Raw genomic sequence first — 115,343 nt, forward strand, 5'->3', positions numbered from 1 at the left:
TGGAACTGTTTTTCCATTTACAATTTCAACCAACTGTGTCTTTTGACTTCCCAATGGATGTATCGTTGCAAAAACACGACCTTCAGCAGATACAGCTACATCGCCTGGGCGTATATCCATCGCAGCTACAACTTCAAGATTATTGCTCGCTTTGTTATTGTTTCCAAAATAACTAGCTGTTCCTTTATCCATCTTAAATAATGCCAACATTCCCTGTTCACCATATACATATTTGCGCTGAAGTTTATCACCCAACTGCTCCCAGCCCAAATCATCAAATTTAATATGTTGTATCTCCTTTGTGTTTTGGGAATTTATTGAATTTGTAAACAAACTCATTACTATCACTACCAGTATTGTCAATTTTAATCGTATCATTTTTTATTTATTTAATTATTCAAATAGTTATCAGTAGGAACTTTTACTTTTATTTTGCTGTGGCCATGCTTTATCAAAATTTTTATTTAGCTGTGGTAAAATAACCTCGTAACCCGGTTTTTCATCAATGCTTACTTTTATTTTAGCAGAAGATAAATCCCCAGAGACCAGATGTCCGCCAAATGTTTTGTCATCAGATATAAAATGAAAGTGAAAAGGCGATAAATCTATAGCCGCAAAAGAGGAAGGATTATAAAAACCAACTAAAGCACTTGCTGTAGCTACAAAAGAAACTAGTGTTGTTAATTTTTTTCTCATTATGTATTTTTCTGATTTATAGAAACAAAGATATTTTTTAACAAATGAGATCTATTGTAGATTTTCATTGTATTTTTGTACAAATTAATTGTCGTTATATGAAACGTTTTACTAGCTATCATTCTTTAAATGTATTTCGCCTGCAGCTTGATAAATGGGAATTTCCAATACATAAGCATAATTTTTATGAATTCATTTTTATAGAAAAAGGAAGTGGTAATCATATTCTAAACGATACTATGTTTAACTATAAAGAGGGAGATGCCTTTTTACTAAGACCTGAAGATTCACATTCATTTGAAATAGAAGAAAACACCAATTTCATTTTTATAAAGTTTACTGAACAGCTTTTTATTGAAAAACTTGAAGGTGGTAAAACAGCAAAATGGATGGAAGTAATCAAAGTGCTTTTGCAAAATCCATCTGCAATAGATGGGTCTTTATTAACAGACAAAGAAGATAAAAAACACATTTCTAGCTTATTACAAATACTATTAATAGAATTTACTAAAACATGTGCTTATAGTCGAGAAGTTGTATTAGAGCTTTTTGGAGCAGTAATGATGATGGTTGCAAGAAGTCATTCAACTTCTAAGCACGGAGAGCAATGCCCAAGCAATACTGAACTTGACAAACTAAATCAAATTCTGGGATATACCCGTTTGCATGCGCTTGATTCAGAAAAAATGCGCATTGAAAACATTGCGGAACTATTTGCTATGTCTCCTAATTACATTAGTATATATGTAAAAAAACATAGTGGCGTTTCTATTCAGCAACATATTATTCAAACAAAGCTTAAAGCTGCCGATCAATTACTTAAAAACGGTCGCCATAACATAAATGAAATTGCTGCCAAGCTAGGCTTCACAGATGCAAGTCATTTTAATAAAATATATAAAAAATACAAGAAAGTAAGTCCAACTGGATTTATGAAGCCATAATATCTTTGAAATAAAACTATTCTCCTCTTATTTAGTAAACAAGAGTATAATTTCTGTTTTATTATTTACATCTACCTTAAGTTAAAGAAATTCAATGCTTTGAGTTTCTAGTCTTTTTATATTCGCTACTTTTTAAAATAGGAATCTAAATTTAAAGTCGAGCACATTTCTTAAACAAATTGACCCCCAATCTATCGTTTTATAACAAAACTCGAGCATTTTAAGGAGTTTCTGAATTATTCTTTATTCATTAATACATAAAAAATAATAGATAAAACTTACATAATTAAGATAATAAAAACACTTAATGTAATTTTAGAGTTAATTTATTGGATTATTTGATATCAAAACAGAATAAAATAGTACAATCATTTTTTCAGCTATACGAATAACTTTGGTCGCATTATTAACAAACCCCAAAAAACTATGAAACCAAAATTATTATTATTTATGGCGTTCATTTTCATTCTTAAAGTAAGTGCGCAAGGGCTCCCTTGTAAAGCAAAAGAAGAAAATGACAAAATCTACAAACAGAATCCTAATGCATTGAAGGAAAAACAAAATTTTGATGCATTTAGTAAAAAATTCAGTGCAGAAAGGAAGTCTAAAACTTCCAAATTATTACAAACATCTTATGTGATTCCAGTAGTATTCCACATTTATGGAGATATTCAAAGCGGAAAAACAGTTACTTATGAGAAAATAGTAAATCATCTAGCTCAACTTAATGATGATTTTAATGGACGTAATGCTGATTATGCAACTGTAGATCCATTTTTTCAAGCCCGAAGAGGCACACTAAACATCGAATTTAAGCTTGCAAAAATAGATCCAAGCGGAGGTTGTACTTCTGGAGTTGTTTTTCATGCTGCCAAAAACGGTTATGGTAATGGTGGCGGATACGATGACCAAATTGCTGCCGACGCTTGGGACAACACAAAATATATGAACGTGTATATCCAAAATGATTTATATCAAGATGGAGCACTTAACAACTCTGGAGTAGCTTGGTATCCAGACTCTGGAATGACAGCTAACAATACGGCAAGAGTTGTTTTTAATGGAGCCTACCTATATGACAACTCATACAGCAAAGAGTTTTCGGCTACATTAACACATGAGTTTGGGCATTTCTTGAATCTAATACACACCTTTGAAGGTGGTTGTACAGGTACAGATGAAGTAGCCGATACTCCTCTTGAAGATGGTCTGCACACTTTAGCCTGCACTCAAGGGACAAATTGTAATGGCGATAGAGTAAACAATGAAAATTATATGGGCTACAATGGAGCGCAAGGATGCTACAAAATGTACACTCAAGGACAAATTGATCGGATGCTCGCAGCATTAGAACATCCCGCAAGAAAAACACTATGGCAAGAAAGCAACCTAGTAGCAACAGGAGTAAATAACAGTGGTAGCTTATTGACAGTAAATGCGAGTTCATTTAAAGAAGCTGTTCCAAATGATGGTTCTTTTGATACCTCTTCAGTAATTACGCTATCAGGAACAAAAACACTGGCTCTCAGTTCAGGAACAATGATTGCAGGAACACATTTTACTCATACTTTTCCAGCAGGAATTACACCAATACTTACTGTAAATTCAAACTCTCAAATAACTGTTACACTAACGGGAAAAGCTACAAATCATTTAGTTGCCAATAATACTAAAGGAGCAATTAATTTTTTACCAGCAGCATTTACAGGCGGCACAACAGGTTTATCATGTACAAGCTTATATTTCGATCTTAAATTTGTAAATCCTTATGGGATTTTCTTTGTTGATATGCCAGACGTAACTGTGTCATCAGCATTAATTTGGAAGTATTTTGAAATAGAAAAAGGGGACGATCCTGCTTTTGGAGGTTGGAGATTTGCAGCAAACGCATTGAAAATCGAAACTTATGCAAAAAAATTAGTTTGCGAAACGGGAACAAAAAACATCTCATTACTTGGATCAAATACACAAGTTGGCGCTACAAGTAACTTTACTGCTCCGGGAGCATACCCAAATCAGTTAGATTTACGCACAGCTAGTTATACCAATTGGGACGGAAAAACTGGCTATGTTGGTTTTACCTACCTTATTGATGGTTTAACTTGTTATGGATGGTTCAAAGTAACTGTTGCTGCTAATGGTGATGGATATACTATTTCTGAATATGCTTATAATACACAACCTGGAGGTTCGATTTATACAGGAATGACAGCAAAAACAGCAGTGGTATTATCAGCAAACACATTATACGAAGCGGATGCTAACGATGGCGGAATTACAACTGGTACAGAAATATCTCTATCAACTAATAATGGAACATTCACAAAAAGTACAGGAACATTTACTGCTGGTACAGATTATACAATCTCTGGAGTTCCAGCAGGTTTAACAGCAGTTTTGACATTAAAAAGCAACTCAAAAGTAGCTCTTACTTTTACAGGAAAAGCCAACGCCCATTTGCCAGCCAATGATGCTGCTATTGTAGTTACATTCAAAGATGCTGCAATAACTGGAGGAATAATAACCTTAGATAATGCTGCAAAAACCATAAACATAAAATTTGATGCTCCATACGGAATCGTTTATGTAGACAACCCTGATTTTGTAGTTTCTTCTACTTCTACTTGGGATTATATCAATTTAGGAATTGGTGATAACACAGAATATGGTGCATGGAGATATGCAGCCAATGCGCTAAAAATTGAAACTTATGGAAAAAGATTAGTTGGACAAACAGGCACACGAAATATTACAAAAATAGCTGCAGGAACTTCTATTGGTGCCTCAAGTGTATTTGTAACACCCGGAGCCTACCCTGACCAACTAGATTTACGCACTGCAGCATACACAACTTGGGATAATCAAACAGGATATGTAGGTTTTGAATATACTAGTAGAGGAAGAACTTGTTACGGTTGGTTCAAAGTAAAAGTAGCAGCCAACGGAGACGGTTATTCTATTACTGATTATGCCTACAACAGCAAACCTTTTGAAGCTATTATTGCAGGAGCAACAAACGGAACAACGGTTGCAGCACCTACTAATTTGGTAGCTACTGCCAATTCAACAACACTTCAAGCTGTTTTAACATGGACAGATAATGCAACAAACGAAACTGGATATAGCGTAGAAAGAGCTTCTACTGATGGAGTTTATAGTGTAATTGCAACACTTGGTGCAAATATAGCTACCTACACCAACACTGGATTAACTGCTGGAAGCACCTATACATACCAAGTAAGAGCAAATGCAAACACTACGTATTCAGATTATTCAAATGTTGCTACCGCTGTTATTGCGGGAACTGGTGCCTATTGTGCTGCCAATGGAGCAAATCAATACGAATACATTAAAGATATAGTAATTGGAAGTTTTACAAATACATCTGGTGCCGATACTTCAGGATACGGAAATTATGTTTCAAAAAACATTACATTAACTCCAAACACAAGCACATCAGTTAGTCTTACTCCTGGTTTTGCAAGTTCAAATTACACAGAATCTTGGGGTGTTTGGATCGATTATAACAAAAACAATACATTCGAAGCATCAGAGAAAGTTATCAATGGACTTTCGTCAAACGGAACTGTTACAGGGAATTTTACAGTACAAAATAATGCAACAGGATCAACTAGAATGCGTATTGTAATGAAATACAACTCAAACCCTACAGCTGTATGCGGAAGTATAGGTGATGGTGAAGTGGAAGATTACACAGTAACTTTTGGCCCTTCAAATCCTAATCCGGTAACTCTTGCAACTCCAACAAACATTGGTAACTCAGGAATTTACGCTGCAGGATTTTATGCTTCATGGACACAAGTAACAAATGCTACAAGCTATGAGGTACAATTATACAAAGCGGCAACAGGATGGGCAAATGTAGGTACATCAACAACTTACTATTTATGGATTCCAAAACAAGGAACAGAAACTGCTTATAGATTTAGAGTTAGAGCAGTTAATGCTGCTGGAACAAGTGACTGGAGTAGTTATCTTGACATAACACTTCCACTTGCAGGAGCTGATGCCAATGAGGCTTTAAATGAAAATAAATCATTTACTATGTTTCCAAACCCAGCTACCAACGTAGTAAACTTTACTTTTGAAAACATTAATAGTGCAAATGCTGTAATTACTATTTACAACAATAACGGAAATGTAATCGATACTGTTCGAAATACATCAAGTTATACTGTCAAAAATTTGCCAACAGGAATTTATCATGTTATCCTAACTGACGGCGCTTTTAAACAAAGCAAAAAATTATTGATAAATTAAATTTGCCAACATAACATAAATAGGTTTAAAATTGAAACCGTTGAGAGAAATTCTCTCAACGGTTTTTATATATAGAGTAATATAATTTTTAACCTTAATAGATTTAAAAATTAATTACTTAAATTATTTTATATAAATAAACACTTTAAATATAAAATGCCGAAAAACTCAGTTAATCCATACACGATTAGCTGAGTTTTATTATATAATAAATCAACAGATTAGCTTTAATCTAGATCAAAAATTTTACCTAAATGCTCTTCCATTACAAAATATGGATCGTCTGTATGGGTCACTGATCGCATGTGTATCAAACTCGTTTTACTCATCATTCTCAACATTTGACGACGTTCACATTTTACAATTTTACCATTCTCATTTCGCTGTCCAGCTACAAAAGCGCTTCTTCCATGAGCACATAAATGGTTGTTAACAAAAATTACATCACCCGAATTCGGAACGTATTCACTGTTAATAAGCGTTTTTGCTTCATTCCAAAAGTCAGTTAAATAGCTAAGAGCCTCAGGAGTCTGCCCTGCATTTTCATTAAATATTTGTTCCGCTGCATCAAAACGAATAAAAGGGAGCTGTCTATTACCGTATAATACAGAGCTTGTTGGACCAGCCGTCAAGTCTTCATCACTGTGATTGGCATCCTTTGGACATTGGTAAATAGGTTCAAATAATTTTTCCATTGCAGAGTTTACTTCACCATGAGAACGAATCGAATATAAAGTTGAAGGAACTCTTTCTTCATTTCTTAAATAAAGAAAACTTAAAAAATCGGCTTGATTAAGCAAAAAGGCATCTTCGGTATGTACATACAAATCCGTTTTTGATCCTGATCCGGTTTGAGTAGTAGACATTTTTTCATCTGGAATCACTGCATGCAATAATCCTCCACCCTTTCTTTGAGCATAATATTGCACTGGTTTAGATGGTACAGCTCCGTGAAGAAGCGAACATATAAATCCATATTTATTTAATTTGCTATGATCTGCTCCTTGCCAGTTTGGAGGTGTTGGACCTAGGTCGTCCTGATCGACTTCTAATAAGCCTTGAAATACAATTGCGCCATATTGATTGGCTGAAAAATCAGATCCAAACTGGCTTAAAATTCTTGTAATTCGTTCGGGTAATAATTGAAAAGCATGAAGGTGGAGAGCGCCAATATATTCGGGATTTTCGTAATGATCGAATGCTTTTACTAAAAGATTTCCAACATTAGATAAAATATTCCTCTCTTGTGGGGTAACCTCAATGATTAAAGGTCTTGTAGGAATTTCAAAGGGTAAATTTTTTACAGTTGGTTCCTCAACTGAGATGACTGATTGTGATTTCATTTGTTTTTAAACGTTTATGGGAGTTAATAGATAAATGTGTATTAAAATGCAATGCATTAATAACAAGTATCATACAGTAGTAGATTTGGGGCTTTATAATCTGTCTGTACAGGCATTCGTATAAAATTTTTCATTTTTTTTTAATTTTTATTAGTATTAATTTATACATTTGTTTTTACTTAGTCTAAATAAAAAGTACTTACAAATATATTTTTATTTAATCTAAATAACAATAGTTTTTTTGAAAAAAATTGAAAAAAAAATGAATTTTAAAAAGAACACCAATAAAATAGCGACGTCAGAATCTTCTGAAGACTCAAGTAAAATATCTGAAAACATTCGCAACAGAAGAAGCGTTTTTGCCGATCAATATATTAAGAAAGATATCGCCGAAGAATTGCTCAATGAGATACTAATAAATGCAACATGGGCACCCAATCATAAAATGACCGAACCATGGCGATTTATTGTTTTGAAAGGTAAATACCTCAAAGACTATGGAGAATATATGGCAAATTATTACAGGGATTTTTATGCAAAACAGCTTTCTCCACAAGAACTAGAGGAAAAACTAAACTACCTAAGAGAATATCCGTTAAACACAGCGTGTTTAATTGGGGTAATCCTAGTTCATAACCGTAAAATCAATCTGCCAGAGTGGGAAGAAGTTGCTGCAATAGCTTCGGCAGTACAAAATATGGCATTAACCTGTACGGCCAATAATATCGGAAATTATTGGAGTACAAAAAATGTAGCAATCGATTATATAGCACAATTTGGCTTGGCCGAAAACGAAAAATCACTAGGCATACTTTATCTCGGATACTATCCCGAAAATTTAGAACTATCAAACAAAAAAAGAACTCCCATATCTAAAAAAGTAATGCACTTAGAATAAATATTAATAACCCCAAATAATTATCTATTATGAACAGCACATTGACTACCAATGAGGCGTCTAACAAGACGGTGCTTATCCCCCAACAAGATTTCTATAAGGATATCTTTCACCAGCATACAAACGATGAGTATGCTCAAGCCATACAATTGGCACAGGAAAGAGTAACAAATTTCCTGAAAAACAACACCAAACCTTTTAGCGGAATCAGACCAGAAGATATCCGAAAAAAAGTAGAAAATGTCGATTTGGGAACTCCCCTATCCGATTACAAAAGTTTACTTGATGAAGTAGACGAACTTTATGTAGAACATGCTACAGCTTTTCATTTGCCAGAGTACATAGCGCATTTAAATTGTCCAGTAGTAATTCCAGCCTTAGCCGCAGAGGTTCTAATAAGTGCTATTAATTCCTCGCAAGACACTTATGATCAAAGTGCTGGAGGTACATTTATGGAACGAAAATTAATCGACTGGACTAGTGAACAAATTGGTTATTCATCAAATGCCGATGGTATTTTTACTGCAGGAGGTTCACAAAGTAATCTAATGGGCTTGCTTTTAGCAAGAGATTATTTCTCATTAGAATATAAAAAGTGGAACATCAAACATGATGGTTTGCCACCAGACGCAAGTAAGTTTCGTGTTTTTGTATCAGACAAAGCCCATTTCAGTAATCACAAAAACGCTTGGATTCTAGGTCTTGGAGAACAAGCTATTGTACATGTTGGTGTAGATAGCCGTTATAGAATGGATCCTACACAACTAGAAAAAGCAATAGCAAAAGAAATAGAAAACGGAAATATTCCTATCGCTATCACTGCTACAGCAGGAACAACCGATTTTGGTAATGTAGATCCATTAGATGCCATATCACAAATTGCTGGCCGTCATAATTTATGGCTTCACGTAGATGCTGCCTATGGTTGTGGGCTGTTGCTATCAGAAAAACACAGACACCTCCTATCAGGAATTGAACACGCGGATTCAGTTACAATTGATTACCACAAATCATTCTTTCAACCTATTAGCAGCAGTGCTTTTATTGTAAAAAACAAACTGCATCTAAACATTATCAAGCACCATGCTGATTATCTAAATCCGAAAGAGCAAAATTATGATGCGCTTCCGGCTCAAATCAATAAATCAATTATTCAAAGTACCCGTCGTTTTGACGCTCTTAAGCTTTGGTGTACGCTAAGATACATGGGCAAAGAAAAGCTAGGTCAATACACTGATGCTATTATTGAAACAACAAAAGAAACTGCAGGTCTTATAGAAACCGATTCTGATTTTGAACTTTTATGCCATTCTGATCTTGGAGTATTGGTTTTTAGATACATCAACGGTCCTACAGAAGCGCTTCCTTGCAACGTAAACCAGTACATCAAAGAAAAACTCTTTTTTAGTGGAGAAGTTTTATTGGCTAGTACCAAAGTAAATGGAGAATTCTACCTCAAATTCACCATTTTGAACCCCCTCACTACCCTAAATGATATTAAACATATTCTTAACCTAATTAAACAAACCGGAAATGGCTACCAAAGAGTTAACTAAATTTAAACAAACAGCAGAGCAAGTCAATTTTAAATCCCTATTAAATTGTTATTGCAGAGAATTCAGCAACTGGAGTCGTTACAAAGGAGTTCCAAAATATGATCCTGCACTGGCAGATTATATGCAAAAAATCAATCATGATTCATTTCTTAGATTTGATTTTACTGCCATAGGTGTTGAAGTTTTTGCTCCATTAGAATACTTTTCAGAAAGTGGAGTACACTCTTATTACTTCCCAGTTATAGTGCGTAATTGCAAAACAGATGAAATACAACAAATAGATCCGATACATTTCATCGAGCTTGCTACCGCATTCGCTAAAACAGATTATCCAGATGTTGACTCCGAAGCAACTAAAAAACGTTTGGAAAATAGTATCGCTAATCTAGCGCAATATCTGTCACATTTTGAAGCCAATAATCGTACAGCCAATAGTCCAGAGCAAACTTTTATCGAATCAGAACAATCCCTGATTTTAGGGCATACAGTGCATCCTTTACCAAAAAGTAGAGAAGGTTTTACAAGTGATGAACTTGAAAAATATTCTCCAGAAACAGCTGGACAATTCAGATTACATTTTTTCTTGATTCATCCAGACAATGTCTTAGAAAAAAGTTCTGAAGAGTATTTGATGACAGATTATCTAAGAAAAGAAATTTTAGTTTCAGCAAGTACTAATGCCAAAGATTTACTAAGTCTTTACCCAGATTGGAAAGTTGTGCCAACTCATCCCTGGGAGGCAGATTACTTGCTAAAACAACCCGAAGTAAAAGAAATGCTATCTAAGGGAATCTTGTTTAGTTTAGGGCAGTTTGGATCTCCTTACACTGCTACATCATCTGTTCGTACAGTGTATAATGCTGATAGCGAATGGATGTACAAATTCTCATTACATGTAAAAATCACCAATTCTTACCGTGTAAATTACCTTCATGAGTTAAATCGTGGTTATGACGCCAGCGAACTTATGAAAACTGATTGGGGAAAAGGTATTAAAAAAGACTATCCAGAAATAGAACTTATCAGCGATCCTGCCTACATAGCCGTTACTTATCAAGATAAGGTTATTGATGGTTTTAGCACCAGTATACGTCAAAATCCATTTCATGGAGCTGCTGCAAACAAAAACATTAGCATGATTGCTTCCTTAACTCAAGATAGTGTTTTAGGACAATCACCAAGAATGCTCAACTTAATTACAGAAGCAGCAAAACGCCAAAATAAAGAAGTAGCAGATGTTGCGCTGTTGTGGTTCAAACAATATTTAAATATTACCATCCGTCCATTAGTAGGAATCTTTAATAAATACGGATTTGGTTCAGAATACCATCAGCAAAATATGTTGGTAGAATTTGATGCCAATCTTTTTCCATCAAAACTTTATTTTAGAGACAATCAAGGCTGTTTCTTTCGTCAAGGAAAAGTAGAAGAACTTCAACAAATCATTCCAGATTTTGGTAAAGATAGCCGCTCTTTTATAGCCGAATCAAGAATTATAGATTTCTGGGGGTATTATCTTTTGGTAAACCATTTGCTTGGAATCGTAAATGCATTGGGCAAAAATAAATTGGCAGACGAGCAAGTATTGATTAGTATGATATACGAATCTCTAAAAGCCGAAGAAGAATCGGATACTACAGGCTTGATTGCACATTTCATCAACAGTGTAAAACTAGTTGTGAAATGCAACTTGCTTACTAGTCTTAATAATATGGATGAAGCAAGTGCACCAAGGACAAATCCTGCAATTTATAAAAGCTTTCCAAATCCATTAAACAAGTACTTCTATTCACAAGAACTAATTAATCCGCAAGGAACAGGAACAGTTTTTAGTCGTTATTTCGAAAAAGAAAACGTTACAATAACGCTACGAACTGTAGATGTCGATAAAGATTTAGAAATGTTACACGAATGGTTTCATCGTGAGCATGCACTAACTATTTGGAAAATGAATTGGCCAATTAGACAATTGGAAACCTATTACCGCACATTACTACCAACAGACGTAGTACATAGTTATATAGGTGAAGCCAATGGTATAGCTACTTTTAACATTGAGGTATATTGGGCAAATCGTGATATCGTTGGAAATTATTATGATGTTTTACCATCAGATTATGGAACCCATCAATTTATTGCTCCAACCGACCCAAAATTGAAATTCGGTTCCCCTGCCACCCAATCAATGATGGATTTTGTTCTTGGCGAAGCCAAAGTAGGCAAAATGGTTGGTGAAGGTTCTGTAGATTCATTAGCATCTATGATGAACAAGGCTCATGTTGGATTCAAAATTCAAAAAGTAATCGAAATGCCAGATAAAAAGGCAAATCTTAATTTTTGTTATAGAGAATGGTATTGGGCTAAATTCCCCGCTGCCAAAGATTTCCAGAATATTCTAGTTACAGCACCCCAAATCTAATCATAAAAACAACTACAATGAGTACAGAAAAAATATACTCGGTTATAGGTATTGGTATCGGTCCTTTTAACCTTGGCCTTGCAGCTCTTATGGAGCCTGTGGAAGAATTATCATCACTATTTTTTGATCAGTCAGAAAGTTTCGACTGGCACCCTGGTTTAATGTTAAGCAACGCTACACTTCAAGTTCCATTTTTAGGAGATTTGGTAACCATGGCTGATCCTACAAGCAAATACAGCTTCCTTAATTTTATCAAAGAAAGCGGACGATTGTATAAGTTTTATATTCGAGAAAGTTTCTTCATCTTCCGAAAAGAGTACAATGAGTATTGCAAATGGGTCGTTGCTAAACTACACAATTGTAAGTTCTCACATAAGGTCGTAGCTCTTGATTATGTCGATGGTCTTTATGAAGTTACAGTTACAAATACTAAAACTTCTATCACAACGACTTACTATGCAAAGAAACTGGTTCTTGGAACAGGTACATCACCACATGTTCCAGATTTTATAGATAAAGATGCATTGCCAAATGTGGTACACGCTTCAAAATATTTAGACTATAAATCAAAGATTAATAAAAGTACTTCAGTGAGCATTATTGGTTCAGGTCAAAGTGCAGCAGAAGTATTTCGTGACCTTTTGCCAGAAACAGAAAACGGATTACAACTAAAATGGTTTACCCGTTCTTCTCACTTCTTCCCTTTGGATAATAAATCAAAGCTAACACTCGAATTGACTTCACCAGAATATGTGGATCATTTTCATAGTTTATCAGATGTTAAGCGCAAACAATTATTAGCAAGACAACATGGACTTTATAAAGGTATTGATCAAGAACTTATCAACGAAATTTTTGATCGTTTGTATGAAATGAGTTTAGAGAATACACCATTGAATGTTGAATTGCGTTCGAATCTACGCCTTACTGATATTGCTGGTGCAGACAATGGTTCTTATGACATGAATTTCATGCATACAGAGCTAGAAAAACCCTATCAAGATCAAAGTGATTTTGTTATCCTTGCCACAGGTTATACTTATAAAGAACCTGCAATACTTGAAGGAATCCAAAACAGAATTGATCGCCTAGAAAACGGTTTGTTTAATGTACATCGCAATTATACTATCGATAAAAACGGGAAAGATATTTTTGTTCAAAATGCTGAATTACATACTCATGGACTTTCAACTCCCGATTTAGGAATGGGTGCTTATCGTAATTCTTGGATTATTAACCAATTAGCTAATCGTGAAGTGTACAAAGTTGAAAAACGTATTGCATTCCAGGAATTTGGTGTAGAAAAATCTGCTGAAAAATACCTGCAAGAAGTTGCCTTAAATACTGTGGACGAACGATTAGACAACGAAGTATTAATACAAACAAACTAAGATATAATGATAACCCCCAAAGACATATTCAAAGATACCCAGCATCTCGATGCGGGTATCTGGAATAAAGTAAATCGCAACCTACTTGCCAAAAGTATCGCAGAATTAATGCGTGAAGATGTGATAAAACCTGTAATTGTGAGTCAACAAAAAAAGGGTCACACCCTTTTTAGATTAGAGACTGATAATGAAAATATTTATTATACTTTCTCTGCTTATCTAAGGTTCTTGAATTACTGGCATATTGACAAAGAAAGTATTCACAAAAATGAAGATGGAAATGAATTAAGCACACTTGATGTTCCTAATTTCTTTATTGAACTTCAAAATACTATTGGCATAAATTCTTTTACATTAGCCCATTACGTAGAAGAGTTGTTGCATACATTATATGCAGATGCTTTTATCCAAAATAACAATCGTTTATCTGCTGCTGAACTTGCAGATTCAGATTTTCAAACTATCGAACATAGTTTGGACGGACATCCTTGGGTAATTGTAAACAAAGGTCGTATTGGTTTTGATACTGAGGATTATGTAAACTTCACACCTGAATCGGGTCATAATACGCATCTTTTATGGGTAGCAGCACATAAAGATCGTGCTACACTCCATTTAGGAGCCGACAAAAATCAGGATGCATTTTATGAAAGCGAATTAGGCAAAGAGAAAATAGCTTCTTTTAGAAAATTATTGACTCACGCAGAAGTTAATCCTGAGGATTATATCTTCATTCCAGTTCATTTGTGGCAATGGCAACAAAAATTAGTAATGCAATTTGCGCATGATATTACTGCAAAGTATATTATTCCGCTAGGGTTGTCTGATGATTTGTATAGCCCACAGCAAAGCATCCGCACATTTTTTAATTTGAGTCAGCCAAACAGACATTATGTAAAAACATCTATGTCAATCTTAAACACTAGCCACATTAGAGGATTGTGTCCAAAACAACTTTCTGTTGCTCCTCGCCTAACCGATTGGATTAAAAATGCAGTCAAAAGCGATCCTTATCTCCAAGAAATGGAAGTGGTGCTTTTAGGTGAAGTGGTTTCAGTAAGTTATGCACATTCTAGCTATAGCAAAATTAAAGATGCTCCCTATCAGTATAATGAATTCCTAGGGGCAATGTGGCGCGAAAACCCAGTCAATTCTTTAAAAGAAGGTGAAAACCTAATGACTATGGCTGCCTTATTACATGTTGATAATCAAGGTAAAAGTCTGGTTCAGGAGCTTATAGAAAAATCTGGACTTTCTACAGAAGAATGGTTGAAGACTTATTTTAGAGCTTATTTAAAGCCAGTGATGCAACTGTATTATCAGCATTCATTATGCATCGATCCACACGGACAAAATGTAATTCTTATTTTAAAGGACTACGTTCCAACCCGAATAGCCTTGCAGGACTTTGTGGGAGATATTCTAATTAATGAAGAAGCAAAGAAAAAACTACCACAAGAGTTTATTGATAAGCTTTTTAATGCATCGCCAAATCCCGAAAATGCACCTTTAGTTATTCTTATAGCCGTTTTTGATGCCTTTTTTAGATACTTAAGCGATGTAATGACAACTGCAGCCAACTATCCTGAGGTTTCTTTTTGGAATTGTGTGCATGATATCATTATAGAGTATCAAGAAGAGCATCCAGAGCTAAAAGAAATGCTTGATAAGTATGATTTATTCATTCCAGAATTTAAACGACTCATCTTTAATAGCCGTCGTTTATTTAATGGTTACGAAGAAACATCTGGATTTCCGCATATGAAAAAAAGCGGTTTTATACCTAACCCTTTGCATCAATTAGTAACAGAAGATTTGGCAACAATAAAAGAAAATTAATGAAAACCACTTTATATAAAACGCGTTCATTTTTTAGCCTTTTAAAACGTTCATTGTCTGGAAGTGAAAGCAATTTTACAAGCGGAAGCATCAACAAAACAATCATTTTGTTGTCTGTGCCAATGGTTGCCGAATTGCTAATGGAGTCTTTATTTGTGTGCTCAAACCTATTCTTTGTAAGTAGATTGGGTACCAGTGCAATTTCTATTGCTGGAGCGACAACTACTTTTATAACCTTTTGTTATTCAGTTTCGATAGGTTTAGGTATAGCAGCTTCGGCTTTGATTTCTAGAAGAATTGGTGAGAAGAAATTTAAAGCAGCAGGGCTTACGGCAATGCAGGTTATTTATATTACAACACCAATTGCCACATTAATAAGCGTAGTGTGTACAATATGGAGTGATGAAATCATGAGTGCTATGGGGCTTTCTCCTGCCATGGTTAAGGAAGGAGCTGCCTACGGAATAGTTATGTTTGCCTCTAGCGGATTTTTAATTCAGCGTATTGTCATTAACGGAATATTTCGTGGAGCCGGTGATGCCTCAACAGCAATGAGAATCCTTTGGTTGTCTAATGCATTGAACATCATATTGTGTCCAATATTCATTTATGGCTGGGGGCCTATTCCCGCTTACGGCTTGGTTGGTGTGGGAATAGCTACATTAATTGCCAGGGTTATTGGTGTTGCTTACCAAGCATGGTATTTAATAAAAGGCAAAACAGTACTCCGAATTGGAAAAGCACAATTGGTTCTTCAATTTGACATTTTAAAAAGAATCGTTAAACTCGCATTTAGCGGTACAGTTCAATTTATCATTCCAGCTTCTAGTTGGGTGTTTATGATAAAAATTATGTCACATTTTGGAGAAAATGCCTTGGCTGGTTACATATTAGCACAAAGAGTTACCTCTATAGCCACTATGCCAGCTTGGGGACTTGGTAATGCCGCAGGAATATTAACTGGGCAGAACCTTGGAGCCAAACAACCCGATCGTGCCGAAAAATCAGTTTGGAGAGCAGGAACTCTTAATATGGGATTCTTAGTTATCATTGGTATTTGCTGGATATTTCTTGCTGATCCAGTTGTGAAAATCTTCACAGATATTCCTGAAGTGGTTTCTCATAGTACGATGTATATCCATTTTATTTCGATGGCATATATACTGTTAGGTTATACAATGGTAATTTCCAGAGCACTAAACGCTGCTGGTGATGTAAAAGTTGTTACTTGGCTTTATATCCTTATGTTTTACGTGGTGCAAATTCCGCTAGCCTATGCTTTGGGAGTTGCTTTTGATTTAGGTACAAATGGTGTTTTTACAGCCATCCTTGTTTCGGAAATCGTACTGGCAGTAGCCTGTATCGTTATCTTCCGTAAGGGAAAATGGAAAACAACAAAAGTTTAATAAAAATTTAATTAATATAAAAAAATAGAAAATATGAACACAATAGAACAATTAAACGGTGTATTTGCAAGAGCTTTTGAAATTCCAGTTGATGCAGTAAAAGATGATTTAGAATATCAAGGAATTGCAGAATGGGATTCTATGAGTCATCTTGTTTTGGTTCAAGAACTTGAAAGCACTTATAATATTTCTATCGAAATGGAAGATATCCTAGAAATGGGTAGCGTAGAAAAAATTAAAGATATACTTAAAAAATACGGGTTCGATATTAATTAGAAGATAGTAAGAACTATGGAACTATATAATTTAATTAGAAAAAACGAAAAGTTAACCTTTACAGATTCGAGTACTGGAATTTCCAAATCTATTTCGGAAATGCACCAATCACTTGAAATTGACAACCTAAGATCAGTAGTCTTTATTTACAGCGATAATCAATTACCAGCGATAGAAACATTGCTGAATTTTTATCAAAGTAAGTTTGCGATAGCTTTATTAGGATTGAGCTTAAACGAGAATTTTAAGGAGAATTTAGAAGAAAAGTACACGCCGTACTATATTTATGATCCATCGCGTACAACTATAGATGGATATAGTCTGGTGAATGCTTCAGATACTATAATGTTATTTAAGCGTCAGGAAAATTCTATTTATCCTATAAATCCTAAGATAAAGCTTTTGTTGAGCACTTCAGGAACAACAGGTTCTCCTAAATTTGTTAGGCTTTCGGATGAGAATTTGGTACAGAACGCCAAGTCTATCATGGAGTACATGCCTATCAAAGGAGAGGATGTAGTACCATTAAATGTGCCAATCAATTTTGTGTACGGATTATCGATTTTCACAACAAATTGTATCAAGGCAAATCATATTATTTGTACTGATAAAGATGCTTTTCAAAAAGAGTTTTGGTCAGATTTTAAAAAATACGGGTACTCCACTTTAGGAGGAGTACCGTATTTTTATGAAATGCTTTTCAGCATTGGATTCTTTAAAAAAGACCATCCATCACTGCGATACCTTACTCATACAGGAGGAATGCTAAACCATAAACTGATTGAAGCAATTTCTGAATACAGTGAGAAATTCGGAAAGCAGTTTTTTGCTCAATACGGTCAAACAGAAGCCTGTGGAAGAATGGCTTATTTACCACCAGATGATTTATTAAGAAAAGGAACTTCTATTGGTCGCCCTATTCAAAATGGACATTTTGAAATAGATAGCGAAACTTCAGAATTAATCTATCATGGGCCAAATGTATTTGGTGGTTACGCCAACAGAAGAGCTGATTTGCAATTCTATGAAGAACAAGAAAAGCTCCATACAGGAGATAAAGCAAGAATGGATAATGAAGGCTATTATTATATTATAGGACGTATAAAACGAATTGTAAAATTATTTGGTGTACGACTTAATCTTGATGAAGCTGAACTCCTTTTAAAAGATGCTTTAGGTGGGCAGACCTTTATTTGCCTAGGTATAAATGATAAGCATCTAGCCGTTTTATATACAGATGAAGCTCTAAATAAAGAATTGATTCTAAAAGTATTAAAAGCAAAACTAGGGATTCATGCTAGTTCATTAAAGGTTATCTATCTAGAAGATGGTGTTCCGCTAACCGCTAATGGAAAAGTAAATTACCCACTTATTAAAGAGCGACTCGAAACAGAGGTACTTGTTTAATAAAAATTAAAAAAAAGGCTATCAAATTTATTTTTGATAGCCTTTTAAATTTAATAGTAATTCAAACTATTAGATTTATTCTCCTTTTTTGATTTGTGACTATTCACTTAAAAGTAAATCATCTTTAATCATACTCATCATTTTATTAAATACTCGAGGTCTTTAAAAAGAAAAAGGTTTCTGATATACTATCAGAAACCTTTTTTCTATTACTTATGTGGTTCTCTTAGAAGCTATAACCAACAGCTAAATTAAATCTTGAACCATTTCCTCTTGTATAATTGGCATTAGTACCATAAAATTGAGAAGTTGTAGTATAATATGATGTATTAAGAAGATTTTCAATACCAAGTTTCACTCTAATCTGACTTGTTACTTTATATGCTGTAGCCAAGTTCCATAGGTTAAATGATTTAATTGGTCCTTCGCCAATAGCATAAGCTCCTTTGGCATTAGGTTTAAAGTAATCTCGATCACCTACATACATCCAATACACTTCAACATTTAATCTTTCGTTTCCAAATTTTGCATAACCAGTCATTTTAACTGGAGGAATTCTATTCGATTTTAGATAAATATCATTGTCACCATAAAAATGACCGTCTCCATCTTTATCTCCTCTACCCTGTACATAAGCATAATTTCCTCCTATGGTAAGTTCTTTAATTAATTGGTAATCCAATTGAACTTCATAGCCCCATACACGTTCTGGTAAACGTTCAGCAAGTAATAAACCATCTACTTGAATTAAGTTAGTACCTAATTTTGAAGTACTATAGTAATAAGCAGCGCTAAGATTTAATTTTCCTAATTGACTACTAAATCCACCTTCGTAGTTATTAACGATAATCGGTTCTGTTTCTAGTTTTGATATTGCATCTTGTTTTGCACCAGTAAGCACTCTGCCTAAATCGAATATTGAAAATGCTTGAGAGAAACTGATAAAAGGGTTAAAGAATTTATATTTAGAATATCTTAAACCAGCATTAACAACAAATGCTTCATAATTAAGTTCACCACCTTTTACAGCAACACTTCCAGCTCCGTTTGCACCAGTAGCAAGCGTATTGTAATCATCGATGTTTATTTTGATGTTTTCTGCACGTAAGCCTGCTTTTATAGTCCAATCATCAAATAGTTGAGTTGATAATTGTGCATAAGGCGCAAGGTTAACCATATCAATATTTGGAACCCAAACTCTACCATCAACTAGTTTTTGATTTGTTTTGTCGTTAAGCAAATCAAAACCATAAGTAACATCACCAGAAACATTTGAAGAAATTACAAATGGTGTGTTTAAGTAAACTCTTAATCCTTTTTTGGTAGATGCTGTTTGAGACTGTCCTGAACCATAGAAAAAGGCAGAATTAGAAAAAATCGTCAAGAAATCTTGAAAATACAAGTTAGCTGTTAAATTAGTTCTTCCAAAAATTTGTTTGTTTATGTATTGTAAGTTGATATTGTGATTATAACGAGTTCCTTCATCAGCACCAAGTCTATTTCCTAGTACACCAATTGCAGGGCTTACACCATAAACTCCATTTTTAAGTACAAAGTCTGAATCTTGATTAGAACTAAAATAATTATACATCAAATCAATTCTTTGTTTGTCTGTAAAGTCATAGCCCAATTTAGTGAAAACATTATACGTTTTAGTTTCACCTAAACCATATTCAGGAGAGATAACTTCACCATCAGCATCACGGAAAACACCTGTCTTTTCATAAACTCCACCAACGAAATAATTAAACTTCTTGATTTTTCCATAAAACTGTTGCAAAAGTCTGTACCCAATAACGCTATCTCCTTTGATATTACCATTAGTACCAGCTTCACTATATCCAGCAAATTTTTTATCTGTTTTTCCTGATTTAGTAATGTAATTTATTAAACCACCATCAGCACCATTACCATAAATAGCAGTAGCTCCTTTGATAACTTCAATACGTTCAATAACCGAAGGATCAATAGAACGTAGTTCTCTACCAGCAGATTTTAAAGGAGTAGATTGTGGAATTCCATCAATAAGAACCAAAGGATTTCTTCCTCTAAGAGTTTGACCATAATTTCCAGTGTTGTTAGTTGCAGATCCTAATCCTGGAACTGCATACGCCACAACATTAGCAATATTTGGACTTACTATTGATAAATTATCTATATCCTTGGCATTAATAACTGTTACTGACGAAGGTGTTTTTGATAAGGTTTCAACCTTTCTGCTAGCTGAAACAATTATTTCATCAAGCTGAGATCTGTTCTGTGCTTGATTCTTGCCAGAAGCTTTTAACAATAAACTAAGAGTAGTTGTTCCATTATTTGATACACTTACCTCCTGTTCTATTGTTTGGTATCCTTTTAAAGATGCTTGTATCGTGTAAATATTGCTATTAACTTTATCAAATTTAAAACTTCCATCAGCACTAGTAGTAGTGCTAAATTTTGAAACTTTAAGAATAATATTCACTCCTGCAACGGGCTTCCCGTTAGAAGTTGTTATTTGTCCTCTGATTTTTCCTTGGTTTTGTTGAGCAAAAGAAATAAGGAATGAAAATAGGAAACCAATTATTAATACGAACTGTGTCGTTTTGAGATTGTGATATTTCATTAATTTTTATATTTGGTTAGTTATCTGATTTTATTTGTTCTAAATAAAAATCAGTGCAAATGTAAATATTAATAATCCCTTAACAAAAATTATTTAGAACTATTCTACATAATTTTAAACACAATTTAAAATCGTCTTAATCAGTTAAATCTCTCCCCTTTTGCCACGGGAATTTACCCTCAATTTCTACTTCTAATGACAAACTCAAAAATGTCCTAATTAACACAATTACGGCTAACGAAAGAACACGGTCCATTGTAGGTTCAGTAACAACAGTACCAATAATGTCACCGGCTACTAAAATTTCTAAACCTAATAGAATGCCTTTACCAAGTTCTTGCCTGAGTATTTTGTAGGAACGAGGAACCACACCCTGCATTGTAAAAATAAATTTCCCCATTGCTAATACAGTTCCAACAATGATTGTGAGAATACCTGCTATTTCAATTCCCTTTGCTACATATTCAATGTAAACTTTAATATCCTCCATTTTAGTCTAATTTTCAATATATTAACAAGACTAATATAAGTAAATTAATCCATATCAATTTATATCATCATTACTCGTAAAGATTTGTTTAATTATAGTAATTTACAAATGCCTCCGAGACCAAAATGGCAACTCTTTCCATCGCAATTCTTTAGCATAAAATTGATTTTTAAGTTCAAGATATTGATCAAAAATATGTTGCAGGTCATTCCAATAGAGCATTGGTGCTGTTTTAGTTCCATTATCAGTATCAAGTAATGCTTTTGCACCGCTACAACCGGAAGTCAGTGCAAAACCAATTCCCATTGATGATATCGGATCAAACGCTACAGCCGCATCGCCAATCGCAAAAAAATTAGGGTGTTGATGGTTTTCGATAAGTTGTGAAAAAGCATTTCTGGTCCATAAATTTTCACTCGAAACTGCATTTTTTATAATCTGCTTGATATGTTTAGTTTCAGAAAGCAACCGATTCCAGTTTTCTTTTTTTTGTAATTTCAACTCTTTTGCAATGTCTGCATCAGTAAAAAATGTGATGTTCATCAATGAATTCGGCAAAGCAGAACAATACCACCAACCTTCTTTGACGGTTTCCATATAAATTTCCTGCATCATTCGAACTTCAGATTCAAAAGTAACAAACGTTCCTATTCCAACGAGCTGGTCATGTTTTACCGTCTTTATATCCAATTGCCTGCAAATACTAGACTGTCGCCCAGTCGCATCAATAAGATACCGCGATTCTATAAGCAGTTCTCCTTTGGTCTCGTGCTTCACTTTTATTTCCCAATGACCTTCAGCATTTTGGTTGAACTCATGACAACGGCTTCGTGGTATAACCTGTATCCCTGCATCCGCTGCCATTTTAACCAATTGTAAATCGAATTTTTCCCTATCTAGCTGAAAATTTTCGCCATTTGATAAAAACATCGAATGCCTTGACACAATATTCTCACTTCCCCATGCAGCCAAAGAACCATAACCATTAATAAAACAATCTTTATCGAAGTCTTGTTTAGTTACTCCGATGTAAGATAAAATATCGAAAATACTGCTACTAACCTGTTCCCCTACCTTCAGATTATCAAATGATGAACTTTCAACAATCACAACCTTTAATGCTGAATAACGTAAAATGCTCATTGCAGCCGCAATTCCAGCTGGCCCTGCACCAACAATGAGCACATCTGTTTGGATGTTTTTTACCATTATCTCCTATTTCTTGATCCCGCTCTAGGCTTAAGTATACCAACTGTATCTATAGGTTTAAATGCTTTTTCTTCAAGATAATTTACAAAAAGTGCTCCTTTTAAGCTTCTTTTCTTAACCTTATCTTTATTAGGCTCTATAAAAAATACAGGAATTGTCGTTTCATTATCAGCCATATTGTTGCTAATATTCCCAACATGCCAGTCTTTATAAGTAAATAGCTCATTGTTTCGCTCAGTTTCCACCAAGTACGGATAGCTTTTACTATTTGAATTGACGTCCCTGATAAAACCAAGCGAATACCAAAATTCAACCATTTGAGTAAAACTGTTGATGCCTCTGGCGTAATTCATTTGCTGTCCTGCAGGAACATTGTTTTTTGCTTGTCCTTCAGCAGTAAATTCACCAACCAGCACATCCCAAGGACTTTGTGGTGGCCACCAATAGCTATAATATGCTGGAGGCAACGGAACGGAATTACCATCATCATCAGTAGTTTTATTTTTCGATGGATCAGAAAAGTTGATGTATTGTATCGTACATTGAAAGAAATCTGCTTGCCACGGACATGCCATTCTTTTCGTCAAATCACCTGGTTCACAACCTCCGCCTTCACATTCGTCACGTGTTGGTGTTAATCCGTGTATAAAATAATATTTCTCATCTTTAAATCTTTTAATAACAAATGGAGCTTCATAAAGCACTGGGTTTTGCAAACTCCACGTCACTTCAATTCCAGGACACATAGGAAGTCCAACGCAATTTCCTATACTCGCCGTATCTCTATGGTTCACCGGATAAGGATCAAAATTTTTGCTATTTGTAAAATGTCCATTTGCCCATTGCTCCAATAAAAACAATTGGGTGTCGCTAAGCGCCATAAACTTCATGATATTTTCATTACTAACAGAATTACTTCCCGAATTAATTGGCATCATCGGAAACCTGTTATCTCCATCCATTTTAAAAAGTTCTTCCTGCGGTAGATAATTTGGCTGTGGTGGCTGGGCATCTGCTTGTCTGAAATAAGAGTAATAAACCTGACGGTTGTCTCGATTTTCATCCGATGGATCTGAATAATCAAAAGCATTACTCGCAAAAGCCATCATAGGCTGAACATTGGCAACCCATTGATATCTACTGATTCTATTAATAATTGGCAAAATATCTCGTTGAAAATTCGCATCGTATTTTTTATTCCAAACACCATTATTGCACATTTCTGGTACAAGATTAAAATTTTGTACAGCAACATCAAACATGGTATCACTCAAATTGGAAATATTTACAATTTCTGGAGCAAAATCGGGTGAACCCACAACTACCCACGCATTCAACTCAACCGAAGAACCATCAGTAAACGTAACAGTACAATATACTGGACCATCTGAAATATCATCATGCCAAGTGTTTGAACCTCCATAACTAGTAAGTGGTTCCTTCCCGCCAGCGTTTCCATAACCTCCTAATACAACAAGTCTTCCAGATTTATCAGTCAATAAATCACCAAGTGTTTTAATTGCTACGCCATAAGTAACTCCCGATTCATTTGGATACTGGATTGGATAGCCCACAGGCGCATTTTCTTTATTAAAACCTATAGATTGAAGCTTTCCTGAAACACTACGAGGTCCTGGATCAATAAATAAGGTTTTCCTATTTTCACCTGTAATATCAGGGTTACGCAAAGGAATACCCTGATTTTCATAACTATTTTCTCCTCCATACAAAAGATTCCCTTGAAGTTCAGAATACTGATACCATTCTGCTTTTTTGCTCGCAAGGTGTACTGTCCAATGAATCGAAGCAACATTTGGAGAATCTAAAGTTAGTTCTTCTCCTTTTTCATTGCAAATTGTAAACGGTTGCCCTTGTCTTTTTACGCGACCTACCGAATCTTTAAACTGCGAGATCGGACCAATCACATTGCCTTCGTTATCTGCATCATAAGGCAAACCTCCTATCTCTGTTGGAGATAAACAAATTTCTGTGGTGCTGTTACCTAGTCTGGCTATCCCCACTGATGGATGTAAAGTTAAGTTCATTTTTAGAAATACCCTACTCATTAGGCTTTTCGGTTTCGCCTTAATCATTTCTGATTAAATTAAGTGTTATAGTATATTTGGGTTTATACAACAAGAGGAATAACTTACTGTACCTAAGTAAACTTATAGAATAAATTCCGTCTGCGTGTAGGTAAAAACACCTGATTTTAAGGAAGTATTGATTTCTAAAAATTTAACCACATAGTAATATAAAACCGAATTACACCCATCTGGCTCATTTTATATTTTTAATAAATTATGATAAGACATTGAAATTCAAATAACACATAAAAAAAATGGAATCTAGGTTGTTACCTAAATTCCATTTGCTTTTTTTGGACAGTACTATTTTTAAATAGCAATCAAATTGATAGCTAAATTATTGAAGTAAACTTATTCTTTATCTTTAGTAAAAAAGATAACTTTTCCATCTTTTTTAAGTTGAGTCTCTCCGTGCCAATTTGTATACTCGTATTTATCGTTATGAGCCTTAACCCCAGAAGCCGTAGTATCTTGAACCATTTCAATTTTTTCACCACTTAGATCAATAGTCAGCGTACCTTTTTCATTATCAAAGTTTGTAATCAATTGAATTCCTTCACTGTTAGTAACAGTATCAGTAATAATTTCTGCTGAAGTAATCGCTTCAGTACTCTCTATACTTGTTGAATCTTTATCAAGTTTTGTTTCTTTAGAATCATTTTTACAAGAACTAATGGCTAAGGCTGCAATCATAATTGCGCCAGCTAATTTTACTTTTCTCATTTATATAATATTTTATTAATTATAACTAGTAGTTTGTAAGGAACTATCCTTGCTAACTCAAAAAACAAATATTATGCCATAGTAGAAACAATACAGCATATTCTAATTTTGTTTATCTGTTGAAATTCAAAGCAAATTTTATAGATAAGTATAATTAATACTGGCTAATACTTAAAAAGCGTTGCCATAATAACTAGGCAAATTTTAGTATCTTTACTACTATGATGGAAATAGGAATAGATAGTTTTGCCTCGGCAATGTACGGGGATAACAATACGCTAAGTAGCGTAGATGCAATGGAGCAATTACTACAAAGAATTGAACTAGCAGATCAAGTTGGTCTCGACGTATTTGGTATAGGTGAGCATCATAAAAAGGAATTTTTAGACTCAGCTACAACAGTTATACTTGCCGCAGCAGCTGCAAAGACAAATACAATTCGGTTAACCAGCGCTGTAAGTGTTTTAAGTGCTGCTGATCCGGTACGACTATATCAAAGTTTTGCTACGCTAGATTTAATCTCTAAGGGAAGAGCTGAGATTGTTGTAGGACGTGGGTCATCTGTAGAGGCCTATCCCCTCTTTGGGTTTAATCTCAATGATTATGATCAATTGTTCAAAGAAAAACTAGAGCTATTGCTACAAATTCGAGATAATGAGTTTGTAACTTGGTCGGGGAAATTCCGTCCAGCATTAAATAATCTCCCTATTTATCCACGAGCATTACAAGAAAAATTACCAATATGGTTGGGTGTTGGCGGAACTCCAGAATCATTTGTTAGAGCAGGAACACTCGGACTACCTCTTATGGTAGCTGTTATTGGAGGACAAACACATCGCTTCCGCCCACTGATCGATTTGTACCGCGAGGCAGGTCAAGCTGCTGGATATGCCCCAAAAGAACTTAAAGTAGGATTACATTCACCAGGTTATGTAGGTAGTACAACTGATAAAACAATTGCTGACTATTATCCTGGATATGCCGAGCTCTGGACCAAATTAGGAAAAGAACGTGGTTGGCCACCAGTAACAAAAGCACAGTTTGATGGCCTTATTGATACAAAAGGTGTTTTAGTAGTGGGTAATCCTGAACAAGTAGCAGAAAAAATAGTAAGACATAGTGAAGCACTTGGTGGGATTTCGAGGTTTACTTTTCAAATGGATAATGCTGGACTTACACATTCACAATTAATGAATGCAATAGAATTGATTGGAACAAAGGTTATCCCATTAATCAGAAAGGCTGAATGATACTATAAACAATTTTGACCTGCTTATTTGCGTGCTTTTTCAGCTACGATTTAAGTCAGAATAGTACATTGAAAAAAAAATGATGATTTTAACAGCAAATTATTTAATTGTTACACACAAAATTTTACTTTTGCGCTCTTAATTAAATAAAGCATTATTATGAACGACTTATTCGCCAAAATCGCAACAGAATTCGAAACATTTAAAACTGAATATGAATCACTAGTTGAGAAAGGTGTGAAAGCAGCTGGTCCTAGAGCTCGTAAATCAACTCTTGAATTAGAGAAACTATTAAAAGAATTCAGAAAAGTTTCTGTAGAAGAATCAAAAAAATAATTTTATTCTCAATTAAAAGCCCCCTAGGATTTCCTAGGGGGCTTTAATCTTCATGTTTAGGTAAGTATATCTAACCAATTAAATATTAACAAACTAAAGAAGATGTTTTTATAAGTTTTTCAGATGACTTAGTTTGATCTTCAATCGGGGCATCAGGAGCTTTTTCTCTTAAGAATTCCATCCCTTTATCACGTGAAATTCTGTCCTCATACATCTTACTCATTCCAATAATTTTCCCGTTAAAAGCCTTCAAATTGAAATAAACCTTATCATCTGAAATTGTTTTTTTGAAGAATTTGTTGCTATCCTGCGAATTCGTTTTTACAGATTCAACCCCTTTTTCGCACATAAATTTTCTTGTGTATCCGCTACTTCTTAAGATTATATCTTCATTTTTATCAATAAAATAAAATTGAAACTCATCATTTGCATTTTTTGTAATTACAAATTTTTCCATTCTTTAAAATTAATTATGTATTATATTTTTAATCGTTATTCTGCCATTTTTAATCATTGAATGTCACTGTAAACGTACTTCCCACCCCAACTGCACTTTCAACGCTTACAGCTCCATTCATTGATTCTATCTGGTTTTTTGTAATATATAAACCAATACCATGTGCATCTTCATGTTTATGAAATGTCTTGTACATTCCAAATAACAAATGCCCGTGTTTTTTTAAATCTATACCTAACCCATTGTCAGTTATAGTAAATACTTTTTTCCCTTTCTCGATAAAGAAATTAAACTCAATTATTAAATCTCTATCTGGATGTGCATATTTAATCGCATTAGTACAAAAATTCAATAAGACACTTTCTAGATAAGCAGGATTAAAATTTATCGTTGCATCCTTTGGAATATTATTTATAATTGTACCTAAATCTCTATAATTATATGCACTAACAACATCCAGTACTTTCTTCAAATAATTATTTAAGTTTAAAGGCTTAACAACTATATTCACATTATTCTGAATGTTTACTATTTGAGATAAATCTGTAATTGTTTTGTTTAAATCATTAGATACTGTTCTCAAATAACCAAAAGCCTCACTATCCTCCATGCTTTTATTTTCAGAATCAATCATATCTAAAAGCAATTTTAAATTCCCAACATGCGAATTTAAATTGTGAGCTACTATATGCGAAAAATTCAACAATTGGCTATTCTTTTCGCTGTAGAGCTTCATGGTTTTAACCAATTCTAATTCTTTTTCCTTTTGAGCTGTAATGTCCGTATGTGTTCCTATAACACGTAATGGTTTGCCATTACTATCACGCTCTATTACTTCACCTCTATCTAAAATCCATTTGTATCTTCCGCTAGAAGTTAATACTCTATGGAAATTTTCATAAAAAGGTGTTTCCTTTTCAAAATGCTCATTAATAGCAGCATAATATTCTTCTAAATCATCTGGATGCACTATTTCATCCCAGCGTTCTGGATTATCAAAAATATCTGCTGAATTTATTTCCAGTATTTTAAAAGATTGTGATGAATAAAAAACTGTATTTGTTTTAATATTCCAATCCCATACTCCAGTATTTGAAGCTTCAAGAGCAAACTGAAAGCGTTCTTCCAAAACTTTTAGCTTTAGTTCTTGAGCCTGTAATTCTGATACATTAAAAAATTTTCCAGAAAAGGCAGGTACTCTGTCTTCACGAGATTTTGGGCGAAAATTATTTATAGCATTAGAACTATCCCTTTTATAAAAATCAAATCCCATATCATATATTTCTAAACTAATTAACACTAAATTTAAAATGACTGCAGGTCAAAATAAATTTTCACAAAATCAACATTTGATGTTTCTAGAATCAAAAAACATAGAAATAAATATCAATATATAATTACCTCTTTATGTTCATTACAAATATACTACCAATGAAATCAATACTTTATAGTACAAAAAACAACTTACTATAGAACTAGTACTACAGGATATAATCTAGTAATGTGCTTTGTTACAGGCGAAAAAAAAAGTGAGGGAATTATAGCCCTCACTTTTTAAAACATTTATGTCGATAAAATATAGTAATGAATATGAAACCTATAAAGTTTCATCATGATATAATTGAAATATCTTTATGAGTTCGGCCAAGTTGTCGACTTCTAATTTTTCAAAAATTCTGTTTTTATAGGTGCTAACAGTAGTTTTCTTAATCTTTAATAATTCTAATATCTCTAGATTACCATATCCTTTAACAAACAAACGAGCTACTTCCATCTCCCGATTCGATAATGCTTCTAATGGATTGCTGGGTTTTTTAGAAATATAAGAATCCAGTATTTTATCTTTTATATTTTGAGTCATGTATTTTCCAGATGAGATCATTGAGTTTATTGCTAACTTCATTTCATCTTCTGAACTTTCTTTGGTTAAATACCCCGATGCTCCAGCATTCAAATATCTCATGGCGTAGATGCTTTCTTCTAAGGCAGAAAATATCAATATTTTTACATCAGGCTGGATTGCCTTGATTTCTGCCAAAATATTTATGCTATTGCCATCTGGAAAGTTTACATCCAAAATCAATAAATCTATTTTAACTTCTTTTAAAATTTTAAAAGTATCATTAAAAGTTGCTGCCTTGTAAACCGTTGCACCTAAGAACAGCTCTTTAAGAACTAGATTAACTCCCTGACGCACTACAACATGGTCGTCGGCAATTAAAAAACTATAGCTATTTGATGCATTCATTGTTTATAAATTAAATTATTACAAACCTGCTTATTACTTCTTCAATAAAAAACAATGTTCATTACTGTTGGATTTTAAGCTGGGCTTAATATCAGATTGAATACAACTTTTGTGCCTTTTCCTTCTTCACTTTCAATATTTATTTCTCCATCAAATAATTCAACTATTTCTTTACATAGGTTTAGTCCTAAACCAACTCCTAAGTCATTCATTTTATTAGAAACGGCTCCTTGATAATACAACTCAAATATATTCTTCAAATCCTTCTCGGGGATACCAGCTCCACTATCCTGAATTTCTATTTTTAAATTATACTCATAATCCGAATTTTTCTCGAGATCAATATTAATTGATATGAGTCCGTTTTCTGTAAATTTATTTGCGTTCCCAACTATATTATAAAAAAGTTGATGAATTTTTGTCGCATCAGAATAAACTTCGCAATCGGAATTTAGATTGGACTTCACTTTTATTTTGTTTCCTTTAGTTTCTACCAATGATGATAACGAACTAATGATTTGGTTTATTTCAGTTTTTAAATGAAAATTTTTATTCTTAAGCGTAAGCTCATAATTTTCTACTTTAGAATATTCTAAAATTTGATTTGATAAGAGTAGTAACGAATTAGTCGTAAATTGAATAGACTTGAAAGTATCTTTAATTTCAACATCTTGAACAGAAGAACTTATCTTCTTACTATACATAGAAATTATACTTAAAGGAGACCTAATTTCATGACTAATCATCCCCATAATTCTGTTCTTAAAACTTAAACTCTGACGGATCTGATTCTGAGCTGTAGTTAATCTTTTCTCATACTCAAATGCCATTCTAGTAAAACTAAAAAGGATTATAGATACAATGAACATCAATAATATTAATCCTAATAAGGTATAATTTCGAACTGTTACATTAGACTTGTATTGATTCTCTAATTTCTTTTGAGAATCAGCTTGAAGCGCATTAATTGGTTTGGTATAATTAGGCAATACGGTAGCGCTAAGATTTAATAGCTTATTATTAAGTTCTGTTAGCTTTAAATCTTGATCTCTTAATTTTGAAAATGTCTTTTTTAAATTATTAAATTGTTTTTCATAATATTTATTGGTGGTCATAAAGACATTTGCAATTTGGTCTTCAATACTTCCAGAGACAAGTTTATCATTATACTTCATAGTTACAATGATTTTCAACTGTTCTTTTTGTATTTCTGTTTTTCCTGCAAGTGCATCACCCAGCCTAGAAAAAAGACCTTTTCGAGATACGCTATCCACTTTTATATAAGAATCCGTTTTTATACTGTCAAGAATTTTCTTGTATTCAAACTTTTTAAAATCTAATAAATTTGAAATCTCCTTATTATTAGGTTCAGTCTGTAAATTAATAATAGAGTCAATAGTCGATTTTAGAGCTAAAATTCCTAACTCTGACTTACTCTTCTCTAATAGAACATTTTTAAACTCTATATTCTTTTCAGTAGCATTATTTAACTTATCAACCAATTCACCAGTCTCGATTAATGAAGCAGAATACTTATTCAACGAAGCTTCATCCTTATTACTTATATAATGATTGTAATGTTTTTGAGAATTAATAAATGAATCATTAATCTCATTAGTGAGTTGCTTTAGGTTCCCTAAATTAGTTATTGATTCAAAGAATTTCGACATTTTTGTCTCATTCGTAGTTTCATTATGCCAAATTATGACTGCCATGATTTGTAAAAGAATAACAAATGCCAGCAAAGTATAATGAATTACTTTTCTATGTTCAAATTTTAGTTTTGTAAAACTAAATCTATTGCTTATCAAATTCTTTTCAATCAAAATATATATTTATTAAGATAAAACATGAGTCAAAAAAATAATAACTCATAATAACTGTTTTTAATATAGGTTTTTGATGTAGTATCATGTACTACAATTTAAAATAGATAATGCTTTTTTTAAAATATTAAATTATGACTTACAATTAAAAAAAATTAAGCTTAATTGATAGCCCCCTTTTTTACACAAAAATTAATACCAAACTAAAACAAGAACAACTATTTAAAAGAGATTTGGGGAAGGTCTTTTAATTAAACGATAAAATAAAAATGCTCATACAATTTACGTATTTTAATTATTTATTTTAGAAATAAACCGCTAAAACTTATCATTATGTAGAACATTAGATAATCATACTCTAGAACTTATTCTACAAGTTACCATTTTTTATCCTATAAAAATAAGAATAGGATTGCAATTTAAAATAAAAAAAACTATCCCTACAAATTTTGCAAAAATTTTTATTTAAAAAGTCTCTATTTTCTTAAATACTTCATTTAATTCCGACATTTTTAAGAGAATAATACAAGTAAGTAAAAAATGAAAATTAGCAATTCCTGCCTGACGATTTTATTTCAAAATTGCAGATGAAATTAATTTCCTCCGAAAAACCCAAATAAAACTTAATATAGCTGCCTGATTTTGGTATATCTACTAGTTTAAGGTATTTTTGCCGAAACGATAAAAAATTGGTGATGATAATTAGAAAAGCAACTATAAAGGATTCAAACGATATTGCAACGTATTTACTGTTGGCAATGGAAGATATAGTGTATAACTTCATAGGTGAAGAAGACAATAATAAAGCCAAAGAGTTTTTAATACACTTTATAGAAAAAGAAAACAACCAATATTCTTATCAAAATTGCTTTGTTGTAGAAGAAGATAATGAAATTATTGCAGCTGTAAATATATATGATGGGGCCAAATTACACCTCTTGAGAGAGCCTATAGCGCAATATGTTAGAACACATTATAATAAAGACTTTAATCCTGAGGATGAAACACAAAAAGGAGAATTCTATATCGATACATTAGGGGTAAGTCCTAAATGTCAAGGAAAAGGGATAGGCTCTAAACTATTACAATTTTTGATAGACGAATACGTAACCAAAAATAAACAAACTTTAGGTTTGCTTGTAGATGAAGGCAATTCAAATGCTAAAAAATTATATTTAAAATTAGGTTTTAAACCAGTAGGAAGCAAAACTTTTGTTGGAAATACCTTGGAACACCTTCAAATAAAAGGGTAAAAAAATATATAGATTTAACTGATACATTGATAGATACGTTTTATAAAGTCTAAAAAAGGAAGTAAATAAAAAAACTATCTTTGCGCAAAAATTAATAATACCACATTATAATAAGGACTTCATGTTCCTTATTTTTAAGAAATACCATTGAAATTTAATTTTAAAAATAGCCTTTCGGGACGTAACTTTTTTATTCTAGGAATTGTATTCATCATCCTTACTTTGTTTTCTATTTACATATTAAGCAATTTAATTACAGATATAACCGAAAAAACCAATTCTAGTACAGCACAACGCAACTTCCTTCAAAAGCAAGATGTTGTTGCTAAGGAGTTTACGCGCTTTCTTGATATTCAGAAAGAAATAGCTCAAGTTATCGAAATTAGTACCCCAAAAAATTTATCGAATAATCTAAAAGTTTTAAGTGCAGTACATATTAATAATAGTATTGTAAAAAACAATTGGTTTCAGATAAATGAAGGTAAAATTGAATTCACAGATTCTAAAATCAATACCAATTTAACAACTAGCATCAAAGATTTTATAGCCAAAAATGGAGAAAAAAACGAGCTTAATACTATCATTAAAGACTCTCAAAACTTTTTTTGGCGTATTTATTTTAAGCACCCTACCTTAGATGGAGCCATAGTTCGGTACGGTTATGATATTGATTTAAAGGCCTTACAATCCTATTTCTTAACTATTGATCAAACAGCTGCAAACTATTCTTTTGTTTTTGATCATACAGGAACTATTCTTTATCATCCTGAAGTAAATTTTTTAAAGGGGAATACTTTTAAAATTGAAAATTCAGCTCTATCAGATACTATTTTTAATACTCCTGAGAAATTTACGAAGAGAACAGTGCTTTCTGGGTATATAGGAATCGACTTTTTTAGATACACTAAAAAGTTGAACGTAAAAGATACTAACTGGTACATATCTGTTAATTTTCCTGAAAAAATTTCAAGGGAAGATGTGAATGACATAAAAAAATATGCAACCTTAATTTACTTGATTACAACTATAATCCTGATTTTATTCTTTTACTTATTCACCACTGTTAAACGTAAAAGCTTTCAGGAAAAAGAAGCCTTATCGAAAGAGAAAAACAAATTACTCTTAGAGAATGAAAAAATAAAGAAAGAAAAAGCATTGATTCAATTGAACCAATTAAAAGAACAAATAAATCCACATTTTTTATTTAATTCTTTAAATTCTCTTTATATGCTCATTGATAGCAATACTAAAGTAGCACGTAAATTTACTTTGAATCTATCTAAAATCTATCGCTATTTAATTAATCCGCCTGAAGAGAATATTGTAACTCTACAAGAAGAACTCCTTTTTATAGAAAAATACATTTTTTTACAACAAACGCGATACAAAGATGAATTTGATTTTGCAATCACGATTGAAGATAATAGTGTTTTATCTAAGAAAGTTCCTTATTTATCCTTCCAAATTGCCATAGAAAATGCTATTAAACACAATATTGCTTCTGATGAAAATCCGTTAAAAATAACAATCATAATTCAAAAAAACAAGGTAGTTATTACCAATAATCTAAACGAAAAGCAAAACTTCGAGAAAGAGTCTAAATTCGGTCATAAGTATTTAAAGAGCATTTATAGTTATTATTCAAAAAACGATTTTGAGGTATTTAAAACGGATGAATTTTTTGTCTGTATTTTACCCTTAATTGAATAAAAAAAGCATTCACTCCCAAAAAAAAGCCACTCACTCCTTTTTTGTTTTTTTTAACGTAACGGATAGAATATTTTAGGCGAAAAATTAACCTAAACTTAACTTCAAATGAGGGAAAAGGCATTATTGAAAAATTTACAAAACACATTTTTACTACTATTATTAATAGGTAGTAGTACAATTATTGCGCAGAAAAAAGACAGAAAAAGTAAAAAAGAAAAAACAGAACAAGTTAAAGATTCTACTAGCAACAAAAAAGGGAAAAAATATAATGACCTAATAAAAGATGCTACTGTTAAAAAAGGATTATTTAACATCATACAAGTTAAAACTGATCTTTATCTTGAAATAAATGATTCTCTTTTTCAAAGAGAGTTTCTTGTGGTAAATAAAATTTCGAATGTCCCAATGCAAGTTAATGAGGCTGGACTAAACAAAGGAATGAATTATGAGAATAAGATAATCACTTTCCATAAAGACCTTGTAGCTAAAAAAGTATGGGTAAAATCATCTGTTCCTAGCGTTTCTTCTCCTAAAGATGATGCAATAACAGCTTCTGTTAATAATAATTTTTCAGAATCTATTATAGAGGTTTTTGATATTGAAACAAAAAACAATGATTCAACTGCGGTTGTAATAAAAGCAAATAAAGTTTTTGACGGAAAACAAAAAAGCTTCAATGATATTTTAAGTAGCATTGGATTTGGTGGTTCTGTTAAATCGGAACTGTCTTATATAGAGTTTGCAAAATCTTTTCCTAAAAATATAGTTGTTAAATCACAGCTTACGACCTCAGTAAGTGAAGGTGGTGGTCCTGCCCTATCGGTTACACTTGGAGTAACTAGCAATATTATTTTATTAGACAAGGTACCTATGCAACCTCGTTTTTCAGATAAACGTATTGGATATTTCACTGAAAAACACTGGTATTTTAGTGACGCTCAACACGCAATGCGTGAAAAGGAATTAATTACTCGTTGGAGATTAGAGCCTAAAAAAGAAGACATTGAAAAATACCGTAGAGGAGAATTGGTTGAACCAAAAAAACCTATCGTTTATTATATTGATCCATCTACACCAAAACAATGGCGTTCTTATATTATAGAGGGTGTTCGTGACTGGCAAGTAGCTTTTGAAAAAGCTGGATTTAAAAATGCAGTTATTGCAAAAGAACCTACTGAAGAAGATACAGATTTTGATATCGATGATGTACGTTACTCAGTAATTACTTATGTAGCTTCTCCAAAATCGAATGCTATGGGACCTGCAGTTGTTGATCCTAGAAGCGGTGAAATAATTGAATCAGACATTATCTGGTGGCATAACGTAATGACTTCATTACACAGCTGGATGCGTATTCAAACTGGTGTAATTGACCCTAAAGCTAGAGGGAATAAATTTAGCGACGAACATATGGGTGAGGCTATCCGATTTGTTTCTTCTCATGAAGTTGGACATACTTTTGGTTTAAAACACAATATGGGATCTTCATTTGCTTATGATGTTGAATCTCTTCGTTCTAAAGATTTTACAGCAAAAATGGGTGGAACAGCTCCATCAATCATGGATTATGCTCGTTACAATTATATCGCACAACCAGAAGATCATGTAGAAGCTATTACACCAAAAATTGGTGAATATGATAAATATGCTATCGAATGGGGATACAGATGGTATCCAGAAGAAAAAGAAGAGCATACCGCTTTAAATAGCTTAATTACAAAACACCAAGATGATCCAATTTATTTTTATGGAGAACAACAAGATGGTGATAGTACAATAGATCCACGTTCACAATCGGAAGATTTAGGAAACGATGCAATGAAAGCAAGTGAATACGGGCTTAAAAACTTAAAACGTGTTGTAAATAATATTTTAGACTGGACGTATGATAAAGACGAATCTTACTACGAAACAGGTAAACTTTATATTGGTACAATAGGACAATGGCAACTTTATAACAGACACGTATTAAATAATCTTGGAGGTATCTACCTAAACACAACTGTTCACGGTGATAACAAAGCAAGTTATATACCAGTTCCAGCTTCAATTCAAAAAAGAGCTGTAGCCTATTTATTAAAAAATAGTATCACTATTCCAGAATGGTTGTTTTTTAATCCAATATTAGATAAAACAAATCCTTTAAAAGATTCTCCTCTTGGACCATACGAATATACTCCTTATACCCTAGCAAGAGAATTACAATACGGTATTTTATACAGTATGCTTAGTGATGATCGTTTATTGCGAATTACTGAAAATGAATTATTTCAACGTAATGGAGCTAAAGAAAATGTGTTTACAGTAACACAATTATTTAAAACACTACGTCAGAATATTTTTGCTCCTACAATTCAAAATAAATCGTTAACGATTATGGAGCGTATGACACAAAAGAATTATATCGATGTGCTTATTGTTTCTACAAACAAACTTTTTGAGAAAACAGATGGCAAGAAAATTATTGAAATACAACAGAATTTAAACATTCCTCATTTATGTAATCATTTAGATGAATCAAGAATGGCACGCAATATCAATCAATCCTCTCTTAAAAGAGTTTCAGAAGTTACATCTGATAAAAAAGGAGAATTAAGACAAATATTACAATTATTAAGAACTAAGAAAAATATTGGAAATCAAGAAACACAAAACCATTATTTTGATTTAATTCAACGAATAGAGAAAGCTTTAAATACCACACTATAAACCTTTATCCTAATTAAACCAGAAATGAAAAAATTAATTTACATCTTGAGCTTATTCCTGACCGTTGTCGGGTATGCACAAGAAACTCGTACAATTACTGGAAAAGTAATTGATTATCAAGACAAATTACCTATACCAGGTGCAACAGTTTATGTTGAAAACAGTTCGGTCTCAAACAGTACAAACCAAAAAGGTGTTATCGAAAGCGCTAGTATTGGAACTGTTACCGATTTTGATGGTAATTTTGAATTGAAAATAGACAAGAACACGACTAGCGTACGTGTAACCTTCATGGGGTACCAATCGTACACCATTAACATCACATCTCAAAAAAGTTATAGCATTTCTTTAAAAGCTGACTTAAGCGAACTTAAAGAAGTTGTTGTAACTGGTTACCAAAAAATTGAAAAAAGAAAATTAACTTCGGCTGTAGCCAAAGTTAATATGGCCGACATACAACAAGCGGGTGTTGCCAGTTTGGATCAATTGTTAGTAGGTCAAGTTGCTGGTGTTGCTGTAACTCAAGCTACAGGAGCTCCAGGTGCCATTGCAAAAATTAGAGTACGTGGTACAGCGTCGATTTCTGGCTCACAAGATCCGTTATGGGTGTTAGATGGTTTGCCATTAGAAAGCAATGATGTTCCTAAGAACTTTGATAAAGACAATATAGATGAATTAAATAACTTCTCTATTGCGGGTTTAAATCCTGATGATATTAAAGATATTACAATCTTAAAAGATGCTGCTGCTACTGCCATTTATGGTGCTAGAGCTGCAAATGGAGTCATTGTTGTTACTACAAAAAAAGGTAAAAAGGGAAGCATGAAAGTAAACTTTACTGCTAATACTTTTGTTACTCAAAAACCAGATTTTTCAAAATTAAATCTTTTAAACTCATCTCAAAAAGTAGATCTAGAATTAGGATTAGCTGGTCGATCTGACTTAACATATAGAGACAGTGGCGGAGAAGTTACTCGTATCTTAAATCAAGCTAATGAATTAGGAGCTTATAGAACTGGAGGCTTTTCTGCATTGTCATCTGACACTCAGAATTCTATTAATAACTTAAGAAATAACAATACGAATTGGGGTAATCTATTATACCAAACCGCTATAAACACGCAATATGGTGTAAGTTTTTCTGGTGGTGGTGAAAAATCTGATTATTACTTCTCTTTAGGAGCTTATAATGAAGAAGGTGCTACAATTGGTACTGGATACGACAGATACAATATTACTTTAAAAAATAATTTTGAAGTTACCGATAAATTAAATATTGGTATTGGATTATTTGGATCTGAAAGTAAAACAAAATCATACATAACAGACACAGACGGATTTACAAATCCAGCAAATTACTCAAGATCAGTAAATCCATATTTAACACCATATAATGCTGATGGAAGTTATAACTACGATAAAGATATTAGTGGTTATTCTGAAACTTATTTACCTTTTAACTTTATTGAAGAGAGAGAAAATTCATCTTACGAATTAAAAAACAGAGCCATTAAAGCTATACTTGATATAGATTACAGAATTACAAAAGGGCTAAAAGCAAGTACCCAATTTGGTTTACAATTTGACAACACATCTAGTGAAAAATTTGCAGATAAAGACACTTATTACACTAGAAAAGAAAGAGAAAAATCACTTAGATTTAGCAATGGTACCCAAAGTTACTTTCTACCGTTAGGAGGAATTATCCAAAATAATAATACTGACTTTTTTCAATACAACTGGAAAACAATGTTAAACTATTCGACTGTTATCAATGAGAAACACGAGTTGGAAGTTATGGCAGGAAGTGAATTGAGAAGAAATTACAACACTAGTATTGCAACCAAAGCATTTGGATACGATAGAAAAACATTAACTTCTACTCAAATAATTTTCCCTAACGCAGAGATTGCAAACCGACCTGCTTATAGAGCCTATAAAAAGTCTGAAAATGAAAATGCATTTGCTTCCTTTTTTGCAACAGCATCTTATACCTATGATAGAAAATACACCTTTTTCGGAAGTGTTCGTTATGATGGTTCTGACTTATTTGGTGTAGATCCAAAATACAAATATTTACCACTTTGGGCAGCTTCTGCTTCATGGTTAGTGTCTGAAGAGGATTTCCTAAAAGGTAATGAAACAGTATCTAACTTAAGATTACGTGCTTCTTATGGACTACAAGGGAATATAGACAAAGGAACGTCTCCGTTTGTTGTAGGAGAATATGGTAATACAACTCTTTTACCAGGACAATCTGAATCTACCATTACAATATTAAGCCCTCCAAACGATAAATTAAGATGGGAAAAAACAGAAAATACCAACTTTGGTATGGATCTAGGTTTATTCAACAATCGTATTAGTATCGTTACTGATGTATACGGAAGAAAAAGTAGTGATTTAATTGGTGTTCAATCACTTCCTGTTGAAAACGGATTTGAATTCACTACCTTAAACTGGGCGCAAGTTTCTAATAAAGGTTTTGAGATTGCAATGGCAACTAAAAATATTGATCGTCCAAATTTTAAATGGACAACTAATATCAATTTCTCACACAATAAGAGCAATGTTGATCGTATGCAAATAAGAGAAAACACTCTTACCCCGTCAATAGAAGGATACCCTGTGAGAGCAGTATTTGCTTTAAAAACAGCTGGAATAGATGAGAATGGATATCCATTATTTGTAAATAAAAATGGAGAAACTGTAAACACACAAACATTCTTCCAATTATACGATGCTTTAGCAGAAATTATACCTGGAGAATTCTCACAATCTAAACTTGATGCTAAAGGGATAAGAGATTTATTTACCTATGCTGGAGATTTAGATCCTAAATTTACTGGTGGTTTTACCAATACTTTCAAAATTCATGATTTTGATATTACAGTCGCAACCACTTTTAATATTAAGCAAACTGTTGTTGAAACACCTCCATACAATGGAACATTGGTTGATCGTGGACAAAACTTTACAACAGACATCTTAAATGCTTGGTCACCTAACAATACTGGATCGAACCTACCAGGAATTGTGAGCAAAAATTCAGGTACTGGTGATTCTTGGATGGCGCATAATTGGTATTCTGGTGGAAATTCAATAAATACCAATAAATATTTAGATACTTGGGTACATGAAATGAGTTATATGAGATTAAGTAGTTTACGTTTCGGATATACTTTACCAAAAAAATCAATCCAAAAAATGTTTGTTGATAGTATCAGATTCAGTATTGAAGGAAGAAATTTATTTGTTATTAGCTCAGACTACAAAGGATATTTTGACCCAGAGACTTATGGAAATATCTACGCGCAGCCTATCCCTAAATCATTAACATTAGGATGTAACATAACTTTTTAATTAATTTAAGATGAAAAATATATCAAAATACCTATTCCTTTTTGTAGCTGCGTTAGTAGCTTCAAGCTGTGATGATTACCTTGACGTAAAACCAGTGGGTAAAGTAATTCCTGAAACACTTACAGAATTTAGAGCGGTTCTTACTAAAGGATATTCTACTTTTCCTTTGCATAAATCACTTACTGCTTTAAGAGGAGATGAAATGCTTCTTGAAGAGGAGAGTAATGATTTTGCATTCTATAAGGATAACTATATGTGGAATGATGCAAATCCAGATCTTATTTCTACAAAATTTCCTTACGCAGGATTATACAATTGTATTTTTTATACCAATGTAATCATTAATGAAGCTAGTAATAAACTGGAAGCTTCACCAGAAAAAGATCAATTGGTTGGAGAAGCATACGCACTAAGAGCCCTTGCTTATTTTGATTTAGTTAACTTATTCGGGAAACAATACGATGCAACAACTGCAGGTTCAGACAGAGGTGTTCCATTGGCATTAAAGATAGATTTAGAACAAGCCTATATTCCAGAAAGCGTATCAGTTATTTATGCTCAAATTCATTCGGATAAAGAAGCTGCAAAAAAATTACTAAACCTAGATACTCAAGCCAAAGGACTTAACTATCGTTTTTCTAAAGCAGCATTGTATACAATGGAGTCTCGTGTATACTTGTACCAAAAACAATGGGATAAAGCGCTACAGGCAGCTGATAAAGCAATGTCAATTAACAATTCTTTGGTTGACTTAAATGTTACTCCTATTTTGCCAAATAATTATGATACAAAAGAATCAATAATGGCACTTGAAGAAACGTTTGAAAATAAAATAAAAAGATCAGCTTATGCAGCTCCTACTTTAACAGACGTATACGACAAGACAAATGACTTGCGTTTTAAATTGTATTTTCAAGTAAGCGGCAGCAAATTTGTATTTAAAAAAGGTGGAGAGTTAAATCAAAAAAGTACATTTAGAACTGCCGAATTGTATTTGACCAAAGCAGAAACTTCTGTACAATTAAATGACCTTGCAACTGCAAGAACAACTATATTGAATTTCATTAAAACCCGATATAATACCACAGGTTTCGCTCAATTGAGCACAAAGATTAGTGCTATGAATCAAACAGATCTTCTTGATTTTGTATACCAAGAAAGACAACGTGAGTTTGCCATTGAAGGGCACCGTTGGTTTGATTTAAGAAGAACTACTCAAAAACAAATCTTGCATACACTGGCTGGCAAGACTTATACTTTGATCCAAAACGATCCGAGATATACGTTACCTTTCCCATTAGATGCAAGGTTAAACAATCCAGAATTGTAAATTAATTAGCTCCGTTTTTTAACGGAGCTTTTTTTTTAACTTTGCAAAAAAATAAGGATAAATGAAAATAGTAATTATTGAAGACGAACATCTAGCTTCAAGTTATCTAAAATCAATTCTGGAACAGCAAAGTATAATTACTATAAGTAAAATAACTTTGATAAAATCAGTGAAAGATGCGGTTGCCTTTTTCAAAGAAAACACTGTAGATCTTGCTTTCATGGATATTCATCTTGGAGATGGTAAAAGCCTTGATATTTTTGAAAAAACTACTATTTCATGCCCTGTAATTTTTATTACTGCTTATGACTCTTATGCTGTAAAAGTTTTTAAACATTTTACAATCGACTATCTTCTTAAACCCTACGAGGAAGAAGAGTTACTTGAAGCCTTAGCGAAATATAAAAATATAAAAGAAACATTCAATCCCAATCCAATAGTTGAATCACTTGTTGCACTTGAAAATCAAACCAACGTTCAACATCATTTTTTGGTAAATCACAGGGATAAACTTATTTCTGTAAACGACCAAAGCATTGCTTATTTTTACGCTACAGGAAAACATCTTTTTATTTATACAAACTCTGGCAATAGCTATTTTTACAATAGCAATCTAAAAGAGCTAATCAATAAACTTGACCCTACCCTATTCTTTAAAGTAAATCGAAAATATATTTTAAACCGAAATCACATTCAAGAAATTATTAAGCATTCTAGTCAAAAAATTGAATTGCTATTAAACATAACCATGCCAGATACAGATCCGATTATCTTGAGTAAAAAAGAAATTAATAACTTTAAAAATTGGCTCGATTCGTAACTGAGGTAATTTTAACAGAAGTATAATAAATTATGATTCTCCTATAGAGGGTTACAATTAACTTCCCTTTAATGGTACCGCTTTATTTCCTTATATTTACAAAAACGGTAAAGATTTAAGCCGTAAATCTTTACATAATAAATATAGATATGAAATTAGAACACGTAGAAATCCAAACCAATGATATTCCAAAGACTATTCAGTTTTATACCCAAACTTTAGGTTTTAAAATTGTAGAGAATAATTCAACAACCGTCTCTTTTCAAATAGGTACATCAATGTTAAAACTTGTTGAGAATAAAAGTTTTAATTCTATTTATCATCTAGCTTTTAATATTCCTAATAATAAACTAGATGAGGCTATAAAATGGTGTGAAAACAAAATTGATTTAATTCGTATTGACGACCAAAATGTAATTACTAGGTTTGAAGCCTGGAATGCCAATGCAGTTTATTTTTATGACAACAATGGTAACTTATTAGAATTCATTGCGAGACATGATCTGAATAATTCACAAACAGAGCCATTTGATACAAAATCAATACTTAATATTAGCGAAATAGGTATTGTACACGAACAACCATTGGTATTAGGACAAGATTTAATCAATAAACATGAGTTAAGTTTCTTTAGCAAAAATGCCAATAGCGATGTTTTTGCTGCCATTGGTGATGATGAAGGGCTACTAATCATAGTAAAACCTAATCGTAACTGGTACCCTACACAAACTCCTTCTGAGAGCAATAAAACTGCAGTTCGATTGACCAACAACAATAAAATCACCGAATTAAATTTTTAGTCGTTCCCGAATCATAAAGCCTTATTTTCATGGGGAAATAAAATACATTTCCCCATGAAATCTCTCACTACTACATTGCACTTCGTAACTTATAATATTAAAACTAAAAAAATAATATAAAAAACGCAGTTTAATTATACCGATTGGTATATATTTGTATTTTATATTTCAATACATCATGAGTAAAGCTGCTAGAACAAAACAATTTATAATAGAAAGAACTGCTCCTATTTTTAATATGAAAGGATACAGTGGTACATCTATGAGTGATATAACCGATGCAACTGGGCTTACAAAGGGAAGCATTTACGGTAATTTTGAGAATAAAGATGAAGTTGCCATTGCGGCTTTTAAGTACAATATAAAAAAACTTCAAGATGCATTTGCCAAAGCAATAGAAAAAGAAAAGACCTTCAAAGGAAAGCTATCAGTATATCCCCGATTGTATTCTGACTATTATCATTTAAGAGTAACCCAAGGCGGCTGCCCTATTCTTAATACTGCAACCGAAGCCGATGATACCCATCCGGTTCTTAGAAGAAGTGTTGAAAGAGCCATAAACTTTTGGAAAGAAAAACTAGTTTTTTATATTGAGCAAGGAATACTTGCTGGAGAATTTAAAGCCAAGTCTATTGACTCTGAAAGAACAGCCTTAACAATTATCGCTATGATTGAAGGAGCCGTAATGATTAGTAAGGTAACGGGAAATCTTAAAAACTTATCCGATATCATGATTTCATTAGATAAAATAATTGAAGGCTTAGAATAAAATTCAGCCTTTTTTTTAAAACAAAATATACCGATTGGTATAAAATAACAATAAACAAACTCTTTTTTTTAATCAAAAATATATCAATCGGTATAATTAAGAATTCCTTTATGACACCACTAAATCGAAAAATCTTAATAATTACAGTCATATTAGCTGCAATTATGGAATTAATAGACATATCAATTGTAAATGTTGCCCTCTCGCATATGAGTGGAAATTTAGGAGCCACACTTGAAGATACTTCATGGGTTATAACCGCTTACGCAATTGCAAATGTTATAATAATACCTCTAACAAGCTTTTTGAGTGCCAATTTAGGACGACGTAATTATTATATAGGCTCAGTAATCTTATTTACATTTTGCTCCTTTATGTGTGGTCATTCTTCAAACATCTGGATGTTAGTATTCTTTAGATTCATGCAAGGAATTGGTGGTGGTGCCCTATTATCAATATCCCAAGTTATAATTTTTGAGCTATTCCCTAAAGACAAACAATCAACTGCTGGGGCTATATTTGGAGCTGGAATTTTTATTGGCCCAACAATAGGTCCAACGCTTGGTGGATATATTACCGAAAACTACGATTGGCCATGGATATTCTTAATCAACATTCCCATAGGTATCCTTGTAGCAATTTCATGTTATTTTCTTTTAAGAGAACCAGCCGTTAAACCTGAAGTAGCAAAGGTCGATTGGACCGGAATTACATTATTGGCCATAGGAGTAGGTTCTTTGCAAACTGTACTTGAAAGAGGTGAAGTTGAAGATTGGTTTGAGACTAGATACATAGTTGTTTTATCGGTTATTGCCACAATGACATTAATAACGTTTATCTATTGGGAGTTAACTATCGAAAAACCCGTAGTAAATCTTCGGGTACTTAAAAGCAAGTCTTTAAGTATTGCTGCTATTCTGACTTTTGTTACTGGATTTGGTATGTTTATCTCTATTTATATTAGTCCTGTAGTCGCACAACGTCTTTTAAGCTTTTCACCCACACAAACTGGTTTGCTTTTACTCCCAGGTGCAATATTAGCTTTGCTTGCGTTAAAGATATGTGGTACCTTATTGCAAAAAGGAGTATCTCCAGTGCTAATTATTGCAGCAGGATTTCTACTCTTTATTTATTTTAATTGGAGAATGTCTGGTATAACCCTAAATACAAGTGCAGCTGAGATTTCAACCGCATTAATTTTTCGTGCGCTTGGATTGGCTTTATTAACTGTACCACTCACAATGCTTGCCGTTTCGTCTTTAGATGACAAAGATGTAGCACAAGGAGCAGCTTTAAATAATATGATGCGTCAATTAGGAGGCTCATTCGGAGTATCAATAATAAATACTTATATCGTTCATCGCTATGCAACACATAGAAATGTGTTGGTTTCTAATGTCACTCCTGATAACTCAATAGCCATGGATCGGATTAATGCCTATATAAAATACTTTGAACATAAAGGATTTGCTTATAATGAGGCAAAATTAAAAGCATTAAAATTAATGGAAGGTGTTGTTACAAAGCAGTCATCACTATTAAGCTATAGAGATGCTTTTTTCTTTGTAGGACTCTTTTTCGTAGTAACACTGCCATTGTTATTATTAGTGATGAATAAATCTAAAAAAGCAAAATCTGATATTATCATTTCAGATCATTAAAAAAATAGGCTTAAAATTAAATTTCTAAGCCTGTTTTAAATTTTATCTTGCTCTACTATTCTCAGACTGTTCTAATTCCTTTTTCTTATAATCGGTTTTTTTAGAATTACCAAAACTATAAGTTGCAATAAGTTTAAAATAATTTGTGGTATACCTCCTGTGGTAATAAATCTGAGTTTGTCCTACTTCATAATTTCCAGAAGTATTGAAACCACGGAAAATATCATTTGCAGAAAAATTTAGTTTCAATGCATTATTCAAAAGACTTCTTTCAATTCCGAGCGTTACTGTAGAACGGCTATTTTCGTCTACTAAACCACTACTTTTATCACCCAAATACCAAGCAAGTAATTGAATCTTGAAAAGGTTTGGAATAGTAAAAGTATTATTAGAATAAAGGTAGAATTGAGGTTTAGTTGCTCCAAATACAAATGAATACGTATTATCGATAGATTTTGTATAACTCATACTCATTGTATTGGTTGAAGTCCACCATTTTGTAGCAAAAGACTTTGAAACCGAAGCAAAAAAGTTATGTTCCTTCTCCACGTTAATAGCTCTTAGAATATAACTATTCAAATTATTTCCACGCAGAGCAGCAGCAGATATAAGATCAACTTTATAGGTATATCCTAGTGTAAATTTAATTTTTTTATACAAGACACCCATTTCAAAAGCATGAATCTTTTCTGGTTTAAGATGGGGATTACCTTCAATAGTTGTGAATGGATCCTGATAAATAACATAAGGATTAAGTCCTTGATATCTTGGTCGAGTAATTCTAGATACATAAGAAGCATGAAACTTTAAATCATCTGAAAGTGGCATATTCAATAATAAATTAGGGAAAATGTTCGCATAATTTTTTTTGAAATTTTGATTTCCATTTGCTGTAGTATTTAATTCATAATTGGTCCATTCGCCTCGAGCACCTACTGAAAAATTTAATTTTTCTGATAAAGAACCACTGTAATTAAGATAGGCTGCTCCTATTTGTTCATCATATTTAAAATCACTCGAAAGTGCATCATTAAACTCAAATTCAGAGTTGTTTTCGTTGGAAATTAAAAAATCTGAACTCGTCTTGACAGCAGCTGAACTTAATTTTGCACCAGTCTCCAACTTAGTATTTTCATTAATTTTTTTCGAATAATCTATTTGAGTATTGATGATATTAATCGTGTAATCAGCATTATTTTTTAAGAATCGCTCTGAATTTAACCCATCTACTAAACCATTTTCACCAATAAAATCTCTTACCGTACTATTGTAGTTAGAATATAATATCCCAGCAAATAATGTGGATCCCTTTGAATCAGTAGTTGCATTATAGTTTAAATTAATAAACTTGTTTAGCCGAACATCATTTTTATCCGTATCAGTTGCATAAAAAATAGTATTAGAATTGGTTAAAATAGAATTTCGATTTTCTACAACTCCACCCAAATCTGCAATGTTTCCACTATATTCAAACGAAATATAATTCGAATCAGAAAAAGTATATTGAATTCCAAATCCAAAATTTGAATAGTTATTAAACCTACGTTTCCAATCAGTAGTAAGTTCTGATTTCATATAATCAGTTGGCTCTGGCCTAGTTCTGGTAGTATTTAATAGTTCGCGATTATGTCCTAATTGTAATCCATAATTTGCTATAAAAGAAAACTTTCCTTTATTATAATTAAAATCTAACAGTGTATTTGTGCTGGTTCCTGCAAATTTAGAAACAGTAACTTGCTGGTTTGCTGATCCCATAATACCGCTCTCAACGTTTTTCTTTGTAATAATATTAATTACTGCTTTTCCTTCTGCATCATACTTAGCCGATGGATTTGAAATTACTTCAATCTTAGCAATTTGTGAAACTGGGATTGCAGCAAAACGTTCGTTGCTAATTAGTATTCCGTTTAAGTAAATAATAGCTTCACCTTTCCCTAATACACTAATTTGCCCTTCAGAAACAATAACGTTAGGAACTCTACTCAACAATTCATTTACAGAACTACTTGTAGCTAGTAAAGTATTAGCAACATTAACTTCTACTGAACCGCTAGATCCATATTTCAATAATGAATTTTGACTTTTTACAACTACTTCATTTAACTGATTGTTATTTTCCTTCACGAATATTGTCCCTAAATTTATATGCTCTTTTCCTGCATAAATAACATGTAAAAATGTGTCTGCAAATTCTGCAGAGCTAAGTCTGATTACCACTTCTTTTTGATTAACATCAGACAACCCAAAAACGCCATCCAAAAAATTATCTTGTTTTATTAAAGTAGAATCCCGAACAGATAATAAAGATATATTGCCCATCATAGATTCATTTTTATGATTGACAATTTTACCTGAAATATGTTGTATAGATTGTGCTTTTATTTCTGTCGCAGAAATAAGAAAGCAATAAATGAAAACTAAGATTAGTATTCTCATAAAATTTTGCGATTAAGTTTTGATTTTTTATTGATACAAAAATCAATCGTTAATTGTTATATGAGGTAATCTAAAGAGAAATTAGGAGTACGGATTTATAAATCTATACTCCAACTAAGCCAATAAAGCCTGTTGTTGATAACTTGAAGGCGTTGTTCCAGTATGTTTTTTAAACGTAGCAAAAAATGTAGATTTAGAATTAAATCCTACATCGTATCCAATCGATTCTAGTGTAAGCTTATTATTGGAAGCTATTATTTTGCATGCTTCGTTTACCCTAAATTCATTAACGTAACTGGTAAAATTCTTTCCCACATTTGCATTTAAAAATTGGGATAATTGATGGCTTGAAATATTTACTTCTTTGGACAAATCCTGCAATGTGAGGTTTGGATTTTTATACAATTCATGCTCATTCATTATCTTTTCAAGTTTACTAGATAAAATTTGCTCTTCATCATCATCTATTTTTTTAGCTGAATATTTTGATGGATTGAGTAAGAATAAATCATCTGTTTTTTTTCTATATAAAAGAATAGAAATTATCAGATATAAAATGAATGAAAAAATGATAGCCCCGCTTAAATAGGAAACAAATGGAGCATTAATTAATGCTAGGAAATAGAATACGAAAAGTAATACATTGCCTAAATAGATCATACCAAACCACACTTCAGCTGGGCTGGCTTTATGTTTTTTGCTTACTATGTTTTTTAAGATTCCTCTAATCGTAAATCCCGCAAAAACGACATAAACAAACCATTGCAAATAAATGAATTCTATGAAATACTCACACCAAAGTTCAGGATACTCTTTATATGGATATACTGCACCTACAGTAATTATAAACAATAACCAGAAAATAAGTGTCAGCTTCCAAGATCTAGGCATTATATTAATCTCCTTGACAGAAGCTTTGAGAAAATAATATAAAAAAGGTCCTATGAAAAAACAAGCAGAAAGTCCTATTTGCAAATATGTTTTAGGCAAAGTAGGATCAAAATGTATAAATACAGATTTAGCAATTCTTATACTTAATGCTAACAAGAGTGCTCCTAGAAAATAATTTCCAAAATACTTTTTCTTTGTAAAGAAAAAGAAATAGGTTCCTAGAATGATTCCGTTAAAAGCTCCCAAAGCACTAAAAAAAAATAAAAGCTCTTTACTAGTATCCATAATTTATTCTTTATTATATCGATTATAATGTACACAAAGCTAAAAAAAAGATTGATGTATGCTTAAAATAAATAGCTTAAATATTACATTACTATTGCCAACACAATTTAAATGAATCTTGTATAAAATAGTTTATTGGTTGTATTGAATGTGTCAAACAAAAAAGCCCAATTTTATAACTGGGCTTCATGATTTAGTTTTATATAATTATTAAATTAAGGAATTAATACTGCTCTTCCTTTTATTTGCCCTTTTCTGAGTTTATCATAAACTTCAAGAGCATCATCTAAACTGTATTTTTCTATCTCAATATGAATTTTCTTTTGTAATGCCAGTCCAATTACTTCCATCAGTTCAGTTCTTGAACCCCAATACGGATTTGTCATACTTACACCAAAAGGCAGTCCACTCATGTTGTATTCAAATTTTCCTCCTCCTAGCCCAACGATTGTCAAATCACCATCTAAACCAACAATTTTAGTTCCTAGATCAATTGTCGAAGTAGCTCCTACAAAATCTATTACAACTTTTGCTTTTTTTATCCCTGTAATCTTTTTAATCTGTTCAGCAGCGTCTTTATCTGTAGAATTTATAGCATAAGAAGCACCCAATTCTTTAGCAAATTCAAGTCTTTCCGGAGTTATATCACAAGCAATAATTGTAGATCCACAAATTTCAGACAAAATCTGTAAAGCAACATGTCCTAATCCGCCAACACCAATAACTACAACATATTCATCTGGCATAAGTTTATGCAATGATCTTTTTATTGCTGAATACGGTGTTAAAGCGGCATCTGTAAGTGGAGCTGCAATTACAGGATCTAAATCATGAATTGGAACCAATAAACGTGAAGAAGGAACTAACATATAATCAGCCATACCTCCATTTAAACCTAGTCCACCTCCATAAGCTTGCTCTGATTGGTGGTCACAGTAGTTCTCTTTTGAGTGTTGACATGGTTTACAATGTCCGCATCCCCAAGGACCATACACCAAAACTGCATCTCCTTTTTTAAACCCTTTTACATCTTGTCCCACTTCTTCAATCCATCCCGCATTTTCATGTCCTAATGTAAATGTAGTACCAGAAACAGTTCCTTCATCAATTATATGTAAATCGGAATGGCATACTCCTGCTCCACCAATCTTTAATAATACTTCATCTCCTGTAGGAGATGGTTTTTCTAAATCTTTTATAACTCTAACATCCTTGTGTCCATAATATCGTACTGCTTTCATAAGAATAATTTTATAGTTTGAATACTATAAAATTAACCAAACCTGTTTAGAAGCGGGTGTTAATAAATTATAAATTAAAGTTTTAAATACGTTAAAAAAGGGATTGTGACATTGCAAATTATTAATGTTAAGTCAAAAATACAGGAAGTAAATCAACTCAATAATGCACCTTCTTTTAATTTGATCCATTTTATTAACAAGATTTGATTAGTTGATTTTATATTCAAGAAAATATTATCTTTATGTAGTTATCACACACCATTTTATGATTGAAAATTTAAACCAAATCATATGATACTACAAAAAATAAAAACTGTTGGGGTCAATCGTGTCTTACTTACTTTACTATTAGTGTGCCTTCAAGGAGACGTTTTTGCAATACAAAAAGACACGCTTGCATATAGTGGCTTTGGTTATCTTACACTTTATAAACCCACAAAAACAGTCAATAATGTAGTTATCTGTATTTCGGGTGATGGAGGTTGGAACAGTGGAATCGAGGGTATAGCACTTCATTTAAAAAACGAAAACACATTGCTTATTGGTGTAGACATTCGTCAAGTATTCAAAAGCATGAAAAAGAACAAATCTTCTTGCCTCTACCCTGCCGCAGACTTTGAACGCATGAGCCAATATGTTCAAAAAAAATTAAAATATCAAACCTACAATGTCCCTATTCTTTTGGGGTATTCTTCTGGGGCAACTTTAGTTTATGGGTTAGTTGCTCAAGCACCACAAAATACTTTCCGAGCTGGAATTGCATTAGGATTTTGTCCTGATATAAATATAAATAAACCTTTGTGTCCAGGTTCTGGAAAATTTACTTCAACAAAACTCCAAAATGCCAAAGGATATAATTTAGGACCTGCTGAAAGCCTTAAAACTCCTTTTATATCCTTGCAAGGTCAAAATGATCAAGTATGTAATTATCAAAAAACAGTATCTTTCCTTAAAAATGTATCTAATGCTCAGGTAATATCATTGCCAAAAGTTGGACACGGTTATGGTCAAGAAAAAAACTGGCTCCCACAACTAATGCAAGTTTATAATAACATTACAATAGAAAAAGAGGCTTACAGTCCTGATGAGACTGTAAAAAAACTTAATCTGCCACTACATATTACCACTCCCCACAAAGACAAAACAAGTCCGTATATGGTAGTTTTTATATCTGGTGATGGCGGATGGACTGATTTTGATCAACAAATGGCAAATGCATTTGCTTTAAAAGGAGCGCCAGTAATTGGTTTAGATGCTTTAAAATACTTTTGGCAGAAAAAAAGCCCCGAAGAAACTACCACGGATATACTTAGAATAATGGAAGCTTATACTGAAGAATGGAAAAAAGAAAAAATCATGTTGGTAGGTTATTCATTTGGAGCTGATATTATTCCATTTGTGTATAACCGAATTCCCGAAAAATTCAAAAAAAACATAATTGGATTAGGCTTGCTGTCTCCATCGAAAGAAACTGATTTTGAAGTTCATGTATCTGAACTTTTAGATATAGACAATGCATCATCAGGGTTTTCTGTACCTAATGAGATTAATAAAATTAGTGACATTCATCCTGTTTGTTTTTTTGGAAAAGAGGAAGATGATTTACCTATTAAAGAAATTTCAAAAGAAAGTGCCAAAATTATATATCTCAACGGTGGACATCATTATACAGATGCATTTATAACTGTAGCAAAAGAAATGATGCCGTAAGTATTTTTATTAAAGAATCTAATTCAATTTTATATCAGAAAGTATTTCAGTTTTAGAAAACCTAATATTTCCGTAGTAACCTGTCACTTAGTAACTTTAAAACTACCCTACTTATTGATCAATACTTAAATTAACATAAAAGCACTAAAATATATAAAAGAAGTTTTTTTTGAAATTATGTTTATCAAATAAATTCCATGCGTGTTTATGCATGTTTATACAGCAATAAATTTAAACTTCAATTTTAAACCCCTAATTATAGTATATGAAAGATATTTTAAGCATTATTTTGCATTATTAGAAATTTTAAATAGACAAACATTGCAAAAACAAATGTTATTTCGAAAAAAATCGTACATTCCGTTTTTATAACTAATCAAATATTTTAAAATGAGAAAACAATTATTTATTTTATTTGGAATTCTTTTGTTTGCACAAACTCTTTTGGCACAAACAAAGACTGTAACTGGTATAGTTACGAGCCAAACTGACGGTTTATCATTGCCGGGAGTATCTGTTCTAATTGAAGGGACATCAAAAAGTACTGTAACTGATTTAGATGGAAAATATAGCATCCTAGTCAATGAAAACGAAACACTACTCTTTACTTATGTTGGATTCTCTTTTAAAAAAGTCAAAATTTTAGCAAGTACAAGTGTAGTTAATCTTAAAATGACAGAAGAACTCAATGCTCTTTCAGAAGTTGTTGTATTGGGATCTACAGTCCGTGCTACACGTAAAGAGCTTGGAAATGCTGTTACAAGTTTAAAGGGTGAAGACTTAGTAAAGGCACAGCCAGGTGGACTTTCGACAGCTTTACAAGGTAAAATTGCTGGTGCTCAAGTTTCTCAGAACTCAGGAGATCCTGCAGGAGGATTTAGCATAAAGCTTAGAGGAACGTCTTCAATATTAGGTTCATCAGATCCGTTATATGTTATCGATGGAGTCGTTTTGAACAATGCAACTACCAATGTAACAAACTTAAATGTAACAACGGGAAACTCTAATATGCAAATTGGTCAAAACAGGTCTTCTGACATTAACCCTAACGACATACAAAGTATTGAGGTTTTAAATGGAGGAGCTGCCGCAGCAATTTATGGTTCAAGAGCAGCAAACGGGGTTGTTTTAATAACTACCAAAAAAGGTATTGCTGGTGAAACCAGATACACGTTTTCGACTAGTGTAACTTCAAACCAAATTCGTAAAAAGCTAGATCTGAATAGATCCGACAAACAGTTTGTTAGTACCTCTCCTGCTTTATTTCCTATTCAAGGAAATCCTGCAAGCCCAACAACTGTAAGTGTATTGGGAAGAAATCTTGAAACAAGAACTTTTGGTGTAGAACGATATGATTATCAAGATGATATTTTTACTACAGGAATTGGAACTGACACCTATTTTTCAATGCAAGGTGGAGATGAAAAAACAAAATACTTCGCTTCTCTTGGACATTTGGTAAACGAAGGAATTATAAAAAATACTGATTTTAAAAGAACAGGAGCTAAAGTAAGATTGAAACATGATTTCAATTCAAAACTATCTGCTACTGTAGGATTGAATTATGTTAGCTCAAGCTCAAATGAAAAACCTGATGGAAACGTTTTCTGGAGTCCAATTAACTCTATAAATATTACCAATAATATTTACGACATCAGCAGAAGAGATGCTAATGGCAACCTATTAGCTGTTGACCCTAATAGAATTAATCCTCTTTCTATTATAGAAACTTTCAAAATCAAACAAAACACAGATCGTATTATTTCGGACTTACAATTAAACTATGTTCCTTTTAAAAACTTCAATGCCGATTTGATTTTTGGTATTGATAATTATAACCAAAGAGGGAACGTATATATTCCGAGATACCCATATATTGTTAATCCAGCCTATTATAATGATGGATATGTATCTGAAGCTACCAACAGAGTAGTTCAATTTAACAATGATTTGAATTTAAAATATGTTTGGAATATCAACGATAAATGGAAAGCAACCACTTACGGAGGATACAACATACAAACCTATCGTGATAATTTTGTAGCTGTCGAAGGGCGTAATTTAAAGCCGTTTATTGAAACTATAAATGCTTTTAATACTTTGATACCTGGTTCGCCAAGTTCAAGTCAATCAAAATATAATTTATGGGGGTATTATCTACAAGAAACTTTCGGTTTCAAAGACAAACTATATATAACTATAGCTGGAAGACAAGATTCATCGACTATTTTCTCAAGTGATAATAGATCACAATTTTATCCAAAAGCAAGCTTTAGTTATGTTCTATCTGACGAGAAATTCATGGAAAACATTCATGATGTTGTAAGTTCGGTTAGATTTAGAGGTTCATGGGGAAAATCAGGTAGCTTAACCGCTATTAAGCCTTATGCTCGTTTTACTAATTATTCTACTGGAACGCTTTTAGGGAATAGTACTTTTACTATTGAAGGATTCAAACAAGGAAACTTAGATTTAAAACCTGAGCAAAGTGTTACTTATGAAATTGGAGGTGATTTTGGTTTTATAAAAGATCGTTTAAACCTATCATTTAGCTACTACAATGCTGATATAGATGACTTGTTATTACCTGTTCAATTGGCTGCTTCTGAAGGTGCTACAAACACAATCAAGAACATTGGAAAAATGAATAATAAAGGGTTTGAAATAAATCTTAAATATGATGTGATTAAAAAAGAAAACTTACATCTAGATGCATTTGTAAATTACAGCAGCAATAGAAATAAAGTAACTGGATTGCCACAAACACGTTTTAAACTAGATAGCAATTTAGCAGGAGCACCTGTTTTTGTAGAAATGGATAAACCAGTAGGGATTTTCTACGGTACTTATTTTGCAAGAAATCCAGACGGTAGTTTATTATTAACTCCTGATGGATATCCACAAACTGAAAAGGGTGATGCTAGCACTGGAGCCCCAGCAAGAAATAAAACAACTGGACAACCAGAAGGAGCAATATTAAACAAACAAATTGGAAATCCAAATCCTGATTATATTATTTCATTTGGAGCTAATTTGAATTACAAAAAATTTGGTTTATCTGTATTATTTGATGGTGTTCATGGAGTAGATGTTTTTGATGCTGATTATAGAACAAGACAAGGAGTTGGATCAGGAACATTGGTAGCTCAAGAACTTAACGGAGAATTACCTCGTGGTTATATTTGGTCTATTTATAATATAGAAGAGTTTAGAGTCGTTGACGGAAGTTATCTAAAACTAAGAGAGATTTCTTTAAATTATTCTTTTGGAAAAATAAACAAATTCTTTGATGACTTAACTGTTACTGCAAGCGGTAGAAACCTAATTTCATGGGATAACTTTACCAGTTTTGATCCAGAAACAAATTCTGGCGGACAATCTTCAGTTGCGAAATACAATTTTGGAACAGTGCCAATTCCGAGTTCATATTCATTGGCAGTAAAATTTCAATTTTAATTTAATAAAAACATCATGAAAAAAATATTCATCCCAATAGTTGCCCTAGCATTACTTTTAACTAGTTGCAACGAAGATTATTTAGACCCAACGAAACCTTCTCAAGAGCTAGTATTTAATACTAGAGGTGGTGTCATTGGTGCAGCAAATGGACTACAAGTACTTTGGAGTGTTGATAGAACAAGTCCTGTTTACAACACCATTACTGGTAATGGATTTACAACAAAAGAATTACGATTGCTGAACGCAGGAAATGTTGACGAAGGTGAACTTTCTGTTGGTGGCGAAGTACTCTCAACTAAAAATTTGGTTGTAAATAATCTATGGTCACAATGCCTTATTATTAAATCTGAATCTCAAAAAGTAATTGACCACGTCGATATACTAACCTCTGAGACTGAAAAAGCAAGCGTTTTTGTTCATGCCTCTATTTTTAAGGCGATGGCCCTCACTACTCTTGTTCAGTATTTTCAAAGTGTTCCTTTAAAAATTGGAAAAAATGTAACTTTCGATTCTAGAACTGACGTATTAAATGAGGCTATTAAAACCTTAAAAACTACTGAGCCTTTACTAGACAAAGCAACTGGTTTTACAGATTTAGTAAGTGGTATAAATTATAAAAATACAGTTTATGCTCTTTTTGCTAGAACTTATTTAATGATTGGCGACTACGACAATGCTATCAAATATGCTAGTTTGGTTGATCTCTCTTCAAAATCGGTATTTGCCTTTGATCAAATTAGTCCTAATCCTATTGCTTATATTTCTATAACCACTAACAATGTATTCCAACCGGTAGATTTAACTCTAGGATTGCCAGCAGCTTTAGCGCCTACAAGCTCTGATGGAAGATTAAACTTTTATATCAAACCAGGTTCAAACCCAACAACAGCCACAGGTTTTTTTGACTCTAATACCAAATCAATACCTGTTTATTTACCTGGTGAAATGATGCTAATATTAGCAGAATCATATGCTAGAAAAGACAATTTACCACAAGCAATAGTAGAATTAAATAAAGTACTAACCAAAACTGCTGCCACTGATGCTTATGGAATTGGCGCCAATCTTGCACCATATACTGGAGCAGTTACCAAGACTAGTATTTTAACCGAAATTTATAGAAATCGTTGTATCGAGATGTATATGTCTAGTTTAAAACTTGAAGACAGTAGAAGATTTGAACGTCCAGCTGCTGGAACTGCTGGAGCTGAAAGAAACCGTAACTGGTATCCTTATCCTGATTCTGAAAGAAACAACAATACAAATACTCCTGCTGATCCAGCAATATAAAATTTCTAAAACTGAGGTATCAAATGATACCTCAGTTTTTATATATAATTGCCTTTATTGAAATCATTATGAGAAGAATATATTTATCGTTAACAATACTTGGAGTTGTACTACCCTTTTCTCAATTTATACCTTGGCTTTGTCAAAATGGATTTAATTTTCCTTTACTACTTCAACAAATTATCGAAAACCCATTAGCGGCTTTTGCTTGGCTAGATGTTATTGTAACTGTCGTTGTTATTGTGTGTATGGCTATTAGTGAAGGCAAAAAATTAAAAATTAAAAAATTATGGATTCCAATAGTAGCCTCATTTATAGGAGGAGCTTCTGTGGGACTTCCTTTATTTTTATATATAAAAGAATGTCATCTTGAAAAGATTAATTCGTAAACATAAAAAAGCTTCAGATTTCTCTAAAGCTTTTACTTAATAGTTATTCAATAAATTGCTTAATTACGGAGTCTAATCTAGCCAAGTCAGCTATTTTATCTATCCACTTTTTCCTATTACTTTCATCTAACTCGTAAAGCGGTCCAATAAAATTACTTTGAATAGAAGAAACACCACAATATTCCAGAATACCATTTTTTAACTGAACGAGTCCACTTGACTTATAAATCTCTTCATAATCATCCTCAGACAAATCTCCTGCAGTTGTAATGATTCTTCCTGTTTTACCATTTAATAATCCCTCACTGAGCCCTTTGTTACTTCTAAAAGTAATACCCGGAAGAAATGCCCTATCAAAAAATCCTTTCATAATTGCGGGCATCCCTAGCCACCATATAGGATGTATCCAAACCTGATGTTCACTCCATTTAATGTCATTTAATGCATTTAGCAAATCAGGTTCTAATTCCATTCTTTGTTTGTAACCAAACTGTAAATTAGGATTAAAATCCATAGCGCCAATAGCAATATATCGGACTTCTGAGCCTGCTTCCAATGCTGACTTTATATAGGAATGTGCAATAGTGCTATTAAAACTATTCTGATCAGGATGACCATTAATAACTACTATCTTTTTCATTTTACTTGGTTTAAAATTTGTTTAAATAATTCCGTTTGTTGACTAAAAAAGTTATCTGTTAAGCTACATGGAAAAAAATCGAAGGCATGTACAGCATCTTTTATTTCCGATAAATTAACACTGATGCCTGCATCTTCTAATTTTTGAGCATATATTTTCCCTTCATCTTTAAGCGGATCTAACTCGCATACAATGATAGTTGCATTTGGCAAATTGTTGAAATTTTCTTCTAGCAACGGAACTGCATATTTTGGTGGTTGAGCTATGTTGTCTTTCAAATAATGTTTCCACATCCATTCGGCTGCACTTTTAGTTTGTGTAGGAGCATTTGCCAATTCACTCATAGAGGCTGTCTCTAGAAGATGACTCATTGCAGGGTATAATAAATATTGATGTTTTATTTCTACTTCTTTTTTATCCCTTGCCCAATGCGTAATCGAAGCTGCAATTGTTCCTCCTGCACTACTCCCTCCTATTAGGATATTACTATTGTTTCCATCAATTTGATCAGCATATTTAGATAGCCACAATAAAGCATCATATCCATCATCAATAGCTGCTGGAAATGGATGTTCTGGAGCCAAGCGGTAATTAACAGAAACAATTACCACATCCATATTTAGGACGAGATCAAAAAAAATAAAATCATATTGCTCGGGATCACCATATATAAAAGCTCCTCCATGAAAATATAATAATACAGGCAAATTGTCCTTTCCTTTTGGCCGATATGTTCTTAATCTTATTTTTCTTGATTGATCAGAAGACGAAATCTCAACATCTTCTACATTAAGTTCTTCCGGAATAGCTAGAGGTTCTTCTTTTGATAATATAACCATTTCTTCTTTCCTAATCCTTGCGGGGTCATTCTTTAATAGATTTTCATAATCTATTTGGTTAAACGAGCTGTTTTTAATAGCTTCCCAAAGCTCAGAATCTATTCTTTTTATTATGCTTTCCATATCGCAATTAGCTTAAAATTTCAACACAACCTTACCTATTGTACGTCCAGTTTCTATTTGCAGATGTGCTTTTGCCATGTCATCAAATTCAAAAATATGTGATACGTGAGGTTTCAATACTCCTGCTTCTAACAATGACGCGATATGTTGCATATCACGGCCACTAGAATACACAGCCATAAAGTAACAGGCATGTAAACGTTTTTCTTCTGCTTTTAATTCATCCTCTTTTGTATGCCCTGATGGCAGTGTAACAATGGTTCCAAATTCTTTTACTACTTGTACTGACTTCTGAAAATTATCTCCTCCAATAGATTCCAATACAAAATCAATATCATTAAGGGCTTCTTCAAAATGAATTGACCGATAGTCAATATGCTCATCCGCTCCTAGATTAAGAACAAAATCACGATTAGCAGCTGATGATGTAGCAATAACATAGGCACCAATATGTTTTGCTATCTGCACTGCAAAATGACCTACTCCACCCGAAGCTGCATGAATAAGAACCTTATCTGTTGCTCTCAATTTACCAAAATGATTAAATGCTTGCCAAGCAGTTAATGCTGCCAAAGTGCTGGCTGCTGCTTCGACATGACTACTATTTTTAGGTTTTAGTGCAAGATGCTCATCTAGAGCCGCTACATATTCAGCATACCCCTTACCATGACCTACGAAGTTTACCATTCCAAATACTTCATCACCAACTTTAAATCGAGTGACTTCATTTCCAATCGCTACAACTTCCCCAGAAATATCCCAACCCAAAATCAATGGATCATGTTTAACTAATTCGTCAACAAACGGGACCTGTCCACTACGGACCTTTACATCTACTGGATTAATACTAATAGCCTTTACTCTAATAAGTACTTCATTTGTCTTTATTTCTGGCTTTTTGATGTCTTTGTAAATAAGATTTTCAACTCCTCCAAACTTTTCTAATACGATTGCTTTCATACTGCTTATATTTATTTCAACAAAAATAGACTGGTAAAAAGAACAAAAACAGGTACATTTAAAGCTTGTTTGGGTATCTTTGCGCTATGGCAAGAGAAAATATTTATCAATCGCTTGAAGCATACTACGAAAAAGTAGATAAATGCCCTTTAAATGGTAGGCAGTTCAATTTCTTTGAACTCGTTTACGTTATATCTGGCACTGGGAATCACACTGTCAATGAAAACAAGTTTCCCTATTTTGTAGGAGATTTGTTTTTAATAACTCCAAATGACTGCCATGGATTTGAATTAGAAAGTACCAGCGAGTTTATGGTGGTACGGTTTGGTGAAAGTTATATTAGAGAATATCAATGGAAGAGCATCGATCACATAGAATGTCTTTTATATTATGCATCACATTTGTCAGGTTCAATACTTGTAAACAACGATGACAAGCAAATGGTTACTTTGCTGATGCAAAATCTACGACAGGCTACAGCACAGCAAACAATGTACAACGAAGACCTTATAATTCATTTGGTCAACGCAATTATTGTTATTGCTGCGAGAAACATAGCCGTAATTAAACCACAAAACATTTCTCCCAATGCAGATATTCGCATATTACAGATATTAGATTATATCCAAGAATACATACGCAGGCCCGAATTATTAAAAGTTGCCGTAATTGCTGAAAAATTTGGTTTGTCGCCAACTTATCTCGGGAGTTATTTTCGCAAACAATGCAACGAATCAATACAAGAATATATTTCATCAAACCGTATTCGACTTATAGAACATCGATTACGCTTCAGCGACAAAAGAATTCATGAAATAGCAGATGAATTTGGATTTGCAGATGAAAGCCATATCAATAAGTTTTTTAAACGCCACAAAGAGCTTAGCCTTAAAGCTTATAGAGTTGGATTAAGCAATTGATATTGTTATTACTTTAGAATATTCATTTTGAATAATTTGAAACGAGTACAAAGGTTTTTATACTCGTTGTCCAATAATCATACCCTAAGCCAATCTACTTATTTATAACACTTTATCAAACATTACTTTAACGGTATCTCCATCATTAATGAGTTTTTCTAACCATATTTTATTCTTATCAGAAACTGTTATTTTTAGTTTTTTATTTACTCTTTTAACAATGATATCAAAGTCTTGACCAAATGCATTAATATGGCGTAAACTCATTTTTGGCCATGATAATGGAAGACGAGGAGTAAAATCAAAACTATTTAAACCTATTGGACGAATACCAAACAAGCCTTCAGTAAAAACTCTACAATACAAACCGCTTTCAGCCGAAAGATGGCGCTGATTCCCTTCTGGATATGCTTCTACTGGATAAGGCACGTGATCTCCCAATAAACGACGTGTAGAATAGTAATGCAAGAAATCAATTGCCTTTTCTGTTTCACCAGCAGCCAATACCCCTCTTAAAGCATATAAGGTTGATCTATCCCAAAATGTTTTATCGCCAGAAAGACTGGCAAGACCATCTTGTGTCCATAATTTAGGAGAAAACAAAGCTGCGATAGTTCCCTCTTTTCTATTATAAATCCCCATTGTTAATGGTGTACAAATCCAAGCGCGTAAAACATCATTTTCTTTATAATATTTATAAGTTTCAAACCCTTCTATTTTAGAACCAAAATACCTTTCAATTGCTTGTTTTAGCTTTTTAGCTTGCTCTTTATAAACCGCTAATTGCGCTTTATTCTTTCCTAAAGTTTCTCCTAAATAAATAGCTGAATTTAGGGCATCATAATACAATGATGATGTATTCAAGTTGGCTTTTCCAGCAGGAAAACGGCCTTCTAATTCATCAGAATCTGATGTAACAACGCCTTCCTGATTTAGCTTTAAATTGCAATATTCAAGGCACCATTCTATTAGTGGCCATAATTGTTTCGCTTCCACACTACTGCCTTTTGCAAGAGCATAACGCCCTGCTCCATAAGCAATCATTGCTGCGTCTCCACGATCACCAGCACCATCCCAAATATCAATCCCTTCGGCAATAATAGAACTTGGCATTGGTTTGTACTCTTTATTAATAAATCGTGCAAAATGAAGATAAGCATTTAGAGATGCCTTATTACCATAATCATAACCCAAAAAAGGAAAAAAGGGTCCAATATACTCTGCTTCATCATTCGCCCAAATTGCTGCATAATAAGCCTCACCACCCGGACCATGCATTGGCCCTCCTTTGGTTTCAAAAATACTCTCAGCAGATCTCAATTTTGCAAAAGCAAATTCTGTATTCAATACTGTATCTGGTGTTTCTAATACCAACTTATTAGATAATTCCTGAACCAATTTAAGACGTTTTATTTTTTCACTTTCTACATCTACTTCAGGTATTAATTCATTTGATTTACTAGCAAAATAAAAAACAGAAAAACTAATTATATCGTTTGGTTTTAGATTATAATACCCATCATTTAAAACTTTAGATTGAATAGCATAACTTCCTTCTGTTCCTTTAATTGGATCTGTATAATAAATTATATTTGACTTTGGTATTTCTACTGAAAACTCTTTTGAAGAACTGTTTTTGATGGTATACAATTCACAATAAGCTGCTAGTGTAGTGCTTGGGAAATATGTTCTAGTTAACTCCAGCATCTTACCTACTTTACTTTTGATCAATACAGTTCCATTGAGAGTAATTGAAACTACTTTTTCATTCTCAATAGACTTATTATTAACGGTAACTAATTTTAAATGATCTTGTTCAAACCTACGAGTAAGACTTGCATGAGTATTGTTTGGGATTGTTCTTAGCATAGGCCAAACTAAACTTCGAGTTGCATGAAAAGAACTATCAGCAGAAACACCATATCTGATTACACATGAAATTTTCTTTCCACTCATTTCGATATGATCATCATGCGGAATATTGTTGATATTCCATGAAATACCACTATCGTTATTTATTTGCCAACGATTATTTTCTTGTGAAAAGGCTTTGCCTGAAATAAAGCAAAGCATACTAATCACTATTTGTTTCTTTATAAATGTCGTATCCATTAATTAGGGTAAGATTTAGAATTTTTTAATTGTTTTAAAATAAAACATAGACCAAAATACCAACCATATAAGTGTATTTCAAACTTGTCCTTTCTTAAATAGCTGATATGGTTTAAACAATTTATGCTTTGCTTAATCGATACATCAATACACCATGAGGTTCTATGGTTTCTTTTAGTGTTTTTGCCGTTGTACCAGTTTGTTTTTTACGCCAAACATCAAATAAGTTATATACACTCTTATTATCTAGAGTGTGTTTAAAAACGGTATCAACAATATTTTCTTTATTCCAATCGAAATTAATAGACTTTGATTCGGTTTTACGGTTTATAAAACAAATTGCCCAATCTCCATTCTTAAGTGGCTTACACCACACTTGCAATCCATCCTTATCAAGGTATCGAAATCCTTGTATTCCTAGTGGATCTTGATCAACATCAAGTACCTCTTTATTAGTAAGGATTTCTAAAGTTTGTTTTGACATCTTTCGAATATCATTCCCTGCAATTAATGGCGCAGCCATCATGCTCCAAAGAGAAAAATGCGCTTTATCTTCATTATAGGTCATACCATTACCCACTTCAAGCATATCTGGATCATTCCAATGCCCAGGACCTGAATATTTACGAAGATTAGACTGCAAATCTGCAATATGCATCACACTAAGAGAATTCCAAGTTCCTTCATCATGTACCGAATCAAAAATTTGGTAGATATCTTCGGTAGTACGCCATAATTGTCCAACTCCTTCACCCCATTCCCAAGGTTTGTTTACTCCCCATTCACATATACTAAACACAATTGGTCTTCCCGTTTTCTTAAGAGCATTACTCATAGTTGTATACGCTTCTTTGGCATTAATTCCTGTAGCATAACACCAATCGTATTTTAGAAAATCAACATCCCAAGCAGCATAATTTCTTGCATCTTGATATTCATATCCACGTGTTCCTGGGTATTTTTGACAGGTTAGAGTTCCGGCACAATTATACATCCCAAATTTTAACCCTTTAGAATGAACATAATCTGCAACTGCTTTTATACCACGAGGAAACTTTTTTGGATCAGGCACTAAATTGCCTTGATTGTCTCTTTCCATTGCCATCCATCCATCATCAAGTACTAAATAAATATAACCCGCATCTTTCATCCCAGATGAAACTAAAATATCTGCCGTTTCCATCACCATTTTTTCGTTTATATCAGTATGAAAAGTATTCCAGCTATTCCATCCCATAGGAGGTGTTAACACTAAACTATCAAGTTTCTGTGCATTAAGTTGCATACAAAAAGCAGCAACACTCATTAAGAACCAATTCTTTACTTTTAAATATTTCATTTTAAGTTTATTTGCAGAATTATATTATTTTTTTTCAGCAAACCTACAAGCAATCCAGAATTGAACCCTATAGTATATTAGCTTTAAATTATACTATTTTATCTGATTGATAATAGAAAAGAAATGAGGCAAGACATAAAAACAAAAAAGCTCCAGATACCTCTGAAGCTTTTAATATATTTGGCTTTAATCTAATAGCTAACAACAGCCAGACTATTAAAGTCAATACCTGATTTAAACTTTTAGTCGTATAAAAGAGCTTAAAAATGTAAAGCTGTTGATTGTTTAATATAACTCATAACAAATGAGCTTTGTACCTTACTTATATTAGGGATTATAGAAAGTTTTTTTACTATAAAATCATTAAATGCTTCAGGGTCTTTCACAACCACTTTTAGGACATAATCAAAAATTCCTCCTGTTACATATCCTTCGACAACTTCATCTAATTCGGCTACTTGTTTCGAAAACTCTTCTACAAATTCAAGTCGCTGACTAATTAACGAAACATTGATAATTACTGTAAAGTTAAGTCCCACTTTTTTAGGATTAATAATAGCTACATATTCATCAATATACCCCTCATTTTCTAACTTTTTTATTCTGTCATAAACAGACGTTCTTGACATATTTAGTTTTTCAGTAAGATCAGTAATATCAAATCTAGAATTTTTCTGAAGGATTCTTAGTAACTCAATTTCCTGTTTGCTTAATTCTTCCATTGGATTTTTTCCAGTTTAATTATGAGAAATAAAACAAATTTAGAACAAAAAACGAACAAACGTCACTTATAAAGAATTAAATACGAATTTAACTTATCAAACATACACATAATGTGTTATTTAATACATTTGTCAGGACAAAATAAAATTGTCGTAAAAACAAAATGAATAAATATATAATAATAGTTGCCTTGGGAGCATTAAGCTTTGGAATGCTTTCCTCATTTGCAAAAATTGCATACGGACAAGGATATTCTCCAGGCGAGATTACTTTTGTACAGGCATTACTAGGTACATTGATTTTATGGTCTATTACAATTTTCAGAAATTTAAAAAAGGGATTATATAAATTATCCATTAATTGGAAAATACTTTTCGCTGGTACTACAATGGGGGCTTCAGCCTATACTTATTATCTTTCTGTATCCTATATTCCAGCTTCACTAGCTATTGTTTTATTAATGCAGATTACATGGATTAGTATTCTCGTTGAGTGGTTATTTTTCAAAAAGAAACCGAATTCAATAGAAATCGTATCCGCACTTTTTATAATTTTAGGTACCGTTTTAGCAGGAAATCTTTTAGATCTAAATGGTAATACTATTTCTTTTAAGGGAGTTTTCCTAAGTTTGTTGGCAGCGTTACTTTATACGCTTTATGTTGTTTTTACCAGTAAACTAGGTAAAGAAACACCAATGTTTGAAAAGAGTGCCTTAATGACAAGCGGATCAGCAATCATTATATTTTTAATTAATATTCAATCTATTACAACAAGCACTCATATTGATGCAGGCTTGTTTCAATGGGGTATCTTTTTGGCTATTTTTGGAACTGTGATTCCGCCTATTTGTTTTACTGTTGGTATGCCAAAAATCGGAGCTGGATTGAGCTCTGTATTATTAACATTAGAATTACCAGCAGCAGTGTTTTGTGCGCACATTATTCTAGGAGAGAAAATTACTTTTTTACAGATAACAGGTATTGCAATAATGCTAAGTGCAATTATCTATCTTAATTTGGCTAAAGCGAAAAAAAAGAAACAAGCAACAAGTAGTTTAATCGCATAATTAAATCAAAAGATCTAAACATAATATGTTACTAAGTATAAACGGAAAGAATCTCTATGCTGAATATAAAAATGATCTAAAAAATCATCCTACCCTTATTTTTCTACATGACTCTTTAGGATGTACTGAACTTTGGAGGGATTTTCCTGAAAAAATTGCTAAAGCAGTTCAATGCAATTTATTAGTTTATGATCGTTTAGGTTACGGAAAATCTGAATCTATGCCTACAGCTAATAGATCAGTAAATTATCTTGAACAAGAAGCTGACATATTGAATGATTTACTAGAAAATTTAGAAATTAATAACGCTATTTTGTTTGGGCACAGTGATGGTGGATCTATAGCCTTAATTGCAGCTAGTAAATACCCAAATCGGATTAAAGCGATAGTATGTGAAGCAGCCCATATTTTTGTGGAAGATGTGACCTTAGAAGGGATTCATAAAGCTATTGAGGCTTACGCTACCACTAATCTTCCTCAAAGATTACAAAAATATCATGGAGATAAAACAGAAATGATTTTTAATGCGTGGACTAAAACATGGATTAGGGATGATTTCAGAACTTGGAACATCGAATATTTATTACCTAAAATTTGTTGTCCCCTTTTGTTTATTCAAGGAGAAAATGATGAATACGGCTCATTAGAACAAGTAAGCAAAACTATAGATTTAGTAAGTGGAAAATCTGAAAAATATATTATCCCGAATGTTTCCCATACCCCACATAAAGAAGTTCCAGAAATGGTAATCAACAAGACTATTGAATTTATCAAAATGTGTTTATAACACTCCTATTTCACTATTAAGATATCCAACAGAGTCATACAACACTAATTTAATCAAGAAAACAAGATGGACTTTACCGAGTTTTTTGAAAAAGTAACAGAGATTAAAAGCAAACAACCTATATGGTTTGGTTTAGAATCTGATGCTATTGCTACTGACGAAGAAATAAATCATGCTGAAATGAGCCTTTCTGTATTATTCCCAAATGAATACAAACAGTTCGTTAAAACTTTTGGAGGTGGTTATTTTGCATTTACTACTGTTTATTCTGTTGACCAAAATAGTGAATGGGACATCATTTTAAAAAATAAAAATTGTGAATTAATAAAGTCACATAACTTTCTTGCTTTTTCTGATAATCACTCAGGAGATTATTATGGCTTTAAGACTAGCTTTGGACTATGTGATTCTAAAATTTATTTTTATGATCATGAAACACAACAAATAAAAAAAACCGATTTTAAAAATATCTTTGAGTTTATATTAAAAATTGGTCTTCAAGCAAATTAAACACCAAAACTATTCATTATTTCCCTACTCAAAAGTATACAGATAGATTCATAAAAAAAGCTTCAGAGAAATCTGAAGCTTTTTTGTTATTCTAATACTATATTAAAGCCATTTTATGAATGACATAAGAATACTTAAAAGTTAGTATTTATCTTTTTAGAACGGTCAGCAATGTATGAGATAAGCCAAGCTATTGGTCCTTCTTTTACAAAGTATATTTTCTTTTTCTCTAAGTTTGGAATACCCTCTACAAAAGTTAATAATATGTTGTTTGCAGAAATTAAGTATTTTTGATCGTATATATTCAAAACTCTAGCTGCTTCTTTATCCGTTTTAGAAAGATTGCTATACTTGTTGAAGTTATTCTTCAAGACTGCATCATAGTTCATAATATCTTCTAAATTAAAAGGAACATAATGATCTTTAGTGTATTCATTAAAGTATAGAGTTGTAAACGCCCAAACAGCACCTCCAGATAGATAAATCTTTTCTTTCTTTAATAAAAGAGGATTTGAGTCTAACATTTCTTTCACCTTCTTACGTAGAACAGGGTTATAATCAAAAGATTTCTCTTGATAAACCGTCATATTACTAGCTTCTTTTTGATTTACTACAGTTTTTTTCACTGCATCAGTAAGTGTCATTGTACCGAAATCAAGCTCCAAAGGCATAAACTCTAATCTATTATCCCCAATTTCATCTATGTATCCACCTTTAGTATTTGCAGCACCTATATCAAGCAATATAGCATTAGGATAATCAACTGGCGGTATAGACCCCTTAACTAATATTCTAGTTTCTTCGTTGATATTGATAACGTCAAGATCTTTGTTAGCTAGAGAAGCAATTCTACTTTTTAAAACATTAAGATTGCGAGCAGATGCAAAAACTGAAGAAGCAACTAAAAAAATATTATCTTCACTAATATTGTATTTCACTCTAATTTGTGACAAATGATTATAAACAATGCTACTAGCTTTGTTTATGTCTTCCTGAGTAAGCTCGCCATAAGCAGTAATGTTTTTGGCAAAACTAAGTCCCTCTTCGGCTACGTAGTGAACAATTTTATAATCAGCTTTCTTTATGTTATTCACCTCTACAACGGTAACTTTTATTGTTCGACGCCCGATTTCAATTCCGGCATAAACGTTTTTTTGAGAAAATGAATTAATGGAAAAAAATAAATTTAAAAAAATTAAAATTAAAATTTGGGATTTGTTTTTTTTAAGCATTGGGTTTAGTTACAGTTATAATTTAATTTGGAGTAAAATTTTTAATGTGTGTGTTTAATAAAAAGTTTGTGTTACGTTTTTTAAATATCAAAATTAAAGTACTATTGAAGTAGACTCTTCAGAAGTAATCTATTGTCATTTTATATTATCTATAAAGTAAAAAAAGCTTCATGATGATTAATGTATAAATGACTAAATAAAAGAATAATTGGCTATCATATCTAAAATGTGACGAAGCAAAAACTGTTAAATAAAACACCACAAATTTATAAAAACATTTACTAATTCAAACTCAGTTATTAAGAAAATATGGTATTAAATTATCAGTGTAGCAATGTTAAGTTAATGATACACTATTTTATTTTCCTAACACATTGAGTAAGAATAACAATCAAAAATATTTTAATATCGAACAAGCAATAATAGTTCTATTCTCCAAATTTTTCATATCAAAAATTATAGGGATATCTCTGTTTTTTATGCAATTTTTCTATTTAATCGAAATTGTAATCCTTTAAAAGCTCCTAATTTTATATATTCTATGAATTATTTTGACTTACAAGATTAGAGTCACCTATGAAGACATTTGCTTTTCTGAAAGAAAAACAAACTAAGGTTAATTTAGTCCATAAAAAAAAGCTTCAGAAAAAATCTGAAGCTTTTAAGTTGTAGCCCGTAGCGGAATCGAACCGCTCTTACATGGATGAAAACCATGCGTCCTAACCGATAGACGAACGGGCCTGCTTTGTTGTTGCGGGTGCAAAAGTGCAACTATTTTTCAGATGTACAATGCGATTTTTAAAAAAAGTTTTTTCAGTTATTCTAAAAAAATCCCAATTAGAAACAATCAATCACAAACAAACCGAATTGATAAAAATGTATTTATTTGATTAATAATAATTTGTTTTCCGTAAACTAAAAAACAGAAAGAGATTTTTATTTATTTCAACTAAGAAAAATATTTTCAATAAAATTGACAAAACTTCATTTTAAAAGAATATTCTTACCATTTATTAACTCTAAAAAATATTTATTTTATAATTTCACTGCAAACATCCCCCCTATTTCTACCTTATACAGCAATAAATATTTTTACAAAAGTCAATGGAAACAAAAAAAGCTCCAGATTTCTCTGAAGCTTTTATCGTAGTGGTGGAAACCATTAAAAAAATCTAATCCATTTCATTAAAGATTATCTCGAGACAATACTATTTGGATCTTAATGTTTTGTTATCGAATTAATTTTAGATATGCGCTATAGATATCATCCTTAAGTGAAGTTCGCATATAATATACATTTTCTTCTTTTTCTTTTAAACTAAATTGAATTAAACCAGCATCACAATAGTAATACAACAAGTTATCATCGTCATCAGGAAATTCAATATTTGAAACAGGTAAGGTTGTTAATTTTATTTGGAATACAATTTCACCATTTGCTAAGTCTAGCTTAAAAAGTTTTCCTTTACGAGTATACCCCCAGATAAAATCATTATCCTCAGTAATGTATTCAACATTATCCCCTTCAAAATCAGTTTTCCATATCTTAGTTCCTGTTTTTGAATCAACAGAGTATACAGAAGAAACTTTAGAGCCTGGTGCTGCAAAATACAGTATCTTGTCTTTACACAATATGCGTTCCTTAATATTGTATTGATTTTCATCTAATTTAAATTGCCATAAAACATCTAGTTTATTAGGACTTAAAGCAAAAAGCATATCTTTTTCATTTGCTATAAATACATTTTCACCATCTGTTACTGGTTTTCCATTCATGGCATGCTCAAAACTTTTTTGGTTAAGAATTTTTCCTGTATTCGCTTCAAAACTATAGATATTCGACGCGCTTTGGGTAAAAATTTTATTATCAAAAGAGAGTACTGGAATATCGTTATTTGGAGAATCCAGCTTGTGACTCCATAATAAGCTACCATCTTTTATATTAAGTGCATATATAGTACTGCTTTGATTTTGATTTTGAGCAGTTATGTACAGCTTCCCATCATTTATGATTGGAGCTTGATCTTTTAGAATAATTTGATCTGTAATATTACCTAACCTTGACTTCCAAAAAACATCACCGCTTAGGTTGTCTATTGCAAAAATTTCACCGTTTATAAATGGAACGTATACTACCCCATCATGTAATGTTACTTTATTTGCGCACATTTCAGTATTAGAATCTGTGGCTTTTGCGGTCCAATTAATATCTTCAGTTTCAAAATCAAATGAAAAAATGGAGCCATCATAATCATAAATTAAGATTGATTCTTTATTTAACGGAGCTTTTTTAAGCGGATTTATAACCTTATTAGTGACCATTTCATTAAGAGCCAATTCATTGTTAGAAGAATTTGTTTTATCAGGTTGTGACACCGTTGAAATTTGCCCAAATATGTTTATAACAGTAAATACAAATAAAATAGTTATTAGTTTTCTTTTCATTTTTTAAATTTTGCTTCTGATTGTAATGCTTTATTTTAATGCAAGTAAATATATACAAAAAAGCTCTGGATTTCTCTGAAGATTCGCCTTAGTAGAAGAAATAAGACTCGAACTCAAATCTACAGTGCTGTATATTAATTAAGTATATTAATAATTAGTTATTCATCTTGCAATGATTTTAATTCACAAGAATCATTTTACTACTAATGCAATAATCTTTTAAAAATAGACAAAGTGTCAATGATTGGTTTATCACTATTTATATTACCGTGAATTCCCTTATTTTACTCATAAATAATAGAAAATAAACAACAATTAAAAATGTGAAGTAGAATAATTTATTTTTAGTCAATATTATAGAGATGGGGATTTGTGTATTTTGTAAACTCAGTAGATTTTTAGATATGAAAAATATTTAAATTCTATGCAACACCAAGTAAATGCTATCTTCTTACATATTGCAACTATTTTGTTGGCGTTTTTTTATGAAAAACTTTACAAATTAGCTTGTATGTTTTATTTGTAGTTGTATATTCGTATTAATATTGATTACGAATCACCCTCTCCTTCCTACAAGAAGTAAATCAAAAAAAGTACTTTTATAGTGCAAAAAGGGGGTATTCTAAAATCAATTGGAATATCCCTTTTTTGTTTATACTAGTCAAACAACAAAAGGGATATTCTACAAAAAAACAATTTTAACAACTTAATTATTTTTATTATGGCATTTAAAGCAATTTTAGAATTCGAAGGAAACGAGTACCAGGTATTATTTTCAAAAGTAGATATGTTAAGACATACTGATGGTAAAGGAGCTGTTTCATCTGAGATTAAAGGAGGTAGATTAAACGTAAGAGTTAAATCTACAGACAACACTACCGTTATTGAACAAGCAGTAAACAGCCAGCACAAGCCAGTAAGCGGAAAAGTAAAGTATTTTAAAGCTGATTCAGAGCAAGTAATGAAAGAACTTTCTTTTGAAAATGCATTCATTGTATTCTTTAGTGAGCAATTAGATGCTTTGGCAGAAACTCCAATGGTAACTGAGATCACTTTCTCTGCTGAGAAAATTACATTAGGTAATGCAACATTAGATAACAATTGGGCTAAAATTTAATTTTTCCTTATGATAAGTAAGAAGCGGTATAATACCGCTTCTTGTTTTTTTATTTACATTTTTTTCAAAAAAAACATTCAACAATATCACTTCTATTTTCAGAACATGATATCTTTTAGCTTAAAATTTAAAAAAAAATAAACCAATAACTAAACATAATCATGGTCATTCCTAAAATAATATTTGGTATTGATAGAAAAGAAATCTCACACTTCACTACTATCGAGCTACACCAAACCATTAATAACCACCATCATTTTAAAATTAGTGTTCCGCATTCTGTGGTCGAAAAACCAAGAGCATATACTATAGAAAGTGCTCAAAAATGGTTGGGAGGCGTATTACACATTGCCTTTGAAAACAAGAATAATTTTTTAGGAATAGTAACCAATATTCAATATTCTCAAGAATTAGGACATGTAGGAAGCCAAATTATTATTTCGGGTTATTCCAAAACCATACTTCTTGAATCGGGATCAAAGCTCAGTTCGTGGGAAAACACCAATTTGCAAGATATCATTGAGGAAGTAATAAAAATAGCAGCTGGTGAACAATTGCAAAACGAAATTAAACCTGAGTTTAGCAGCAATTTATACTATCAAACCCAATATCTTGAAACTGATTTTCAATTCATACAACGCTTAGCCAAACAATACAACGAATGGTTATATTATGATGGAGAAAAACTTTTTTTTGGTAAACCAAATGCCAGCACACAATTTACTAAATTGATTTACAACAAGGATCTTTATAACTTAAATATTTCTGTTCAAGCAATTCCTAACCAATTAGAAGCGTATACTTATAATGAAGATGTAGACAAACTATATCAAGCCAAGACCGGAGATCAAATAGAAGGTTTCCCAAGATTGGGTACTGATGCCATAACCGCTTCTCAAAAACTATATACTACACCGTCATTAGAATATGGAAGAATTGCCACTGGTGACGATATGTATTTGCAAATCATATTGCAAAACCGACAACAAAGCGCTGTAGCAGAATCTAATTTTATAACTGCAACTAGCCGCAATAGAAGTCTGCGAATAGGCATGAGCATTAGCATAGATGCCATGCAAGTAAAAGACAAATTAGCTGCATTTAACAGCGGACAAGATATTAATAAAATCAACTACGAAACCAATGAAGTAGGTATCTATATCATCACCGAAATAACCCATAAAGCCAGTGACATAGGCGAGTACGAAAACAGTTTTAAAGCGATACCTGCCAAAATACGCAAGTTACCTGAGCCAAACATCGCCTTTCCTATAGCTCAAATGCAACAAGCTGAAGTAGTAGCTAATGACGACCCAAAAGGGCAAGGTAGAATACGTGTAAAAATGTTATGGCAAGCCACTAAACAACAATGTACTCCATGGTTACGCGTAATGACACCTGATGCAGGAGCTAGTGGTGAAGTTAGCACCAACCGTGGTATGGTTTTTATTCCCGAAGTTGGCGATCAGGTCATGCTAGGTTTTCGCTATAACGATCCTAACAGACCATTTGTAATTGGTAGCTTATTTAACGGTAAAACAGGTACTGGGGGTGATTTAAAAAATAACATCAAAAGTATTTATACACGCACAGGAAGCACAATTACTTTTGACGAAGGTGATTCGAGTATTTTGGTAAAAGACCCTTCTGGCAACAAGTGGTTTATGGATGGTAATGGGAATATTGAGGTTACAGCCCCAAAAAACATAACCATTAATGCAGGAGAAAGTATAATTATGTCGGCAGGACAAAATATTGTGGCTACTGCACAAAAAGATATAAATGTTATTGCTGGAGAAAGCATCACGGAGATAGCAAGTGAAGATTATAATCTTACAGCAAGTAATATTATAGAAACGGCTTTAGTGGGAAGAAATTCAAAAGCTAAAAGTATTACTGAAAACATGGAGATAGGTTCTTACATAAGCACAAAAGAATCTATAAATGTGGAAAGCGCCAAAGAAGTAAATATTAATAGCGGTAAACAGGTAAAAATGCAGTAATATGGCGGGAGAAGGCGGAAATATAATACGTAACATATCTGGAAAATCTTATAAGGAAGCAGAGATGATTACAAAAGATGCGTCTAAAGGAGCATTGGACTTTAAATCACCAAAAGAGAATACTTTTTATGGAAAAGATGGTGGGAAAAAGTTTGCGGATTATGAAGAAAAAAAGAAAGAGAAAACATTGCTTGTTAAAAAAATAAAAGGCCCAATAGATCCTTCCACCAACAAAGTTGTTAATATCATAGAAAAAGGCAAAGCCTACAATTATGAAGTAATAGAATTTAGTAGAACTCCAACGAAATCTGAACTTAAGAATCTAAAATGGGCAATACAATATGATGAGGGAAAAATGGATGATGCTCCAAAAGTTTTGGGTGAAGAAAAAATTTCCCATTTTGTTTCTTCAGAAAAGCAAGCTTCTAAAGTAAGGATATATGCTTATTTTGAAGCTCCCAGCAAAAATGTGAATGTGAATGTAACCATAAAAGGCTTTAAATTTCCCATGCTTATTATCCAAGGGAAACATAAAAAAGGGAAAAATGATGATAATACTGCCGTAGCATCAGATTTATTATATGGTGATTACCCTGAAAATGAAGTTGGAATTAAACGTCTGAAGAAAGAATTATATGAAGAAGAATTTAATAAAAGTTTAAAAGCAGAAAATAAAGACTGGTTAAAAACAAAAGAAGAAACGGCTGATTTAATAGCAAAGAATTTATCAGAAGTAAGAATTGAGAAGATTAAACAGTTTCTTAAAAAAGATAATGACCAATTGTTTTCAATATTTAGAGACGACATGTGGTATTTTGCTAGTGGTGATTTGAAAAATGTTGCTCAAGATATGGTTGATAAAGTCAAGGCAAACGCAGGAGGAGAATACTCAAATACTACATTAACACATGCAGTAATTGCTCATGAAAAGTCAAAGGCATTTATTAAAGGAGTACAAGACACTGTAAAAAATTATATAAGCAGCAATAAAGGGGAAATTGATAAATTAGAAATAACAGATGACAAAAATGGTATACTATATCAACAATTAATTAAAAATAAAGTTGACAGACCTATATTTCATGATAAAATTAGTGGTTTAGGAATTACTATTAATGATGTGTGGGCATATCAAGTTTATATCACATCCTATAAAAGGAATGGCGATAATTATGAAATGAATTTAGAAATTATATACTGGGATCATTTTGGTTTAGATTATCCTGATATCCATAAATTCGGTAACGACATTTTTTCTGCTTGGTTTATTTTACAACACTTCCGAAGTTTTAAACCACTAATTACAAAAATAGATATAGTACATAAATTCACAGGAAAATTATAGATATGAAGAAAATAATAGTTTTTATTTTTTTATTTTTCATCATTTCGTGTTCAAATAAAAAAAATAAAATGGAAATTAAAAAAATACCTAACGTAGAGATTATCACAGGCTCAAAATCTAAAGTTGATTACTTTGAAGTGTATAACAATGATTCATATTCAATGGAGGAAGCTATGTTAAAGATTAAAGATTTTTATAAAACAACTTTAGAAAATGATACAATTCAAAAGTATGAAGAATATCGATATTGTTTCTACACACATACATCGAATACAAAATACTCCTCTTTTATAGGAAACAATACATCAAATTTTGAAGAAGGAGGAATTCGTGATTGGGATAATCCTTTCTTTTATAATATGGATGAATATTTATTTGCAATGATATATCACGACAGTCAAAGTACAAATTATGTAATATATAAAAATAACATAATTGTTTTGGATGAAACAGAGAATAATAAAAAATAAATGGATAAGCCAATTTAGAAGAAAAATTTGATCATTATCTAAAAGAAGTATTCTCTCAAGAAAAACAATTAAAAAATGACTTTTGAAATAACACATAAAATAAACACAATAGTTAATGAAAATGTAAAAGAAATTCAAACTTCTTTTAATGTTACATTTCTTGCTTTAGAAAAAAAATCAAATTTTAACACCTACGAAATTAATAAGACAAAAACCATTAATAAACCTGCTCATGAAAATACTTATTTAGCATTTCTTGAAAATTTAGATCAGCTTACCTATCCCATTAAAATTCAAACAACAAGTAAGGGAGAATTTGTTAAGATGATAGAATATAAAGAATGGCTTGAAAGATGGGAAGAAAACACCGCTATTCTGATGGAAGAATACGACGATAACAAAAATGCTAAAGACATATTAGAAAGATTTAATCTAAATGTATATCATGAAAAAACGTTTACCAAAAATAAGTTTAAAGAACCTTTTTGGAATTTAATTTTTTTTAATCCGGAAGTTGATCAGGAAGAGCAAACCAATAACACAGCAATTAATTGGAATATAAAATCTATTGGGAATTTAGAATGTGTCGGAAAAACAAAATTTGTTATATCAGATGCTGGTGAATCTTTACTCTGTTTTGAATCTCAAGAAACCGTAAATGAAGAGTGTACTGAAAAGATAAATGTTATAACAAGCAATAAAAACAATCAAAAACAATATGCAGCAAACATAAAAGTAATTGCAACTTTAGATACTTCCCATAGAAAGATAAAATACAAAAGCGCAATTTTTGAAATTCAAACAGACGCTTTATTTCATTATAAAGAAGAGACATTTTTAAATATAAAAAGAGAAATTAATTCTAAATAATATGGCAAAAGGAGAAATAATAGTAGAAGGAGCTAAATGCTTTTGCTCTAATTCTGTTGCTAATAATAGCAAGGCTACTGCAGTGCCGCTAGCCGTTAAAAGTCAGACTAAAAAATTAAAAAAGAACAAGTATTTTGCTCAGGAAAAACCAATTGCTACCAACCTTGATGATACAGCAGAAAGTTTTAATAACGGAGCGGGTTTTGGTGATTGTTATCTTCCAGATAAAAGTAAAAAACCACAGCCTTGCAAAGCAAAATGCAACATTAAATACAAAGACTTTTATAAAAATGTAGATTTTGATAAAAGTATGAAGATACTGTTAGATATCTCAACAGGAACTTGCCCTGGCTATGGAACACCAGGAAATATTGAATTTGCAACCACCGGACAAAAAAAAGCAGTAAACACAATTGATGTAAAAGAAGCAGATCCTTTTACTGTCGAAAACACCTCTGCCCAATGGGAAACCTCAGATCCAACCAAAGAAGATTCCGTTTCCGAAATCACTATTATTGCTCCGCTTGCAGAAAAACCCACAGGTAAATATTATTTCATAGAAAAAGCAACAAATACAAATATTTGGCCTTCGGCAGTACCAATTGTAGAAGTAAAACTTCAATTAAAAGCTATCTACAAGGGAGATCCAACAAAAATAACCTGGGCTTTATTTAAAGGAGAAGAAATCAATGATAAAGTAAAAACTTTTGTAGGTATTGGAGCCAACATCGTATTTGCATTAAATAAACTTTTTAAAGATCAAGAAGAAGGTTTGTATAGAATTGAAGCCTATGCAAACAAAGCTGGATTTAAAAAATGTGCCATACTTATCGAATATATAAAAGATTATGTTGAAGGAATTTCTGCACTAGGTAAGACCCTGTTAAAAAACACGCCAATACCTTTAACCTTAAAATTTAAAGCAACTTCTTTTGCTGAAAAACAAAAAATACTTAATCCATCATCATCCAGTCTTGTCTATGAAATGCCTCCAATTGCCAGTTGGAGGGTAACTCATAATAATACCGTAATTTTCAATAGCCAAATTAGTAGCGAATCTAATCTACTTAAAGTGGAGACAAAAACGGGTGCACTCGGTATTTTTACCTTCAAAAACCCAGGAGAATACCAAATTGAAGCCTATACATCGCCCAATGATTCAAGTCCAATAAAAACAACCTTAACTGTTTTAGAATCTTTAGGAGTAAATACCGTAAAAGGAACGAGTAACCAACTGTTGCGTTATTATGAGAGTTTAAAAGTAGAAGTAAGCAAGTTTAATGTTGATTTTTTGCCTGCCAACAACACCAAAATGCAATGGTATTTGCAAAAAGACGGTACGCGATTAATAGCCTTTGAAAATGCTTCCATTTCAAAAGAAAAAAGCATCAATAAACCCATCAACCAAATATTGTTTAATGATGCCAAAGGAGGTAACAACTACTTTGGTAAATATGTTATAGAGGGATATGGAAAACCAACTAATACGCCTTTATTTAATGCATCAGATAGCTTTTTCTTTGAGGTAATAAGAAACTCAATAGACAAAGTTACTTTGCCGAAATCAATACCAAAAGGCGCCAAAGTAAAACTTGAAACTGCAGCTCGTATTATGCCGCTGGCTGGTGATGAAAAAATAAATTTAGAATTACCAAATGATGTGGTAGACAATAATGACGGAACAATTACCTTTAATAGCGAGGGAGAGTTTGAAATAGCTACCTACCTTACAGGAGAACAAACCCTAGACACAAAAGTAAAAGCTAAAATAAAAGTAGCAGACCCAGAGCTAAAACGTGCCTTATGGGCTTATAGTACAGGTTATAAACGTACCGAAACAGGGTATAAAGAAGAAACCTATGCTTTTGTAGAAATTGCAGGATTAGAAAATCAGACCATCATCATAAAAGTTTGGGTAAGAGGAATAAGCGAATCTTTTTATTTAGAACCAGCAACTTACATGCTAGAAGAAAAAAAAATATCTCTTGATGACAAAGGTATTGGTTCATTTAAAATCATTAGTGATGACAATTATAAAGAAAAAATAAAAAAAGCCCTACCCGCAACAACCGAAACACCAAACCCTACTATAAGTTTGATTTTTACTGTAGAAATGCCTGTAGGAAACCAAGGAGCAATAACCTTGCCCGACACTATGGTTATAAAAAACGGCAAACCAGTAGTGGGAACAAAATTTATAGAAGTATTAGTTCCAGACGAAGAGCTTGTTGTAACCAACAATAAAAAAATAAAATCCATGTTCTTTACGACAGAAGATGGTAAAAACGTACAGCAAACCCTTACTCATCAGAACAAAACCCACAAAATATGGGTACATACTGCCAATATGCAGGAAGAAGAATTAAGGGTTGATATTATGACTTTGGTACATTCGGACTGTATGGAAGAGAAAAATGGTATTATAACAGTACTGCAAAGTATTAAGGATTATAAAGAAAAAGTAGGCAGTGATGGACTATTAGAACTCCCTTTTACAGCCGAAGAAAAACACCTAACTGATGCAGAAGCAAATCCTGTACGTTTTAGTATACAAGTAAGCCGAAAACTAAAAGATCCAAACGATGACAAAAAAGAAATTTATATTTTTGAAGATGACCAATTAGCTGTAATGTCTTACCCAAAAGCAAGTTTAGTACGAAGCCCAGACATGAAAACCATAGGCATTAAAGCAGTCAAACAAGACGAAACTTCTTTTACCAAAGACGAAAAAATAGCCTTACGAAAGCAACTCATCTGTTTTAAAAATACAGCCTTGATTGTTGGAAAAGGTATTTTGACTGAGGAAGCTATCGATAATTGTACTGTTCCAGTAGTCGTAGATTTAGAAATGGCAGAGGTTCAAACAAATAAAATTTGCACGTGTAAAGAAAATAATTTTTATTGGAGTTCAAAAATTACTTGCGATGAAAGAAAAAAAGTACTCGAAGTTTGTACTAACATTTGGGGAGAAGAAAAGAAAATAGAAAAGGCTAGCATGCTTATGTCAATAATGCATTTAGAAACAGGAAAAACATTTAGTCCTTCTCAAAAAGGAGTAAGTTCTTCTGGAACCAAATACATAGGTTTGGTTCAATTTAGTGCTACTACAGCTCAATCATTAGGTACAACATATGATGCGCTGGGAGAAATGACCTTTATAAAACAAATGGAATACGTTGAAAAATATCTTAAACAAAATAAAGATAAAATGACTACACTTACAGATTTTTATTTGCAAGTACTCCTACCTAGTCATGTTGGTCATGGTTCTGAACCAAACTATATCGTATTTGATGAAAGTATTGCTGTTCCAGATAATGGTATCGAGAATAGTTTAGAAAAACGAAAAGCAAACATAACAAAGCCCCCTTGGGTTACAAAATATGGATATGCTTCGAATGCTCCTTTTATGAAAGAAACTGGGGAATATGAAAATTCAAGACAAGCTTGGCATTACAGTTCGCAAAGTTATAAACCTAGAAGAGGATTTGAAAATGGAAAAACCTATATGTGGGAAGTAACCAAAGTAGTCACAGAAGACCATTATATCCCCGGAAAAAATGAAATATTTACTGGTATCTGTAAAAATGGAGGAAAACTACCTGAATTGTTAGGTAGAGCACCTTGGATGGAGGTTGCTGTTACAGAAGCCAAACAATACGGAGGTAAGAAACAAGCTGCTATTCAATCCAGAGTAACTTTATACCATAAAGAAGGAGCCAATTATAATGTAGGTACTGATGCTTGGTGTTCATCTTTTGCATGTTGGTGTTTGGAAAATTCGAGTCCTAAATATGATTCTCCACACTCAGCAGGCTCTAGGTCGTTTATTAATCATAAAACAGTTATGCCGTCAGAAGCTTTTTTTGGTGTAATTGCAACATTTTCTGATTGTAGCAAAGATGGGATTGTTGAAAGTACTGGACATGTAACTTTTGTTTATGGAAAATTATCAAATGGCAGATATGCTGTTTTAGGAGGGAATCAAGGGGGAATGATAAAAATTTCTTCTTATGATTGTAGTGGAAATGTTTTTTATAGTCACTATAGTTCTAAAAGAAAAAGAGATGTCTATAAAAAATTTATGGGTTTTTTTAAACCTAAAAATTTTGAAATAAAAGAAATAGATAAATTAATAGAATCTGACAATTATTTAACTCCAGATGAAGCTAATGAAAAAATAGGTTTAGGAAATGTCAAAACTGTTTCAGGAGAAAAAGACGATTAAAAAAAGTAAAAAATGAAGTTGAAAAGTATAATACTAGCTATTCTAATTGCAAACAATGTTAGTTGCCAAAAAAAGGATGATCCAAAAGTTAATGAACAGAAAGAAATTATTAAAAGTGAAAATGTCATGAAAGACGAGACCTTAATAAAGATATTAATAAAACAGATTGAAGCTGGAAATGACCAAACATATAGTGCCTTCATAGATTATAAAAAAAGTGATTTAGATGAATCTGTGAAAATTATAGATACAATATTAAATAATAATGGATATAGAAAAATAAGTAATAAAGAATTTTTAACAAAAATTAAAAATATTTTTGGAAGAGTAATTGATGAAAAATCAAATATTCCATATTTGAAGGTTGATACATACAAAGATAACATTTGTAACAAAAAATTAGAGTATTATCCATTTTCTGTTGATGCACAGTATCTATATATAATTAAATCAAGCAAATTTATTACTTATTTCTATCCATTACCTGAAATAATTGATTATCAAAAATTATTCCCTCAAGTAAAGAAATATGAAGATGAAGATATTATCATAGAGGATAAAATTGAAAATATTAAGGTTAGGGCATCCCAATGGAAAGATGTCAAAGATCTAGCCGAACAACGCAAAAAAAACGTCCAAACCCTTGTTGCTCGTAATATGTATTTATTCAATGACAGCCGAGCTCATTTTAAATGGTTACTTTTAAATGATGAAAACTTTATGAGAAGTCTCGTAACGACTTTTGGTTATTATAATGATAAAGAATTAGTAAAATGGGCAGTTGATAAGACAGAATTTAGTGAGAAAAATATAGATGAAGTAAATAAAGTTATTTACAACAAAAAATGTGATGGGAAAATAGTTTTCGACCAACAGTTGCTAAATGTATTAGGTGAAGATGATGCAAAAGCAAACCAATTTTATGAATTTATAAGACATGGCAATTATACAGATTGGTTGTTAAGTGATAGAAGTAATACTGAACTCACTTTTTCGCAAAAGGCTGAGATAATTGCTCGAATACATAGCTTTATTTACAGCCATGCTAAAGAGTATCGAACAGTAGATTTTATGGGGAAATTTGCAGAATATAATGATTCAGACAATAAATACAGTAAAGAGTTTAAACTTAAAAATTATTATAATATTCCAGCATTTGAAAAGCAATGGAAACAAGCAAAAATAGACGGTGATGGTATTTCTTTACCTGGTGAAGAGTAATTAAAAAATAGTTAGTACAGAAAAAACCAATTTAGATGTTTTTGAATAAAAACGTATTGGATATGCTAACAAAGAATGGAGAGAAAGTTAAGGGTTCATGTATATGCCCTTAACTTTTTTACATATAAAAATTGCGCTTATAAGGATTCAAAACTTGGCATATTCACTCAAACCTATATCTGGAGTGCTAGATATCAGTCTAATATACTGTAAAATATATTCTATAAAAAAAGCTCCAGATCTCTCTGAAGCTTTTGTCTTAGTAGCCGAACCCGAACAAATCTCGAAACATTTTTTGGAAGATTTGGAACGGTTAAACTCGTTAAGTCACGAAGCTACTGCCTAAAAGCATTAAGTAGAACCCTAATGAAAAAATATATTTGTTGATACTGTTTTATAATGTTAAAGTATATGTTGGTACATTTTTTTGACTAAATTTATAACCTATTTAAGCCACGAAACCGAATTATCAAGCATTATAATAGTTATCTTTTCGTAATTTGTTACCTTTGTAATGTAAAGAAGTAGTATGAAAACTATACAAAAGTTGAGAGTATTATCACAAATTTTCTCCCCGCCTATGTTCCAAAAGATAGTACGGGAAGACGATTATGTGCTTTTTCAAAAACAAATAGATAAATACTTCAACACTACCTCATACGAAACCAACTTAGACATAATCAAGTCTTTATATAAGTCCTTACAAAAGCAATATAGATGTGAATACATCTATAAGAATAATTTGATTATTGATATTATAAAAACTCATAGCTTAAAATCAACATTAACACTTAATGAACTAAAAATTGGTGCTTCAAAAGCTGACTTGGTTATGTTGAACGGTGCTGTAAGAGTCTATGAGATTAAAACGGAACTTGACGGATTAGAAAAATTGGCAAAACAAATAAATGACTACCAAAAATTTGCCAATGAGGTACATATTGTTACAGATGAAAAATATGCTAAAAAGCTCCAAGTTGAATACGAAAATACAAGCATTGGTATTATCGCATTAAATGCCAAAAATAAATTGGAAACAATAAAAGAGGCAGATGCAAATAAATCTTTCTTCGACTTTGAAACTATTTTTAAAATATTGAGAAAGCAAGAGTATCTTGATTTAGTTGCTGTTAATTTTGGTTCTGTCCCTGATGTTCCTAATACAAAGATTTTTAGAGCTTGTTACGAACTACTTGCCACAATTGATATAGTTGATTTTCAAAAGCAGGTATTAAATAAACTAAAAGAGAGAAAACTATTGAACCCCGACTTGCTGAAATCATCTAAAACCCCAAGAGAACTAAAGCACATTTGTAATTCTTTGGATTTTAATGAGCAGGAATATCAAAGATTGTATAATTTTTTAGCAACCAAAAGCGTATGTATCAACCGTATATAAGAGGAAAGCAGTTTGAGTTGATAGGAATAAGAGAATTAACTAAACCTGTTCTTTTGCCAAATAAAGAAAAAGTATCTCCTATTATTGAACCTGTCAAGGATTCTTCTACTTTAAAGACTACGATAAAAGAATTAGCAAGTAATGATATCAACTTTACAGTTGTTGTTAATCCACAAGTAGGAACATTCAAAGATACCAATGCAATCTTTAATGCTATTAGCAGTTCAGTTGGAGATTATACAAATTATCAGATAGGTGTTATTTTCCATAATAGGATAGACCATTCAAAAGCTATTGGCATTTTACAACAATATGCAAAAGTTATTCCTGCTCTAAGTATTATTCATAATGCCGTGTTTGATAACATTTCAGATGTTCTTAAATCATATCAAGAACATTTTGCCATTCGATATAATGTAATCAATCTATCATCGACAAGTAGAAGATATTTTAGAAATTTTGAAAGAAATACCTTAATTGAACTTGATGATTATTTCAATGCTCAAACAAAGAATGCGGATTATTTGCAAGTAGATGAAAGCAATTTTTCAGAAGAACATATCTATTACAAAGAAGAAGGGTTTGAAGGTTTTTCGGACTATCTTTCTATTGGAGAGGAATATTCGGAAACAGGGTTTCTTCCCTATGCTGTTGCGATACATTTATCTTATGCGGAAGCACAGACAAATAGAATAAAAGTTAAACATTTTGTTTCTGACTCAAATGATGACACATCAGATATTGCAGGAAAGTTTGCTGAGGCGTTAGATAAACTTATTGCTTGGTGTGACCAAACAGGCTATGACTCTATTGCTATATCTGAATTTAGACGATTTCACGAAAACGGACACTTTCCAGGATTAGGGACATTGAAGAAACTTTCCTTAATGAACCATATAGATTTAGTATTGAAATTGATTTAGTATGAATTGTTGCACAAATTGTTTTGAGAGCAGTTATATAAATGCTATCATTTTGGGTAACAAGATAACAGATAATTGTGATTATTGCCTGTCCGAAAATGTGAGTGTCTATGAGGCTTCCGAATTAAACCCTTTCTTTCTTGGGATTATTGACTTGTATGAAGTTGATACCGTCAATGGAAAACCATTAGAAAGTCAAATCATTACGGATTTTCATAAAAAGGTATTTACCCAAAAACTAATTGATACAAATAATATAAAACAGCTCATTGCTGAGATTATTAAAGATGACATTGCCAATTATCAAAATGTTTTAGACAACCCTGTAAGATTAAGGTTTCATAATACAGGAGCAGAGGAAGACGTTACTCAACCGCTTTTCCTTTCTTGGGATAAGTTTTCCGAAGAAATAAAAACCGTAAATAGATTTCATTTTGTAAATGCTTTGGATTTACAAAAATTAAAATCCTTATTCAAACATTTTCAGAAAGATTACAAAAAGGGAAAGAAATTTTATCGAGCAAGAATTAGTAATAATCCACAGGGGTATCCTTTCGAACAAATGGGTAATCCTCCTAATGAATTAGCTAAAAGCGGAAGAGCCAATCCAAATGGTATTTCTTATCTCTATATTGCTAATGACATAACAACAACTTTATATGAAGCAAGAGCAAGTTTATTTGATTACGTTTCTGTCGGTACATTTAAACTTGAAGAAGACATAAGAGTAGTTAATTTAAGTCGCTCCACATACGATGTATTCAGGCTTGCAGAATTAGAGTCTTTAGAAGAAGTTATGTTACACGGTTCTTTCATTGATAAATTAGAAGAAGAACTTTCAAAGCCAAGAAGAAAGAATGACAGCGAATTGGATTATCTGCCAACACAGTATCTTTCAGAACTGATAAAATCAATGGGATTTGACGGTATAGAATTTAGAAGTTCATTATATTCGCAGGGTTATAACGTTGCAATATTTTATCCTGAAAAATTCAAGTGCATTGAAACTAATGTCTATGACATTGAAAATATAAATCTTGAATACACCCAATTAAATACTAAATAAACCCTACCTCCCGTCCTGTTTATCCATATATTCTTCTAAAGAAGATTTCAGTTGGTCTAAAAACGAGGTGCGGGAACCGGCACGGTATTTCATTCGATGGAAAGAGTTATGCAGATCTCCTAAAGTAATCCGGAATAGTTTTTCTAAAACTAAACTGACTTTTCGTATTCCTACTTTACCATAGGAAAGAGAGCCATTCGCATAAAGAGCATAAATAAGTTCTATCAAGGCATTTTTGCTATCCGTCCAAAGAATACCATCGGATGAAATATCTCTTGCAGAAAGAGAGCCTGCTATTTCATCATCGTTAATTTTTTGGAGTATGTAGGTATAGAGTAGCTCATTTGCTATTATCCGAGCCACTTTGTTGTCATAATAAGTTGAAAAAAGTGGGTCAATTTCAAAGACGAAACTGTTCAGACCATCGTGGAAATTAATGTTGCCTAACCTAAAGTAGGTTTCATCACGATCGGTTCTTCCCGAACGATAATACCTGTAAAAATCAGAATAGTAGATATGCTCTTTGTATTCCTGTTTTAGTTCCTGCAACTGTTCTGAAAAATAACTTGCATACATTTTCCCTCCGTCAACAGGACAACATGTCTGTATGCGAAATATCTTATTGTGGTAAATGAGTTTAGAGAGAATATACGGTTTAATGTTGCGGAAGAAATTGATTTCCTCCCATTGGTTTTTAAAGCCTTGTTTTGTAACCACCTCCCTCATCGACCATAAATATTCTTTCAGGAATATCAGCATTTGGTACGCTTCATCAATCGCATTGGTGGCAGACACAGAAATTTTATTTTCTTTTCGCTGTATCTCCGAGATAATATGATTTAATGAAAATACCATTTTTGTTAGTCTGTTTTAACTATTTTCTCTTTCATTTCCTCGCCTTTCTGTTTTATAGATTCATTAGTTTTTGGAACGAAAAGTCGGAGCTGAACATTTCCGTTTCGTTTATTATTGATTCTTCCTGTGCTTCTCTTCCATAAGCAAACATTTGCTGTTCATAATTTTCAATAGCCTCTTCAATGCTGTTAAATTTCCTATCGGCCAGATTATCAGACAATATAAAGGCGTCCATCAACCCACTGTTTACGCCTTGTCCTGCAAAAGGAGGCATCAAATGAGCGGCATCTCCAATCATCGTTATGGGTAATGGACGCTTGCTTTTCCAAGACTTATTTAAGGGAAATATTCGTGTCGCTAATCCTACAAAAGATGATGTCAAACGAATCAGTTCTTTGTAGCGTTCGTCCCAATCGGAAAATTTTTTCAGGAGAAAATCAATGACATTATTTCTGTCTTGAAAATCTACTTGCATTTTGTTTTTCCATTCATCAGGTGTTTTAAAACTTATTCCAAAATGCAAAGCACCATTATTATTCGGATTGGCAAACAGTAAATTGCCTCTGTGTGCCGCCATTAACCGGTTTCCGTTGCATAACTGAAAAAATCCGGGGCAATTTACTGCTGGTTGATGAATATCGGCCTGTATATTGAAAGTACCTGTTTCTTCAACTTCCGTGTCGGTAACAAATTTTCTTACTTTAGACATTCCACCATTGGCAATAATAACCAGATCTGCTGTTTCACTCGATTTATCCTCAAAAGTTAGTATCCACTTCTCCTTATCAGGTTCAAGGGTAACAAGTTTTCTATCCCAAATGACGGTATCATTTTGTAAACTATTTAATAGGATAGTCCTTAAGTCATTTCTGTTTATTTCAGGATTGTCAAAACGATTTTCGGGTCTTACATTTTTTGTGGTTAAAATATTGCCCTTTTCATCAACAATATTTACACCCATTGGTAAAGCTAAGTCATAATAAGTTTGTAACAATCCCGCTCTTTTCATTGCTTCCTGTCCCGAATCCCTGTGCAGATCAAGTGTCCCACCAAAAATCCTTGCATCTTGGTCTTTGTCTCTCTCGTAAACTGTAATGTCCACGCCGTTTTGCTGTAACAATCTCGCCATTGTTAATCCAACAGGCCCGGCACCAATTATTGTAATTTTTTTATGTTTTAGTAAAGTCATATTCTTGTTCGCTGGTTTTAATGTCAACTAATGTCTGTCAATTTAATCACTTTGTTTTTTTTAAATTCAAACACGGATTTTCCTGATAACTTTAGCTTTTGCCCTTTTTTTAAGCCGTTCGGAAAGTCAATTGCTAAAATTGCTGTATAATCAATTTCTATTTCAGTGCTGTTGTCAAAATGCCTAAACGATTTAACTGTCTGTGTTCTCTTTGCAAAGTATGTTTTTGCTGTTTCTGCCTGTTGTTTAAACGCTGTTAACCCTTTCAGCGATAAACTTATATCATTATTTTGAATGTTTTCAAAAACAATATTATCGTCAAGGTCTGCAACCATTTTTTTGATATCAAATTGGTTGTATCCATCGATGTAGTTATTGATGATGTTTACTCTGTCGGTCATATTTTGTAATTATTTATCGGTTACATATTGGTGTTGTCTGTAGGTTGTTCTACGATAATTGCCAACTTTTAACTTCTATACGAAGGAACATGTTGGGATACTTGAACTTTCGATTTAGCGCCAACACGAGCAAACCGAAGTTAGCACCTACTCTCTATTCAGCATATTTTTTAAAAATACTTGTGGCAATGTGTCCGCCAAAACCAAAAGTATTACTCATTGCGTAATTCACTTGCCGTTGTTGTGATTGGTGTAACGTCAAGTTAAATATATCCCTATATTCAGGTTCAATATCTACCGAATTGATTGTTGGCGGAACAATGTTATTCTGAACAGCTTTAATACAAGCGATTGCTTCGATAGCCCCCGCAGCACCTAACAGATGTCCTGTCATTGATTTTGTCGCACTAATATTTAATTTGCCTTGTCTGCCGAAAAGTCTTGCTATTGCTTTTAATTCGCTCATATCGCCTTGTGGTGTTGATGTAGCGTGTGTGTTCAGATAATCTATTTCATTGGCGGAAATATTTGCGTCTTCCAATGCTAAAACCATACCTAAATATGCCCCTTCTCCCTCTGGGTGCGTACCAGTTAAATGATATGCGTCTGAAGCCATGCCACCGCCAGCAATCTCGGCAATAATCGGAGCATTTCGTTTTATAGCGTGTTCATAGTTTTCCAAAATAATTGCACCTGCTCCCTCGCCCATAACAAAACCGTCTCTGTTGATGTCAAAAGGACGTGATGCCATTTGCGGATTTTCATTTAAGGTTGACAATGCTTTTGACGCGTTGAAACCACCAACGGCACTTTCGTTAATAGGCGCTTCCGAACCGCCTGTTATTATCACGTATAGGAAGAATAAACGCCCTTTTCACCCAAGTCCAACAGCTTTGGACCGCAGTTGACTCTTTCGACACCCCTGCGATGCAACCCAATCCGGCTGACGGGGAGCCAGCAACGCTGAAAATTTACCCTCCTCTTTCCCACTAGCGGCTCCTTTTCCGACAACCAGCACGGCGGATCCCTGCCGCGGCGCTGTGAACGCAGCATTTTGATTGGTATCGTTGGCCTTCAGGCTCGTCAGTCAAACAGACCCAGGAGCAGCTCAGCCGGTGGCGCCCGGCTTTCGGGTAACGCCCTGGTCCCGCTGGTTTCGGCTTTGTGCTTCAGGTGATCAAGGATCTGCTTGATCACTATAGGGTCTTCAATGCAGGCGATGACTTTCATGGCGCCGCCGCAGCCGCTGCAGGTCTCGATGTCGATATTGAAAACACGCTTGAGCCGTTGCGCCCATGTCATCGACGCTCGCCGTTGTGCTGGTGTTGCCGGTTCATCAGCCACCCTGACCTTGTTGCCCCTGCCCCGTTTTGCCGGCGTGACCAACGCCCGGTGCCGACTGTTGGGTGCGAACACCCCGTGGAAGCGGGTTAGGTTGACTCTGGGCTTCGGTACCAGGGCGGCCAGCCTTGCAATGAAATCCAATGGTTCGAAAATGACGTGCGTGGTGCCGTCCCGGTACGGCGTCTTGAGCTGGTAGCGCACGTTGCCGCCTCGTGTTAACGACAGCCGCTTCTCGGATACCGCCGGGCGGCTGATGTACCGGCACAGCCGTTCGAGCTTCTTGCGTTCATCGGCCCTGGCCGCCACGCCGGCGTGCAGGCTGGACCCGGCTACCTTGCCAATCCCGTCACCGAACGGATCACCACTGGTCGGCAGAGTTTGCAAAGTGAACACCTTTCGCCCCGCCTGTGAACCGACAGCGATACGGTAAGTGATCGAGTGCCCCAGCAGGGGTGTCATCGGGTCGTCATCCACCGCATCCGAGGCCAGATAGCTGTTTTCGACATCCCGTTCCAGCAGGCCTTGCCGTTCCAGATAGCGACCCACCCGGTGGGCGATGGTGTGCGTCAGCTGGGTGAGCTCTGGGCTGGTCGGCGCCTTGACCCAGCGGAAACGCGCTGAGCCGTGGGATTGCTCGACATACACACCGTCGAGAAACAGCATGTGGAAGTGAACATTCAGATTGAGCGCCGATCCAAAACGCTGGATCAGGGTGACCGCGCCCGTCTTGGCCACTTGGTGGGTATGGCCCGCTTTCTTGACCAGGTGCGTGGCAATGACGCGGTAAACGATGCCCAGCACCCACCCCATGATCTCGGGCCGGCTGGCAAACAGGAAACGCAGCTGAAACGGGAAGCTCAACACCCACTGACGCATGGGTTGTTCAGGCAGTACTTCATCAACCAGCAAGGCGGCACTTTCGGCCATCCGCCGCGCCCCACAGCTCGGGCAGAAACCGCGACGCTTACAGCTGAAAGCGACCAGGTGCTCGGCGTGGCAAGACTCGCAGCGAACCCGTAGAAAGCCATGCTCCAGCCGCCCGCATTGGAGAAATTCTTCAAATTCCCGTTGCACATAGCCCGGCAATTCCTTTCCCTGCTCTGCCATAAGCGCAGCGAATGCCGGGTAATACTCGTCAACGATCTGATAGAGAAGGGTTTGCTCGGGTCGGTGGCTCTGGTAACGACCAGTATCCCGATCCCGGCTGGCCGTCCTGGCCGCCACATGAGGCATGTTCCGCGTCCTTGCAATACTGTGTTTACATACAGTCTATCGCTTAGCGGAAAGTTCTTTTACCCTCAGCCGAAATGCCTGCCGTTGCTAGACATTGCCAGCCAGTGCCCGTCACTCCGCGGTCTTCACTGCGTGATCGAGTTGATCGACACCCGCCGTGACACGCTCCATGAAGTGCCTGCCTGCGTCTGTTAGCCGAACGCCCCGCGCATGGCGCTCAAATAGCAGGACACCAAGGTTATCCTCCAGCGCTTTCACACGCGCGCTGACGCTCGACTGGCTGATACCAAGTGCCTTGGCCGCATGCCGAAAATTCAGATGCTCGGCGACGGCGATGAACTGAACAAGGGAAATGAGCGGTATCCTGCCAGACAGGATACCGACATTCACGAGGTTTCGATGGTTAGTGCGCCGCATCGGAGCGGGCCTGCTACCAGTCGTCGGTTAGACGACTGGCGACTTCTCGGTGGCAGCCCCACGGAGCCGAAGGAGCACCAGCCCCAACGAAACCAGTACCGCCATCGCCGTGGCGTAACAGATCACGGGCCACGCTGTGTCACCTTTTAAAAGTGCCACCGCCAATGTCCCGACAATGCTGACTATCAGGCTTTGAACGCAGAAGTAGAACGCGACCGCTGATCCCGCGATGTCGTCGAACTCTGCCAAAGCGCCGTTCGCGGTAACGGACACCGTGAAGACAATACCGACCGCGACAACCCACATCGGTAGGATGAAGGTGAGGAATGACGGCGAGCCGTAAAGTTCGCCGATCCCCAACAGGACCGCTCCGCAAACAAGCAACGCCATCCCACGCGCCACGCATCCTGCGATGCCCCATCTGGCGACAAAGGACTTCGCGAAACGGGTTGTCACGATCATTACAAGCCCGACAGTGGCGAAGGCAAAGCTGAATCCGATCTCGGAATATTCCGCTTGGCCTATGAGCACACGGGGAGCCGTCGAGAAGAAGACGAAGAAGGTGCCCATACCGGCGCTAAAGCCGACAGTGTAAACCCAAAAAGCCGGACTCGCGAAGATCGGCAAGACAGATCGGCGCGTCTTGACTTGATCCAGAGGGCGGGTTTCGTGCCACCTGAAACCCGCATTTAGGAGTGCGAGCATCGCCAGTATAGCCAAAGTAATGAATATCGCCTGCCATCCCAAGAACTCGCCGATCAATGCTCCGGCGATAGGGCCGAGCGCAGGCACGAACGCCAGCATCGAACTGAAAAGGCCGTAGATGACGACACCCTCAGGACGGTTGGCATAAACGTCGCGAACCGTCGCGAACGTCGCCACCAGCATGGCCGACGCGCCCACTGCTTGAAGTAGACGGAAAGCGACAAAGGCCGGTGCAGTTGAAGACCAAGCTGCTCCCAGAGACGCAATGACGAAAGCCGTTGCGCCCGCAAGTAGAATTGGCCGTCGCCCGATTCTGTCTGAGAGCGGACCAAAAATCACCTGGCCCACGCCGAGCATCACCATATAGAGGCTCAACGTGAGTTGGATCATAGCGGGCGTCGTGTTCAGGATGCCGGGCATCGCTGGAACGACAGGGAGATAAATATCCATCGCCAGTGAAGCGAGGATGTCGAAAGGAGCCATCAGCAGCAGTGCTGCCGGCAGCGTATAGGCCCACGCGGGGCGTGTGGTGGTCATTTCTTTTGTTTCCATAACGCAAAGATATAAATTTCTATCTACTAATAGGTAGATAATCTTAAAAATTTTGCTCGTACTTCTCTCTTTTTGATTTTTGTAATGATTTCTTTATTCAAATACTCCTTTTCAAATTCTACATTAAAAAAAGCCTTTCAGCAATAAAACTGAAAGGCTTTTCGCAGTTGTTACATATAAGTCAAAAACAATACGGGAAATCTCTCTTTTCGATTTTTACAACTTGGTTGTAAAAATCGAAAAGAGACTGTATGTTGCCTGAACAAATTAAAGGTATCGCTTCGGTCAATATGTCTTCATCCCAATCCCACCACTTGATATCTAACAGGATCTGAATCTCTTCGTCCGAAAACCTTTTTTTAATCGGTTTTGCAGGGTTTCCGCCGACAATAGTGTAAGGGGCAACATCTTTGGTGACTAATGACCTACTACCGATTACCGCCCCGTCACCGATCTTCACTCCCGGCATAATCATTGCCTCGCTCCCTATCCAAACATCATTACCGACAACTGTATCGCCCGCGTTTTCAAATCCGTTAATTGCTTTATTGAATGCTTCAATCTCCGGCATATAAAAAAAGGGAAAACTGGATATCCAATTATGTCGATGCCCTTGATTGCCCGCCATTATAAAACTTGCACCGCTACCTATGGAACAGAATGAACCTATGACCAATTTATCAACGTCATCTCTATCTGGAAATAAATAGCGAGCGCAGTCATCAAAAGAATGTCCATGATAATAACCGGAATAGTAGGAATATTTCCCAGCCGTGATATTGGGGTTGGTAATATGGTCTCTAATTATTTTGCCCTTAAATGGGCTATCGAAAAAATTCATCTTTTTAGCATTTATTATTAAATAATTCAATAGAATGTCAGGGCAACATCTATTGCCTTGACAGAGATTATATGTTCCTAAAAATATGCTAATCTGATTTTTTCATACAACAAAGGTAAGTAATTTTAAAACTTGTTTTGAAAATAAGGACAATCTCTATTATTTTTTTTGTCTTGTTTTCTTCTTTTTCTTCATTCTATTGGCAAAATCCTGTTCCTCGTAATCTTCGCCCTGTGCTTGGGGCAACAGGCTGAACAATCCCAAATCAGAACTGTGCGAATGTTCCTGCGTGATAAACTCGAAAAGGTCTTTGGTCGGTTGGTGGTCTATCGTGTTCGTATCGGAAACAGGGCTGTCCTGTGCTTTCAATGCGGGTTTGTTTCCGTTGTTCCACCAATCGTTAAACAGATTTGCCGACAGGTTTCTGTCCAACTGCGAGCCATTCCAAACAGTACGGCTACCATTGTCAATAAAAGTAATACCATAAATCCGTCCGCTGTCGTTTCTGCGGACAACGGTGTGAATGTCCTGTTCGGCAAGTTGCTTTTTAAATTCCTTTTCGCTGTTTGTGGTGTGAATGGCAAGTTCCACCGAATTTTTGAGAACAGACTTCGCAGGGTTGGTTTTCATCTTCTCTTTGGATTGTTCAAAGTGCCGTTGTAATCCGTTTACTCCTGCGTGCTTGCCAAACAAAGACGCTTTGAACGGTTTGCTTGCCTTTTCTCCCTTGTCGTTCAAAGCAAAATATACCAATCCGTGTACAGGCTCTCCGTTGCGTTCGCCTTTTATTTCCTCTGCCGTAATATTCAAAAACGAAAGCAAAGCGTTGTATGTCCCAATGCTTGTATATTGGTAATACTTCGGCAGGTGTCGCACTACCGAAGCTATTTGGCTTTTTATATCGCCTTTCTGCTGTTCTACCTTTTTGAAATTTCTGCTGTCGTGTTTCTGTTCCTGCTCGGTAGCTTTGTGCAGATTGTATTTCGTTTCCAAATCCCGACAGATAGCCATTGAGCGAGGGTGGTCGTAATCATCGGGGATTTTCCTGCCGTCAATGCCCACGCAGGTCGAAACGATGTGTATATGCGTGCGGTCAATGTCCGTATGTTTGAATACGATATACGGCTGATTGCCGTAACCCATACGCTCCATATATTCCTGTGCCATTTCGGTAAACTGTTCATCGCTTACCGTGTCTTTCGGGTCGGGGTTCAATGAAATGTGCCGTACCGTCTTTTCCGTTCGGATATTGGCAGACAGATACGGCTCAAAACACTTGTTGAAGTACGCAACGGAATACCTACCGTCCATTGTGTCGGGTATCTTATTCAGCAACAGAACCGCTCCGTTTTCCGTTTCCACTTTCTGCTGATTGTACAAAATAGCTCCGTACATATTGCTTCCCTTTCCGATTTTTGCAACCATTTCTTTACTCTTTGTTTAGGTATTTCTTTTCAAATTCTGCGGTAAGGATTAAAACTTTGAGCAATAATTCTTTCATTGCTGCGGTCTGTTTTTCCAATTTGTAGAGGTATGCCAATGCCTTTTTCTCCGAAAAGTGTGTGTTCAACAGCTTTACAATCTGATTGTAATTGGTTGCTATTCCTCTGAACTGTCCGAAAAACTTGGTCAATCCTGCGTGGTATTCTACCGCATTCATATCAATTTTTACGGTTTTTACCGTCTTTTGAAAGATACAAGCCGTAATGAAATGTGCCTTTATGTTCATTCCCGATTGGTCGAAAAGGGCAAGGAACTTGGCGTTTTCCTCTGCGTTCAGACTGATGGAATACCGATGTACCGCAGGGTCGTTCTTCGGTTTTCTTCCTGTCTTTTTAATCTGTTTTCTGTTCACTTCTTCCATAATCAAATCATTTTAATGTTAAACCAAAACTGCGACTTCGGAGCGGTTTTCAGCCACCTGCAAGGGCAAGTGCTTTTGAGATGCGGAATTTATTCCGAGTAGCTCAAAAGATAACTTGCTCTGAACAGGGGTTCAGAAAATCCGTTCTGCGGAACGGATTGGAGTTAGCCGAAAAAACCAACCGCTTCCATTTGCAAAGTTCGGCAAGACTGTTTGAAAAACAGCTGTTTACAGTCACGACAATGAACGCCAAATAGTGCCACTGACTGCCACTTTTATTTGGGTTGGGGGTTATCTTGACGATGCGTTGCTCCCCCTTAAAATTATTTTCCAAAAGAAAAAAACAGAAAAAAAAGAAAGCCATTTTAACAAGGCGGACAAGCGGAAAAACCAAAAGGAAACGGAATAAGTCCCGAAGGGTGGCGAAGCCATTATGCCGTAGTCTTTTGGTGGGCGGTGCGGTGGCTGTCCGCCTTATCTTTGCTACCTTTTTATTCTTTTTTGAATATGATTTTAACTTCTTTCATAATAATATTTGGCAACTGAACGCCAAATGCTACCTCTCACTGCAACATTGGAAGCCCGACTTGTTTACCTGATTAATTTAGTCAGTACAAAACGAGTTAGGCGATGCAGGAGAGAAAAGAAATAGAAAAAATACCTATCGAGGAAGCAATGGAGCTTCTCCGTGAGGTCGGTATTGACGTGGAACAGGAAACAGCCGAACTGATTATGGAGTTTTTGTACAACCTCACAATGATAATTATCCGTGAATGCTTTGACACCGAATGATTTATTTTGTAATTTAGCTAATCCCACACAAAGTCAATACCCACTTAAAAATGATTAGCTATGAAAAGAGCCGATTTATACATACGTGTTTCCACCGATGAACAAGCGGACAAGGGATATTCACAGCGTGACCAAGAGGAACGCCTGAAAAGATACTGTGCAACCAATAAGATTGCTGTTGGGCAGGTTATTTATGAAGACCATTCCGCCAAGACCTTTAACCGTCCCGAATGGACAAGATTATTGAACAGCCTTAAAAAGAGAAGTTCAAAAACTGACCTTATCCTGTTTACCAAATGGGACAGGTTCAGCCGTAATGCTGGCGATGCTTATCAAATGATTAGCACACTCAACAAACTTGGTATAGAGCCACAGGCGGTAGAACAGCCGTTAGACCTCTCCATTCCCGAAAACAAGATGATGCTTGCCATATATCTTTCTGCTCCCGAAGTAGAGAATGACCGCAGAGCATTGAATACGTTCTACGGTATGCGTAGGGCAAGGAAAGAGGGGCGTTTGATGGGTAGAGCACCTTTTGGATATATCAATAGAAGCAAAGAGGACGGACGAAAATACATTGCTCCGAAAGAACCTGAAGCAACAGCTATGCTGTGGGCTTTCAACGAAATAGCCAAAGGCGTGTTTGCCTGTGACCAAGTACGGCAAAAAATGAATAAGTTGCACAAGACAACTATAAGCCGAAGTGCATTTCACGTTGCCGTACGCAATCCGCTGTACTACGGTAAGATATTCATTGCCAAATTCAAGGACGAAGAAGCACATTTGGTGCAGGGTCAGCACGAACCACTTATATCCAAAGACCTCTTTGATAGGGTACAACTGATATTGGACGGAAACAAAAGGGTAGAACGTCCCAATACCAAAATACTTTCAGACGAGAACTTGCCCCTACGTGGTTTCTTGGTATGTCCCGAATGCGGTCGCAACCTAACGGGAAGTGCTTCCAAAGGAAGAACAAGCCGTTATTACTACTATCATTGTGTTTCCTCTTGTGGCTTTCGTCAAAAAGCCGAATTAGCCAACGATATTTTTGAAAAGAGTATGCGACAGTTTGCGTTGAACGGTACTTCTCAAATAGTAAAAAGACTTCTGTTGGACAACTACAAGAAATTCGCAAAAAATCCGTTTGACGAAAAGAAACAGATTGCACAGGAAATAGATAAACTGAATGCAAGGTTATCAGTAGCACGCAACAAACTGCTGTCTGAAATTATTGATGACGAGGAATATCTCGAAATCAAAGATGAGTGTAGGAAACGGATTGAGAGTTTGGAAGAACAGTTGAGCAAGGACGGTTCTGATACCAAGAAAATCAACGTAGAAAAGTCTTTGGACAGGGCTTTGAAATACATAGAAAGCATTCCTAAAATGTACAGCGAGGGCGAAATCAGAACAAGACGGGATATAATTGGTTCGATATTCCCCGAAAAATTGGAGTTTGACGGAAAAACTTATCGAACCGCTCGAATGAATGTAATCGCAAACTATATCTTTCAGATAACCAACGGATTACTCCAAAAAAAGAACAGGACAAACGAAAGTAAATTTCATTTGTCCTGTTTAGTAGCGGGAACAGGACTCGAACCTGTGACCTTCGGGTTATGAGCCCGACGAGCTGCCTACTGCTCTATCCCGCGTTGTTTCGGGTGCAAAGATAGGTAGTTTATACAGTTAAACAATACAAAAAGTGAATTATTTTATACATTTTTTGTATTTTCTCAAATAACAGTTTGTAATCACCTTATAAAAAACCTGTTACCTCTTTTATTTTTTTTATGAATGATTTGTTTTTCTTCTGCTATAACTATTATGGCACAAGAAAAACAAATCATTAATACTAAATCTTCTCATAAACATTATAAAAACATGTTTAATAAAAAGCCTGAAGCTATAGTTGCGGCAATAGTAACAATACCCGGAATCATAAAACTGTGGTTAACCACATATTTACCAATGCGGGTTGTACCGGTGCGGTCAAAGTCCATAGCAGCAACTAGTGTTGGGTAACCTGGTAATATAAAATCTCCATTTACGCCAGGAAACATTGCTATAAGATGTGCAGGTGCAATTCCTAATGACAAGCCTATTGGCATCATTATTCTAGTGGTTGCGGCCTGACTGAAAGTTAAAGCACTCATAATTACCAAAGCAATAGCAAACGTAAACGGATATTCTGATGTAACATCTCTGAAGGTCTGTTCTATCAAAACTTCATTAGCACTCATAAAAGTAGCACTCATCCATACTACTCCTAGTACAGATACAACCGCAGTTGCCATTGAAGTAAACAGACTCATTTTTGATACTGAAACAGCAGATGTTTTTGTAATAATCATTATCAATGCTGAAGCTGAAAGTGTTATCATTATAATTAATCCCGTAAGATTAATAGAGCCATCTGCTCCTACAGCAAATCCTTCGGTTCCTGGACCAACATTGGGTATGAATTGTGGAAAAGCACCAAAAAAGATAATAAGTAATATTGCAGTACCAAAGATAAAAACAGCCGTTTTAGCACCTGGCTTTAATTCTCTATTTGACTCTGATGTTTTGTCAATACTCTCAGCAAATTCTGGATTTTTCATTTTTTCTATAAACTCTGGATCATCACTAAGTTCTTTGCCTTTTTTCCACACAGAAATAACCCCTGCTGTAATCCCTATCAAACAAGCCGGAATACATACTTTCATAATATCTACAACTGCTGTAGAATAAGCAAGTACCGCTGCCAATGAAGCTGTAGCAGCACTCATTGGGCTACCTGTAAGTGCCATGTGTGATGCAACTACTGATATACTCAATGGCCTTTCTGGACGTATTCTTTTTTTTGCTGATACCTCTGATATAATGGGAAGTAGCGAATAAACAATATGTGCTGTACCCGCAAACAAGCATAAAAAATAAACTGTAAATGGTGCAATAAAAGTAATATGCTTTGGATTACGTCGGATAATCTTTTCGGCAATGCTTACCAAATAATCCAAACCTCCAGCTGCCTGTAATGTGGCAGCTGTGGTTACAATGGCTAAAATGATAAGAAGTACCGCTATAGGTGGATCAGCTGGGCGCATATGAAAAATCAAGACAAATATGAGCAGTCCTATCATTCCCATAACACCTAGACCAATTCCCTTAAGCCGTGACCCTATAAGGATCATAGCCAAAAGTATAGCGAACTGTACTAATATCATGAAGTAATAAATTTAGGATTAATAAGGTTTTCTATTGAGTAAATCTCATCCCATTTATTTTGGCTAATAAGCTTTCTTTCATTTACCACAATATCATGTATCGATTTACCGCTTTTAAGAGCTTCTTTGGCTATGCTTGCAGAAGCTTCATACCCAAGAATCGGATTAAGTTGCGTAACAATACCAATACTATTCATTACCAAGTCTTTTGCATGTTCTGCATTAGCAGTAATACCTACAATACATTTGTCTTTTAAAGTATTACAAGCTTTAGCTAGATATTCTAGTGATGTGAATAAGGCAAATCCTATTACTGGCTCCATTACATTTAATTGTAACTGCCCTGCTTCTGCTGCCATGGTAACCGTTAAATCGGCTCCGATAACATAAAAGCAAGTTTGATTTACCACTTCTGGAATAACAGGATTTACTTTTCCTGGCATAATTGATGATCCTGGCTGAAGGGCTGGTAAATTAATTTCATTAAACCCACAACGCGGTCCGCTGCTCAATAAACGAAGGTCATTACAAACCTTACTTAACTTGATGGCGCTTCTTTTTAAAGTACCACTCAATTCTACAAAAGCACTAGGATCATAAGTAGCTTCAAATAAATCCCCTGCAAGCGTAACAGGAACTCCACTTACTTCTGCAAGATATTTTACACAAAGTTCTGGGTATCCTTCTGGTGCATTTACCTTACTACCAATGGCAGTAGCTCCCATATTTACTTCGGTAATTAACTGTTCTGCTTGTAACAAACGTTGAATGTCTTCACCAATGGTTGTTGCAAATGCATTAAATTCTTGACCTAATGTCATTGGTACAGCATCTTGCAATTGGGTACGTCCCATTTTTATTATATCAGCAAACTCTTGTCCTTTTTGATAAAATGCCTCTTTTAGTTGTGCCAATGCATCTGCAAAAGCATCTATTTTAAGGTAAATAGCGATTCTAAAAGCTGATGGATAGGCATCGTTGGTACTTTGCGAAAGGTTTACATGGTTATTAGGATGAAGGTGTTCATATTCTCCTTTTTGGTAGCCTAAATATTCTAATCCTAAGTTAGCAATTACCTCATTTGCGTTCATATTTGTAGATGTACCTGCTCCTCCTTGAATAAGATCACTTATAAACTGGTCAGCAAATTCTCCTGCAATAAGGCGATCACATGCATAAATAATAGCTTCTGCTTTTTTTGCATCCAATACACCCAGATCTCTGTTAGCCATTGCTGCTGCTTTTTTCACATAACCAAAAGCCTTAATAAACAAAGGTTCTGATCCAATAGGAATACCTGTTATATCAAAATTTTCTTTAGCACGTACTGTTTGTACTCCATAATAACAATTGTTTGGTATTTGTTTTTCTCCAAGAAAATCGTGTTCTGTACGAAAGTTGCTCATAATATTATTTATTAAATTAGTAAAAGGAAATTAAAACTGGAAAAAATAATCCTGTAGTTCTTTTTTATTTTTTGTTTTTGTAAGTCCAAGCATTAATAATATTCTTGCTTTTTGTGGATTAAGATTATCAGACACAACGGTACCAAGTTCACCGTCATTAGTTTCTCCGTCTAATACCACCCTGCCTTCAACACAACGGCTTGAACGACAAACTGTAATATTAGCTTTAGTTGCTTTTTTAATAGCATCAGTAAAGGCTTTTGAAAAATTTCCATTTCCAACACCAGCTATTATAATACCATTCACTTTTTGCTTTACTAGATAATCTATATAAGCAGGAGATGCATCAGCATACATATATACGATTTCAACTTTTGGTAATTTCGTATTATTATTTACCTCAAAAGATTTTCCTTTTGCATTTTCTCTTACTGGTGTTTTATAATATACAACACGCCCATCATACACTTCTCCAAGCGGGCCTGAATCTGGAGATTTAAAAGCATTTACTTTAGTAGTGCTCGTTTTAGTTACTTCTCTAGAATCATATATTGATTCGTTAAAAGATACTAATACACCACGTCCTTTACTGTTAGGATCTGCAGCCACAGTAATCGCATCAAAAAGGTTTTTAGGCCCATCTGCACTAATAGCTGTTGCTGGACGCATGGATCCGGTAAGTACAACTGGTAAGTTGTTTGGCAAAACTAAGTTAAGAAAATAAGCTGTTTCTTCTTGAGTATCAGTACCATGAGTAATAACAACACCATCAGCTTCGTTTTTGCTTGCTATTTCATTAATACGTACTGCTAGTTTTTTCCATATTTCTATGCTCATATCTTGACTCCCTACTGAAGATATTTGCTCACCGCTGATATCTGCGATAGCATTTACAGTAGGGATACTCCCTATCAGGTCTGATACAGGAATTTTTCCTGCAGTATACCCTGCCCTATCTGAAGATTTTCCTTCACCTGCAATTGTTCCTCCAGTAGCAAGAATTATAATTCTTGGCTTTTGTTGTCCAAAAGCCATAGATGTTGCTATAAACAACAAAAATACGAGTACTAATTTTTTCATTTTTTTAATATTTATTGAGTTAATCATGTTTATTAGAAATTAAATAGCATTCCGAAATTAATGCGGACAGCGTTTGCTCCTTGTTTACTTCCATCACTGTATTGTAATTCTTTGTAACCAATTTGTGGTTCAAAACCAAGGGTAAGAAAATCAAAGTAATCATAAGAGATATTAAGTGTAAACTGGTAATTGGTCATTTTATCCCATCCAGCCTGAGTACCTCCTCCATCATAAAAATGATTATATGAGGTCATAAGCATCGTGTTAAATTTTTTATTCCAATAGCGTTGATAGGATATAAAACCAGCATGCACAGGCATCAGATCTAGTTTTCCAGAAAAATCTGATCTCGCAAAACCATCAAGTCCCGACCCGCCTAGAGCTAAAAAATAATCACTAATCCCCTTACCTATTGTCCATTGTGCTTGCAAGTTATTTACTAAACCTGATTTTTTTCTAAAAAATATGCTCGTAATTGCTGTAATACCACCGGCATCTTGTGAGGCAAAATCAAACTCAGTTTCTCCTGCAGCAATATTCTCAGAATCGTATGCAATATTGCGGTAAAGACCTGCTAATTTCATAAATCCTCCATTATCAAAAGCATATCTTATACCTGCCACTACATCTGGAAGCCTAGATGGTGCATAATCTACACCGTGAGCTGTATTTAATGTGTAATCATACAAACGACGTGGCTCCATAGTTTCTGCTGATAATTCAAAAGCAGTATGTCCATTTTCTTTAAAGTGTCCTGTATAGCGAATTTGGATTCTGCGCGAAAGTACCATCCCTGTAGGTCCATCCCAATCTAACAATGGCGAAGGCCATAAGGATGAATCTCCAAAGTTTGACCAGTTTTGCCCAATCATCCAATTCTCATATTGAATCCAAGCATGACGGAGTCTAAATTGTGATGTGTTGTTTGCTCCTTCAAAATCTGCTTCCAGCATTGATTTTAATTCTTTACCATTATTTAGTTGTATTGTGCTTACGAAACGCAACTGTGACTGTCTCATGTCCATGCTAAAAGCAGGTATATCTAAACCTGTAACATCATTCTTATGAATAAGAAAAGAACTATTGCCATCAAGGCTTCCTTTAATATCATAAATACCATTTAACTTAAGCCTACCTGTAAGCCTTGCTTTGATTTTGGGTTTTCCGTTTAAAGTGTCTTTTGATTCAACTGCCATTAATTGTGCACTTAATGAGTTACTAAACAACATTAAGGAACAAAAAAAGGCCAACAAAAAAAGTTTGTTTTGTTTCATAATTTATAAAATTTTGTGGATAATGATATTCCCTGTATTTCGTTTTCGGAATGACTAATACGACTATACCTTTACAGGTATAAGTAAAATAATTATAAATTTTTCTCTAGATTAAATTAACTAGATGATGTGGTATTGTAAATATCTCAATGGTTTAAAATCTTCTTCAAAAGATTTAATCGATTCTTTTATTTCTACAAAAAAAGGGTAACATAAGTTAATCAATAAGAAGCTACCTTTTTCATACAATTCTAAATATTAGATTTTGTATAAAACCAATGCTATTTACAAATATAAAAAAAATACTGCAAAATCTTACAAAAGGAAATTTGTTTATTCCTTAATAATTGCTTACTATTTAATAAAATCATTATTTATTTTTTAATAATTCATTATTAACGGGTAAGTTTGCTTTAAAATTAAAGAATAAATAATACTTTCATTTATAGTCCTTTTCAATAAAACTATAATTAATACTCTAATCGTAATTATTAGAAATTAAATAACATACCAAAATTAATTCGAATGGCATTAGCTCCTTGTGTACTACCATCACTATATTCTACTTCTTTATAAGCAATTTGCGGTTCCAAACCAACTGTAAAACAATCAAATAAATCATAAGAGGCATTAAGTGTAATCTGATAATTAGTCATTTTATCCCAGCCAGCTTGAGTACCTACTCCATCATAAAAACAACTATAAGAAAGCATAGTCATCGAGTTAAATTTTTTATTCCAGTAACACTGATAAGAAACATAACCTGCATGCACAGGTAAAAGATCTAATTTTCCTGAAAAATCAGATCTTGCAAAACCATTAAGACCATAACCGGACATAGCAGAAAAATAATCACTAATTCCTTTTCCTATTGTCCATTGTGCCTGTACATTCCTTAATAATCCTGATTTATTTCTAAAAAATATACTCGTAATTGCTGTGACACCTCCCCCATTTTGAGAAACAAAGTTAGATTCAAAACCTCCAGATGCTACATCCTCAGATTCAAATCCAATACTGCGATAAAGACCTGCTAATTTCATAAAGCCTCCATTATCAAAAACATATTTTATAGCTGCAACTACATCAGGAGCTTTAGATGCTGCATAATTTACACCATGAGTAGGGCTTAAGGTATAATCATACAAACTATTTGATTCCAAATACTCAGCAGACAGCTCATAAGCAATATTTCCTTTTTCTTTAAAATGTCCCGTATATCGAACTTGAATTTTACGAGAAAGCACCATCCCTACAGGCCCATCCCAATCTAGCAAAGATGCTGGCCATAACGCCGAATCTCCAAAAGTCGACCAATTTTGCCCTACCATCCAATTTTCATATTGAATCCATGCATGGCGTAGTCTGAACTGAGACGTATTGTTCGCTCCTATAAAATCGGCCTCTAGCATAGATTTCAACTCTTTGCCATTATCTAGTTGTATCATACTCACAAAACGCAACTGAGACTGTCTCATATCCATACTAAAAGCAGACCCATCTAAACTAGAAACACCATCTTCATGAATAAATGGAGAATTATAATTACCAAGACTACGCTTAATATCATAAATACCATTTAACTTTAGCCTACCTATAAGCCTTGCCTTGACTTTAGACTTTCCGTTCATTGTATCTTTAGATTCTATTGCCATTAACTGTGCTTTCAGTGAGTTGCTTAATACTATTAAAAAGAAAAAAAGGACTGATAGCAAAAAATTATTTTGTTTCATGATATATAATTTATGGAATAATAATCCCGGTTTGTTAACTTTTGAAATAGTTTATGCAATTACACCTTACATAACCATATTTTAAGGTTACTATAAGTGTTTTTTAAAATTGCTGTAGATTAAAGTGACTAGCTTAGTGCATCATAAATAGCGCACTAGATTCAAAAGACTTTATATTAATTGTCCTCAAGATTTAATTATTCTAGTATTCGTACCCCCTACACATTAGCAGGTAACAATTGAATAATTTTATTGGATAAAAAGTATTTTTTTGTAATACAGTTCTTTATATTACATAATTTATACAAATAAACTACATTTATAAAAATAATAAAAAAAAACCTACAAATATTAATTTAATTATATTTTTATTCTGATTAGTAAACGAAATTAGCTACAAACTAATATGAATACCTATTATTACAAGTATTTTAAAAAATACAATTAGACTATTTAAATCCATTCCAATTTGCATTTTTAATTGAAAGATTCTTCTTAAAATTCAAGGATTAATAGTAAATTAGAATCTCCTAATCTAATTAAGTTATTAAATAATCTTGCAAATAAATGAAATCTACTACTTTAAAAAACAAGATCATTATCGCCGGCACTGGTCTCTTTCTATGCTTTTTTCTTGTGATACATTTACTAGGTAACCTACAACTTTTTTTACCCGAAGATCAAGCTAGAGAGCAATTTAATTGGTACTCTAAATTATTGTCTGGTAATATGTTTATCAAAATCATTTCATGGGTATTGTATTTATCTTTAATAGGTCACGCTCTTTATGCGATAATGATTACCATAAAAAACAATACTGCAAATGGGAAAAACTACCATTACGACAAAAGAAATTTTGCTAGCGCATGGAACAGTCGAAATATGGGGATATTGGGTACTATCCTACTCCTTTTCCTTATAATCCATTTTAAAGACTTTTGGTATGCTTATAAATTTACCGATTTACCTCTAGATGCAGCCGGAAATAAAGATCTATACGAGATTGTTGTACAATCCTATTCGCAATTATGGTATGTTATCATTTATGAAATCTCTTTTGTAGCATTGGGGTTTCATTTGTTACATGGTTTTTTTAGCGCATCAAGAACACTAGGTCTTTATCATCCAAAATATGTAAAGGCTATAAAAATATTTGGATGGGGATATACCCTAATCATTACAGGAGGTTTCATGGCAATTCCACTTTATATTTATTTAAAATAGTATGAAAATGATAGATTCAAAAATACCTGATGGCCCACTTGCCGATAAATGGAATAATTATAAATCCAAAGCTAAGCTTGTTAACCCTGCCAATAGAAAGAAACTAAATATTATAGTTGTTGGAACAGGGCTTGCTGGATCTTCTTGTGCAGCATCACTAGCTGAACAAGGTTACAATATTCAATCATTTTGTTTTCAGGACTCTCCCAGAAGAGCCCATTCTGTTGCCGCACAAGGTGGTGTAAATGCAGTTAAAAACTATAAAAATGATGGTGACAGTGTTTTTAGAATGTTTTACGATACAATTAAAGGTGGAGATTTTAGATCGCGAGAAGCCAATGTGTATCGATTAGCCGAATGTTCTGCTAGCTTGATTGACCAATCGGTAGCTCAAGGGGTCCCTTTTGCAAGAGAATATGGTGGGTATCTTAATAATAGATCTTTTGGAGGTGTACAGGTTTCAAGAACTTTTTACGCACGTGGACAAACTGGACAACAACTTTTACTGGGAGCTTACCAATCACTTCTTCGCCAAGTAAACACAGGTAAAGTTACTATGCATACCCGTCATGAAATGTTAGAACTGGTATTAGTTGATGGCAAAGCCAAAGGTATTATAGCTCGAAATCTTGAAACAGGCGCAATAGAGCGTCATGCTGCTGATGCTGTAGTCCTTGCAACAGGTGGTTATGGTAAGGTTTACTATCTTTCTACCCTTGCTATGGGATGCAATAGCTCAGCATTATGGAGGGCTCACAAAAAAGGAGCCTATATGGCTGGTGTAAGCTGGATTCAGTTTCACCCTACCTGCCTTCCTCAACATGGAGAAAATCAGTCTAAACTTACCCTTATGTCTGAATCACTCCGAAACGATGGACGTATTTGGGTTCCAAAAAAGGTTGGCGATGACAGGCTTCCTAATGCTATTCCCGAAGAAGAACGAGATTATTATCTAGAACGTCGTTATCCTGCCTTTGGAAACCTTGCTCCTAGGGATATTTCTTCGCGTGCAGCCAAAGAACGAATTGATTCTGGACATGGTGCTGGACCTATGAAAAATGCAGTATATCTTGATTTTTCGGATGCTATAGCAGCACAAGGCAAGAAAAATATTGAAGCAAAATATAGCAATCTCTTTGCTATGTATGAAAAAATCAACGGAATCGATGCTTATAAAGAACCAATGCTTATCTCCCCTGCTGCGCATTTTACAATGGGCGGTCTTTGGGTAGATTATGAATTAATGACAACAATTCCTGGTCTTTTTGCCCTAGGAGAAGCTAATTTTGCAGATCATGGCGCCAATAGACTTGGAGCTAATTCTTTACTTCAGGCTTGTGTTGATGGCTATTTTATAGCTCCTTATACTATACCTAATTATTTAGCTGGAGAATTAAAGACCTCTAAAATTAGTACTGAGCATCCTGCTTTTGAGGAAGCAGAAAAATCTGTTAGAGAACAATTAAATCATTTTCTACAAAGCAAAGGAACACTCTCTACTGATTATTTCCATAAAACCATAGGTAGATTGCTTTATGAAAAATGTGGATTATCCAGAAGCAAACAAAATCTTGAAGAAGCAATTGTTGCTATAAAAAAAATAAAAGCATCATTTGAAAAGGATTTACTAATAACAGGTGACGATACTTTAAACAGCGAATTAGAAAAAGCAGGACGTGTAGCCGATTATATAGAATTAGCTGAGCTAATGTGTTATGATGCTTTACAAAGAGATGAGTCTTGTGGCGCACATTTTAGAGAAGAGTACCAGAGTAATGAAGGGGAAGCAGTACGAAATGACACTGATTATTGCTATGTTTCGGCTTGGGAATGGAAAGGACTATCTAATCCTCCTGAACTACACAAAGAGCCTTTGGTATTTGAAAATGTTGAACTTGCTGTACGTAGCTACAAATAATTTAAATCAAAAAACATGAAACTATATCTAAAAATATGGCGTCAATTGAATGCCGATTCCAAAGGTGAAATGGTAGATTATGAGATAGATGGTGTTACTGAGCATATGTCTTTCTTAGAAATGTTAGATCTTTTAAATGAATCACTTATTCAGCTTAAAGAACGTGTTATTGAATTTGACCATGACTGTAGAGAAGGTATCTGCGGACAATGCGGTGTTATGATTAATGGTAGAGCGCATGGTCCTTTAAAACATACTACTACTTGCCAGCTTCATATGAGAAGCTTTAAAGATAAAGATACCATTTATATTGAACCTTTTCGCGCAACAGCTTTTCCTGTAGTTAGGGATTTAAAAATTGACAGAACCTCTTTTGACTCAATCATTGCTGCTGGTGGTTACATCGGAGCTTCAACAGGTCAGGCGCCAGAAGCGAATAGCATTCCGATTTCGTATGAAACAGTCGAAGCTTCATTTGATGCCGCCGCATGTATAGGCTGTGGTGCCTGTGTGGCAACTTGCAAAAACTCTAGTGCTGCATTATTTGTAGGTGCCAAAATAACACACTTAGCACTACTGCCACAAGGAAAAATAGAAGCTTCTAAAAGGGTTTTAACTATGGTTAACCAAATGGACTCAGAAGGTTTCGGAGCATGCTCTAATACCGAAGCATGTGAAGTAGAATGCCCACAAGGGATTTCTGTATTGTCAATTGCAAAAATGAATTACGAATACAACAAAGCATTAATAATGAAGAAATAGTTTCTTTTGGTTTTCAGTGTTCAGTCTCAGTGTTCAGTCTCAGTATTCAGTATTCAGTCTCAGTATTCAGTCTCAGTGTATGGTTCCCAGTCTCAGGTTACAGTATTCAGTCTCAGTATTCAGTTTCAGGTTTTAATTACTTAGAACCTTAGTAACTCAGTACCTTTGTTGCTTTGAACCTTTGTTGCTTTGAACCTTTGCAACTTTGAGCCTCTGCTACTTTGAGCCTCTGCTACTTTGAGCCTTTACTCCTTTAAGCCAATTCAACTTAGCACCTTAGTAACTCAGAACCTTTGTTGCTTTGAGCCTTTACAACTTTGAACCTTTACTGCTTTAAGCCAATTCAACTTAGAACCTTAGTAACTCAGTACCTCTGCAACTTTGAGCCTTTGCAACTTTGAACCTTTACTACTCTACAACAGTACCTTTTAAAACTATTCCTTTTATTTAAATGTAATCTTGGTGTAATTTTTCTAAATTTGGGAGCTAAATACATGAGTTATATGACGCTTCCCAAAAGAAAAATTATTTGTTTGTTATCCTTACTAACAATACTCTTCTTCTCCCCACTTGCATACTCGCAAACCCCTGCTCCTACTACCAAAACTGAAAGTAGTGGAAAATTATTTGATGGTGCAAATAATACCGATAGCGATTATCTTATGGCTATCGAAAAAGCGGGCGAAGTTGTACAATCTGCATATAATGATATAGAATTTGAAGGAAACACATTTCATTTGTTTGCTGAAATAGATAGAACACAACAGAAATTAGATCTCATTCTGACCAATTTAAAAAGTGCAAATCCAAATGTTCGCAATCAGCAAATGTACCGTATTGTGTTACTTGAGATTCGTCAGGAGCTAGATGAACAAAATAATGCTATTAATTTACGCAATAAGAACCTTGATAAAATCAAAGGCCGATTTGCTGACTTGCGTAAAGACAAAGCTTTGATTACCTTATTAAAAGACACCATTCTTCGTAAACAATTCAAGAATGAATTTCTTAATCTAAAAAAGACCTATTTAAGTACCGATAGTCTTATGAACCACAATCTAGAGGTTCTTAACACAAAAAACAGATTAACTGTACAAAGAAAAATTGCTGTATCAAGCGCTCTGTTAACCGTAGAAAAGAAGCTTGAAAAATCAGGTATAAGCATTCTTGGAAGGGAATATTCTTTTTTATGGAATACGAATGACACTATTGCTAAAAAAGACATCTCAAAAAATATTAAAGGAAAAGTTGCTGTAGAAAATAGTGTAATGTCTTACTACTTAAACTATAGTTTCAGCGGATTGGTTACTTTGGCTTTTTTTATGGGATTACTAGCTTGGTACATTTCTCGTAATCTTAAATACCTGAAAAATAATAGCCATTACGAGAATCTTTCTCTCCTTAATTTTAAATACTTAAACAGTGGTATTATTCTCCCTATAATTGTAATTGGGCTTAATATTGCCATAGTAAGTAATTTATATGCTCCTGCATTATTTATAGAATTATTACAGCTAATATTACTTATTGCGCTTACACTTCTTTTTAAAAATCATTGGTCTAAAGAATCAATGCGAAACCTATTTCTATTAGTTGGATTATTTTCAGCGCTTTGCTTTTTGGATTTATTTATCGGAATTAGCTTGTTTCAGCGTTGTGCTTTTATCCTAATTAACATCTTAGGAATCCGTTATGGCTTGGTACAACTAAAGAGTATAAAAGATCAATTATACATAAAGGCTTTCTTTAAATGGGCAAGCATAATATTCATTGGATTAAATACTTTAGCAATAATTTTTAACCTATTCGGAAGAGTATCTCTTTCAAATATGCTTAGCCTTACTGCTTTTATAGCAATAACTCAAATTATTGCACTTAGCGTGCTCTTAAAAATAATTTTAGAGATAATTCTTCTACAAATTTATACTACAAGAATAAAACGTGGCATCGAAACTATTTTTGATCACGAAAGTTTATCAGACAACCTTAAAAGACCATTTATAATAGTAATCTCTTATATGTGGCTAATCGTCATTGCATCAAATTTAAACATTTGGGAATCCTTACGAACCTCATTCAACTCTATACTTACCCACCCTAATACTATTGGAAGTATCACATTTACTCTGGGGAATATTGTATTGTTTTTTATTATAATCTGGATGGCCCATCTGCTGCAAAAATATGTTGCTTACTTTTTTGGAGAGGTCGATGAGGAAAATGAAGAAAATGTAAATAAACGTCAGCATTCCAAATTACTAATTACACGTCTTGTTGTACTAATTGGAGGTTATTTATTGGCTGTAGCAGCATCAGGAATGCCTTTAGACAAACTTAGTATCTTGCTTGGTGCCTTAGGTGTTGGTGTTGGACTTGGTTTGCAAAACATTGTAAGCAACTTTGTATCAGGTATCATTTTGATTTTTGATAAACCAATACAAATTGGTGATGTTGTCGAAATTAGTTCTCAATCGGGTCGTGTAAAAGCCATGGGACTTCGCACTACAAAAATTAATGCTCCAAATGGCGCCGAGATAATTATTCCAAATGGTAACTTATTATCACAAAATATAACCAATTGGACTTATACTGATAATTTTAAACTTGTTGATATTTCCTTTGAGGTTGTAGGTGATACATTGCCAGAAAATATCAATTTAATCGTATTAGAAGCATTGAAAAGTCAATCATTGATAAACGATGCTAGAACTCCACAAATTTATTACACTGCCATATCTGATGGAAATTATAAAATATTAGTGAAATTTTGGTGCAGCATTTATCGTACTGAGGAAACTATAAGTAGTGCCCGTCAAGCTTTGTTTAGTAATTTTAAAAATAAAGGACTAACCTTTTCATCCTAAACTTGCTTGAAAAATAATTACCAAAAGCTGAACTCATATGAATTCAGCTTTTTTTATGCAATAGTATTTCTCTAGAAATAAATCATGGTTACACTTTTTCTTTCCATTTTAGCATTTGGGATTTCCTGAAAACCAATGGAGAAACCCCTTTAATTTCTTTAAATTTTCTATTAAAATTAGAAATATTATTGAACCCACATAATTCTGAAACTTCCAAAACTGAGAGTTCTTGTGATCTAGACAATAACTTTCCCGCCCGCTCAATCCGTATTTCTATCAAAAACTGGAAAAAAGTCTTGTTGGTCCGGACTTTAAAATATTTGCAAAAAGCATTCTTAGTCATATTTGATAAGGCAGCAATTTCTTCGAGAGTAATGTTCTTTTGAAAATTAGTCATTACATATTCAAAAACTGTTTGCATACGCTTCCCTTCATTGTCTGTAATTTTTTTATCATATATATAACTAGAAAGCAAGGTCTTCTTCTCTTGAGAAATTCTCTTGGTTATTTCTAAAAAAAGAATAAAGCGGTCAAATTCATTTACTTTTTTAATTTTCTTAAACCACTTAACCACTTTGTTGGAAGGGTTGTTAATTATAAATCCATTCTTGCTATTTTCCCAAAAGGGCTGAATATCTTTTAGAGCAGGTAGCGCAAAGAAATCTTTCCCAAAAGAGTTAGCTGTAAAAAACAATGTTAGCATAACCGATAACTCATTGGTATTGGTTTCGCTTCTAAACACATGTGGGAGGTTACTTCCTATGACGACAATATCTCCTTTTTGATAAGGAGAAATAGTATCGCCTACAAAAATGGTTCCTTCACCATTCTCGATATAGCTAATTTGAATTTCTTCATGTTGGTGCAATTTATCATAAAAAACAAACTCTACATCTTCTTGATAAATTAGTGAATCTTCTTTGGTTTTTGGAATCTTAAATGGAAATACTTTCATAATAGATTAGTTATATGCCATAAATATAGAAAAACATATACATATTAAGTAATAATTTTAAAAATTAGCATTAAATCGGATAATATAGTATCTTTTTGTGATAACTTACCTAATCACATATTTACTGGTTATAAATATTTTTGAAAAAAATTAAATTAGTAATTATGAGTATTCAATGGAAAGGCGTTATGCCAGCAGTTACTACAAAGTTTACTGCCGATGACAAATTAGACTTCAATATGTTTGGAGTGAATGTAAAAGCACAGCTTGATGCTGGTGTTTCAGGGATAATCCTAGGAGGAACACTCGGTGAAGCAAGCACATTATTAGAAGAAGAAAAAAAGGACTTAATCAAAGAGACTATCAATATAGTCAACGGGCAAGTTCCCGTGATTATGAACATAGCCGAACAAACTACTCGAGCTGCAATACTAGCTGCTAATAAAGCTGAAGAAAATGGCGCTAAAGGATTAATGTTATTGCCTCCTATGCGATACAATGCTGCTAGTCATGAAACGGTTACTTATTTCTCGGAAGTAGCAAAAAGCACTTCTCTTCCTATCATGATTTACAACAATCCTGTAGATTATAAAATTGATGTTTCATTGGATATGTTCGAAGAAATTTTAAAATTCGACAACATCCAAGCTGTAAAAGAGTCTACTAGAGACATTTCAAATGTAACTCGAATTATAAATCGTTTTAAAGGACGTTTAAAAGTATTATCTGGTGTTGACACGCTAGCATTAGAAAGTATTTTTATGGGTTCTGATGGATGGGTTTCGGGCTTAGTAGATGCGTTCCCAGCAGAAACTGTAGCGATTTTTAAATTAGCAAAAGCAGGAAGAGCTGAAGAAGCATTGGCTATTTACAGATGGTTCTTACCATTACTAGAATTAGATATCAATCCGCTTTTAGTACAAAACATAAAACTAGCTGAAGTAGCAACAGGTCTAGGAACTGAATTTGTTCGTGCACCAAGATTACCACTACATGGAGCTGAAAGAGAAAGAGTTTTGGCAATCATTGCTGAAGGTTTACGTACAAGACCTACTCTTCCAGATTACAAGTCGATAGTACTATAAGTTCATATTAAAAAGAATAAACTTTATTTAAAGTTTAGTTTGGTTTGTTTTTAGTTTGGTTTGTTTTTGAGCTGGTTATTTTGTGATAATGGCCAGCTCATAAAACATAATATTTTTTTAGCAAGTCCGGATTTAATTATAATCTTAAACATATAAAAAATGATTACAGGAAAAAATTATATAGGAAGCCAGCTTAAGGCAGCAGGAACTAAAATATATAAAACAATAAATCCTCAGTTGAATATAGAAAATCCTTGGTCGTTTATAGAAGCAACTCCTGAGGAAATAGATGAAGCGGTTGTTTTGGCAAATGATGCCTTTAAAATTTATAAAAATTATCCCGCACAAAAAAAGGCTGACTTTTTAAATGCTATTGCCGAGGAAATTCTTGCTCTTGGTGATGAATTATTAGAAGTGTATTGCACGGAATCTGGTTATCCAAAAGGTAGAGCTGAAGGAGAACGAGGACGTACAGTATTTCAATTGCGCTCGTTTGCAAATATGCTTACCGAAGGGAGTTGGCTTGAAGCAACAATAGACACTGCAATTTCAGATAGACAACCCTTGCCAAAAGATGATTTACGTAAAATGCTAGTTCCATTAGGACCTGTTGTGGTTTTTGGTTCAAGCAATTTTCCATTTGCATTTTCTACTGCTGGTGGCGATACTGCCTCCGCTTTAGCAGCTGGATGCCCAGTAATTGTAAAAAGTCATTCAATGCATATCGGAACTGGCGAAATGGTTGCATCAGCAGTTATAAAAGCTGCTAAAAAACACGGGATTCCTGAAGGAGTTTTTTCTAACTTAATTGGTAGCGGAGTAACTCTAGGAACAAGTTTAGTAAAACATCCACTTGTAAAAGCAGTAGGTTTTACGGGAAGTATTAATGGTGGTAGAGCTTTATTTAATTTGGCATCGCAACGTCCTGAACCCATTCCTGTATTTGCCGAAATGGGAAGTATTAATCCTGTAGTTATATTACCTGAAGCATTAGAAAAAAACAGTTCAAAATGGGCAACTACCTACGCTGGTTCTATTACACTAGGAACTGGTCAGTTTTGTACTAATCCAGGATTACTTTTGGGTATTAAAGGAAAACCGTTAAATCAATTTATAGATCAGTTGGGAGAGGAAATTGAAAAAATTGCTCCTTCATGCATGTTGCATCCATCGATCAAAGCCGATTTTAATTCTGGCAAAGAAAAGATACAATCACAAAGCGGAGTTAGCACTGTTGCAGAATATAAAGGCGAAATTGCTCCAAATTATGCTCCACAAACGATACTTACTGTAAGCGGTAAGGCTTTTCTAGAGAATCCTACTCTAAGTCATGAAGTTTTTGGTCCTTTTTCTATTATTGTTCAATGTGAAAATAATGAGGAATTGGCAACAATAATTAATAAATTAGACGGACAATTAACGGGTACTATACTTGCTGAACCAAGCGAACTTTCTAAATATAACGCAGTCGTAGACGCTGTACAAAACAGAGTGGG

General features: G+C 33.9%; 85 protein-coding genes, 2 tRNA genes and 1 pseudogene (2 of these 88 only partly in view). 47 read left to right on the plus strand and 41 right to left on the minus strand.

What is annotated here, in order from left to right:
• Positions 1-378: the start of an L-dopachrome tautomerase-related protein gene (locus LNQ49_RS01020; protein ID WP_229986938.1), read on the minus strand. 831 nt of this gene lie to the left of the window's left edge; 378 of the gene's 1,209 nt are visible here — the first part of the coding sequence; it begins with the start codon at positions 376-378; the stop codon falls past the left edge of the window.
• A gap of 30 nt (positions 379-408) precedes the next feature.
• Positions 409-696: an acetolactate decarboxylase gene (locus tag LNQ49_RS01025; RefSeq protein ID WP_229986939.1), complete on the minus strand. Its 288-nt coding sequence runs from the start codon at positions 694-696 to the stop codon at positions 409-411.
• A 98-nt stretch (positions 697-794) separates the two neighbouring features.
• Here LNQ49_RS01025 and LNQ49_RS01030 point away from each other — a divergent pair, with 98 nt between their 5' ends.
• The gene (locus LNQ49_RS01030) at positions 795-1,640 is read left to right on the plus strand and encodes a helix-turn-helix domain-containing protein (protein ID WP_229986940.1); all 846 of its coding nucleotides are present in this window, start codon (positions 795-797) and stop codon (positions 1,638-1,640) included.
• A gap of 426 nt (positions 1,641-2,066) precedes the next feature.
• The gene (locus LNQ49_RS01035) at positions 2,067-5,921 is read left to right on the plus strand and encodes a M43 family zinc metalloprotease (RefSeq protein WP_229986941.1); all 3,855 of its coding nucleotides are present in this window, start codon (positions 2,067-2,069) and stop codon (positions 5,919-5,921) included.
• 227 nt (positions 5,922-6,148) lie between these two features.
• Here LNQ49_RS01035 and LNQ49_RS01040 read toward each other — a convergent pair whose 3' ends face one another.
• Entirely contained in the window at positions 6,149-7,264 is a 1,116-nt protein-coding gene (locus LNQ49_RS01040) for a Fe(II)-2OG oxygenase family protein (protein ID WP_229986942.1), read from the minus strand.
• A gap of 262 nt (positions 7,265-7,526) precedes the next feature.
• Between LNQ49_RS01040 and LNQ49_RS01045 the strand changes: the two genes are divergently transcribed.
• Genes LNQ49_RS01045 through LNQ49_RS01080 form a run of 8 tightly spaced genes read left to right on the plus strand, consistent with a single transcriptional unit; the run spans position 7,527 to position 18,456 of the window.
• On the plus strand, positions 7,527-8,162 hold the full coding sequence (locus LNQ49_RS01045) for a nitroreductase family protein (protein WP_229986943.1): 636 nt from the start codon (positions 7,527-7,529) through the stop codon (positions 8,160-8,162).
• 29 nt (positions 8,163-8,191) lie between these two features.
• Positions 8,192-9,718: a pyridoxal phosphate-dependent decarboxylase family protein gene (locus LNQ49_RS01050; protein ID WP_229986944.1), complete on the plus strand. Its 1,527-nt coding sequence runs from the start codon at positions 8,192-8,194 to the stop codon at positions 9,716-9,718.
• A complete protein-coding gene (locus LNQ49_RS01055; RefSeq protein WP_229986945.1) occupies positions 9,696-12,137 on the plus strand; it encodes a GNAT family N-acetyltransferase in 2,442 nt (813 codons plus the stop codon). The genes LNQ49_RS01050 and LNQ49_RS01055 overlap by 23 nt, the downstream gene beginning before the upstream one ends.
• A 17-nt stretch (positions 12,138-12,154) precedes the next feature.
• Entirely contained in the window at positions 12,155-13,528 is a 1,374-nt protein-coding gene (locus LNQ49_RS01060; protein WP_229986946.1) for a lysine N(6)-hydroxylase/L-ornithine N(5)-oxygenase family protein, read from the plus strand.
• A gap of 6 nt (positions 13,529-13,534) precedes the next feature.
• Positions 13,535-15,367, plus strand: a complete 1,833-nt coding sequence (locus LNQ49_RS01065; protein ID WP_229986947.1) for an IucA/IucC family protein — start codon at positions 13,535-13,537, stop codon at positions 15,365-15,367.
• Positions 15,367-16,773: an MATE family efflux transporter gene (locus tag LNQ49_RS01070; protein ID WP_229986948.1), complete on the plus strand. Its 1,407-nt coding sequence runs from the start codon at positions 15,367-15,369 to the stop codon at positions 16,771-16,773. The genes LNQ49_RS01065 and LNQ49_RS01070 overlap by 1 nt, the downstream gene beginning before the upstream one ends.
• A gap of 33 nt (positions 16,774-16,806) precedes the next feature.
• Positions 16,807-17,049, plus strand: coding sequence for an acyl carrier protein (locus LNQ49_RS01075; RefSeq protein WP_229986949.1), 243 nt, complete (start codon positions 16,807-16,809; stop codon positions 17,047-17,049).
• Between the two features lie 15 nt (positions 17,050-17,064).
• Positions 17,065-18,456, plus strand: coding sequence for an AMP-binding protein (locus tag LNQ49_RS01080; protein WP_229986950.1), 1,392 nt, complete (start codon positions 17,065-17,067; stop codon positions 18,454-18,456).
• A gap of 226 nt (positions 18,457-18,682) precedes the next feature.
• Here LNQ49_RS01080 and LNQ49_RS23195 read toward each other — a convergent pair whose 3' ends face one another.
• The 5 genes from LNQ49_RS23195 to LNQ49_RS01115 all read right to left on the minus strand — a co-directional run bounded on the left by LNQ49_RS23195 (position 18,683) and on the right by LNQ49_RS01115 (position 25,570).
• A complete protein-coding gene (locus LNQ49_RS23195) occupies positions 18,683-21,061 on the minus strand; it encodes a TonB-dependent receptor (protein ID WP_255680728.1) in 2,379 nt (792 codons plus the stop codon).
• A 136-nt stretch (positions 21,062-21,197) separates the two neighbouring features.
• Positions 21,198-21,551 carry a DUF1622 domain-containing protein gene (locus LNQ49_RS01100; protein WP_229986951.1) on the minus strand — a complete coding sequence of 118 codons (354 nt, stop codon included), beginning with the start codon at positions 21,549-21,551 and terminating at the stop codon, positions 21,198-21,200.
• A 102-nt stretch (positions 21,552-21,653) separates the two neighbouring features.
• Positions 21,654-22,760, minus strand: coding sequence for a lysine-epsilon-oxidase maturase LodB (lodB, locus tag LNQ49_RS01105; protein ID WP_229986952.1), 1,107 nt, complete (start codon positions 22,758-22,760; stop codon positions 21,654-21,656).
• A complete protein-coding gene (gene lodA / locus LNQ49_RS01110) occupies positions 22,760-24,805 on the minus strand; it encodes a CTQ-dependent lysine 6-oxidase LodA (RefSeq protein ID WP_229986953.1) in 2,046 nt (681 codons plus the stop codon). The genes lodB and lodA overlap by 1 nt, the downstream gene beginning before the upstream one ends.
• Positions 24,806-25,198: 393 nt before the next feature.
• The gene (locus LNQ49_RS01115; RefSeq protein ID WP_229986954.1) at positions 25,199-25,570 is read right to left on the minus strand and encodes a hypothetical protein; all 372 of its coding nucleotides are present in this window, start codon (positions 25,568-25,570) and stop codon (positions 25,199-25,201) included.
• A gap of 224 nt (positions 25,571-25,794) precedes the next feature.
• Between LNQ49_RS01115 and LNQ49_RS01120 the strand changes: the two genes are divergently transcribed.
• Together LNQ49_RS01120 and LNQ49_RS01125 are read left to right on the plus strand one after the other, a co-directional pair.
• Positions 25,795-26,820, plus strand: coding sequence for an LLM class flavin-dependent oxidoreductase (locus tag LNQ49_RS01120; RefSeq protein ID WP_229991307.1), 1,026 nt, complete (start codon positions 25,795-25,797; stop codon positions 26,818-26,820).
• Between the two features lie 159 nt (positions 26,821-26,979).
• Positions 26,980-27,156 (plus strand): histone H1, encoded by a 177-nt coding sequence (locus tag LNQ49_RS01125; RefSeq protein WP_229986955.1) that lies wholly within the window; start codon positions 26,980-26,982, stop codon positions 27,154-27,156.
• An 85-nt stretch (positions 27,157-27,241) separates the two neighbouring features.
• On the opposite strand, the gene LNQ49_RS01130 is transcribed toward LNQ49_RS01125, so the two are convergent.
• The 4 genes from LNQ49_RS01130 to LNQ49_RS01145 all read right to left on the minus strand — a co-directional run bounded on the left by LNQ49_RS01130 (position 27,242) and on the right by LNQ49_RS01145 (position 31,576).
• Positions 27,242-27,613: a YegP family protein gene (locus tag LNQ49_RS01130; protein ID WP_229986956.1), complete on the minus strand. Its 372-nt coding sequence runs from the start codon at positions 27,611-27,613 to the stop codon at positions 27,242-27,244.
• A 49-nt stretch (positions 27,614-27,662) separates the two neighbouring features.
• On the minus strand, positions 27,663-28,886 hold the full coding sequence (locus LNQ49_RS01135; RefSeq protein ID WP_229986957.1) for a sensor histidine kinase: 1,224 nt from the start codon (positions 28,884-28,886) through the stop codon (positions 27,663-27,665).
• Between the two features lie 324 nt (positions 28,887-29,210).
• Entirely contained in the window at positions 29,211-29,861 is a 651-nt protein-coding gene (locus LNQ49_RS01140; protein WP_229986958.1) for a response regulator transcription factor, read from the minus strand.
• Positions 29,862-29,935: 74 nt separating this feature from the next.
• Positions 29,936-31,576, minus strand: a complete 1,641-nt coding sequence (locus LNQ49_RS01145; RefSeq protein WP_229986959.1) for a sensor histidine kinase — start codon at positions 31,574-31,576, stop codon at positions 29,936-29,938.
• Between the two features lie 806 nt (positions 31,577-32,382).
• On the opposite strand from LNQ49_RS01145, the gene LNQ49_RS01150 reads away from it, so the two are divergent.
• The 9 genes from LNQ49_RS01150 to LNQ49_RS01190 all read left to right on the plus strand — a co-directional run bounded on the left by LNQ49_RS01150 (position 32,383) and on the right by LNQ49_RS01190 (position 46,102).
• Positions 32,383-32,940, plus strand: a complete 558-nt coding sequence (locus tag LNQ49_RS01150) for a GNAT family N-acetyltransferase (RefSeq protein ID WP_229986960.1) — start codon at positions 32,383-32,385, stop codon at positions 32,938-32,940.
• A gap of 147 nt (positions 32,941-33,087) precedes the next feature.
• Positions 33,088-34,650, plus strand: a complete 1,563-nt coding sequence (locus tag LNQ49_RS01155) for a histidine kinase (RefSeq protein ID WP_229986961.1) — start codon at positions 33,088-33,090, stop codon at positions 34,648-34,650.
• 105 nt (positions 34,651-34,755) lie between these two features.
• Positions 34,756-37,359: a zinc-dependent metalloprotease gene (locus LNQ49_RS01160; protein ID WP_229986962.1), complete on the plus strand. Its 2,604-nt coding sequence runs from the start codon at positions 34,756-34,758 to the stop codon at positions 37,357-37,359.
• Between the two features lie 24 nt (positions 37,360-37,383).
• Positions 37,384-40,722 carry a SusC/RagA family TonB-linked outer membrane protein gene (locus LNQ49_RS01165; protein ID WP_229986963.1) on the plus strand — a complete coding sequence of 1,113 codons (3,339 nt, stop codon included), beginning with the start codon at positions 37,384-37,386 and terminating at the stop codon, positions 40,720-40,722.
• Between the two features lie 10 nt (positions 40,723-40,732).
• Complete coding sequence (locus LNQ49_RS01170) at positions 40,733-42,052, plus strand: RagB/SusD family nutrient uptake outer membrane protein (protein WP_229986964.1); 1,320 nt, start codon at positions 40,733-40,735, stop codon at positions 42,050-42,052.
• Positions 42,053-42,113: 61 nt separating this feature from the next.
• Positions 42,114-42,872, plus strand: coding sequence for a LytR/AlgR family response regulator transcription factor (locus LNQ49_RS01175; RefSeq protein ID WP_229986965.1), 759 nt, complete (start codon positions 42,114-42,116; stop codon positions 42,870-42,872).
• Positions 42,873-43,021: 149 nt separating this feature from the next.
• Complete coding sequence (locus tag LNQ49_RS01180) at positions 43,022-43,672, plus strand: VOC family protein (RefSeq protein WP_229986966.1); 651 nt, start codon at positions 43,022-43,024, stop codon at positions 43,670-43,672.
• A gap of 178 nt (positions 43,673-43,850) precedes the next feature.
• Positions 43,851-44,441, plus strand: coding sequence for a TetR/AcrR family transcriptional regulator (locus LNQ49_RS01185; protein WP_229986967.1), 591 nt, complete (start codon positions 43,851-43,853; stop codon positions 44,439-44,441).
• Between the two features lie 110 nt (positions 44,442-44,551).
• Positions 44,552-46,102: a DHA2 family efflux MFS transporter permease subunit gene (locus LNQ49_RS01190; protein ID WP_229986968.1), complete on the plus strand. Its 1,551-nt coding sequence runs from the start codon at positions 44,552-44,554 to the stop codon at positions 46,100-46,102.
• A gap of 42 nt (positions 46,103-46,144) precedes the next feature.
• Here LNQ49_RS01190 and LNQ49_RS01195 read toward each other — a convergent pair whose 3' ends face one another.
• The 3 genes from LNQ49_RS01195 to LNQ49_RS01205 form a co-directional block, all read right to left on the minus strand.
• Complete coding sequence (locus LNQ49_RS01195; RefSeq protein ID WP_229986969.1) at positions 46,145-48,538, minus strand: outer membrane beta-barrel family protein; 2,394 nt, start codon at positions 48,536-48,538, stop codon at positions 46,145-46,147.
• A 114-nt stretch (positions 48,539-48,652) separates the two neighbouring features.
• Positions 48,653-49,714: a helix-turn-helix domain-containing protein gene (locus LNQ49_RS01200; RefSeq protein ID WP_229986970.1), complete on the minus strand. Its 1,062-nt coding sequence runs from the start codon at positions 49,712-49,714 to the stop codon at positions 48,653-48,655.
• A 215-nt stretch (positions 49,715-49,929) separates the two neighbouring features.
• Positions 49,930-50,955: an NAD(P)-dependent alcohol dehydrogenase gene (locus LNQ49_RS01205; RefSeq protein ID WP_229986971.1), complete on the minus strand. Its 1,026-nt coding sequence runs from the start codon at positions 50,953-50,955 to the stop codon at positions 49,930-49,932.
• A 291-nt stretch (positions 50,956-51,246) separates the two neighbouring features.
• Here LNQ49_RS01205 and LNQ49_RS01210 point away from each other — a divergent pair, with 291 nt between their 5' ends.
• The 4 genes from LNQ49_RS01210 (at position 51,247) to LNQ49_RS01225 (ending at position 57,803) form a co-directional block, all read left to right on the plus strand.
• Entirely contained in the window at positions 51,247-52,665 is a 1,419-nt protein-coding gene (locus LNQ49_RS01210) for an AcvB/VirJ family lysyl-phosphatidylglycerol hydrolase (protein WP_229986972.1), read from the plus strand.
• A gap of 390 nt (positions 52,666-53,055) precedes the next feature.
• Positions 53,056-56,121 (plus strand): SusC/RagA family TonB-linked outer membrane protein, encoded by a 3,066-nt coding sequence (locus LNQ49_RS01215; RefSeq protein WP_229986973.1) that lies wholly within the window; start codon positions 53,056-53,058, stop codon positions 56,119-56,121.
• Between the two features lie 15 nt (positions 56,122-56,136).
• A complete protein-coding gene (locus LNQ49_RS01220; protein WP_229986974.1) occupies positions 56,137-57,414 on the plus strand; it encodes a RagB/SusD family nutrient uptake outer membrane protein in 1,278 nt (425 codons plus the stop codon).
• A gap of 23 nt (positions 57,415-57,437) precedes the next feature.
• Positions 57,438-57,803 carry a DUF2834 domain-containing protein gene (locus LNQ49_RS01225; RefSeq protein WP_229986975.1) on the plus strand — a complete coding sequence of 122 codons (366 nt, stop codon included), beginning with the start codon at positions 57,438-57,440 and terminating at the stop codon, positions 57,801-57,803.
• Between the two features lie 43 nt (positions 57,804-57,846).
• On the opposite strand, the gene LNQ49_RS01230 is transcribed toward LNQ49_RS01225, so the two are convergent.
• From LNQ49_RS01230 to LNQ49_RS01240, 3 genes are read right to left on the minus strand one after another with little or no spacing between them, the layout of a single operon-like run.
• Positions 57,847-58,443: an NAD(P)H-dependent oxidoreductase gene (locus tag LNQ49_RS01230; RefSeq protein WP_229986976.1), complete on the minus strand. Its 597-nt coding sequence runs from the start codon at positions 58,441-58,443 to the stop codon at positions 57,847-57,849.
• Entirely contained in the window at positions 58,440-59,405 is a 966-nt protein-coding gene (locus LNQ49_RS01235) for an alpha/beta hydrolase (protein ID WP_229986977.1), read from the minus strand. Before LNQ49_RS01235 ends, LNQ49_RS01230 begins: the two co-directional genes overlap by 4 nt.
• A gap of 12 nt (positions 59,406-59,417) precedes the next feature.
• Positions 59,418-60,365, minus strand: coding sequence for an NADP-dependent oxidoreductase (locus LNQ49_RS01240; RefSeq protein ID WP_229986978.1), 948 nt, complete (start codon positions 60,363-60,365; stop codon positions 59,418-59,420).
• An 86-nt stretch (positions 60,366-60,451) separates the two neighbouring features.
• Between LNQ49_RS01240 and LNQ49_RS01245 the strand changes: the two genes are divergently transcribed.
• Positions 60,452-61,285, plus strand: coding sequence for an AraC family transcriptional regulator (locus LNQ49_RS01245; protein WP_229986979.1), 834 nt, complete (start codon positions 60,452-60,454; stop codon positions 61,283-61,285).
• Between the two features lie 102 nt (positions 61,286-61,387).
• On the opposite strand, the gene LNQ49_RS01250 is transcribed toward LNQ49_RS01245, so the two are convergent.
• The 3 genes from LNQ49_RS01250 to LNQ49_RS01260 form a co-directional block, all read right to left on the minus strand.
• Positions 61,388-63,397, minus strand: a complete 2,010-nt coding sequence (locus LNQ49_RS01250; protein WP_229986980.1) for a glucosidase family protein — start codon at positions 63,395-63,397, stop codon at positions 61,388-61,390.
• Between the two features lie 121 nt (positions 63,398-63,518).
• Positions 63,519-64,736 (minus strand): glycoside hydrolase family 27 protein, encoded by a 1,218-nt coding sequence (locus LNQ49_RS01255; RefSeq protein WP_229986981.1) that lies wholly within the window; start codon positions 64,734-64,736, stop codon positions 63,519-63,521.
• Positions 64,737-64,996: 260 nt separating this feature from the next.
• Positions 64,997-65,458 carry an Lrp/AsnC family transcriptional regulator gene (locus LNQ49_RS01260; RefSeq protein ID WP_229986982.1) on the minus strand — a complete coding sequence of 154 codons (462 nt, stop codon included), beginning with the start codon at positions 65,456-65,458 and terminating at the stop codon, positions 64,997-64,999.
• A 164-nt stretch (positions 65,459-65,622) separates the two neighbouring features.
• On the opposite strand from LNQ49_RS01260, the gene LNQ49_RS01265 reads away from it, so the two are divergent.
• The 3 genes from LNQ49_RS01265 (at position 65,623) to LNQ49_RS01275 (ending at position 67,822) form a co-directional block, all read left to right on the plus strand.
• Entirely contained in the window at positions 65,623-66,525 is a 903-nt protein-coding gene (locus LNQ49_RS01265) for an EamA family transporter (protein WP_229986983.1), read from the plus strand.
• 25 nt (positions 66,526-66,550) lie between these two features.
• Positions 66,551-67,312, plus strand: a complete 762-nt coding sequence (locus LNQ49_RS01270; protein WP_229986984.1) for an alpha/beta fold hydrolase — start codon at positions 66,551-66,553, stop codon at positions 67,310-67,312.
• A 66-nt stretch (positions 67,313-67,378) separates the two neighbouring features.
• On the plus strand, positions 67,379-67,822 hold the full coding sequence (locus tag LNQ49_RS01275; protein ID WP_229986985.1) for an SMI1/KNR4 family protein: 444 nt from the start codon (positions 67,379-67,381) through the stop codon (positions 67,820-67,822).
• A 134-nt stretch (positions 67,823-67,956) separates the two neighbouring features.
• Here LNQ49_RS01275 and LNQ49_RS01280 read toward each other — a convergent pair whose 3' ends face one another.
• The 3 genes from LNQ49_RS01280 to LNQ49_RS01290 all read right to left on the minus strand — a co-directional run bounded on the left by LNQ49_RS01280 (position 67,957) and on the right by LNQ49_RS01290 (position 71,499).
• Positions 67,957-69,054: an exopolyphosphatase gene (locus LNQ49_RS01280; protein ID WP_229986986.1), complete on the minus strand. Its 1,098-nt coding sequence runs from the start codon at positions 69,052-69,054 to the stop codon at positions 67,957-67,959.
• A 669-nt stretch (positions 69,055-69,723) separates the two neighbouring features.
• A tRNA-Glu gene (locus LNQ49_RS01285) sits at positions 69,724-69,795 on the minus strand.
• A 489-nt stretch (positions 69,796-70,284) separates the two neighbouring features.
• Positions 70,285-71,499: an outer membrane protein assembly factor BamB family protein gene (locus LNQ49_RS01290; RefSeq protein WP_229986987.1), complete on the minus strand. Its 1,215-nt coding sequence runs from the start codon at positions 71,497-71,499 to the stop codon at positions 70,285-70,287.
• Between the two features lie 721 nt (positions 71,500-72,220).
• Between LNQ49_RS01290 and tssD the strand changes: the two genes are divergently transcribed.
• The 10 genes from tssD (at position 72,221) to LNQ49_RS01340 (ending at position 86,141) form a co-directional block, all read left to right on the plus strand.
• Complete coding sequence (gene tssD / locus LNQ49_RS01295) at positions 72,221-72,616, plus strand: type VI secretion system tube protein TssD (RefSeq protein WP_229986988.1); 396 nt, start codon at positions 72,221-72,223, stop codon at positions 72,614-72,616.
• Between the two features lie 161 nt (positions 72,617-72,777).
• Positions 72,778-74,619 carry a type VI secretion system Vgr family protein gene (locus LNQ49_RS01300; protein ID WP_229986989.1) on the plus strand — a complete coding sequence of 614 codons (1,842 nt, stop codon included), beginning with the start codon at positions 72,778-72,780 and terminating at the stop codon, positions 74,617-74,619.
• 1 nt (position 74,620) lies between these two features.
• Positions 74,621-75,964, plus strand: a complete 1,344-nt coding sequence (locus LNQ49_RS01305; protein ID WP_229986990.1) for a DUF3289 family protein — start codon at positions 74,621-74,623, stop codon at positions 75,962-75,964.
• A gap of 68 nt (positions 75,965-76,032) precedes the next feature.
• Entirely contained in the window at positions 76,033-76,434 is a 402-nt protein-coding gene (locus LNQ49_RS01310) for a hypothetical protein (RefSeq protein WP_229986991.1), read from the plus strand.
• Positions 76,435-76,509: 75 nt separating this feature from the next.
• On the plus strand, positions 76,510-77,304 hold the full coding sequence (locus LNQ49_RS01315; protein ID WP_229986992.1) for a hypothetical protein: 795 nt from the start codon (positions 76,510-76,512) through the stop codon (positions 77,302-77,304).
• A 1-nt stretch (position 77,305) separates the two neighbouring features.
• Positions 77,306-81,532, plus strand: a complete 4,227-nt coding sequence (locus tag LNQ49_RS01320) for a PAAR-like protein (protein ID WP_229986993.1) — start codon at positions 77,306-77,308, stop codon at positions 81,530-81,532.
• Positions 81,533-81,544: 12 nt separating this feature from the next.
• The gene (locus tag LNQ49_RS01325) at positions 81,545-82,753 is read left to right on the plus strand and encodes a hypothetical protein (protein WP_229986994.1); all 1,209 of its coding nucleotides are present in this window, start codon (positions 81,545-81,547) and stop codon (positions 82,751-82,753) included.
• A gap of 529 nt (positions 82,754-83,282) precedes the next feature.
• The gene (locus tag LNQ49_RS01330; RefSeq protein WP_066679297.1) at positions 83,283-84,152 is read left to right on the plus strand and encodes a sce7726 family protein; all 870 of its coding nucleotides are present in this window, start codon (positions 83,283-83,285) and stop codon (positions 84,150-84,152) included.
• Positions 84,134-85,075, plus strand: a complete 942-nt coding sequence (locus LNQ49_RS01335) for a sce7725 family protein (protein WP_066679298.1) — start codon at positions 84,134-84,136, stop codon at positions 85,073-85,075. Before LNQ49_RS01330 ends, LNQ49_RS01335 begins: the two co-directional genes overlap by 19 nt.
• A 1-nt stretch (position 85,076) precedes the next feature.
• Positions 85,077-86,141: an RES domain-containing protein gene (locus LNQ49_RS01340; protein ID WP_082987284.1), complete on the plus strand. Its 1,065-nt coding sequence runs from the start codon at positions 85,077-85,079 to the stop codon at positions 86,139-86,141.
• Between the two features lie 3 nt (positions 86,142-86,144).
• Here LNQ49_RS01340 and LNQ49_RS01345 read toward each other — a convergent pair whose 3' ends face one another.
• The 10 genes and pseudogenes from LNQ49_RS01345 to mobA form a co-directional block, all read right to left on the minus strand.
• Positions 86,145-86,996, minus strand: coding sequence for an RteC domain-containing protein (locus LNQ49_RS01345; RefSeq protein WP_229986995.1), 852 nt, complete (start codon positions 86,994-86,996; stop codon positions 86,145-86,147).
• 52 nt (positions 86,997-87,048) lie between these two features.
• Positions 87,049-88,185 carry a tetracycline-inactivating monooxygenase Tet(X) gene (tet(X), locus tag LNQ49_RS01350; protein ID WP_428978329.1) on the minus strand — a complete coding sequence of 379 codons (1,137 nt, stop codon included), beginning with the start codon at positions 88,183-88,185 and terminating at the stop codon, positions 87,049-87,051.
• A 23-nt stretch (positions 88,186-88,208) separates the two neighbouring features.
• Entirely contained in the window at positions 88,209-88,586 is a 378-nt protein-coding gene (locus LNQ49_RS01355) for a hypothetical protein (protein ID WP_044502095.1), read from the minus strand.
• A gap of 154 nt (positions 88,587-88,740) precedes the next feature.
• Positions 88,741-89,436, minus strand: a pseudogene (locus tag LNQ49_RS01360) (beta-ketoacyl-[acyl-carrier-protein] synthase family protein); the annotation flags it as partial.
• 233 nt (positions 89,437-89,669) lie between these two features.
• A complete protein-coding gene (locus LNQ49_RS01365) occupies positions 89,670-91,163 on the minus strand; it encodes an IS91-like element ISCR2 family transposase (protein WP_001120888.1) in 1,494 nt (497 codons plus the stop codon).
• Between the two features lie 111 nt (positions 91,164-91,274).
• Entirely contained in the window at positions 91,275-91,553 is a 279-nt protein-coding gene (locus LNQ49_RS01370; protein WP_001100557.1) for a LysR family transcriptional regulator, read from the minus strand.
• Positions 91,554-91,607: 54 nt separating this feature from the next.
• Positions 91,608-92,822 carry a chloramphenicol/florfenicol efflux MFS transporter FloR gene (gene floR / locus LNQ49_RS01375; protein WP_187009575.1) on the minus strand — a complete coding sequence of 405 codons (1,215 nt, stop codon included), beginning with the start codon at positions 92,820-92,822 and terminating at the stop codon, positions 91,608-91,610.
• A 196-nt stretch (positions 92,823-93,018) separates the two neighbouring features.
• Entirely contained in the window at positions 93,019-93,678 is a 660-nt protein-coding gene (gene catB, locus LNQ49_RS01380; protein ID WP_066679309.1) for a type B chloramphenicol O-acetyltransferase, read from the minus strand.
• Positions 93,679-93,837: 159 nt separating this feature from the next.
• On the minus strand, positions 93,838-95,103 hold the full coding sequence (mobB, locus tag LNQ49_RS01385; protein ID WP_066679310.1) for a conjugal transfer protein MobB: 1,266 nt from the start codon (positions 95,101-95,103) through the stop codon (positions 93,838-93,840).
• Positions 95,104-95,107: 4 nt separating this feature from the next.
• Complete coding sequence (gene mobA / locus LNQ49_RS01390) at positions 95,108-95,542, minus strand: conjugal transfer protein MobA (RefSeq protein WP_066679312.1); 435 nt, start codon at positions 95,540-95,542, stop codon at positions 95,108-95,110.
• A gap of 630 nt (positions 95,543-96,172) precedes the next feature.
• Between mobA and LNQ49_RS01395 the strand changes: the two genes are divergently transcribed.
• Together LNQ49_RS01395 and LNQ49_RS01400 are read left to right on the plus strand one after the other, a co-directional pair.
• Complete coding sequence (locus LNQ49_RS01395; RefSeq protein ID WP_165826534.1) at positions 96,173-96,334, plus strand: hypothetical protein; 162 nt, start codon at positions 96,173-96,175, stop codon at positions 96,332-96,334.
• A 60-nt stretch (positions 96,335-96,394) separates the two neighbouring features.
• A complete protein-coding gene (locus LNQ49_RS01400; protein WP_229991308.1) occupies positions 96,395-97,960 on the plus strand; it encodes a recombinase family protein in 1,566 nt (521 codons plus the stop codon).
• On the opposite strand, the gene LNQ49_RS01405 is transcribed toward LNQ49_RS01400, so the two are convergent.
• From LNQ49_RS01405 to LNQ49_RS01430, 6 genes are all read right to left on the minus strand, one after another.
• Positions 97,920-97,992: transfer RNA gene (locus LNQ49_RS01405), tRNA-Met, on the minus strand. The genes LNQ49_RS01400 and LNQ49_RS01405 overlap by 41 nt on opposite strands.
• A 219-nt stretch (positions 97,993-98,211) precedes the next feature.
• Positions 98,212-99,546: an anaerobic C4-dicarboxylate transporter family protein gene (locus LNQ49_RS01410; RefSeq protein WP_229986997.1), complete on the minus strand. Its 1,335-nt coding sequence runs from the start codon at positions 99,544-99,546 to the stop codon at positions 98,212-98,214.
• The gene (aspA, locus tag LNQ49_RS01415; protein ID WP_229986998.1) at positions 99,543-100,952 is read right to left on the minus strand and encodes an aspartate ammonia-lyase; all 1,410 of its coding nucleotides are present in this window, start codon (positions 100,950-100,952) and stop codon (positions 99,543-99,545) included. The genes LNQ49_RS01410 and aspA overlap by 4 nt, the downstream gene beginning before the upstream one ends.
• A 30-nt stretch (positions 100,953-100,982) precedes the next feature.
• Positions 100,983-102,032: a type II asparaginase gene (locus LNQ49_RS01420; RefSeq protein WP_229986999.1), complete on the minus strand. Its 1,050-nt coding sequence runs from the start codon at positions 102,030-102,032 to the stop codon at positions 100,983-100,985.
• Positions 102,033-102,064: 32 nt separating this feature from the next.
• Complete coding sequence (locus LNQ49_RS01425) at positions 102,065-103,306, minus strand: DcaP family trimeric outer membrane transporter (protein ID WP_229987000.1); 1,242 nt, start codon at positions 103,304-103,306, stop codon at positions 102,065-102,067.
• A 491-nt stretch (positions 103,307-103,797) separates the two neighbouring features.
• Entirely contained in the window at positions 103,798-105,039 is a 1,242-nt protein-coding gene (locus LNQ49_RS01430; protein WP_229987001.1) for a DcaP family trimeric outer membrane transporter, read from the minus strand.
• Between the two features lie 567 nt (positions 105,040-105,606).
• On the opposite strand from LNQ49_RS01430, the gene LNQ49_RS01435 reads away from it, so the two are divergent.
• The 4 genes from LNQ49_RS01435 to LNQ49_RS01450 all read left to right on the plus strand — a co-directional run bounded on the left by LNQ49_RS01435 (position 105,607) and on the right by LNQ49_RS01450 (position 111,807).
• Entirely contained in the window at positions 105,607-106,263 is a 657-nt protein-coding gene (locus LNQ49_RS01435) for a succinate dehydrogenase cytochrome b subunit (protein WP_229987002.1), read from the plus strand.
• A 7-nt stretch (positions 106,264-106,270) separates the two neighbouring features.
• Positions 106,271-108,181 carry a fumarate reductase/succinate dehydrogenase flavoprotein subunit gene (locus tag LNQ49_RS01440; RefSeq protein WP_428978330.1) on the plus strand — a complete coding sequence of 637 codons (1,911 nt, stop codon included), beginning with the start codon at positions 106,271-106,273 and terminating at the stop codon, positions 108,179-108,181.
• 15 nt (positions 108,182-108,196) lie between these two features.
• A complete protein-coding gene (locus LNQ49_RS01445) occupies positions 108,197-108,943 on the plus strand; it encodes a succinate dehydrogenase/fumarate reductase iron-sulfur subunit (RefSeq protein ID WP_229987004.1) in 747 nt (248 codons plus the stop codon).
• A gap of 503 nt (positions 108,944-109,446) precedes the next feature.
• Complete coding sequence (locus tag LNQ49_RS01450; protein ID WP_229987005.1) at positions 109,447-111,807, plus strand: mechanosensitive ion channel family protein; 2,361 nt, start codon at positions 109,447-109,449, stop codon at positions 111,805-111,807.
• 88 nt (positions 111,808-111,895) lie between these two features.
• Here LNQ49_RS01450 and LNQ49_RS01455 read toward each other — a convergent pair whose 3' ends face one another.
• Positions 111,896-112,762 carry an AraC family transcriptional regulator gene (locus LNQ49_RS01455; protein WP_229987006.1) on the minus strand — a complete coding sequence of 289 codons (867 nt, stop codon included), beginning with the start codon at positions 112,760-112,762 and terminating at the stop codon, positions 111,896-111,898.
• A 164-nt stretch (positions 112,763-112,926) separates the two neighbouring features.
• Between LNQ49_RS01455 and LNQ49_RS01460 the strand changes: the two genes are divergently transcribed.
• On the plus strand, positions 112,927-113,847 hold the full coding sequence (locus tag LNQ49_RS01460) for a dihydrodipicolinate synthase family protein (protein WP_229987007.1): 921 nt from the start codon (positions 112,927-112,929) through the stop codon (positions 113,845-113,847).
• Positions 113,848-114,006: 159 nt separating this feature from the next.
• Positions 114,007-115,343: the 5' portion of an aldehyde dehydrogenase (NADP(+)) gene (locus LNQ49_RS01465; protein ID WP_229987008.1), read on the plus strand. It continues 247 nt past the right edge of the window; only the first 1,337 of its 1,584 coding nucleotides appear in the window; its start codon is at positions 114,007-114,009; its stop codon lies beyond the right edge, outside the window.

This window comes from Flavobacterium pisciphilum (assembly GCF_020905345.1).
Taxonomy (GTDB): domain Bacteria; phylum Bacteroidota; class Bacteroidia; order Flavobacteriales; family Flavobacteriaceae; genus Flavobacterium; species Flavobacterium pisciphilum.

Coding starts and splice junctions, on each gene's coding strand:
- LNQ49_RS01025 (WP_229986939.1), bottom strand. CDS start 696: ATGAGAAAAAAATTAACAACACTAGTTTCTTTTGTAGCTACAGCAAGT.
- LNQ49_RS01030 (WP_229986940.1), top strand. CDS start 795: ATGAAACGTTTTACTAGCTATCATTCTTTAAATGTATTTCGCCTGCAG.
- LNQ49_RS01035 (WP_229986941.1), top strand. CDS start 2,067: ATGAAACCAAAATTATTATTATTTATGGCGTTCATTTTCATTCTTAAA.
- LNQ49_RS01040 (WP_229986942.1), bottom strand. CDS start 7,264: ATGAAATCACAATCAGTCATCTCAGTTGAGGAACCAACTGTAAAAAAT.
- LNQ49_RS01045 (WP_229986943.1), top strand. CDS start 7,527: ATGAATTTTAAAAAGAACACCAATAAAATAGCGACGTCAGAATCTTCT.
- LNQ49_RS01050 (WP_229986944.1), top strand. CDS start 8,192: ATGAACAGCACATTGACTACCAATGAGGCGTCTAACAAGACGGTGCTT.
- LNQ49_RS01055 (WP_229986945.1), top strand. CDS start 9,696: ATGGCTACCAAAGAGTTAACTAAATTTAAACAAACAGCAGAGCAAGTC.
- LNQ49_RS01060 (WP_229986946.1), top strand. CDS start 12,155: ATGAGTACAGAAAAAATATACTCGGTTATAGGTATTGGTATCGGTCCT.
- LNQ49_RS01065 (WP_229986947.1), top strand. CDS start 13,535: ATGATAACCCCCAAAGACATATTCAAAGATACCCAGCATCTCGATGCG.
- LNQ49_RS01070 (WP_229986948.1), top strand. CDS start 15,367: ATGAAAACCACTTTATATAAAACGCGTTCATTTTTTAGCCTTTTAAAA.
- LNQ49_RS01075 (WP_229986949.1), top strand. CDS start 16,807: ATGAACACAATAGAACAATTAAACGGTGTATTTGCAAGAGCTTTTGAA.
- LNQ49_RS01080 (WP_229986950.1), top strand. CDS start 17,065: ATGGAACTATATAATTTAATTAGAAAAAACGAAAAGTTAACCTTTACA.
- LNQ49_RS23195 (WP_255680728.1), bottom strand. CDS start 21,061: ATGAAATATCACAATCTCAAAACGACACAGTTCGTATTAATAATTGGT.
- LNQ49_RS01100 (WP_229986951.1), bottom strand. CDS start 21,551: ATGGAGGATATTAAAGTTTACATTGAATATGTAGCAAAGGGAATTGAA.
- lodB (WP_229986952.1), bottom strand. CDS start 22,760: ATGGTAAAAAACATCCAAACAGATGTGCTCATTGTTGGTGCAGGGCCA.
- lodA (WP_229986953.1), bottom strand. CDS start 24,805: ATGAACTTAACTTTACATCCATCAGTGGGGATAGCCAGACTAGGTAAC.
- LNQ49_RS01115 (WP_229986954.1), bottom strand. CDS start 25,570: ATGAGAAAAGTAAAATTAGCTGGCGCAATTATGATTGCAGCCTTAGCC.
- LNQ49_RS01120 (WP_229991307.1), top strand. CDS start 25,795: ATGGAAATAGGAATAGATAGTTTTGCCTCGGCAATGTACGGGGATAAC.
- LNQ49_RS01125 (WP_229986955.1), top strand. CDS start 26,980: ATGAACGACTTATTCGCCAAAATCGCAACAGAATTCGAAACATTTAAA.
- LNQ49_RS01130 (WP_229986956.1), bottom strand. CDS start 27,613: ATGGAAAAATTTGTAATTACAAAAAATGCAAATGATGAGTTTCAATTT.
- LNQ49_RS01135 (WP_229986957.1), bottom strand. CDS start 28,886: ATGGGATTTGATTTTTATAAAAGGGATAGTTCTAATGCTATAAATAAT.
- LNQ49_RS01140 (WP_229986958.1), bottom strand. CDS start 29,861: ATGAATGCATCAAATAGCTATAGTTTTTTAATTGCCGACGACCATGTT.
- LNQ49_RS01145 (WP_229986959.1), bottom strand. CDS start 31,576: ATGGCAGTCATAATTTGGCATAATGAAACTACGAATGAGACAAAAATG.
- LNQ49_RS01150 (WP_229986960.1), top strand. CDS start 32,383: ATGATAATTAGAAAAGCAACTATAAAGGATTCAAACGATATTGCAACG.
- LNQ49_RS01160 (WP_229986962.1), top strand. CDS start 34,756: ATGAGGGAAAAGGCATTATTGAAAAATTTACAAAACACATTTTTACTA.
- LNQ49_RS01165 (WP_229986963.1), top strand. CDS start 37,384: ATGAAAAAATTAATTTACATCTTGAGCTTATTCCTGACCGTTGTCGGG.
- LNQ49_RS01170 (WP_229986964.1), top strand. CDS start 40,733: ATGAAAAATATATCAAAATACCTATTCCTTTTTGTAGCTGCGTTAGTA.
- LNQ49_RS01175 (WP_229986965.1), top strand. CDS start 42,114: ATGAAAATAGTAATTATTGAAGACGAACATCTAGCTTCAAGTTATCTA.
- LNQ49_RS01180 (WP_229986966.1), top strand. CDS start 43,022: ATGAAATTAGAACACGTAGAAATCCAAACCAATGATATTCCAAAGACT.
- LNQ49_RS01185 (WP_229986967.1), top strand. CDS start 43,851: ATGAGTAAAGCTGCTAGAACAAAACAATTTATAATAGAAAGAACTGCT.
- LNQ49_RS01190 (WP_229986968.1), top strand. CDS start 44,552: ATGACACCACTAAATCGAAAAATCTTAATAATTACAGTCATATTAGCT.
- LNQ49_RS01195 (WP_229986969.1), bottom strand. CDS start 48,538: ATGAGAATACTAATCTTAGTTTTCATTTATTGCTTTCTTATTTCTGCG.
- LNQ49_RS01200 (WP_229986970.1), bottom strand. CDS start 49,714: ATGGATACTAGTAAAGAGCTTTTATTTTTTTTTAGTGCTTTGGGAGCT.
- LNQ49_RS01205 (WP_229986971.1), bottom strand. CDS start 50,955: ATGAAAGCAGTACGATATTATGGACACAAGGATGTTAGAGTTATAAAA.
- LNQ49_RS01210 (WP_229986972.1), top strand. CDS start 51,247: ATGATACTACAAAAAATAAAAACTGTTGGGGTCAATCGTGTCTTACTT.
- LNQ49_RS01215 (WP_229986973.1), top strand. CDS start 53,056: ATGAGAAAACAATTATTTATTTTATTTGGAATTCTTTTGTTTGCACAA.
- LNQ49_RS01220 (WP_229986974.1), top strand. CDS start 56,137: ATGAAAAAAATATTCATCCCAATAGTTGCCCTAGCATTACTTTTAACT.
- LNQ49_RS01225 (WP_229986975.1), top strand. CDS start 57,438: ATGATACCTCAGTTTTTATATATAATTGCCTTTATTGAAATCATTATG.
- LNQ49_RS01230 (WP_229986976.1), bottom strand. CDS start 58,443: ATGAAAAAGATAGTAGTTATTAATGGTCATCCTGATCAGAATAGTTTT.
- LNQ49_RS01235 (WP_229986977.1), bottom strand. CDS start 59,405: ATGGAAAGCATAATAAAAAGAATAGATTCTGAGCTTTGGGAAGCTATT.
- LNQ49_RS01240 (WP_229986978.1), bottom strand. CDS start 60,365: ATGAAAGCAATCGTATTAGAAAAGTTTGGAGGAGTTGAAAATCTTATT.
- LNQ49_RS01245 (WP_229986979.1), top strand. CDS start 60,452: ATGGCAAGAGAAAATATTTATCAATCGCTTGAAGCATACTACGAAAAA.
- LNQ49_RS01250 (WP_229986980.1), bottom strand. CDS start 63,397: ATGGATACGACATTTATAAAGAAACAAATAGTGATTAGTATGCTTTGC.
- LNQ49_RS01255 (WP_229986981.1), bottom strand. CDS start 64,736: ATGAAATATTTAAAAGTAAAGAATTGGTTCTTAATGAGTGTTGCTGCT.
- LNQ49_RS01260 (WP_229986982.1), bottom strand. CDS start 65,458: ATGGAAGAATTAAGCAAACAGGAAATTGAGTTACTAAGAATCCTTCAG.
- LNQ49_RS01265 (WP_229986983.1), top strand. CDS start 65,623: ATGAATAAATATATAATAATAGTTGCCTTGGGAGCATTAAGCTTTGGA.
- LNQ49_RS01270 (WP_229986984.1), top strand. CDS start 66,551: ATGTTACTAAGTATAAACGGAAAGAATCTCTATGCTGAATATAAAAAT.
- LNQ49_RS01275 (WP_229986985.1), top strand. CDS start 67,379: ATGGACTTTACCGAGTTTTTTGAAAAAGTAACAGAGATTAAAAGCAAA.
- LNQ49_RS01280 (WP_229986986.1), bottom strand. CDS start 69,054: ATGCTTAAAAAAAACAAATCCCAAATTTTAATTTTAATTTTTTTAAAT.
- LNQ49_RS01290 (WP_229986987.1), bottom strand. CDS start 71,499: ATGAAAAGAAAACTAATAACTATTTTATTTGTATTTACTGTTATAAAC.
- tssD (WP_229986988.1), top strand. CDS start 72,221: ATGGCATTTAAAGCAATTTTAGAATTCGAAGGAAACGAGTACCAGGTA.
- LNQ49_RS01300 (WP_229986989.1), top strand. CDS start 72,778: ATGGTCATTCCTAAAATAATATTTGGTATTGATAGAAAAGAAATCTCA.
- LNQ49_RS01305 (WP_229986990.1), top strand. CDS start 74,621: ATGGCGGGAGAAGGCGGAAATATAATACGTAACATATCTGGAAAATCT.
- LNQ49_RS01310 (WP_229986991.1), top strand. CDS start 76,033: ATGGAAATTAAAAAAATACCTAACGTAGAGATTATCACAGGCTCAAAA.
- LNQ49_RS01315 (WP_229986992.1), top strand. CDS start 76,510: ATGACTTTTGAAATAACACATAAAATAAACACAATAGTTAATGAAAAT.
- LNQ49_RS01320 (WP_229986993.1), top strand. CDS start 77,306: ATGGCAAAAGGAGAAATAATAGTAGAAGGAGCTAAATGCTTTTGCTCT.
- LNQ49_RS01325 (WP_229986994.1), top strand. CDS start 81,545: ATGAAGTTGAAAAGTATAATACTAGCTATTCTAATTGCAAACAATGTT.
- LNQ49_RS01330 (WP_066679297.1), top strand. CDS start 83,283: ATGAAAACTATACAAAAGTTGAGAGTATTATCACAAATTTTCTCCCCG.
- LNQ49_RS01335 (WP_066679298.1), top strand. CDS start 84,134: ATGTATCAACCGTATATAAGAGGAAAGCAGTTTGAGTTGATAGGAATA.
- LNQ49_RS01340 (WP_082987284.1), top strand. CDS start 85,077: ATGAATTGTTGCACAAATTGTTTTGAGAGCAGTTATATAAATGCTATC.
- LNQ49_RS01345 (WP_229986995.1), bottom strand. CDS start 86,996: ATGGTATTTTCATTAAATCATATTATCTCGGAGATACAGCGAAAAGAA.
- LNQ49_RS01355 (WP_044502095.1), bottom strand. CDS start 88,586: ATGACCGACAGAGTAAACATCATCAATAACTACATCGATGGATACAAC.
- LNQ49_RS01365 (WP_001120888.1), bottom strand. CDS start 91,163: ATGCCTCATGTGGCGGCCAGGACGGCCAGCCGGGATCGGGATACTGGT.
- floR (WP_187009575.1), bottom strand. CDS start 92,822: ATGACCACCACACGCCCCGCGTGGGCCTATACGCTGCCGGCAGCACTG.
- catB (WP_066679309.1), bottom strand. CDS start 93,678: ATGAATTTTTTCGATAGCCCATTTAAGGGCAAAATAATTAGAGACCAT.
- mobB (WP_066679310.1), bottom strand. CDS start 95,103: ATGGTTGCAAAAATCGGAAAGGGAAGCAATATGTACGGAGCTATTTTG.
- mobA (WP_066679312.1), bottom strand. CDS start 95,542: ATGGAAGAAGTGAACAGAAAACAGATTAAAAAGACAGGAAGAAAACCG.
- LNQ49_RS01395 (WP_165826534.1), top strand. CDS start 96,173: ATGCAGGAGAGAAAAGAAATAGAAAAAATACCTATCGAGGAAGCAATG.
- LNQ49_RS01400 (WP_229991308.1), top strand. CDS start 96,395: ATGAAAAGAGCCGATTTATACATACGTGTTTCCACCGATGAACAAGCG.
- LNQ49_RS01410 (WP_229986997.1), bottom strand. CDS start 99,546: ATGATATTAGTACAGTTCGCTATACTTTTGGCTATGATCCTTATAGGG.
- aspA (WP_229986998.1), bottom strand. CDS start 100,952: ATGAGCAACTTTCGTACAGAACACGATTTTCTTGGAGAAAAACAAATA.
- LNQ49_RS01420 (WP_229986999.1), bottom strand. CDS start 102,032: ATGAAAAAATTAGTACTCGTATTTTTGTTGTTTATAGCAACATCTATG.
- LNQ49_RS01425 (WP_229987000.1), bottom strand. CDS start 103,306: ATGAAACAAAACAAACTTTTTTTGTTGGCCTTTTTTTGTTCCTTAATG.
- LNQ49_RS01430 (WP_229987001.1), bottom strand. CDS start 105,039: ATGAAACAAAATAATTTTTTGCTATCAGTCCTTTTTTTCTTTTTAATA.
- LNQ49_RS01435 (WP_229987002.1), top strand. CDS start 105,607: ATGAAATCTACTACTTTAAAAAACAAGATCATTATCGCCGGCACTGGT.
- LNQ49_RS01440 (WP_428978330.1), top strand. CDS start 106,271: ATGATAGATTCAAAAATACCTGATGGCCCACTTGCCGATAAATGGAAT.
- LNQ49_RS01445 (WP_229987004.1), top strand. CDS start 108,197: ATGAAACTATATCTAAAAATATGGCGTCAATTGAATGCCGATTCCAAA.
- LNQ49_RS01450 (WP_229987005.1), top strand. CDS start 109,447: ATGACGCTTCCCAAAAGAAAAATTATTTGTTTGTTATCCTTACTAACA.
- LNQ49_RS01455 (WP_229987006.1), bottom strand. CDS start 112,762: ATGAAAGTATTTCCATTTAAGATTCCAAAAACCAAAGAAGATTCACTA.
- LNQ49_RS01460 (WP_229987007.1), top strand. CDS start 112,927: ATGAGTATTCAATGGAAAGGCGTTATGCCAGCAGTTACTACAAAGTTT.